We start from the raw sequence: 115,343 nt of genomic DNA on the forward strand, positions 1-115,343 counted from the left end.
AACTGTAATCATATAATTTATGCGGTTAGGCTTTTTTGACTGTTATAAAAAGGTAATCGCCATCAGTGTTTTCATATGTAGAAATGATATTGTTTATTTTTTTTGAAATAATATCTTTTTCTAGCATAACTAATCCCTGTTGTACCTCTTCTGCATTGGCGAGAGATGAAAAAGAGGAAATTCCATGTCTAACACTATTTTTAAAATACAATTTTGGATTGTGCTTTCCAGAATATAAAAAGAGATCTTGTAAATCGGGTTGTATAAAGTATTTTTCGGTGCTATGAATTTTTAAAGAATTAGCTTTTAAACAGGATTCGATATGCTCATAAGCAGGCATTTGGGTTATAGAATCGGATAACATTTTTGGGAAATAATAATTTAACCAATACCCTTTCATTTGTTTGGGAGTAGCTGTAAATAATATAATCTTTCCATTAGGTTTTAAAATTCTGTTAAGTTCAGAAAATCCTTTTTTTAAATCCTTCCAATGATGTAATGTAAGACTGGCTATGATACCATCTATACTTTCTGAAGGTAAATCAATATGTTCAGCTTTTCCGATTTTCCAGGTTATCGTTTTATCTTTAATTCCTGCTTTTTCTAGCATTTCCCGAGAAGGGTCTATACCGATAAATTGATGCCCTTTTTTTGAAAACTCTGAGGTATAATTACCAGTGCCACATCCTATATCCAAATATAAGTTTCCAGAAACTGGATTTAGTAAAGTATACAATCTGCTAAAAAGATAAGGATCTGCTTTTCGAGTGATGTTATAATCCACCCCTATGATATCATATTTTTCTTGCACGGCCCCTAGTTTAATAATTAATCTAAATTTACTAAGAAAAGATCACTTGCGATGCCATCACTTAAAAACTTTCCTTTTTTTGTCACTAATAAGGTATCCCCATCGATATATAACAAATGTTCTTTGATATGTTTTTGAGCTTGTTTTAAAAGATAATTTTTATAGGCGCTACCAAACTCATGTTCAATATTTTGAATCGAAACACCCCAGATTGTTCGCAATCCAGTCATGATATACTCGTTGTACTTATCTTTTATGGATAAATTTTCAATATCTCTTGGCAATTTGTTTTCTGATAATGCCTTAATGTATTTGGTGTTGTTGTTAATATTCCAACTCCTTTGTTTTCCGTTATAAGAATGCGCAGATGGCCCTATCCCTAAATATGTTTTACCTTGCCAGTATGCCGTGTTATTTTTACTAAAATAACCCGGTTTCCCGAAATTGGATAACTCATAATGTTCGAAACCTGCTTTTTCCAAACTTTCCACAAGGATTTCAAAATGTTGTTGTGCTAATTCATCATCGATCTTTGCAATTTCGCCTTTTTGTATTAGTGTTTCTAATGCGGTCTTAGGTTCTACAGTTAGAGCGTAACAAGAAATGTGAGGAACTCCAAAATCTAATGCTTGTTGAATATTTTCTTTCCAACGAGTTACAGACATATTAGGAATGCCATAGATCAAATCGATAGATATATTTTTAAATTCACGAGTGGCCATAGATAGACATTCCATAGCTTCTTGCGCATTATGAGCTCTATTCATTAATTTTAAATCATCCTCAAAAAAAGATTGAATGCCGATACTAAGTCGATTTACACTACTCTTAGTTAATTCACTTATTTTTTCTTTAGTCAGGTCATCAGGATTGGCTTCAATAGTAACCTCAGGATGATCACAAACAGTGTAATTTTTATAAATAGTACGAATAATTTGTTCAAGTTCCTGAATTGATAAAACAGAAGGAGTACCTCCTCCAAAATATATGGTTTCAATAATTTGATTTTCATTTATTTCCGAACGACGTAGTATAATTTCTTTACATAAGGCGACAACCATATCTTCTTTTTTCTTCATTGAAGTCGAAAAGTGAAAATCGCAATAATGACAAGCTTGCTTACAAAAAGGAATATGAATATAGATCCCGCTGATGGCGTTTTATTTTATGATTATATTTTTTTTCAAAAAGTAAAGGTAGACTATAATTATTTTTTAATTCTACCTTCATTTTGTTTTACAAATGATGACCAACCAGTATAACTCTTACCTATACTTGCTGCTCTTCCCATGTTGTAAAAATGACAAACAGCTGCCGCTAAACCGTCGGTAGAATCCAGGTTTTTGGGTAAAGTCTTGATTTGAAGTAAGCTCTGAAGCATTTTTGCTACTTGTTCTTTACTAGCATTTCCGTTTCCAGTGATGGCCATTTTAATTTTTTTTGGAGAATATTCCGTAATAGGAACCTCTCTACTTAATCCTGCGGCCATAGCAACTCCTTGGGCGCGACCTAATTTAAGCATTGATTGTACATTTTTTCCGAAGAAAGGCGCTTCGATAGCAATTTCATCAGGGTGATACGTGTCTATAAGTTCTGCAGTACGTTCAAAAATAAGTTTTAGTTTTAGGTAATGGTCATCATATTTACCTAATTGAAGTTCGTTTAACTGCAAAAAAGACATCTTTTTATTTTGAACCTTGATAAGTCCAAATCCCATAATAGTGGTTCCAGGGTCTATACCCAATATAATTTTTTCGTTACTCAAGTCAGGAAATATGTTTTGTACACTACAAAACTACATAATTAAGACGAAGCATTGGTTTTAATCAATACGAATTACTAGTGGGAGTTGGTATCGTGCAGATACTGGCGTGCTACGAGTATGCGCAGGTTTTACCTTAGGAAGTGAATGAATCCCTTCTTCTAAAATTTGTTTAAGATTAGGAATTTCTGAGATAACAATATCAGGTAATTCAAAATCTTCAATAATAATTACACTCTCTTTTGTAATTAATAAAGGAACCCAAATAGTATCTTGTATTGGTTTTTTTGTAGAGATAGATTGTTTTGATAAATGATCATGAATGTGTTTTGTAATCGTTTTTTGAAAACATGATTCAAGTTCTTCTTCAGATTTCCGTTTACAGATTTCAAAAAGAGGCGGTTGGTCTACTTCACTCCAATTAAGCTTATCTAGTCGCTCTTTTACGATTTCTTCTTTATGTTCCTTTTTGAGAACGAAATTATCACAAGATAATAAGCTAAAAGCTAGTAATGAGTTGATATATAAGATTCTCTTATTCATTATCCGTAAAATGATTTCGGATAGCCAAGCTACATATTTTTTTTAAGAGTGTAAAAATTGAAATCCTAAATATTAAAGGATTTTGTTTTGTAGATGATCTTTTAAAGAAATATCCTCAGGGATATTCATTTTTTTCTTTAGTCTTTTTCTAGCCATTTTTACAGCATGAGTAGAAACACTTAGCATTTGAGCAGATTCTTTAATAGATAAATTAAGTTTCATTAAAAGACAATGTCTTACATCATTGGTAGATAATTCAGGATAACTTGTGTGTATTTGTGCAGTAATACCAGGATACTGCGATTCAATTCTATCCTTTAAAATAGTAAGGTCTGAGGTGGAAGAAATAAATGTTTCAAGTCTTTTTTCGGCCTCTTTTAGTTCTTCGCGATTGTTATATTTTATAGCAGATGATAAGTTCTTTTTTATATAAGAGAGTTTAGAAAGACGATCATTTACAGATATCATAGTAGCCAAAAACTCTTCTTCTTTGTTTTGTAAATGATTTTCTAAAATCTTTTTTTCGTTTTCTTTTAATAGCTCTATTTGGCGTGCGCTTCTGTGATATTTCTTATAAAGAAATATGGATAATAGAATAAATAACAGGCCAAACAAACCAACGGCCAAAGAAATGATGTATAGCTCTTGTTTTTCGTTTTTGTAACTTAAAATATCGTTATCCTTTGTTAGCAATTCATTTTTATATTCTTCTTCGATTAGTTGTATCTTGCCCTCAGATATTTTCGAGATATCTTCATTTCTTGTTCGATATAAACTATCTATTAGGGCACCGTATTTTTGATAATTTTCTGCTGATTTATCCCAAGATTGTATTCTTTTATAGATAGCGCCTAAATTCTTATAAGAAAAAGCAATATCCAAAGGGTCATCAGGGTTTTTAAGAATAGCATTTTCGAAATGAATGATTGCAAAATCTGGATTATCTAACGAGTTATATATTTTACCTAATACTAATTCATTAACAGCAATATAACCGCTAAATTCAGGTTTATCTGCTAGAATTTCTTTAGCCTTTAAAGCTTTTTCTAGGGCAACCTCATAATCACCTAAGCTTCTATATGCATCAGCTATAGATGTTAGGTTGTAGCTTATTTCTCCTGTTTGTTCTGTGTCTAGAATACTCTCTAAATTGGCATTCCACCAGTTAATAGCTTTTCTGTATTCGCTTTTGTCAAAATAAGCTTTTGCCAAATTGCCATATAAATAATATTTTAAGTCTTCTTGAGCTATTACTGTAGAATCCTGCAATAACTCTTTTGAATAAGCTAGTACTTTATCTGGTTCACCAAGCTCTAAGTGACAATTTAAAATATTCATTTTGGTAATCATCGCCATCTTTTTATCTCCTTTTTTGAGATTAATTTTATGGGCTTTGTGAAAATATTTTATGGCTTGGTAATGAAATTCTTGATTTGTAAGTATCGTACCTTTATTATTATAAATGTATGATAATACAAATTCAAGATCAGGATGTTTTTGTATAATTTTCTCTCCTTTTTCATAAACAATGTGCGCACTATCGATCATAGAGTTGTGGGTGTAATAAATACCTAGATTAACTAATCCCTTTACTTCACCTCTAGGATAATTGGCCTTTTTTGATTTCTTGATCAATTCTTTTAGCATATCTCCATTGCCAATTAGGTCTTGATTGGCAATTTCATATAAACTGTCGATTTGTTTGATTTGAATTGTATTGTCTATAGCTTTTTGAGAGAAGGCAATATTGAAGTTATTGCATAACAAAAATGCTAGTGTGAGGTAGGTTAAATGTTTCACTTTGGATGCTAGTTGGTTAATTGTAATTGTGTTTACAGCTCAAAATAAAAAATAGTACGCTGTATGTATTCCTTTTTTTAGCAATGTACCCCTAATGTACCCTTGCCAAAATGAAAAACAGACGTTTTTTAGAGCGTAACCTAATTTTGAAAACTAACGTAAAAAAACAAATGTTATTCTAATTAAATCAAACTAATATTAAAAACAACTTAAATCAAACTCACACTAATCTAACGCAAACTTAATCATGAAAACAATACTACTATGGGAATCCTCAGCACTCATGCTTTTTAAAGCTAAATCACCTAATAATAGGGATTTCAATCCCTGTTTTTCTTGTATTAAACCTATATGCTAAACAAGTGTACAAGAAATTAATAATATAAAATGAATTATAGATATATGCGTATTGTCTAAGTTTTTTAGATGGTGTAGCTGTTTTTGTAATTTTTTAAAACACACAAAATCACTCAATATGAACTGCTTGAAATATTTATTTTCGATACTATTTTTTTGTATCGCAATTACACATGTAAAATCACAAACTCCAACCCCACCTAATGGTAAAAAATGGGCTAAAGTAAATGAACTATCTGATGAATTTAACGGAAATTCTCTTGATGGAAATAAATGGGTAAAATCCAGTCGAGATTGGATTGGTCGCCCTCCCAGACTTTTTAAGGAGAATTAGTATCAAAGGTAGTAACAAAAAGATATATCCTTTTATCAAAAACTTAGCGACCCTGAGATACAAGAGCTACCTCTTGCCTAATTTTTAATTGGTTGTCTAATCTAACGAATTCTAAAAAAATATACTCGATTTATAGAACTAAAAAAAAGTTCTAGAATATTACAATTATTTTAATTTTAAACTAACTGAAACGATCATGAAAACTTTTAAAACCCTTTTCCAAAGAGGAATAATGATGTTTTTATTCCTCATTGTATCTTCTTTGTATGCGAAAAACATTTATGTCGCCAAAAATGGGAATGATAATAATCTTGGGACACAATCACAACCCTACAAAACGATAGCAAAGGCTTCTTCGGTGGCACAACCCGGAGATGTTATTATTATTAGTAAGGGAACTTATGAAGAAACGGTCAAACCAGCTAGGTCTGGTCAGGCTGGTTTACCCATTACCTATACCTCAAAAGATGGTGAAAAAGTAATTATCTCGGCGATGCAAGCTTTAAGTGGCTGGCAAAGAGATAATGGAGCCATCTATAAGGTAAAAGTAAATTGGGATTTAGGACAAGAAAATTTTGTAATGAACGGAAATACAGCAATGGACTTAGCTAGATGGCCTAATAATTCTGATGGTGAACCGTTTACGCTAAACTCTTTGAGGAACGATGGAGGAAGTGGCTCTAATGTAGTAAACAATGCTTATTTAACATCATCACAAATACCAGGTATAAATTGGACTGGTGGTTCTGTCTTTTTTTATGGAGATAAACCAGGATCAGGCTGGATCGCTTGGAAAGCTTTTATCACTAGTAGTGCTGGAGGAAGAGTAAATTTCAATTTGGATAAAAACCCTACTTGGATACGTACTTTTCATGCTCCGGCCGATAAAGGGGATTTTTATCTGGAAGGAGTTAAAGGAGCGTTGGATTATCAAAATGAATGGTGGTTTAATGCACAAACTAAAGAGTTATTTGTGCAAATTCCTGGCGGCGGTGCACCAGCTAATGGATTAGTACAAATGAGAAGGAGAAAAATAGCAATCGACCTTAATGGTCGAAGTCATATTGAAATTCGAAACTTGGCTGTATTTGGAGGCGCTATAGAATTAAAGACAAATTCTAATAATAATAAACTATATGGAGTTTCTTCTTTCTACGGAAACCATACACAAGGAGTTTTCAGAGGTTTTAATGCGGGTAAACCGAGTGTCGAGGTAAATGGAACAAGAAATATTATCGAACAGTGTGAGATTGGTTTTAGTGCTGCAACAGGGCTGCGCCTTGGGGGGAAATTTAACGAATTACGAAATAGTTACATTCATGATTTTAATTATCTGGGGTCCTATGATGCTCCATTAGTAGCTAGAGGAGGAACAGATAATAAGATTATTGGCAACACGATTTTTAATGGAGGTAGAGATGGTATTAATTTTAATGGAAACCGTTGTGAAGTAGCTTATAACGATGTGTATAAAAGTAATTTAATAGCAGATGATTGTGCTACATTTTATACGGTAGGAGGGCCTCAGAATACCGAAATACATCACAATTGGTTTCATGATACAGCCTCAAGAGGTTCTAAGAGAAAAGCAGCGGGTATATACCTAGATAATGATGCTGAAGCATTTTCAGTACACCATAATGTAGTGTGGAATGTAGAATGGACTGGAGTTCAAATTAATTGGAATGGTAAAGACATCGATATCTTTAATAATACTTTGGTAAAGACAGAAGGTGGAGCAATGGGAGCTTGGCATAAAGAAGGAACAGCTTTTTCGAATGTTAAGGTTTGGAACAATATTGCAGATGTTAGAACAGAAGATGACCCTTCTACACAGGAAGATGAAGGTACTTTCGAAAGAGATGCGGATAAACAAAATAATGTAATTACTCAATCAGGATATACTAATTATAACGGAAATAAATTTACACTAAAATCTAATTCTCCTGCTGTAAACGCTGGTAGAAGAATATCAGGTATAACTGATGGTTTTATTGGATCAGCACCAGATGCAGGTGCTTATGAATTCGGAGGAGAAAATTGGGTTCCTGGAATTAAATGGAACCCTGTTTTAGGTCCTACAGGTAATGGTTGTTATGGATTACCTGGCGAGAATTGTAATGATACCACTATTCCTGATGAGATAGCATTTGTAAATGCAACAACTACAGTGCCATCGCAAACCACATATGACTTTGAAGTAAAATATAGCGCAAAGATTAAAAGAGAGATTGTGGTAGAGTTCTGGTCTTCCACCAATTGGTTGGGACAAAAGAACGTAGAAGTAGAAGCTGGCACAAGAACCGTAAATGTTACAGTTGATTTGCCTACAGCTCCTACTCCTGGCACAGGTTATGTTTACAAAGCACATATCCGCCCAGTAAATACTTCTTGGCAAGATGCATTAAATCGAGATCAAGTTAATAATGTAGTAGTAGAAGACGTAGTTGTTTTTGAAGACAAGATAGCCTTCAAAGATGCACTAACTACAATTAATCCATCAAATTCTTATGTTTTTAATATGCAATATTCTGCAGCTACCGATCGAGAAATTGTAGTAAGTTTCTGGAAAAACAATAATTGGGTAGCCAGTAAAGTAGAGCGCGTATCTAAAGGAACAGGTGCTAAATCGATAACAATTAATTTACCATCTTCTACTACTCCTGGAAATAATTATTCCTATAAATCTCATATCCGCCCGGTTGGAACCAGTTGGCAACAAGCTTTGGATAATGATCAGATCAATAATGTATCTGTAGTTTCACTTAACCCACAGTTAATTGCAGATGGAGATTATTTTATCACTGCTATCGAGAATAGCCAAAGATTATTGGCTAGAGGTTTAGAAAATCATAGCGCTAGAATGCACGCTCCAGCAAATTATGATGATCAAAAATGGGTGTTTACGCACTTGGGCGATAACGTTTATGATATTAAAAACATAGGAACAAATCGCTATTTAGAAGTACCCTATGCTCGTTGTGGTAATGGAGAGAATGTAAGTACTTGGTCTGATGCCCGTGATAATCATAAAAAATGGAAAGTGATGGGTAACGGAAGTGGATCGTATTCATTAAAACCTATGCATTGCCTAGAAAGCGCATTGGATCGAGCAGACGGAAATGTAAATGCAAATGTTCAAATCTGGGATTTTATTGAAACGAATACAAATCAGAAATGGAAGATCCTTGGTGTAGATAAAAACAAATTAAATAATCAAAGTGATCGTATTTCTGGACTTTTTCCAAACCCAACACAGGATATTGTAACGATTGTAGGTCAATATACTGGCGAAGAGATTATCATCTATAATTTATTGGGAAAAATAGTAAAATCTATTACAGCTAAATCTGCTAAGGAAGAAATTTTTGTATCTGATTTAGAAGCAGGAGTGTATATAGTTTCTATTGGAAGTACGTCTAAACTGCAATTAATCAAAGAATAATTAACAACCGAAAATCAAAAAAATATAAAGGTTAAATCGTATAAAGTTTACGGTAAAACATTGTCTATAAGTTATTGATTTATAACTCTTTATAAACAGAAGGGTTGCGTTTAGAATTTACGTCTTTATGCAGATAATGAATACCTAATTTAAATTCATTATATCAAAAACAAAATCATCAACCCCTGAAGATTTAGCTTTTTGAAATGGAGCTTAGTTTTATTAACGACAACCAAAAATACAAACTTAACACTAACATTAATCATGAAAAAATTTAACAAGTCATGCTTGGTTTTGTTACTGTATTTTTTTTACAGTACACTAACGGCACAATTCAATTATGGGGAAGCACTTCAAAAGTCGCTTTTCTTTTATGAAGTTCAACAATCTGGAGAGTTACCAGATTGGAATAGAGTATCCTGGCGAGGAAATTCTACCACTAATGATGGATCTGATGTAGGATTAGATCTTAACGGGGGTTGGTTCGATGCAGGGGATCACGTTAAATTCAATTTTCCAATGGCCTTTAGTGTCACAGCTTTAGCTTGGGGAGGAATAGAATATGAAGATGCCTATAGAAATAGCGGTCAGTTGGATATTCTTAAAAGAAACTTACGTTTCGTAACTGACTATTTTTTAAAATGTCATACTGCACCTAATGAATTATGGGGGCAAGTAGGTAATGGAGGAATTGATCACTCTTGGTGGGGATCACCAGAAGTTTATCCTCAACCTAGACCTTCATATAAAATCGATGAGGCTAATCCTGGATCTGATCTTGCAGCAGAAACTGCAGCGGCAATGGCTGCAGTAAGTATTTTATTAAAAGACGATGATCCGGTTTATAGTGCGACATTAATAACACATGCAAAGCAATTATACAATTTTGCAGACACATTTAGAGATGAATATTCAAACTCTATTACTGATGCTGCGGGTTTTTACCGATCTTTTAATAGTTATAAAGATGAGATTGTTTGGGGTGCAATATGGTTATATAGAGCAACTAATGACCCTCAATATTTAACCAAGGCCGAAGCTGAATATGATAATATGCAGCGCGAGGGACAAAGTGCTACTGCAAAATATAAAGAAGCATTCTCTTGGGATGATAAAGCTTATGGAGCCTATGTTTTGCTGGCTCAAATCACAGGAAAAGATAAGTATAAGCAAGATGCCGAACGTAATTTGGATTATTTTACTATAGGAGTAAATGGTGAGGTAGTACCAAAAACTCCAGGAGGCCTACCGCACTTACGCCCTTGGGGAACAATACGATATGCTTCAAATCAATCCTTATTGGCCTTGATTTATGCAGATAAAGTAACTTCTGACCCTGTTAAACAAGCAAGATATACTGGTTTTGCCAAAAATATGGTGGATTATGCATTAGGTGACAATCCTATTAATAGAAGCTTTATGAATGGTTTTGGTAATAATCCAGCCAATGATCCGCACCACAGAGGTAATAGTGGTAACTGGACTAATAGTGATAGTGGACCTCCGGTTGATGCTAGTCATATTTTATACGGAGCCGTAGTAGGAGGCCCTAAAGAACCTAATAGTGATGCATTTGAAGATGATAGAGGAGAGTTTATCGCCAATGAAGTAGCTTGTGACTACAATGCTTGTATTACTGGCGTATTAGCAAGAATGCAAGGAGAATTTGGAGGAACTCCATTACCTAATTTCCCTGTGCCAGAAGTGCCTAGCAGGGCTGAAATTCGTTCATTTTCAAAATTTAATAGTAATAACAATTTTGGAACAACCATTAGTATCAATGTTCAAAACAGATCTGCATGGCCTGCAAGAGCAACAGATAAGTTAAGTTATAGATATTATTTTGACATTGCCGAAGGTATTGCTGCGGGAAAAACAATTGCGGATTATGATGTACAATTAAACAATATTGGTGGTACTGCTAAAATGGCCGTAAAACCTTTAGGAGGAAGTGTGTATTATGCAGAAATTACAGACCTCCCGTCTATTGCACCTACTGGAGACCCTGCATTTAGAACCGAGACTCAAATTAATATCAGAGTTCAAAATGGTACTCCATATGATACAGCTAATGATTGGTCTGCTCAAGGATTAGGAGGAACGGCCTTAGAAAGTATTAATATTCCGGTGTATGATAATGGGGTGTTAGTATTTGGTAATGAACCTGGTGGCGGTAATATACCTACTGCTTCATTTACAGCTACGCCAGAATCTGGTTTGGCACCTTTAGAAGTGTCTTTTAATGCATCTGCATCTTCTGATCCTAATGGAGATGTATTATCGTATAACTGGAATTTCGGAAATAGTGAAACCTCTTCTTTGGTTGATCCACAAACTACTTACTCTGAAGCAGGTTCTTATTTGGTAACGCTAACCGTAACTGATGGACAAAATACCTCTTCTGAAGTAAGTACAACAATAACGGTAACCGATGGTAGTCCTATTGCTTCATTTACCGCTACTCCAGAATCTGGTTTGGCACCTTTAGAGGTATCTTTTGATGCTTCGGGGTCATCTGATCCTACAGGAGGAAACTTAACCTATAACTGGGATTTAGGTGGTGGAGATACGTCTACAACAATCACAACTTCTAAAACGTATACAGAGATAGGACAGGTAACCGTAACACTAACGGTTACTAATCAAAGTGGTAAAACCGATTCTGTAACCAAGGTAATTAACGTAACCGATGGAAATATAGGAGATTGTTCTTTTGGTACACCGATAGCAACATCGTTACCATCAATAAATTCGGCTTTTGAGAACATATATGTACTTGGCAATGGAGGTCCAAATTTGAACAACGTCGCTAATTTTACAATTAATTGGGATGGTGATAATAACGGATTGTATCAATTTTCTATGAATACTAGCGATGGCAATCCAAGTTATTGGAATGATTTTTTATCAAAAATCACTCAAAATTTTAATACCTCACAACCTGAGTTAACATTATCAAATACAGGATTTACTGGACTAGACGGAAGTTATTGGGTTACTATTGATGGGGGTAATTTTGTAATGGTTTCCAAAACTGGAGGCTTTACTATCTATTTTAGTACTTCTGGAACAGCTCCTCAATGCGGTGAAGATAGCCCACAGGTTAATGGTGGAACGATCTCAGGAGGACCATTTGCTTTTGATGTAGGAGATGGTGTTGCAGATAATGTTTCGGGTGTAACATTGGTGGGTAATATAGGTGAGACTAATCAATGGATTGTAACAAACGACCAAGGTTCTATTTTAGGGTTACCACCAACTCCAGAGGCCGTTGATTTTGATGAAGCAGGAGCAGGAAGTTGTTTTATCTATCATTTAAGTTATAATGGAGCAATAACAGGACTTACGGCTAATGCAAATATTTCAGGCTTATCTGGAGCATTTGATTTATCAAATAGTATCGAAGTCATAAGAAACCCAGTAATAACAACTCCAACTGTTGATGGTGGGGTAATTTCAGGAGGGCCGTTTTCATTTCAAGTAGGAGATGGTGTTGCAGATAATGTTTCGGGTGTTACGTTAACAGGTAATATAGGAGAAACTAATCAATGGATAGTAACCGACGACCAAGGTTCTATTTTAGGGTTACCGCCAACACCAGAAGCAGTTGATTTTGATGGTGCAGGTGTAGGAAGTTGTTTTATTTATCACTTAAGTTATAACGGAACAATTACAGGACTAACTGCAGATGCAAATATTTCTGGTTTATCTGGAGCATTTGATTTATCAAATAGTATAGAAGTTGTAAGAAACCCAGTTGTAATTGGAGGTGATTGTTCTTTTAACACTCCAATTTCTCAGGCATTATCTGCAATCAATGCCAAATTTGAGAATATTTATGTACTTGGTAATGGAGGTCCAAATCTAGATAATATAACTAATTTAACTATTAACTGGGATTTGGCAAATAATGGATTGTACCAATTTTCGATGAGTACTAATAATGGTACTCCTGATTGGTATAATGATTTTACAGGAAATACCACACAAAATTTCAATAGTTCACAACCTGAAGCAACACTTTCTGGTACAGGAATAGCAGGATTAGATGATTCGTATTGGGTAACTTTAGATTCGGGTAATTTTGTGATGGTTTCTAAATCAGGAAACTTTACACTTTATTTTAGTAACTCTGGGACTGCACCTGATTGCGGAAGTACTGGAGGTAATACAGATCCTGTTGCAGATATTTCTGCAACTCCTATTTCTGGAGAAGCTCCATTGTTAGTTTCATTTGATGCTTCTGGATCGACTGATGCTGATGACGATGCACTTACGTATAGCTGGGATTTTGCAGATGGAAATACCGGAGATGGAGTAACAACAGAAAATACATTTGCTACCAAAGGGACTTATGAAGTTACGCTTACCATTACCGATGGAAACGGAGGAGAGGATACGGCCGTAATTACTATTACCGTAACAGATGGTGATATTATTATCAACCCACCAACGGGAGACAATGCATATATAGATCGTTTCATTGAGATGAGAAATGAAATTTATGATCCTGCGAATGGATATTTTAGTGCAGATGGATCACCTCACCACTCTATTGAAACCTTAATTGTCGAAGCACCTGATTATGGTCATGAATCAACGAGCGAATTGTACTCGTACTGGTTATGGTTAGAAGTTATGAACGGTAGAGTTACCGGAGATTGGACTCCTCTTGCCAATGTTTGGGATAAAATAGAACAATTTATTATTCCAACGGCAGCTGATCAACCAACCAATGCAGCTTATAATCCAGCATCTCCTGCGGCTTACGCAAGTGAATTTCCTTTACCTAGCGATTATCCTGCGCCACTTAATTTTAGTGCACCTGTAGGCTCAGACCCTGTATCGTCGGATCTTACCGCTGCTTATGGAGCAGATATTTATCAAATGCACTGGTTGTTAGATAATGACAATTTCTATGGTTACGGTAATAGAGGAGATGGAGTTAGTACACCTTCTTATATCAACACATTCCAGAGAGGAGAACAAGAATCGGTGTATGAAACGATACCACATCCATCTTGGGAAAGTTTTGATTGGGGTGGTGCAGATGGTTATTTGCCATTATTTATTGAAGATCAAAATTATGCAAAACAATGGAGATATACTAGTGCTCCAGATGCCGATGCTAGAGCCGTTCAGGCAATGTATTGGGCTCAAATTTATGCCAAAGAACAAGGAGCAAGTATAGGAAGCCTTGATTTAGATAAAGCTTCGAAAATGGGAGATTATTTAAGGTTATCAATGTTTGATAAGTACTTTAAACCTCTTGGTGTTCAAAGTGCTACTAGTGGAGCGGGATCCGGATACGACAGTGCTCATTACTTAATGTCATGGTACATGTCATGGGGTGGTTCTGCAGATCCTGCTTCACAATGGGCATTTAGAATTAGTTCTAGTCACTGCCATTTTGGATATCAAAATCCAGTAGCTGCTTATGCGTTAACGCAAGTAGATGAACTAAAACCAAAATCTCAGAATGGAGAACGAGATTGGTCGGAGAGTTTAACCAGGCAAATGGAGTTTTACACTTGGTTACAGTCTAAAGAGGGTGCTATTGCTGGAGGTGCTACAAATAGCTGGAATGGAGATTATAGTGTTTACCCTGCAGGAAAATCGACGTTCTATGATATGGCATTTGATAAGGATCCTGTATATCATGATCCAGGAAGTGGCACATGGTTTGGATGGCAAGCTTGGTCAATGGAACGTGTTGCAGAATATTACTACATCACTAATGATCCAATGGCTAAAAATTTAATGGATAAATGGACTTCATGGGTAAAAAGTGAAGTAAGGCTTATTGGTACAGGTGATTTTGAAATCCCTGCTACCCTTGAGTGGACCGGAGAACCAGATACTTGGAACTCGAGTAATCCTGGTAGTAATAGTAATCTTAGCGTAACAGTTACCGATTATGGTAAAGATTTAGGTGTAGCGGCGTCTATGGCCAAAGCCCTAATTTATTATGCAGCAGCCACACAGAAATATGCAACTTTGGATACAGATTCTCGTGATCTTGCAAAAGAAGTTCTCGATAGAATGTGGAATACGTACAGAGATGATAAAGGAGTTTCTTCTCCTGAAGATAGAGGAGATTATAAACGAATCTTCGAAGAAGAAGTTTATGTTCCACAAGGATTTACAGGTACAATGGCTAACGGTGATGTTATTCAGCCTGGAGTGTCGTTTTTAGATATTCGTTCAGGATTAAAAAATGATCCAGACTATGCAAGATTGAAAACTGCATATGATGCTGGTCAAGATTTTACACAACGTTATCACAGAAGTTGGGCGCAGATGGAAGTAGCCTTGGCAAATGCCGAGTATGGTTTTTTCTTCGGAAATGATACAACCACGGGAGCCGCTGTAGTCGAAAATCAAGTGAATGTATCTATAAGTCCAAACCCTGTTAGCTCAGGATTTATTAATGTAGCCGTTAAAGGGGTCACGAACTTTAATGGAAAAAGTACTGCAAAGGATTTGGCTATTGCAAGTATCCGATTAGTAGATTTATCAGGTAACATAGTAAGAAGCAAGAATATTAAAAATAGACAACAAATTCAGGTTCGTTTGGCTGTAGATGGTCTTCCATCTGGGGTATATGTTCTTGAAGTAATAGATCATGTTTATAAAGAAAGGTCTAGGAGAAAAGTAATTTTAGAATAATAGCATGTCTAGAATAAGGAGAGGGGTATTCGTGCTCCTCTCTTTTTAAAATTAAACTTACATACGATGAAAAGTAAAATTATATATATAAAACGCATCCTGATCTTAATATTGGTGATGCTAAGCTTTACCAATTTATCCGCACAACAACAAAATTTCCTATCTGTTTCAGGAAACAAATTGTTTGATACTACCGGTAAAGAAGTAAGATTAACTGGGGTTAATTGGTTTGGTTTTGAAACTTCTTTATATAGCCCACATGGTTTATGGGCTCGAGATATGAAAAGTGTATTACAGCAAATCAAAGATCTAGGATTTAATACTATTAGAGTGCCTTGGTGTAATGAAATGTTAAACCCAGGAGCTACAATTAATATCGCTTCATTTGGTTCAGATCCTTATACAGGAATTTCGCCAATGAATGAAGAAGAATCTAAAATCAATAAACCCATTGAACTAATGGATATTTTGGTGCAATGGTGTCAAGAAAATGATATTAAAATTATACTCGATAATCATTCTAGAGCTGCAGATGGTTTTTTAAATGAAGCATTTTGGTATACAGATCAATATTCTGAAGAAAGATGGATTAGCGATTGGGTTTTTATGGCAAACAGATATAAGAACTTCTCTACCGTAGTGGGTATGGATTTAAATAACGAACCTCATGGATCTTCTTGGGGAAATAGTAATCCAGCTACCGATTGGAATAAAGCTGCAGAAAGATGCGGAAATGCTGTTCTTGAAGTAAATCCTAATGTCTTAATTGTAGTTGAAGGAGTAGGAGAGTTTGAGGGTGATTCTTATTGGTGGGGAGGACAATTAATGGGTGCAGAAAAATATCCTGTTCAATTATCTAGTCCAGATAAATTAATGTATTCTGCTCATGAATATGGACCAGAAGTAGCACCTCAAGATTGGTTTACCGCAGCTAATTTCCCGCAAAATATGTCGCAAATATGGAAAGATCATTTTCATTATTTATACGAGAACAATACTTCTCCGTTGTTTATAGGAGAATTTGGAATTAAAGATCAAGATGCTTTTGGTGGTACAGCACTTACATGGTTTACAGAATGGGTGGATTTTATGGGAGATATATATTCATGGACATTTTGGACAATGAATCCAAACTCTGGCGATACCGGTGGTATTCTGGCAGATGATTGGTCTACTGTTAATCAATGGAAAATGGATATACTTAAAACTCATTTTGCCCCTTTAATCCCTAATGTTGTAGGAGGAAATGGTAATCGTCCGCCAATTGCAGGATTTACTACAAATATTTCTTCGGGAGATGCTCCTTTAACAATCCAATTTGATGGCTCGAGCTCTACAGATCCAGATAATGATAATCTTAGCTATTCTTGGGATTTTGGAGATGGTACAACTACAACAGGAGTAGATACATCTCATCTGTTTGATCAACCAGGAGTATATCAAGTAGCACTTACAGTAAATGATGGATCTTTAAATGATACCGAAATTAAAACTATAACGGTTAATGATCCGGATAATACAGTTATTGTAACTGCAAATATATCACCTAGTGATTTTGATGGCGTAGCTCCTATAACAATTTCATTTGATGGTTCTGGTTCTTCAAGCTCTGATGGGAGTACTTTAAGTTATACTTGGGATTTTGGTGGTGGAACAAACGGAAATGGTGTAAACGTGGTTCATGAATATACCAATGCAGGAAATTATACGGTTAATCTTACCGTAACTAACCAAAATAGTGTTTCTGATACAGCTATTGTAAATATTACGATAACAGAATCTATAGAAGCTGATCTTGTTCTAGAATATAAGGATGGAGGGCAAGGAAACGCTACTGATAACATGATCAATCCTCATTTTAGAATAGTGAATAATGGAAATCAGGCAGTAGATTATCAAGATATTACTATAAGATATTGGTTTTCTTCTGAAGAGAACAACACTCTTAATTTTTGGTGTGATTGGGCTCAATTGGGAACGAGCTTTGTTAATGGAACCTTCTCAACTTTAAACGGGATTGATTATTTAGAAATGTCGTTTGATACTGCTGCAGGAAGTATTGCAGCATCAAATAATTCTGGACCTATCCAAGCAAGATTTGCCAAGGCTAATTGGACACCTTTTGATGAAAACAATGATTACTCTTATGATAATTCTAAAATGTCATTTATGTCGCATGATAGAGTTACGTTATATCTTAATGGAAGTTTGGTTTGGGGTATTGAACCAAGCGGAAATCAACTTGTTAACCCAAGTAATGAATTGAAGTTTATTACAAGCCCTAATCCTGTTACTAATATTATTAATGTGTCTAGTAATCAAAGTTTAGAAAACACCAGAATTCGATTCATGGATCTTACAGGAAATAGTATTCAACTAAAACATATCAAAGAAAAACAGAATAGCACCAGTTTTTCTGTTGAAGGAATACCTTCGGGACTCTATATTATGGAGGTTATGAATTTTACAACCAATAAAAAAATTAGAAAAAAGATTGTCATAAACAAATAGTAAACCCTAATCAATGAGAGAAGCCTTTGTGCTTCTCTCTTCTACCCCTAGTTATACAGATTTAGTTGTCAATGAAAATTAATTACTAACTCATAAATCAAACGTTTAACTAGATTTTTTTAATTATGAAACTTAACAAACTCAAATTTTTAATTGCTTTTTTCCTTTTAGGGAGTATAGCATACGCCCAAACTCCAGAGGGAGAACTAAAAAGATGGCATAAAGTCAGCTTGACCTTTAATGGCCCCAATACCACAGAAGCCTCAAACCCTAATCCATTTTCAGATTATAATCTGGAAGTTACCTTTACTCATGGGGGAAGTAATAGAAGTTATAAAATACCAGGTTATTATGCAGCTTGTGGTAATGCCGAAAACAATGGTTGTACATCGGGTAATAAATGGAGAGTGCATTTCTCTCCTGATCAAACCGGAACCTGGAACTGGTCTGTATCTTTCAAGCAAGGATCTAATGTTGCTATCAATGGTGGCGGATCTGGTGCAGGTTTTATGAACGGTGCCACGGGTACTTTTAACGTTGCCGAATCTGATAAATCCGGAAGAGATTTTAGAGGTAAAAACCTTGGAAGATTAAAATATGTAGGAGAACATTACTTACGGCATATTGGAACAAACCCCTCGAACCCTAATGGTCCTTGGTTTGTGAAAGCGGGAGCGGATTCTCCTGAGAATGCTTTTAACTATGTAGATTTTGACGCAACGCCAAGCTACAATAATAACCTAAATAAAATAGGAAATAAAACTTGGCAACCCCATCAAAGAGATTATGTCACTGCTGATGCGAGTACATATACTTGGGATAATGGAAAAGGAACAGAAATATTAGGAATGCTTAACTACTTATCGGGTCAAGGAGCTAATGTAATGTCTTTTTTAACATGGAATACTGCTGGGGACGGAGGAGCTGTTTTTCCGCATACCTTAAAGGTGTCAGAACAAGAATATGGTAACACTCCAAGAGGACAACAGTGGAATAAAGTAAATAAAGATCGTTTTGATGTTTCTAAATTAGCGCAATGGGAAAAAGTCATGGAATATGCGGATAAAAAAGGAATTTACCTGCATTTTAAGACTATGGAGACCGAAAATGACAATAAGATGGATGGAGATAATTTTGGTAGAGAACGTAAATTATACTATCGAGAACTTATTGCAAGATTTAGTCATCACCTAGCGTTAAATTGGAATTTAACAGAAGAAACAACTTTAAAGGATAATGTGGCTAAAGCAGCTGCTTCCTATATTAAAAATATCGACCCTTATGATCATAATATTGTGATTCATACATACCCTAATCAACAAGATCAAAGGTATAATCCATTGCTTGGGAACAATTCTGAATTAACTGGAGCTTCTGTTCAAACGGATAAAAGCAAAGTTCATAATGATATTAAAAGATGGGTAGAAAAATCACGAAATGCTGGTAAAAAATGGATTGTTGCAAATGATGAGCAAGGTAATGCTTCAATTGGTGTAAGAGTTTCAGACAAAGAAGTTCGACATAGAGTACTATGGGGAACACTTATGGCAGGAGGAGCTGGAGTTGAGTACTATAGTGGTTATACCAATGATGATGGAGATATTAATGGAAATGATCATAGAAAAAGAGGAAAAAAATATCAAGAAGGAGGATATGCTCTTGCCTTTTTTAATAACAACTTACAATCTGATATGGTGGATATGGTAAGTGCAGATGGAGTAACTTCAGATAATAACGATTATGTATTAGCAAAAGCTGGAGAAGTATATGCAGTATACCGACCTAATGGAGGATCTACTGGGCTTAGTTTACCTTCGGGAAATGGAAATTATGAGGTGCAATGGTATAACCCTCGCTCTGGAGGAAATCTTACCTCACAAGCAACTTTAGGAGGTAATCTTGTAGCACCAGATAACAATGATTGGGTTGCATTAATCAAAAAGAAAGATGGCGGAGGAGATCCTGATGGATGCATACCTCTTGAACAAAATGGGGTTGTAGCTGTAGAAGCCGAGAATTTTGATAGCCAATCTAAAACGGCCAAAAGAGAGTGGTATGTACTTAATGGAAGCGGATCTACTCCTAATCCGGATCCAGATCCGGATCATTCTAATGGTGCAAGTGCTAGTGGGTATTTAGAAATATTGCCAGATACTAGAGTAACACATTCTGATCCACTTATTAACGGAGAGAGTTTTTCTAACACTGCTGGAGAAGTAGCTATAATTAATTATAGAGTAAAATTTACAACAGCAGGAAAATATTTTGTTTGGGTTAGAGCTCATTCAACTGGAACTGAGGATAATGGAGTTCATGTTGGTCTTAACGGAAACTGGCCGGCTTCAGGAAACAGAATGCAATGGTGTTCTGGTAAAAATGAGTGGACATGGGAAAGTAAACAACGAACAGGTGCTAATCATTGTGGAGAAGCGCAAAAGATATTTTTAGATATCCCTTCGGCAGGAGTACATACGATTTCTTTTTCTATGAGAGAAGATGGATTCGAAATGGACAAATTTGTATTATCCAAAAGTTATACAAAGCCAACAGGAACAGGACCTGCAGTGGTTCTGTCAGATTGTACAGAAAATGACAAACCACAGGTTAATATTACATCTCCTTCTAATGGAAATAGTTTTGAAGTTGGAGAAACTATATCCTTCGCAGCAAATGCATCTGATACCGACGGAACTATTGAAAAAGTAGAATTCTTTCTCAATGGAAATTTGTTAGCTACAGAAAACGTTGTCCCTTATGAAACTACTACCACAATCGATATCACAGGAAATTATACTATAACTGCAAAGGCAACTGATAATGAAGGTGCTGTTACAACTTCTGATGAGGTGAGTATACAAATTATAGATGGTACACCACCGATAAGCACTGTGGATATACCAGGCATATTTGAAGCAGAGAATTTTAGTGCAAAATCAGGTAGTGTACGTATCGAAAATACCCCAGGAACATCCAATAAGAACTTAGGGTTTATTAAAAACGGAGATTATACTGAATATGTAGCCAATGTGAGGGCTACGGGAGAATACACCTTTGATTTTTATGCGTCAAGTGCTGGAGTAGGTGGGCAAGTAGATGTGATCGAAGATGGTACTAAGGTAGGTACTGTCTCTATCCCTGTTACTGGGCAATGGCATGATTATAAAAAATATACGATAAATATTCCTCTTTTATCAGGAGAAAAAACAATTCGATTGTTGTATAAAGGAGCTGCAGGTTATCTGTTTAATATAGATAAAGTGGTTACTACTAGCATAACACCTGTAGAACAAACCGTTACATTATCTCCGATTCATGATGCGTATTTGCAAGGAGCAACTCGAAATAATAGTGATATTATTAGAGTAGAACAAAATAAGAGAACAGCATACCTTATGTTCGACCTTTCTTCAATCAATGGAACTATTACGAGTGCTCAATTAAAATTTAAAGTAGCCTCTGATCCTGGTAATGGCAATGTGAATGTGAACAAAGGGAACACAAACAATTGGACAGAAAATAATTTGTCTAATAGCAATAAGCCATCTACAGGTGCGATGCTAGGAAATCTTAATGCTACTTATGATTTAGGAGACAATAAAACAATTAATCTAAGTGCTGGTTCTATATCTGGAGATAAGGTTACATTGATTTTAAATATGTCTTCTGGTAATGATTTTGCTTTTTCATCAAAAGAAAATGCAGTTAACTCACCTCCGCAATTAGTAATTACTTATGTATCTAATCTTGCCGTTAGAGAAGCTGTAGATAACACTAATATTAAAGCTTTTCCAAATCCTATGACTGATATGCTTAATATATCGGGAGTAGCTAAGGGATCAAGAGTTAAGATATTTAATTCTATAGGTATACTGCAAAAAGAAATAATTGTAAAAGACGGACAAAATGCTATAAATGTTAGCGAGTTGCCATCGGGATATTATATTTTGAATGTTTTAGAGCAAGATAAAGCAAACAAAACTATAACGACTAAGAAAATAATTAAAGAATAATAAAAGATGAATTAATGAAAAGAGGTTATCTATTGATAACCTCTTTTTTTGTTTTTAAAGCATACTTAATTAAGGTTATTCCTTAATTTGGTTGTATTGGTATTAATTTCTTCTTCAAGTTGGACAATCCTTTTTTCGATTATATTATTAAAGTATCTTCTTTTTTTATCCTGCCCAAACTTGGTTAAGTATTCGTTATAGTATTTGAGTTTAATTTTTGGATCCTTATAATAAGCATCTGCAAACATTGCTAATTGATATTGAGCTCTATCATACTTCGGATTTTCATTGAGGGATAATTTCGTATATTTTATAGCTTTCTCCCAATCCTCTTGAAATCGATATACTAAAGCTATTGAAAAAAGTTCTTCTTCAATAGGTAGGTTTTTCAATGACAATGCTGTTTTGTAGTATTCCAATGCTTTGTCATAGTTTTCTGTTCTTTGATACGCATAGGCTAACATAGAATACCGCTCTGGGATTTTGTTATTATATTTTAATGCTTCCGTAAAATGAACAATAGCTTCTTTAAAATTATTAGTCTGGTTATAGCATAGGCCTAGTTTTGAGTGAACAAACTCATTTTTATGGTTTAATGCTAGTAATTTCTCAAAATAAGGGAGTGCACCATAATAATCTTTTCGCAAGAGGAAATTTTGCCCTAAAATACTTATTAACTCAACGTTTTCTGGATAAGAATGTAACCCGAGATTTGCAGTTTCCCAAACCATATCATAGTTTCTCTTTTTAAGATAGTACTTAGAGATTTGAAAACAACTTTTTTGATGTGTACTATCTAATGAAAAAGCTTTTTTAAAATAAGTAATTGATGTAGAGTCTTTCAATAATTTTTTAGCAATTCCTAATCGATATTGAAAATTTGGATTTGTTGGATAATCACTGGCTAGTATTGAATATACACTATCCGCTTTGATAAACTTACGTGTGGTTGTGAGTAATTTGGCGTACTCATATTTTGTAACAGCATCAGATGAATATTCTGTAATCGCTTTTTTATAATATGAAAGAGCATCTGTGTAGGTTCCCTTGGCTCTATGGGCTTTTGCAATTTGAAGAAGAATATATTGATCTTTTGGCGTGACTTCCTGATATTTTTGGATCGCATTTGAAAAATCATCCAAATGATATAAACTATCGGCAACTGCAAGCGCCGGAGACTGAGCATTAAGTATAGAAACTAGCCCAAGTAATGATATCAGTAATATGTTAGTCTTAATGTTACTTGCCATTTATTTTTAATATATATAGGTCACCATAAAACCTACCGTTAAAATTATTTAAAAGCATCTTTTTGGCTTCCTCTAATTCATCATACCTATCTAAGTAAACATAGAAATACTTGTCTTTTGGGTTTTTAAAACTTTTTACAGGAAGCCCTATGTTCTTAAGGTTTTTTAACCCACGTTGATAATAAGAATCATGCTTAAAAATATTAGAAATCAGATAATAACCTGATTCGATATCATGATTCTCGCTATCGGTAAGTGTTTCTGTAAGGATTTGTTGATCACTAATCCTAGTGATATTGTTCTTTCTAGTTTCCGATTTGTACGCTTGGTTTTCTGATTCTTCTTTTGGGATATTAATAACAATAGGTAAGGAGTATAAGACTTCTACTTTTTCTCCATTTAATTCACCAGGAATCATTTGCGGGAGCATTGCAATTACTCTTTTTGCTTCGGTCTCTGTCTGTGGGAGTGGGCCTCGGGCTTGTATATCCACAATATTACCTAAAGTATCTATTTTAAATCGCACATAAATACGATTAATACCAACGAGCCCATTGTCTTTTAAAACATCGGTTTTAAAATTTCTATTGACAAGTTTTTTAATCTCATCAGATACACATTTTTTTATTTCACTACTATTAGTTAATTCTGCACATTTTTTGGTGCTAGGAACCTTATCTACTTTAGCAAATGGTATGGCATCTTTGCTAGTATTGGTTGATTTTGGTTCTTGTTTTTTTTCGTCGGTTAATGTTATGTTCTTATCTTTTCCGGTTTCAATAAATTCGTTATAAGACCTATTTATACCTTTAAGAAGTTGTTTGGCTGAGTTTTCTTCTTCTGGTGATAATTCATTATTTTTTCTTGCTTTTTTTAAGTGTTGTTGAATGATGTATCCAAAAAATACTTGAGTTTTAAGATAACTTTCTCGCGAGATAACACCATTTTTATTTTCTAAACTAAAAGCTCCATTAAGTTCTTCAAGAGAAGCATTATTGCTAACCATTTCTGCAAGTTCTTTTTTAAACTTCTTTATTAAAGCAGCATCCAAAGAATCATTTTCTATTTCTTGAACTATGATATTACCGGTTTTTTGATGATATTTATTTTCTGAAAATGAAGAGAAAATGATCATTGTTATTAAAATAGGAATAACCATAATGTATTTGAATTTGGCTATCTTTTTTGATTTGTTTTTTTGTAGCATTGCTATGCGTTTTTTAAGTAATGAGCGACTAAAGAATTGATTTATAAATGCAATGTCTTCTGTGTCAAAAACAGTATGAAGTAGTTGTTCGTAATATTTTTTCCTCCCTAAAATGACAATACTTTTGGCATCGGCGATAAATTCATGTAAAGAGTTTAATTTAGATTGATAGATGTATACCAAGGGATTAAACCAAAAGATAATTTTGAGTAATTCACACCACAATAGATCAAGAGTATGCTTTTCATTAAGATGAACAATTTCATGAATAATAATCTGTTCCTTTTCGTGATTGTCTATTTGATCGCCCATATATATAGTGTTCCAAAAAGAAAAAGCATCTTTACTATTAGGTATGATACATAAGTGATATGTATTTATTTTTTTAAGTGTTGATTTTCTTCTAAGTTTTTGAAGCTTGTAATTTTTTTTCACAAACAAAAAGAGCATAACAAATACTCCTATTCCATATACTAGAAATAACCAGTTTATTTGACTGTAAAAAGGGTTGGTTTCAATAATATTTGATACAGATGTGGATGGATTTTGTTCACCAATAATAACCGCGGGAAGAGAAACCACATATTCTTCAGGAATAACTTCTCTCACGCGATCAATCTTTATAAACGGAAGGATAAGAGATAATATTGAAGTAAAAAGGAGATAAGCCCTATTTAAAGAAAAGAAAGTATCCTTTTTATGAAAAATATCATACACAACTAAAAAGAATAGTTGAAAAATAACCACATATAATATATACTGTAACATAATTTTCGGATTATAAATTTTTAATCGATTATTGTTCTTTATCGAGTTCTTTCAATATGTTTTCTAAATCCTTAATATCCATATCATTCTTTTTCACAAAAAAAGAAACCATATTTCTAAAAGAACCATTGAAATAATTATTCATTAATTTGTTAATAGATTGATTGCTATACTCTTCTTTTTTAACCAAAGGATAATAAATGTATCCTTTTCCCTTTTTTCGATGAGATACAAACTTTTTGTTCTCTAATATTCTAATGATTGTAGATATCGTATTGTAAGCGGGTTTTGGTTCGGGCATTTGCTCCACTATAGAAGCTACGTTTGATTCTTCTAATAACCATAGTAGTTGCATTACCTCTTCTTCAGCTTTGGTGAGTTGTTTCATATAAATCGTATTCAACTAATTTTTTAGTTCTAAAAACAAATATAACTAATAATTTAGTTATAACTAATGATTTAGTTGAAAAAATGTAACAAATAAGAGATGAATTCGTCATATAGACAAAACACTTATATGGATATAGCCCTGATCATCATTGGATTTCTATTTTGCCTTATAGGCTTGGTAGGAAGTTTTTTACCTGTGTTGCCAGGACCTTTTACTTCTTGGATTGGTTTGTTAATCCTACATTTTACTGATGCTATACCACAAAATTGGACATTTTTGGGGATTACTTTAGGAGTTTCTATTATTGTTTGGGTATTGGATTATATAGTTCCGGCGCTGGGAACGAAAAAATTTGGAGGTACTAAATATGGAATGATTGGCAGTTCATTAGGCCTTATTGTAGGAATAGTTTTTATGGGGCCTTTAGGAATCATTATTGGTCCATTTGCGGGGGCTTTTCTTGGTGAACTTATAAGAGATAGTTCAGAGTCTTCAAAAGCTCTTAAGGCTGCATTTGGATCGTTTATCGGATTCTTGGCAGGTACTTTTATTAAGTTTATTGTATGCATTGCTTTTTTGATTCTTTTTATTCAAGAAGTCTGGAATCATTGGGGAAACTTGTTCTAGAAAAAATGAAATAGATTTTTTGTAAAAATTAAAACTATGAATAGTGAGCAATCTATAGAATTGTTTACCGCTATAAATATAGGTGTGGTAGGCTTATCTCATTTTCTACAACCCAAAATATGGATCGATTTTTTCGTGTTTCTATATAAACATAAGAACATAGGTAATATTATAAACGCTTTGATTGCCTTAGGAATGGGGTCTTTAATTGTTTCTTTTCATTTTATTTGGGAATGGCCTAAAATTTTGATTACAGTATATGGGGTTTTACAAATAACTAAGGCTTTGATGTATTTGATAAAACCATCAATAGGTATTGCTAGTTTAGCAAAAGTAACTGTTAAGACAGGGTATAAATTTAGATGGGCTGGATTACTTATGTTTTTGATGTCTCTTTTGATACTATATTCCTTATGGATAGAAGGAGTGTTTGTATAGAATTAATAGATAAAACACTACTATAAATTAAAAAAGCTCTCTTTTGAGAGCTTTGCATATTCCTTAATAATCTGGTATTAGCAACCTAAGCCTGATACCGATGGAGAACCATCAGGGCAATTCAAGTCACAACTCACTTGTATTATTTCTAGTATTCCTTGATTATTAGGAACAATGCAACCACAACAAAACCTAAAATCTATTGGTGGTAACATACCTCCGTTAATTTCTTTTTGTTGTTTTGAAGAGAGCATTTTTGCTCCTTTTAGATTTAATATATTTTTCATGATAATGGTTTTAAGCACCCTTTTAATTACAAATAAATATATTGCCAAGGGTATATTATAATGATTTAAATATATGAATACTAGCTCTTAAAAAAAACGCTAAATACTATTATGTTAGCGCTTTACATCCCTATTTTGGATAAAATGAGGTACTGTTATTGCATAAACAAACAAGAAGCAAAAAATATGTAGACACAAGAACATTAAGTTGTCCAGAATGGATTTGGATGGATTAAAAGTAACTCTATATTTTATAGATTTAAAAAGTAGTTTTTCCTGAAATTAAAAAAAGCCTCTCCAAATTTATATGGAAAAGCTTCTCATTGGTTTACTACTAAACCACTCACGCTTGGCGTGAGACAACACAACATTTTTAATTGCCAAAAAAAGCTTCAATTAAAATTGAAGCTTTTGCAATTTTGCGGTCTGGACGGGACTCGAACCCGCGACCCCCTGCGTGACAGGCAGGTATTCTAACCAACTGAACTACCAGACCAAGGCCTTATTGCGGATGCAAATATACACCTCATTTTATTTCCCACAAATGTTTTTTTTGTTTTTTTTAAATTTAATATTTTCAAATCAGGTAAATTTCTGCCTTTCAACCAAATATGTTGTCAATATTTTATCAAAATCTTTTGTAGTATCTGCCAAAACATACTTTATACCATATTGAGCACATTTCATTTTTAAATCATAAAAATAGGAAGTGACCTCCTTTTGATAATTGTTTTTAATATTATCCGCATATACATTGATATGTTCTCCGGTTTCAACATCTACAAAACGAGTAGGGCGATTGCTAAAATCAAAATTAATTTCTTTTTCACTATCAATCGTATGAAATAAGATTACTTCATGTTTATTGTATTTAAGGTGTCTTAAGGCTTCGAATAGTTTTTCAGGGCTCGAAGTTGCCTGAAACATATCTGTAAATAAGAAAATCAAAGATCTACGATGTATTTTTTCTGCAATCTGATGTAAAAAACGATATGTCTCAGTATTCTTGTCTGTCGAGCTGTTAAGTAAGGTTTGATTTAAACTATTTAAAAGCATTTGATGATGCCTTTCGCTTCCTTTTTCGGGAGCATAGTAATCATACTTATCACTATAAATACTTAAACCAATAGCATCTCTTTGTTTTTTTAAAATATTCATTAGACAAGCAGTTGCCAAAACAGCAAAACTAATTTTATTTAGAGAGCCTAAATGGTGTTCTTTAATTTTTGGATAGTGCATAGAAGAAGAGTTGTCAATAATAATATGACATCTCAAATTTGTTTCTTCTTCATAACGTTTGGTAAAAAGCTTATCGGTCTTAGCAAAGAGTTTCCAGTCAATATGTTTGGTACTTTCACCGTTGTTATAGACTTTGTGTTCAGCAAATTCTGCAGAAAATCCATGAAAAGGACTTTTGTGCATCCCCGAAATAAAACCTTCGACTACTTGTTTGGCTAATAACTCTATATTAGTGAAGCCGCCAGTTTTATTTATCTCTTTTTGAATATCCATAAATATTGCAGATTTCTGTGAAAATAAAAAAGGTTTGACCAATTGTCAAACCTTTTTTATTTTTTATGACTAAAGATCTCTTATAAAAGAGAGTCTAAAGCTTCTGCATATACGTTTTTTGGAGATACTCCTACTTGACGACCTACTACTTCTCCATTCTGGAAAACTAATACTGTTGGAATATTTCTTACTCCATATTTAGCAGCAAATTCTTGATTAGCATCAACATCTACTTTACCTACAACTGCTTTTCCGTCATATTCGTCACTAATTTGTTCGATGATAGGACCTACCATTCTACAAGGTCCGCACCATGCAGCCCAAAAATCAACTAATACAGGTTTATCACTTTTTAGGACTACTTCATCAAAAGTAGCGTCTGTTATTTCTAGTGCCATAGTTATTTATTGTTTAAAAAATTCTTATTTATTTTAATACTCACAAAATTAGTCAATAATTCTGCCAAAGCTTACATGCGTAATATTTGTTTTGACTATATAGCTATTTGATTTTCTGATGTCAAATATAATATTAAATAATTCTGTTAAAGAAGAATTGTTTTAATCTTTCGGTTTTTAAATATTATAAACTCTATTAAATATATTCTTAAGGCAACTAGGAAATCATATATTTCATTGATGTTTTTTTATCCTAGAGGGTATTATATGTGATAGAGTTATTGGATGATTTTTGGAGGAATAGAAAAAAGCTTAGAAGTACAATGACAACTAAGCTTTATAAAATTTCGATTAACCTTTGCGTTAATTTTAATTGTTACGAGGTAATCCAATCTGAGTACCAATAACACTTGCATTGGGTTGCGTAATAACAGGGCAGTTTATTATTGCTCCCGTAGCAGTTAATAAGTCGGACAAAGAATTTGCTAGAGGACTAGGATTAGCATTTCCTCTAAATGGAATTAAAATACCTTCTTCTAAAAGTTGATTTACTTGATCAAAACTTCTTAATATTGGGCGATTTGCTTCGGGAATTGTAAATTCAGTAACATGCGCATCCCACATTGGAGCATATCTTTCATCTCTAGGGTCAATAGGGAAAGTATTTGTTGGGTCTTGTACTTGTTGATCGCTTAAAGAAGCAGTATTTAGGCCTTGTACTCCAAAACCATCTGTATCTGTGGTTCTGCCATTTGCTGTAGGACTAAAAGGTAACATAGATCCTCCTGGAAATAATCCAAATGTTGGTAAAAGAGCTAATCGCGGAGCAAAAACTCCCAACTCTATAGTTGCAGGTCCTGGATCTGAAGTATCTGTAACAATATGGAAATAATACGGTTTTCCATCTTGCCATCCATCCAAAAGCTGCATTACAACTGAAGCTTGATTAATAGCTAGGTTAGGATTATTTAAATCATCTTGATCTTGGATACTGTTCCCATTTGGATTTGGAATCCTATCGTGAATACCAGTACTATTTGCTACTAATTGTGCATTAATAACAACACCACTTGGAAGTACTACATAAGAAGACCATTTAGAATCTGCAATAGCACCTGGATTAGCTTCTGCTGGCGGGAAACCAAATAATAATCCATCTGCAGGTCCTGTAACCAAAGATCTTTTTGGTGAAAAATCTACAGATCCTTCAAAAACTAATCTTCCTCTACGATTGAAATAGGCATTTTGTTCACCTCCTGATCCTACTGATGCAGCCATTCTAGGAGAAAAAATGACTCCTAATTTTTTGGCCATAAATTTATCTGATGCTTCGGTAATTACATAATACCCTTCTCTAAGACTTCCATTAGGTAAAGTTTCCCAACCTTTAAACATGGGGAACCTTGCTGTAGGTCCAGCAGGAACGACAGATCTATCTATCCTGAAATCAATTCCTAAAACACTTGGTAAAAAAACATTTTGAGACTCTGTGAATCTAAGTGCAGGATTAAAAAAGTTAAACGGGATTCCTCCATCTTTACGAATACTACTTAATAATATTTTGGCTTCTTTTAAAGCTCTTAATGATTGAAAGAACCCTTTGGTTTGCGCTTCTTTTTCTAAGGCGTCTTCCGCTGTTTCACTTATGGTTAATTGATCTTCTGTAATAATATTATCATCTGTACTACAGGCCGCGAATAATGAGATGGCGAAAATACTTAAAAGTATGGTTTTAAAATTTTTCATTTTTTGTGTTTTTAATAGTTATATTCTAAAAAATTTGAAAAAAGAAAACAATTGGCCAATCGTTTTTGAAAATATCAAAAGGTTTTAAGGTTTGATATGAGTTGAGACGCTATCAATTTTTTATACTTACAAGAAGTAATTTTAAAATAAAATGAATAATGTAGTTTTAACCTCTGTCAATTTTGGATTTTATTGATTTTAAAGGTTTTACAAGGTAAATGGGTGAGAAGTGAATTTTTAATAAAGGATTTTTTTAACAAATAATTACCATGTTTTCACACTTTTTATGAAAGCCCTAAAATTTTATAAGTGTTAGATAGCTAACGTGTTAAGTGGTCTTTTTTGGCTATTTAGGGATCACAATGAAAATATCCATTTTTGGTTTAAAAAAAATCAATATTGTGTTTTTAGAATTAAAAATATGGACCTATATAAAAGCCTAATTAGAAAATTAGTTAGTTGCATTTTTGGATATAGGTGTTTCTAATTTAATTTGTAATAGACCGAATCATTTTCAAGGGCCATAAGTAGCTCTTGAGAAATATTAACTTTTTGTTTTCTACTTGGCATATGCAATTTTAATTGTTCAGCCATTTCATAGATTACAAAATTTAAGGTGTGATTTCCACTATGCTCAGTTAATAATTCTTTTAGTCCATCAATCCTAGAATCTGATAAATCGTTAATATCTAATTGAATAGTAAGTTTTCTGGCATAACTCTCCATAACATCATGTAGTAGCTGAAAACTGTTAAATTGAACTCTAGGATCTCCTTTTTTACCGGTATCACGATTAACCCAACCTTCTTTTACAAAAGCTTTTGCGTATACAAAAGTGCTTTGTACCAAAAATGGCCGGTGTTTCAGGTATTCTTCACCAAAAATTCTAAATTCATGAGCTGTGTTGTAATCTTCTACTATAAAGGTGGCCCATCCTTTTCCATTTTTAGAGGTACGATGTTCTACGCTACTAATTACACCGCCAAAAGAAAGTTCTCGATTAACATTGCTTTCCAGATCTGCAAAATTTAAAAGAGTTGAATTACAGAAATATTTCATTTCGTATTTAAAGTCATCTAGTGGATGTCCTGATAGATAGATCCCAACTACCTCTTTTTCGCGAGCTAGCTTTTCCATAGTTCCCCATTCTTCGCATGGAGGGACTACCGGCTCTGGTATTTGTACTTCACTTGCTTCTCCAAATAAGCTAACTTGAGATGAGTTTTCGCTTTCTTGAAATTTAGATCCGTAACGCACCGCTTTCTCTAAGAATGTAATTCCGTCTCCTTCTTCATGAAAGTATTGTCCTCTATGTGTGTCACCAAACGAATCAAATCCTCCTGCTAATGCTAAGCTTTCGAAAGCTTTTTTATTTGCTGCTCTAAGGTCAATACGTTTTGCCAAATCAAAGATTGATTTAAAGGCGCCATCTTCTTTTCTGTTTTCAACTATTGTGGCAACTGCTCCAGAGCCAACACCTTTAATAGCTCCCATTCCAAATCGAACAGCACCATCTTTGTTTACAGAAAATTTACGATACGATTCATTTACATCTGGCCCAAGTACATCTAATTTCATGCGTTTACATTCTTCCATGAAGAAAGTAACTTGCTTAATGTCATTCATATTGTTTGATAACACAGCGGCCATATACTCAGCTGGGTAATGTGCTTTGAGATATGCAGTTTGATAGGCAATCCAGGCATAACACGTGGAGTGAGATTTATTAAATGCATAGGCTGCAAAGGCTTCCCAGTCTTTCCATATTTTTTCTAACTTATCCTCGGCATGTCCTTTCTCTGAAGCCTGTTGGATAAACTTAGGTTTCATTTTATCTAGGACGGCTTTTTGTTTTTTACCCATAGCTTTACGCAAAACATCAGCTTCACCTTTGGTAAAATCGGCTAGCTTTTGCGAAAGCAACATCACCTGCTCTTGGTATACCGTGATTCCGTATGTTTCTTGAAGATATTCTTCACAAGCTTCAAGGTCATAAATAATTTCTTCGGTACCATGTTTTCTATTAATAAAACTTGGGATATATTCTAATGGACCTGGTCTATATAATGCATTCATGGCAATAAGATCTGCAAAAACCGAAGGTTTTAGTTCTTTCAGATATTTTTGCATCCCAGGAGATTCATATTGGAATATACCTACAGTTTCTCCCCTTTGAAAGAGTGCGTAGGTTTCTTCATCATCTAAAGGGAAATTTTCTGGATCAAGCTCGACACCATGTTTAGCTTTTACAATCTTTACGGTGTCTTTAATAAGGGTAAGTGTTTTAAGGCCCAAGAAATCCATTTTTAGCAAACCTGCATTCTCCACCACAGAGTTGTCAAACTGTGTGCAGTACATATCAGAATCTTTTGCTAAAGCAACAGGAACAAATTTTGTTATATCATCTGGGGTGATAATTACACCACAGGCATGAATACCAGTATTTCTTACAGAACCTTCTAATACTCTTGCTTGGTTTAAGGTTTCTGCTTCAAGATCACTACCTTCTGCGATGTTAAGAAGTTCGTTTACTTTTTCTAATTCATCACTTCTAAATTTTTTCTTTAATGTGGCTTCGTCAACTCCAAAGATCTTGCCTAATTTGGACATATTAGGTATTAATTTGGCAATTCGATCTGCATCTCCAAGCGGAAGGTCTAGAACACGAGCTGTATCTCGTATTGAGGACTTAGCTGCCATAGTACCGTAAGTAATAATTTGTGCTACTTGATTGGCGCCATATTTTTCAATCACATAATCCATAACTCGACCACGACCTTCATCGTCAAAATCAATATCAATATCGGGCATACTTACACGATCAGGATTTAGGAAACGCTCAAAAAGTAAATCATATTTAATAGGGTCAAGATTTGTGATCCAAAGGCAATAGGCAACTGCCGATCCTGCTGCCGATCCCCGACCAGGTCCTACAGATACGTCCATGTCTCTTGCCGCACGAATAAAATCTTCAACAATTAAAAAATATCCTGGGTACCCTGTTTTTTCTATGACTTTAAGTTCGAAGTCTAAACGTTCGTCAATTTCTGGAGTAATTTCTCTATATCTTTTTTTGGCACCCTCATAGGTAATATGCCTTAAATATTTATTCTCACCACGCTTTCCTCCGTCGAGCTTATCTTCTTCAAATAAAAATTCTTGAGGAATATCAAATGCGGGTAATAATACATCTCTGGCAAGTACAAAAGGTTCGATCTTATCTACAATTTCTTCAACATTTATAATCGCCTCTGGCAAGTCCTTGAAGAGATTTTTCATCTCTTCTTGAGTTTTGAAATAATACTCTTGGTTGGGTAAACCATAACGATAACCTCGACCTCTGCCTATTGGTGTCGCCTGTTTTTCACCGTCTTTAACACATAATAAAATATCATGAGCATTGGCATCTTTTTTCTCACAATAATAAGTATTATTGGTCGCTACGGTTTTTATTTGGTGTTTCTTAGCAAACTCAATAAGAACCTGATTAACTCTGTTCTCATCTTCCTGATTATGACGCATGATCTCGATATAGAGATCTTCTCCAAACTCTTGGTGCCACCATAATAAGGCTTCTTCTGCTTGTTTTTCACCTATATTTAAAACTTTACTAGGAACCTCACCATAAAGGTTTCCTGTAAGAATAATGATGTCATCTTTATATTGCTTAACTACTTCTTTATCAATTCTAGGCAGGTAATAGAAACCATCTACGAAAGCAATAGAAGACATTTTTGCCAGATTATGATATCCGTTTTTATTTTTGGCAAGCATCACAATTTGATATCCGTTATCTTTTCTAGATTTGTCTTTGTGATTTTCGCAAACAAAAAATTCGACACCAACAATTGGTTTCATTTCTATGCCCTCAGGCTCCTGGCCATTTTCTACAGCTTCGGCATTAGCCGCTTTAACGCTTTTATTGTGATTAGATACTGCTTGTACAAAATGAAAAGCTCCCATCATATTGGCGTGATCAGTCATGGCTACAGCGTTCATCTTATGCTGCGCTGCTACTTTTACCAAATCAGGAATGCTTGTTGTAGATTGTAATACAGAAAATTGAGTGTGATTGTGTAAATGGGTAAAATCTACTTCATCAAGAGCTGCAATATTTTGATTTATTTCTTGCTGAGATAGATTGGTAGTTTCTTTTTTGGTGAGCTCTTCTCGAATTTTTTGAGAAGCTTTTTTCAGGTTAATATGTTTTAACCCGATGAGCTGAATAGGCTCTGGGTTAATTTCTACGAAATTTTGAAAATAATCAGATTGTACATCTAACTCTTCCAGTGTAAACGTTTGCTTACGAATTAATTCAAAGAAACACCTTGTTGTGGCTTCTACATCGGCGGTAGCATTATGCGCCTCACCAAAGGCAATACCAAATAAGTGCTGATGCAATTCGGTTAAAGTAGGTAGTTTAAATTTACCACCTCTACCACCGGGGATTTGACATAGACTTGCGGTTGTTTCAGTACAAGTATCAAGAACAGGAAGATTTTGTAATTCATTTTCTACTTCTAAACGATAGAATTCTGCACCCATGATATTAACGTCAAAACCTACATTTTGCCCTACGACGAATTTTGTTTTGGATAAGGCAATATTAAATTTTTCAAGAACCTCTTGCAGGGTTATTCCATCTTGTTCTGCCAATTCTGTAGAGATACCATGTATTTTTTCTGCATCATATGGGATATTAAATCCATCTGGTTTAACCAAATAATCTTGATGTTCGATACAATTACCCATTGCGTCATGCAATTGCCATGCAATTTGAATACAACGCGGCCAGTTGTCGGTATCGCTTATGGGAGCATCCCAACGTTTTGGTAACCCAGTAGTTTCAGTATCAAAGATTAAATACATAAAAGATATATTTCGAGAAAATTAAACCCTTACTATAGACTTTCAAAAATACGTAAAATCATAGGTTGTATTTTTGAAAAGTTATCCCAAATTATTAACCATATAGTTACGAGGATTATATTCAATATTTTCTTTTTGTTCTGGTAAGAGATATTTATGTCGATCATAAGAAAAAACCTTAGCAACAGAAATGTTACTAAGGTTTTTAGGTGCTCAAAAACGATATTTTAATTGTTTTCTAATTATTGCGTGGGGTTCCAATTTGGGTGCCGATTACGTTTGCTTCCGGTTGAGTGATTACCGGGCAATTGATAATTGCACCTGTAGCGGTTAATAAATTCGAAAGTGAGTTTGCTAATGGGCTTGGGTTTGCATTTCCTCTAAAAGGAATTAAAGTTCCATCTGCCAGAAGTTCATTTATTTGATCAAAACTTCTTAAAATTGGGCGCTCAGATTCTGCAACGGTAAATTCTGTAATATGTGCATCCCACATAGGAGCATATCTTTCGTCTCTAGGATCTATAGGGAATGTATTTGTTGGGTCTTGTACTTGTCGATCGCTTAATGATGCAGAATTAAGACCTTGTACTCCATTTCCATCTGTATCTGTCGTTCTTCCGTTTGCAGTTGGACTAAAGGGTAACATAGAGCCTCCTGGAAACAATCCAAAAGTTGGTAATTGCGCTAACCTTGGTGCAAAAACACCTAATTCTATAGTTGCAGGCCCTGGGTCCGAAGTATCAGTTACAATATGGAAATAATAAGGCTTTCCGTTTTGCCATCCATCTAATAATTGCATAACTACAGCAGCTTGATCTGGTGCAAAGTTTGGATTGTTTAAATCATCTTCTTGCCCTGGACCATTTCCATCTGGATGTGGAATTCTATCATGAATACCTGTGCTGTTGGCAACAGGTTGAGCATTAATCACAGCTCCACCAGGTAATACTACATAAGAAGACCATCTTGCATCGGCAATAGCTCCTGGGTTAACTTCTGCAGGTGGAAACCCGAATAATAAACCGTCTTGCGGCCCGGCTATCAAAGATCTTTTTGGAGAAAAATCTACTGATCCTTCAAAAACTAATCTTCCTTCATCTGTCCATGTTGCATTTTGTTCACCACCAGACCCTATTGAAGCAGCCATTCTAGGAGAAAAGATAACGCCCAAATCTCTAGCTAAATCTCTATCAGATGCTTCTGTGATTACGTAATATAATTCTCGAGGGCCATTTGATGTGGTTTCCCAGCCTTTAAACATTGGAAATCTCGCTGTTGGTCCAGCGGGTACAATCGATCTATCTGTGCGATAGTCAATACCTAGTACACTTGGTAAAAATACATTTTGATCCGCTGTAAATGTAAGAATAGGGTTATCTGCATCATAAGGAACTCCTCCATCTTGACGAATACTTTCTAATAATAAACTAGCTTCAGAGGGGGGTGGAAGATCTATGCCCGGTGAATCATCATCATCGCTGCAGGCAACAAATATAGAACAGGCCATTAGGCTTAAAAATATGGTTCTTAAATTTTTCATTTTTGTGTTTTTAAAATGTTTGTACTTATTAAAGAAAAACAGTTGGCCAATTGTTTCTGTAAATCGAAAAAAGTGATTTTGTATTTTGATATAAGTTGAGACGATAGAATATCTTGTTCTTACACTGCGAAAACCATTGTAATAAGTAAAATTTATAGACTTCCTATTTTTGATAACTAAAAAACATACTGTTTTAGAGGGTTTTAGGCTAAAAATGACGAGATTTTTTTTTGAAAAAAAAGATTGATTTTATAGAATTATTAGCAATTAATTAACAAAAAAGTAAGATTGTTGAGGAGTTGTTAAAGCCTGTAAATGTTAGGTATCTAACATATTTAGAGGGAGTGATTGCTTGAATTTGAGGTGTTCTGTTAGAGATTCTTATACGGTGAGTTTCTAGTATGAAGAACTATTATTGAGAAAAAGAAAAGCACTCATTATTAAAAATGAGTGCTTTCCATCGTCAAGTTGAGTTGGTGTTTAATAACCAAAATCAAAGAAACCTTCTGATACTTGAATACCGCTTCTTGTTTCAAATTCGAAACTTCCACGAATACATTGTGTATCTATATCGTGTTCTGCTATTATTAATGTTCCTAAGGATGCAGAGGATTTGTCTTTATTTGCAGCATATGTTGCACTGTAATCACCCGAACCTGAAAGAGCATAAGTACCTGGTGTTACTCCTGAAGGAAATACTACAGTGATTTCTCCTGATTCATTAGTGGCTTTAATAAGGATAGATGCATCGTTTACGCCAAAAAGATTAGCGTCATGATTATCAGTAATCATTTCGGCACCATCAATAAGTGCTGTTAAAGACGCGTTTAGGAGGCATGGATTAATTTCATCAACTTCTTCTTCCTCTTCGATTGAACCGTTTACGATAGGTAATCTGTAGAACCAGCCATTGTTAAAGTCTAGAGTTTTACCATTACTATCGGTTAAATCTTTAAAAAAGAAATTACCAGAAATCTCATTATTAAATATTTCAGTAATTACAACTTCTCCTTGAGTTTCTCCATTTTTAGAAGTAAACTTCTTTTGGTTATTAAGGAAACTAACTTTACTTAAGGTCTGTTGTTTGATCTTATAAGTTCCAACTTTGGTTGATGAAGTTGTAAAACTTATGGATTTTTCTCCCTCGCTTCCTGAAATGACTAACGTACCGTCGTCATAAATAACTGCTTTTTTAATTGTAGATCTAAATGTCTCTCCATCGACTTTTGCCTGTAAGGCAGGGTCATTGATCTCGATATCAGTTGAGCAGGAAGTAATAGTAAGGCAGAAAACTGCTAAAATTATAGTAGTTATTCTAATCATAGGCTTGGGGCTTTTGCAATATTTGACTATGTTTTTAAGCATAGTTAAAATGTTTACCTTACAAACATATGAGGAAATTCCGAAGAAAACAATTTTTTTATCGAAAAAAAGCACATAATATCGATGAAATACACAAAAACGATAATTTTTATAGTTTTAAACTTAATTTATGCGGATTTCGTCTTACAAAAATAACGACAAGAATTCCCTGGAATGGGATAAAAAAGGATAAAGCATTCGTTTAAAGAATGATAAACTTTAAAATATGTGATTCTTTTCAATTAAAAATAACTACATTTGCGCCCTCAATTATAAACCGGGTCGTGAACCCAAAAATTAATTTTTATGCCTGTTAAAATCAGATTACAGAGACACGGTAAAAAAGGAAAACCTTTTTACTGGATCGTAGCAGCTGATGCTAGATCAAAAAGAGATGGTAGATTTCTTGAAAAATTAGGGACTTACAATCCAAACGTAAACCCAGCGGGTATCGACCTTAATGTTGATAATGCAGTAAAGTGGTTGCAGAATGGTGCACAACCAACTGATACAGCAAGAGCTATTTTATCTTATAAAGGAGTTATGCTTAAGAATCACCTTGCAGGTGGAGTAAGAAAAGGAGCTTTGACTGAAGAACAAGCTGAAGAAAAGTTTCAAGCTTGGGTATCAGAAAAAGAAGGATCTGTAGATGCTAAGAAAGATGCTCTTGCCAAAGCTGATGCAGCTGAGAAAGCAAAAGCTCTTGCAGCTGAGAAAGAAGTAAATGCGAAGCGTGAGGCTGAGGCTGCGCAAGCAAATGCAGAAGAAGTAGTAGAAGAAGCTCCAGAAGCTGAAACTGCTTCAGAAGCTAGCAACGAAGAAGAATAGTTGCATTATTGACGATGAAGAAAGAAGAATGCTTCTATCTAGGTAAAATCGTAAGTAAATTTAGCTTTAAGGGCGAGGTATTGATTAAATTGGATACCGATGAACCCGCAAGTTATGTGAAAATGGAATCGGTATTTGTTGATTATAACAATAACCTGGTTCCATTTTTTATTGAAAAAAGTAGTCTTCATAAGAGTGATTTGCTTAGAGTAAAATTTGAGGATGTTGATACAGAGGAGGATGCAGATGATCTTATGAAAGCTAAAATATATCTTCCCCTTACGTTGCTTCCTAAACTTGATGGGGATCAGTTCTATTTTCATGAAGTAATAGGATTTACCATAATTGATGCTAATTATGGAGAAGTAGGTGTAATCAAATCAATAAATGATTCTACTGCCCAAGCATTATTTGAAATAGATCGCAACGGAACCGAGATCCTTATTCCTATGAATGATGAGTTTATAGAAAAGATAGATAGAAACGCAAAAGCCGTACATGTTACTACACCAGAAGGTCTTATAGATCTTTATCTCTAAAACAAATGTCTAAATCATTTAATTTTAAGCAATTTACTGTGCAACAGGATCGATGTGCTATGAAAATTGGTACTGATGGTGTGCTTTTGGGTGCCTGGGTTCCTATCAAAGAATCGGTAAATTCGATTTTAGATATTGGAACGGGTACAGGAGTTATTGCATTAATGACTGCTCAACGATCTCATGCCGAAATAATAGATGCTATTGAAATTGATGCAGAAGCATATGAACAGTCGGTTGAGAATTTTGAAGCCTCACCTTGGGGAGATAGATTATTTTGTTATCACGCTTCTTTTCAAGAGTTTGTTGCAGAAATTGATGATCGTTATGACTTGTTAATCAGTAATCCACCTTTTTATGCAGAGGATTACAAGACTGCAAATATACAACGTGATTTAGCAAGATTTCAGGATGCACTTCCTTTAGAACATTTGATGATAGGTGCCACTAAATTATTGACAGATCATGGGCAATTCGCAATTATCTTACCTTATAAAGAGGAGAAAAAAATTATTGATATAGGAGAGCAGATAAAGTTATATCCTCAAAAAATAACAAGGGTAAGAGGCACTGCAAAATCTGATGTTAAGAGATCGATGCTATTATTTGGTTTTGAAGAAAGAGGTGCTGAAACAGACGAAATTATCATCGAAAAATCCAGACATCAGTATACTGATACATATTGTAATCTTACTAAAGATTTTTATCTAAAAATGTAATTGGGGTACTATAAAATATAGAAAAGGAAAGCCATATGCTAGCCTTCCTTTTCAAAATTCAATCACTCTACAAGCTTAATTCATAAAGTTTTATAAATCGAAGCTTTTCTTTTTGATTAGCCTTTAGTTATCCAATTTCCGTCTGCATCACAAAAAACTTCCATTTCTTTTTCTCCTTGTTTCAGAACTAATTTGAATTCAGATGCATCTTCTTTGGCTCCTGCACTTTCGATTGTAGCTCCCGCATAATCTTTGGCAACAGCATCAAGAACTTTTTGAGGCAAATTCTCTACAGCTAGATCTATATATTTATCCTGAACCGGAGTAACAACTTCGGTGTTATCGTTAGAAGCTACCTCTTGTGCAGTGATACCTTGAGTTCCAATTAATAATCCAAACGCTAATACTGGCAATACAAATAATTTCTTCATTTTTAATTTCTTTAAAGGTTTTAAAATTTATTACACTTATACCATTAGAATTATTATGCCAGAGGATCGAAACTATAATAATTTTAATATAAAACATTGATTAATAATTGGTTATGTGCTTTTTGTTTTTGAATTGTATTATGTTAAAAAATTCTTATTTGTGTAGAAATTAAGGAGATACTGCGGAATTTATACACGAATTAGAGATGAAATGAGATGGATGCGTATTCTTTATAAATCAAATTAATTTTAAATATGTTATTCTCGGTTTTAAAATGATTTTTTTAAAAATGTCAAAAAAATTGCCAGCTCCTTTTTCATTAATTACATTTGTTTAGCACTTTACTTAGATAAAATTGAAAATACTTTAAAAATAAATATGAAACCTGATCTTTTTGAAGCTCCCGATTATTATAACATAGATGAATTATTAACAGATGAGCATAAATTGGTACGAGATGCGGCCCGTAGTTGGGTAAAACGAGAAGTCTCTCCTATTATAGAAGAGTATGCTCAACGTGCAGAATTTCCTAATCAAATCATCAAAGGTCTTGCAGAGATAGGGGCATTTGGTCCGTATATCCCCGAAGAATATGGTGGTGCCGGATTGGATCAGATTAGCTATGGGTTGATTATGCAGGAGATAGAAAGAGGAGACTCTGGTGTTCGATCGACTTCATCTGTACAATCTTCGCTTGTAATGTACCCTATATGGAAATACGGTAGTGAGGAGCAACGTAAAAAATATCTTCCCAAGTTGGCTTCAGGAGAATTTATGGGATGTTTTGGTCTTACAGAGCCTGATCATGGATCGAATCCAGGAGGAATGACTACTAATTTTAAAGATAAAGGAGATCACTATTTGCTTAATGGAGCAAAGCTTTGGATCTCTAATGCACCATTTGCTGATATTGCTGTAGTTTGGGCAAAAGATGAGAATGGAAGAATTCATGGATTAGTTGTAGAGCGAGGAATGGAAGGTTTTTCTACTCCAGAAACTCATAACAAATGGTCATTGCGGGCATCAGCTACTGGAGAATTGATTTTTGATAATGTAAAAGTACCTAAAGAAAATTTGTTACCTGGTAAAAGTGGATTGGGCGCACCTTTAGGATGTCTTGATTCTGCTCGTTTTGGAATCGCTTGGGGTGCTATAGGAGCGGCTATGGATTGTTATGATACCGCACTTAGATATGCCAAGGAGCGAATACAGTTCGATAAACCTATTGCTGCTACACAATTGCAGCAAAAGAAATTGGCAGAAATGATTACTGAAATTACTAAAGCTCAGTTATTGGCATGGCGATTAGGAGTTTTGCGAAATGAAGGTAAAGCTACTTCGGCTCAAATTTCTATGGCAAAACGAAATAATGTTGATATGGCTATAAAAATTGCTAGAGAAGCTAGACAGGTTCTTGGAGGAATGGGAATTACCGGAGAGTACAGCATCATGAGGCATATGATGAATCTTGAAAGTGTTATTACTTATGAAGGAACTCATGATATTCATTTGCTCATCACCGGGATGGATATAACTGGCTTAGCTGCTTTTAAATAAAAAACAAGTAAAATTCTCCTATACCAAGTATAGGAGAATTTAGGGAATTGCAAAAAATCAGCTAATTGCCGAAAAAATTATGGGGCAACTGTACTGCCTTTAAATCCAATGTCTCGTCCTACCCAGTTTGGATTTAGAGTTTATTGATTCCCGTAGAAAAACAAACTGTTTTTGACAATTAAAGTCATTTCTTAAACCCCAGTTATTATCTACACTGCAATGATAAGGGTGTTGAGTTTCATTTTTTGAAACTGAGATTTTATTTTTGAAATAAACTTTAGAGCATTAAAGTAAACCTTGAAAAAAATGTAAATGAATGAAGATATTTGGACATCGAGGAGCAGCAGGATTAAAAGCGGAAAACACGATTGAATCTATATCAGAGGCTCTAAAGTTTGGAGTTAATGGGATAGAAGTTGATGTACATTGTTGTAAATCGGGCGAATTGATTGTGATTCATGATCAAACTCTAGATAGAACTACTAATATTGAGGGTGCAGTCTTGGATTATACATTGGTAGAATTGCAAAAGTTTACTACAAAAGAAGGTTTTTTAATCCCTACTCTTGATCAGGTTTTAAAACATATAGATGCAAAGTGTGAATTGAATGTAGAGTTAAAAGGAGAACGAACAGCTTTGGCTACAGTTAGATTACTTGAGAAATACATTAAAGATACAAACTGGCAGTATCAAGATTTTATAATTTCAAGTTTTGATCATCAACAGTTATATGATGTTAAGAAGATGAATCCAAAATTTAAAATTGGTGTTTTAACTGAAGAGAATATAGATGTGATTTTACCTATTGCCAAAGATTTAGATGCATTCTCTGTGCATCCACCTATATCTTCATTAACTAAAAAAGAGGTTGATGTAGCTGTAAAACAAGGTTTTAAGGTTTTTGTATGGACAGTAAATGATATTTTTTTAATTCAACAATCAAAATCATGGAAAGTTGATGGTATCATCACTGATTTTCCGAATTTTGCAGAATGAACTATGATTTAATTATTGTTGGAGGCGGTGCGGCTGGTTTCTTTACAGCGATTAATGTTGCAGAGAATAATCCAAAACTCAAAATAGCTATTCTTGAAAGAGGTAAAGATGTGTTGTCTAAAGTTCGAGTTTCTGGGGGTGGAAGATGCAATGTTACCCATGCAGAGTTTATCCCAAATGAACTTAGTAAAAACTATCCCAGGGGAGAAAAAGAGTTAAAAGGACCTTTTAACACTTTTATGACTGGTGATACAATGGCTTGGTTTGATGAGCGAGGAGTATCTTTAAAGATAGAAAATGATGGAAGAATTTTTCCTGTTTCGGATTCTTCTCAAACTATAATTGATTGCTTTTTATCCGAAGCAAGAAAATTTGGTGTTGAAATTTTAACGAACCACTCGGTAAAAAACTTTTGTTTCGAAAATGAAAATTGGAGCGTAAAAAGTAATCATGGTGATTTTATTACTGAAAAATTAATGATAGCTACAGGTAGTAACCCTAAAATATGGAAGTTGCTGCAAGAATTAAATCATGAAACGATAGATCCAGTTCCTTCATTATTCACTTTTAATATTAAAGATTCAAGAATTAAAGATTTGCCAGGTGTCGTTACGGAAGCTAGGGTAAAGGTGAAAAATTCTAAACTATCAAGCCAAGGCCCTTTGCTTATAACGCATTGGGGAATGAGCGGTCCTGCAGTATTAAAGCTTTCTGCTTGGGGAGCAATAGAATTAAACTCAAATCAATATACTTTCGAAATTATTGTGAATTGGCTTAATAATTTGACTTTACATGAAGTTATAGAAGAATTCAAGTTTTTTAAAGCAAATAACCCTAGACAACAGGTGTTTAAAAACACGCAATTCGGAATTCCAAAAAGACTTTGGCAGAGCCTTGTATTGACTTCTGAAATAGATAGGAGTACCAGATGGGCAGATATAAGTAAAGTTCAGCTCCATAAGTTAGCAGAAGAGCTGACCAACGGGAAGTTTAAGGTACAGGGTAAAAGTACATTTAAAGAAGAGTTTGTTACCGCCGGAGGAATAGATTTAAAAGAAATTAACTTTAAGACATTCGAGAGTAAGAAGCACAAGAATTTGTATTTTGCAGGAGAGGTGTTAAATATTGATGCTATCACAGGAGGGTTTAATTTTCAGAATGCTTGGACTGGAGCTTTTATTGCTGCGCAAGCCATAACTTCATAATATGCAAACATATATTGCTTTACTTAGAGGAATTAACGTTGGCGGTCATAATAAAATAAAAATGGCTGATTTAAAAGTAATGTTCGAAAAGTTGAACCTTACACAAGTAACCACTTATATACAAAGTGGTAATATTATTTTTCAAGGAAATCAAAAAAATACTGAAGAGCTATCTGAGTTAATCAAAAATGGGATTAAAAAGCGGTTTGATTTTAATGTGCCAGTTTTGGTGCTTACTCGAGAAGTTTTGAAATTGATATATGATAACAATCCTTTTTTAGAACAACTGTCTAAGGAAGAATTAGAGGATAAAAAAATGTTCTTCACATTACTATCGTCTGAGCCTGATTCTTTAGGGGTAGAAGAGTTAAATGCGAATACATATGGAGAAGAGCAGTTTTTGATTACCGATAAGGCAGTTTATCTTTATGCGGCAAATGGATGTAGAAACAGTAAGTTAAGCAACAATTTTTTTGAAAAAAAACTAAAAAGTACGGCAACTACAAGAAACCTTAAAACAATAATTAAATTATTGGAATTAAGTAAACTAACCTAGCTATTCTTCATAAAATTTCGTATATTAATAAGGTTTAACCAATACCTCGTTAACTATGAAGAAAATTACATTATTATTTGTTTTCATTTTTTTATTTAATGGTTATTATCATGGACATGCGTTTAACGGGAAGGAACCCGTTAAGAAGCTGTTGATGGATTATATTAACAAAATGAATGCTTTAACCCAGGGAACGCAGAAAGAAGATGTATTAAGCTTGTTTGATGAAAAATATAGCGGTAATACAGTTTATGTGAATTTATCAGGAGCTTTAGTGAGAAAAAATTATGATAAAAAAGATATTTCTTCTCAATTAGATGATATTATAGGTGATGATAACTATAGATTTAGACTCATATTAGATAAAGTTGTTTTTCAAGCTCAAAAGGAAAGAGCAGGTACGATTTCGGCAGTGATTAATTTTGAATCGTTTATTGATAATAAATTGGCAGAGAAAGGAACTATGTTGATGGATGTTGTTGGAATTCGAGTCAATGGTGGTTGGAAAATCGTTCAAAACAACATGGTCCGAGTTTCTGAAGCTAAAGATATTGGAGAATGTGTGTGTTATGTTTATGGAAAAGGTGATACAAAGTTTGTAACAGAGGTGTATTTCCCTTCGGGCTTAGAATATAGTCAAGAATTTGACGCTTTTCAAGTAACAACCAAAGAAAATAGACGCATTATTAAATCTGATAATAATGAGTTTTATTGGAACAGAGACACTGGAAAAATTAGTTTTAAAGGAGAAGAAATAGGAAAGGCAGAAAACTCAAGAAAGGCCATAGAATTTGTGCTAAAGAATTTATATAGAGATTCCTGTGTTAATATAGCGTTTAATTAAGATGTAATGAATTGTAAAAAAAACTAGAAGTTCTGATAAAGCTTTATCAGAACTTCTAGTTTTTTTTACATTACTGTAAGATCCTTTTGGAAACCTCTCCATGAGATTTCGATGGCCTGATTAATATGTTTTTCTTGAAGTTTTACTTGTTCGTTTTCGTGAATTTTTACAAGCGATACTACATTTCCAAAAAATAATTCCTCCATAACTAGAGTATTATATGTTTTAAAAACTTTTTGTTTGATACCGTTTTTAAAATATTCTTCAATTTCGCTGTAATACTGGCGAGCTTTATCTTTTAATGATTGCGGGATTTCAGGAGAACGGGCAATTTGTTCAGAGAAAATAAATGCAAGAGGGTTATTGACAAAGTAGTAAAACAAATTAAGCCACATCACTGTAAACTGTTTTTTTAGATCATCTTCTGGGATATTTCGCATAACTACTGTACCAAAATCTTGCGTAAGCATTAGATATAGTTCGGTAATTATTTCTTCTTTATTTTTAAAATGATGGTATACTGTTCCATTCGCTACGCCAGATTCCTTAATTATCTGAGAAAGAGAAGTAGCGTTAATGCCTTGTTTTGTTATTAATTCTAGAGTAGTCTGTAAGACTATTGCTTTTTTACTCATAAAAATCTTATTCCTTATTCTTCATTCAATTTAATTGCCATATGCCAAAATTCAATGCAGCTGCAAAAGCAACCCAAATAACATAAGGGATAAGTAGGTAAGCGGCTGTAGTATTTACTACTTTAAACCATTTGATCGTAAATAGCAATAGGATAAAAAGGGCTATAATATCCAATAATGCAATTAACGGGTTTTGTAATCCAAAGAAAAAAATGGACCACGCAGCATTGAGTAACAATTGAAACCCAAAATGATATAACGCAACTTTTACCCATTTATGATAAAAGCCTCTACTCCATACAATTCCTGCTGCGATACCCATCATAATATACAGAATTGTCCAGACTGGAGCAAAAATCCAATTTGGCGGAGTAAAAAAAGGTTTATTTAAAGTTTGATACCAAGTGTCAATTGATGTCTGGGTTGCAATACTACCCAAAAAACCAATCAAAATACATATCAATACCGCAATACTTATGCGAAATACCTTTTTTTTCATCAAAATGAGTTAGTGCAGTACTAAAATAGCAATTTATTTTAACTACTTATGGCTTTAAATATCTTGCAGCACTTATCTTTGTTTAAATTTTTTTAGAATATGAACGATTATCCTCAGTTTACTTGGCCTATAATTTCTGAATTACCTGATGAAGGAGTTATAACTTGTTCTTCTCCAAGTAATATCGCCTTGGTTAAATATTGGGGTAAAAAACCTGTGCAACTTCCAGAGAATACCTCTATAAGTTTTACATTAGACGAATGTAAAACTACTACTAGTTTGGCATATAAAAAATTAGATAAAAGTTCTGATGATTTTGATTTCGAATTATTGTTTGAAGGAAAATCAAAGCCAGATTTCAAACCAAAAATAAAAACATTTTTCGCCAGAGTAGAACCTTATCTTCCTTTTTTAAAACAATATTCATTTGTTCTAGAAACAAGTAATACCTTTCCTCATAGTAGTGGGATTGCTTCTTCAGCAAGTGGTATGAGTGCTTTAGCTTATTGCCTTATGCAATTGGAGAGAAAGTTAAACCCTGATATTTCTGATGCCGAATGCATCCAGAAAACTTCTTTTTTAGCTCGTTTGGGCTCTGGGAGTGCTTGTAGAAGTTTAGAGGGGCCAATTACAGTTTGGGGAGAACATAAGGATATAGAAGGTAGTAGTGATGTATTTGCAGTTGCATTTCCGTATAAAACTCATCAAAATTTTGAAGGATATAGAGATACAATTCTTTTGATCGATAAAGGCGAAAAGCAAGTAAGTAGTACTGTGGGGCATAATCTAATGCATAATCACCCATTTGCACTAAAAAGATTTGAACAAGCTTCTGAGAATATAACTAGGCTTAAAGAAATTTTAATTTCTGGTGATTTAGATGCTTTTATAGAAGTGGTAGAAAGCGAAGCTCTAACATTGCATGCGATGATGATGACTTCTCTACCGTATTTTATTCTTATGAAACCGAATACATTATCTGCAATTAATCTAGTCTGGGAGTATCGTAAAAAAATGAACTCAAAACTATGCTTTACCTTAGATGCAGGCGCAAATGTGCATCTGTTATATCCAGATTCTGAAAAAGATCAAGTTTTGGAGTTCATTACTAATGAGTTAGTTGCGTATTGTCAGAATGGGCAGTATATTTGCGACAAAATAGGATGGGGAGCAAAAATATTGTAACTTTATCCAAGTAAGGAATACCTATTAGATAAACTACATCAGCAATAATGAAGGGACCGTTATTTTATTCTAAAATACTTTTGTTTGGAGAATATGGAATTATTAAAGACTCTAAGGGTCTATCGATTCCGTATAATTTTTTTAAAGGAGCACTAAAAGTTTCTGATAAACCTGATCAAGATTCTATAAAATCTAATACTAACCTTAGTAATTTTGCAAAATACTTAGAAGAAATCCAAGATAAAGGAATCGTGCGTTTTGATCTTCAAAAGCTTAATGCAGATATTGATTCTGGAATGTATTTTGACAGTAGTATCCCTCAAGGATATGGTGTTGGAAGTAGTGGTGCTTTGGTAGCTGCTATTTATGACAAATATGCTGAAGAAAAAATCACGGTTTTAGAAAACCTTACTCGAGAAAAACTATTAAAACTAAAGGAGATTTTTGGGTTAATGGAGTCCTTTTTTCATGGGAGTAGCTCAGGATTAGATCCCTTAAATAGTTATCTTAGTTTACCCATTTTAATTCATTCTAAAGATAATATAGAACCCGCAGGAATACCTTCTCAAAGTACAGAAAATAAAAAAGGAGCAGTTTTTTTATTAGATAGTGGTATTGTAGGAGAGACTGCACCCATGGTTAGTATTTTTATGGAAAGTATGAAACAAGAGGGTTTTAGAAATATGCTAAAGGATCAGTTTGTTAAATATACAGACGCATGTGTTGATGATTTTCTTAAAGGAGATGTGAAATCTTTATTTTCTAATATCAAAGAACTTTCTCACGTAGTCTTTGATAATTTTAAACCAATGATTCCTAAACAATTTCACAGTTTATGGAAAAAAGGAATTGAAACCAATGATTATTATCTTAAGTTATGCGGCTCTGGAGGAGGAGGTTATATTTTAGGATTCACTCAAGATTTTGATAAAGCTCAAGCATCGCTTAAAGATTATAAGCTCGAAGTAGTCTATAATTTTTAGTAATATATGTTGCTATTTACAAGAAAAAATAAACTCTTTTTTCTTAAACTATTAAGTTTGTTTTCTGTAGTTAGGGGGTATAATATTCTTATTATTGTTCTTGCTCAGTATCTCACTTCTATTTTTATTTTAGCTCCACACATTAAATTAAGAAATGTTCTTTTCGACCCTAATCTTTTTGTAATTGTGTTAGCCTCTGCAGGTGTTATTGCGGCAGGATATATTATTAATAATTTTTATGATAAAGAAAAGGACTTAATCAATAGACCTCAGAAAACGATGTTAGATCGTTTGGTAAGTCAACAAACTAAACTCACGGGATATTTTATATTAAATTTCTTATCTGTGGTTTTGGCTAGTTATGTGTCGTTTAGAGCAGTAGCCTTTTTTTCTATTTATATTTTCGGTATTTGGTTCTATTCTCATAAGTTAAAGAAATTCCCCATTGTGGGTAATACCGTAGCTTCAATATTGGCGATAACTCCTTTTTTTGCAGTATTCATTTATTATAAAAATTTCGATGAGGTGATTTTTGTTCACGCTACTTTTTTATTTTTGATGTTAATCATGAGAGAGATGGTGAAAGATTTGGGTAATCTAAGAGGAGATATGGCTCAAAATTATAAAACGATACCTGTTGTTTATGGCGAGTTAATATCGAAAAGAATAATAAGTGCATTGATTTTTACATCGGGAGTACCAATTTATTTTTTACTTACTAGATATCCAATTGGATATATGTATTTGTATTTTTATTTATGTCTTATGCTTCTTGTGATATTTTTGATTGGGTTGTGGTGGGCAAAAGGTAGAAGTCATTATTTATCACTACATAATATTTTAAAACTTATTATAGTTGCGGGAACTTTTAGCATTGTATTAATAGATGTTAATATGATTTTGGATAGAGTTCTTTGGTAAAAAAAAAGCAGCTGTAAAATATACAACTGCTTTATAGTATTAACAGAAAGAGCTAATCTAATTATTTACACTGCTGGTTTTCTAATTTTCAAAGTGATTTGAAATATTTTGTTTCCTTTTTTGGTAACTTCTGTTTTTACTTTTTTGTAGTTTAATCTAGCTTTAATATAATCTTCAATAATTTCTTTTTCAGAATCTACAGATAGCACTACGATTTCTCCTTTACCATTTAAAATAAATTGGATGTCGGCTACAACTTCGTTTTTTTCTACCTTGATTTCAGGTTTGTCAAGAAGTAAAGCGATTCTGTTTCTAAGTTCTTGTTCTGGACTTTTTGTTGGGTTGTCATTAGATGCAAATACTTGACCTAATCCTAGTACAACGACGAATAATAAAATTGTTGACTTTTTCATTTTTTTTGGGTTTTAAGATCTGGTTTTAAAATGTTTGTTGTTTTAATATTACAAGACAAATGTAGATCAGAGGTATCGATTTTTCCATTTTTTGATTTTACTAGAATGTATGATTTGCATTACGATTAAGTTAAAAAGAATAGGTTTTAACGTAAATTAAACTTTGAGTGATGCATACTTTTTATATGTTTACTTTTTAAGATTATCATACTAGTGTTTTTTTGGTTATCGAATTCTCAGTGTATGTTTATTAATAATATGCATTTCTGGTTTTTAAGTAACTTCTAATGTTACCTTAAGGTTATGAGAAAACTTTTTTGATTGATATTTTAAAGAATATAAACATCTGGTATTCAGTTTTATGTATTAATTATTTGTTAATCAAATGTTGGGATTTCCTCAAAAAAACAATAAAGTGATTGGTGAAATGCCGATCTTAACATATTAAAATAACTCAACTATTAATGAAAGATCAATTACTAAAAGTGGCTTTGGCTCAGATTTCTCCTGTTTGGTTAGATAAAACAGGAACCATAAAAAAAATAGAAAATTCTATACAAGAAGCTGCAGCTCAAAAAGTAGATTTAATCGTTTTCGGTGAATCCTTATTGCCAGGTTATCCTTTTTGGGTTTCTCTTACAGATGGAGCACAGTTTGATAGCACTGTCCAAAAAGAAATACATGCACATTATGCTCAAAATGCGATAGTAATCGAAAAAGGTGATTTAGATACTGTTTGTGATCTTGCCAAGAAAAATAATATAGCTATCTATTTGGGGATTATCGAAAGACCATTGGATAGAGGAGGACATAGTTTGTATGCATCATTAGTATATATTAATGAGCAAGGAGAAATTAAATCTGTACATCGTAAACTTCAGCCTACTTATGAAGAGAGATTAACATGGTCTCCTGGTGATGGTAACGGGCTTCGAGTACATCCATTAAAAGCATTTACTGTTGGTGGATTAAACTGTTGGGAAAACTGGATGCCCTTGCCAAGAACGGCTTTGTATGGTCAAGGAGAGAATTTACATATAGCAGTATGGCCGGGAAGCGATTATAATACTAAGGACATTACGCGTTTTATTGCAAGAGAATCTAGATCTTATGTTATTTCGGTGTCGAGTTTAATGAGAAAAGAAGATTTTCCTGCAACTACACCACATTTAGATCAAGTATTAAAAAATGCTCCAGACGTTTTGGGTAATGGAGGTTCTTGTATTGCTGGTCCTGATGGTGAATGGGTGATGGAACCTGTACTACATAAAGAAGGTCTATTGATCGAAACTATAGATTTTAATAGGGTATTACAAGAAAGACAAAACTTTGACCCTGTGGGACATTATTCGAGACCTGATGTAACTCAATTGAGTGTGAATCGCGAACGACAAAGCACGGTTTGGTTTGGTGAAGAATAGTTGTTAAACCTAAGAAGGAAACAACTATCTTTGCACAAAATTTATGATATGAGTCGTGGAGATCATTCTCAAGGAGGAAAAAGAAGTGGAAAATCAAAAAAGAAATCTTTTGAACCAAGTCGTGCTCCAATTAAAAAGACCGTTAAACAACCAAAAAAGACTTCAAACTCAGATGAGATAAGGCTTAATAAATTTGTTGCTAACTCTGGAGTATGCTCTAGAAGAGAAGCTGATTTATATATTCAAACAGGTAGTGTGTGGGTAAATGGCAAACCTGTTACCGAAATGGGCTACAAGGTAAAACTTACAGACGAGGTAAAATTTGATGGTCGATTAATTACTCCCGAACAGAAAGAGTATATTCTTCTTAATAAACCAAAAGGTTTTGTAACTACTACAAGTCCAGAAAAGACTAAAACAGTTATGCACTTAGTAGCAAATGCTTCTAAAGCAAGATTGAAACCGGTAGGAAGATTAGAGCGTAATACTACCGGGTTATTGCTTTTTACGAATGATGTGGATCTTGAAAAGAAATTAACACATCATAAAAGTGAGGTTCGCAAAATTTTTCATGTAGAATTGAATCGCAATTTGAAATTTGAAGATTTAGAAAAAATAAGTAAAGGTGTTAAACTAGAAATTGGTTTTATCCAGGTAGATGAAATATCTTATATCGATGGTGCCTCTAAGAGCGAAATAGGCGTGCAATTACAATCTTCAAAAAATAACGTTATTCATAAGCTTTTTGAACATTTTAATTATGATGTAATTAAACTAGATCGAGTAATTTTTGGAGGACTTACCAAAAAAGATTTACCTCGAAGTCATTGGCGTAAGCTTACAGAGCAAGAAGTTATTAACTTGAAGATGCTATAAGTGGTTGTTGCGAAGATTTGGTATTATGATAAATTTCCCAACCTAAAATCGCAAATACCGAAAGATATTCTAGTCCTACCATCCAAAGGTTTTCTTTGAAATCTGGATGTATATATGCTGTATAACTTAAAATAACCACAAAAGACCATACTATAGGATATTTGTAATTGGTAAATATGCAAAGTGACAATGGCACTGCGATGTACCAGGGATGTACTGTTGTCGATAAGAAATAATACATGCAAATACCAAGTATCATTGCCGTAATTAGTTGAGGTATTGTATTATTTTTTCTAATAAAGGTTAAGCCTAGTAATATGACTATTACAATGATAGGTAAGATTTTACCGGCAGTTTCAATTACATTCCATCCAACAATTTGAAATCCGATCCAACGAATTACAAAAAAGATACTTGCATTAAATTCAAAATTCTGGAACCATAAACTAATTGTTTTACTGAAATTATTCAAGAATTCTCCAGAAAGAAAAGGTGCAAATGTTAGCAATACGGTACCAATTACGATGCTGTAGAATCCTATTAATTTAAATAATCCCGAGGTAATGTTTTTTTTGTCAAATGCTTTTTCCTTGCCAAAAACGAAATTTTTAAAGAATAAAGGTAAAAACAAAAGTGGAATTAATTTTACTGAAACAGAAAGAGCTAACACAACAGCTGCCCAGTACCAGTAGCCTTTTTGAAGTAGATATAATGACCAAATAATAAAAAAGACCATTACTGCTTCAAAATGAAGATTTCCGGCTAGTTCAATGATAATAAAAGGATTGAGGATATACCAAAAAATGCGATTTGGAGGAAGGTTAAAAGATTTTAATAATTTTCTTCCAAAGAAAAATGTACCAACATCTGCCAAAACAATGAGTATTCTAAATACTATAGCAGATCCAATAATGCTTTTACTGGCGAATAATGCGGCAATAAAATAACAAAACTGACTTACGGGAGGATAATTGGTATAATGATGGCCATTAAGTGTTCCCATGCCATTATATAGCTCTTGGGCTTGCGCAATGGGAGCATTACCATCTGCGATCCAGATTTCGGGTAGTGATAGATAGGGATTAAAACCTTCTAATAACATTCGCCCATCCCATATAAATCGATAAAAATCTTGCGATAAGTTTGGGATTGCAAACAAAAACACAAGCCGAAATATCAATGCGGCAAAGGCAAGAAGTTTCCAGTTATCTGAGTTTTGTTGTATGAGTTTATAAGAAATGAAAAATACGACAGACCACAGACTAATCAATTTAAAAAAATCAGTACGTTCTAACTGATACCCAAAACTCCAATAAAAAAGAATACCAATAAGAATAAGGAGAATGGAAAATCTGTTATATTTCCATTGTTGTAACATTATAATTTAGAAGTTACGGATTTGAGAAATACAAATCCAAAACCAAGAAATAACATAATGTGAAATAAGAATAAACCAAAATCTTGCAATTTAAATGCACTGTACAATGCAAATCCAAAATATGCCATTAATAAAGCTTCGATAATAGTATTGCCAGAAATATTCTTACTTACATATTTATTTCCTTTCCAGGAATCTTTTAGAGTATTGATATTAAATTTTGGTGTACGTACAAATTCACTTTTCTTTCCAAAATGACCCTCAAGTACTGCCATAGAGTTATGTACAGAAAATCCCATAGCTATAGAGAAAAAGGTAAAAAACATTTTTATATACTCCATAAACTTCCAAAACCCTTTTCCATGAATTTTTTTAAAGGTATGCCAATAACAAAAGAAAAATATAACTGTGCTTAATGCAAAGAAGGCGATTACATTAAAATACCAGCTAAATAAAGGATTGCTATTTTTGATGTACATTACAGGTACACTAAGTACTGCTACTAGCAATACTAATAAAAACATACTACTGTTTAGTAAATGAAAGAAACTGTGAAATTTTGTTTTAAAAGGAACTGTTTTGTCTCTAAGGAGTTTCCAGTACAATTTTTGAAAGTTTTCGGCCGCACCTTTATTCCATCTAAATTGTTGAGAACGCGCTGCACTAATAACAACAGGCAATTCTGCAGGAGTTTCTACCTCTTCTAGATACTTAAATTTCCATTTTTTGAGTTGAGCACGATAACTTAAATCAAGATCTTCTGTTAGTGTATCACCTTGCCAATTTCCTGCATCTTCAATACATGTTTTTCTCCAAACACCAGCAGTACCATTAAAATTAATAAAATGATCCTTATAGTTTCGACCTACTTGTTCCATTGTAAAATGAAAATCCAAAGCAAAAGCCTGAATTTTAGTAAGCATAGAATAATCTCTATTGATATGACCCCATCGTGTTTGAACAACTCCTATATTTTGATCTTTAAAGTAGGGTATAGTTTGCAATAACCAATTTTTACCAGGAAGAAAATCTGCATCAAAAATGGCAATATACTCTCCATGAGCAATTTTAAGTCCTTCTTTTAATGCCCCAGCTTTAAAACCAGTTCTATCTTCTCTACAAATGTGTTTAATGTTTAATCCAGTAGCCTGCAATTTTTCAATACGTGAAGCTGTAGTAATAACAGATTCATCTGTAGAATCATCTAATACTTGAATTTCCAGTTTGTCTTTTGGGTAATCAAGTTCTGCAATGTTATCCAGTAAACGATCCATTACGTATAATTCGTTAAATACTGGTAATTGAACAGTTACAAGGGGAATTTCTTCTTGTTTAGAAAAGTCAAAAGTTGGTGAGTTGTCAGGTTGCTTTCGGGCTTTTAGATAATTAACAAGTAGATTGAGCTGCGCCAAACTATACATAAATATAATTAGTAGGGCCAATGTGTAGGTTATGATGATAGCAATATCCATTATGAAAAGCTATATTTAAAAATCCAACTTAAAATCTTAACGCCTGCAAATATAGCACCTTTTATGGTTCCTGAAACTTTTGAGACACCAATTCTCTTTTTATAATGCACGGGTACTTCTTTATAACTGTAACGTTTCCTTAACACTTTTAACTGCATTTCTACTGTCCAACCATAGGTTTTATCAACCATTTCTAAAGATAGAAGCTTATCATATTTGATAGCCCTAAAGGGACCAAGATCTGTAAATTTAGCCTTGAAAAAAAGTTTCATTAGGCTTGTAGCCAACCAATTTCCAAAGATTTGAGGGAATGTCATAGATCCAGCTTCTCTAAGTTCTTTTACTCTAGATCCAACGACCATATCAATGTCATCATTGATTATTGGCTTTACAATATTTATAAGTTCTGCCGGATAATCACTATAATCTCCATCAAGAAATACGATGATTTCGGGTTTGGTTTCTTTTGTAGCGATATATTGCATACCTTTTAAACAGGCATACCCATACCCTTTTTGTTTTTCGATCAACACTGTTGCGCCGGCATTTTTTGCTACACTTTCTGTATTATCTGTAGAATTATTACTCACCACAATCACTTCAGAGACAATATCAGGAATCTCTTTGATCACATGAGCAATAGACTCTTCTTCATTAAAAGCGGGTATGATAACGTTTATAGTTGGAGGCATTATAGAGCAGCGTTGGGATTGTCTCTTTTAAAGCTAAAAACATCGGTCCATTCACCAGTTTTTATATCATTGATATAACGTTCAGCTTTAAAAAGTTTATTGTTTTTATACAATAAGCAATATCCTTCTTTTTTATTGTTTTTATACTGATACTTTCGGGTTATTCCGGCTGCAATATCGTAAATAATCCACCATTTTTCGGCTTTATCACTAATAAAATGGCCTTCCTTAAGTAATTTGCTTTTTTCAGAATAATAATACCAGTACCCATTTTTCTTATTATTTTTAAAATGCCCTTCATGAGATACCTTGCCATTTGCATGATAGAAATGCCAAAAATCTACTTTAGTTTCATCTAATTTCCATCCTTCGGCCTTCACTGTACCATTTGGATAATACTCATAATGATAGTCTTTTTGAGAGAACAATTGATTTCCCGACAAAGAGTATATAAGAAGCAAAATAATAAGCTTATCCATAATTAATTGTTAATTTATGTTTGCTTAGACGAAAATTATCTTCAACACCAACAAATAATTTAAAAAAAATCAGTGATATTTTGATCTTACGCATTGTTTTTATTGATTTTTAGTTAGATAACAATTTTTGTTTAGGCTTTTTCAATCATGAATATATGACTATTCTAATCTACAAATTATCACGTCGTACATAATAAATATCGATTAAATGCATTAAAGTATAGATAAAATGCACTTTTAGTTTGTTTATCCGTTAAACAATTGTTATATTGGTAGTGTATTACTTACATTTTCACTGACTTGATTGGGCTTATCTATCAAAATTTAGAAGAGTATGAATTTTTTACCCCAGAAAACAGCAAGTCTTTTCAAATTTGACAAAGTATTATTTACTACACTTTTTATAGTGCTTCCAGGAATCATCCTAGATGGTTTGGTAGAATACAATAATGGTGGTGTTAATTTATATTTTATACGTGGCCTTTTTACATTTTCTATTGTAACAGTTGGACTTTTGCTATATAGTAAATCTTTGATAAGAAAATCAAGTCTATTAGTACTTTCGGTGTATGCAGTGGTCATTTGTATGATGACAACCTTAACTTGGGGTTATTATGATCCAAATTTTCAGTTTGAACCATTTTTTCTTAAAGTTGAAGTGATCATGTCGTTGCTATTTTTTGCGGTAGGGATGTTAGTTCATTTTAGACATATTATAATATTGTTAGCTCTTAATTTTATTTTTATAACAGTGTGTTTATTCTGCTATCCTCAATTTCCGATAGAGAAATTTGCCTTTTATGGGGTAATTGTAAGTGGTGGTGGATTAATGGCATATTTTTGTCAACGTACACTAGTTATATTATCTAGAAAGGTTAAGGAAGCGAACAGATTGATAAGCATAAAAAATGAAGAACTTAAGGAAATGAATCAATCAAAGGATGACCTTTTTAGAATAATTGGACATGATTTAAGAACACCATTTTATCAATTAAGATCATTAATTGATTTGGTAGATGAAGTCGATGATGATCATGAGAAGACAAAAATTAAAGAAATGATAAGACAATCTGCCGATAAAGGAAATCAGTTGTTAGAAGATTTATTAGAATGGGGAAATATTTATAAGAAACAATCTCAGGTTTTGCTTGAAACTAAAGAAATATCAAGTTTGGTTGATAAAGTATTTGAGTTTACGGATATGAGACGAAGAAATAAACAAATTAGTTTGATAAATGAACTACCGCGGGATTTAAAAATCACTATTAATCCGGCAATGATGGAAACTGTAATGAGAAACTTAATAGCAAACGCGATTAAATTTTCGCATAGAGGTTCTAATATAGTAGTTAGGTCCAAAATGGTAGGGGAGCATATAATAATTGCAATCGAAGATAAGGGAATAGGTATGTGTGAATACAGTCTTGGCAACCTATTTACTAAAGAAAAGAATAACTCTACTATAGGTACAGAAAATGAAAAAGGAACAGGGTTTGGTTTAAGTATAGCCAAAAAGTTAGTAGAGAAGCAGAACGGAATTTTTGAAATAGAAAGCAAGCGTGAAGAAGGAACTACAATCAATATGTATTTTCAACATAGTATGAGTGCTTGATTTATACTATATAATAGAATAAGAAAAGCCCCGAAACCGGGGCTTTTCTTTATTTATATTTTTAATAGATTATTTTTTATTTACATAGTCCATTAAATCTACATCATTACCTAATAAAATTTCATTAGAACTGATGCGTCCATCTAATTTATCGTTTTCTAATTTTAAAACTCCTCTTGGGCAAACAGCAGAACAGATACCACAACCTACACAACTAGATCTCACTATATTTTCACCTTTTTGAGCATAAGACCTCACATCGATTCCCATTTCGCAATATGTAGAACAGTTTCCACAAGAGATACATTGCCCTCCATTAGTGGTAATTCTAAATTTTGAGAATAACCTTTGTTGAAATCCTAAGATAGCGGCCATAGGGCAACCAAATCTACACCAAGCTCTGTTACCCAAAATAGGATAAAAACCGGTTCCGATAACACCAGAAAATATAGATCCGATTAAGAAACCGTAAGAAGATCGAAGTGTTTCTGCTTTCAAGAAAAATATTTTACCACCATCACCAAATACATGAATACCTATTAATAATATGATTACTGCAAAATATCCAATAGCTCCGTATTTGGCATCTTTTCCTAATTCTTTTCTTTTAAAAACCATAACACCAACAAAAACTAATGTTAGAAACCCAGCAACACTCATTAGAAAAACATCTTTAGTTAACCAATATTTATTGGGGTCATATCCCAAATACGTATATACGACTGCTGTTGTCATTACCACAGCAAATACCAATACAGTATGAATTAACCAACGTTCTAGTTTCCATGCGCTTAATTTTTTACTAGATAATTGTCTAAACGAGTCTCCAGCAGTTTCGGCTAATCCACCACATCCACAAACCCATGAACAATACCATCTCTTACCAAATTTATAGGTAAGAATTGGAGTAATGATAAATATAGAAGCGATTCCAAAAATTAGTAATGCTAATCCAATATTACCAGCATTAATAAACTCATCTATTCTATATTGTTCGAAGTTATAATAATTTAATGGCCATACATTTTTTAAGTCGTAATATGGTAATTTAAAAGTTTCTGAGTTTAATCTAGCCATGAACTCTGGAATCAGAAATGCAAATCCTAATTGAAAAAACATTACAGAAACGGTTCGGATTTGCTGATATCTGTTATGTCTATATTTTAGAATAAATTTATAACCAAAAGCGATTATAGCAATCGTATATAATGTACCATAAACAAACCATTGACTTGCCGGATTACCACTTAATATTCGGCTTAAAGGGTCGAATAAAGCTACTAGCCCGGTATTAGCTTCACCATTTGTTCCTAGGCCTAATAAGTCTGCGTAAAAATATAGTACTACATAAAAGGCTGTTAATCCAACACCAGTTAACCAACCTAATACTCCGCGAGAGGAAATAGATTTAAACCAAACCCCATCATTTTTAATTCCTTCTAATTTAGTTAAATAGGCGTCATTTGCGAAAAGGACAGTTCCTACGGTAATTAATCCGAGAGATATTGCTAAGAAAACTCCTTGATTTGGAAAATTGGTATTAAAAAGTGCGAGTGCCAAGACAAAAAGCCCAACTAACCCTATAGCCAATGCTATTTTTTGTTTAGACGAAACCCCTTTGACATTGGGACTCGCAAGAGACATACTGTGATCTATTTTATTGCTCATTTTTTTAATATTTTTGATGGATCATAGAATCTACGATCCTTTTATTTTTTATGCTGTTTGTAGTTGTGATGATTTATAAGCCGAAAGGATTGCTGCCTCATGGGTTTTATAAAATTCTGGATCAAAATTGGCCAGTGGTAGATTTTGCATTACAAAATCAACATCTCTTTTTTCGGTAAGCCAAAGGTCAAAAACTTCATGGCGCATCCTAATGCCAAATGTATTTATACCCAAAAACTCTTTGGTTTCTTTATGATATGATACTGTAATACATTTGGTGTCATCTTCATGTATCCAATGAAATTGCTGTTCATATTCCTTAGGTTTTCCAAATACCCAACCATAGGTTTGATATTCTATATCTAAAAATTTGGCGCTATTAAACCAATGTCCAGGTTTATATTCGAGTTTATTTCCACATATGGTCTGTGCAACAGTTTCACCCATCATTCTACCTGTATACCAAACTGCTTCTATAGGTCTGCGGTTACCAATGGCTTCGTGTTGTTCTGCACAATCTCCTATAGCATATATATTAGGGATATTTGTTTCTAAATATCTATTAACTTTCACTCCTCGTCCTAGTTCTATACCAGAATCTTTTAAGAAATCTACATTGGGTGATACGCCCGGAGTTAACCCTACAACATTACAATCAATTACTTCTCCAGTTTCCTGTATAACAGCTCCCTTAACTTTGCCATTTTCATCGGCAATGATTTCTTTAAGATTCATCCCCAAGCGCAGATCAATATGATGATTAAGGATATGTCTATTAATCATTCCACTTTCACCTGGGGGTAGTACTGCATTCCAAAAACTATCTTCTCTTACCAAAAATGTAACCGGAATACCTCTAGAATGTAACATTTCGGCTAATTCTATCCCGATTAATCCACCACCTACAATTACTGCGCGCTTACAAACTTTATTATTGGGGGCGTATTTTTCGAGATTTTCGAGATCTTGTTTGTGATACATACCCATGACTCCATCAAGATCTTGACCTGGCCATCCAAATTTATTTGGTTTAGAACCTACTGCAATAATCAATTTATCATAACCTAGAGTTTCACCATTAGTAAATACCAGTTCATTTGATTCATGATTTATTTTAGATACAAAACCATTCTTGAGTTCAAGGTTGTTTTTTTTCCAAAACCAGTTTTCGTAGGGTTGTGTATGCTCAAACTTCATATGCCCCATGTATATGTACATTAGTGCCGTACGGGAAAAGAAATAATCAGTTTCACCAGAAACTATGGTAATTTTCTTGTCAGACATTTTACGGATATGTCTTGCAGCGGTAACCCCTGAAATTCCATTTCCGATAATCACGATGTGTTCCATAAAAGATAGTTGTTGATTGTGTCAATGTTTACTTAGAAGTGAATACTTCCCAAAGTAAGTCGCACATAAATATAAGAACTTAAGTCGTTCAATTAATTTAGAATCAGTCTAAAAACGAATACACTTGTAAGGCAATATGCAGTTTATCGTACATGAATTTCTTTGATTGATATCATAAAAAGAAATTAGAGAAATTCTGATTTTGTTTGTAAGTAGCTGATTTTCGGTTCGACTGAATGCCCGTTGCCAAGGTAAATTTTAACATTTAAAAAAATATAGTATAAATTCAGTTTTAAAATAAACTGTTTAAAATAGAATACTCATGAAAAGGATAGCAATCATTTTAATTATATTTTCGGTGCAGTTGGGTTTTTCACAAAGTACAACCGATTTTTTTGCTAAGGCAGATACCTTTTTTAAGACTTATGTGTCTAATGGAAGAGTAAAGTATAATGCCATAAAGAAAGACCCTACTTCTTTGGATGAATTATTAGCAATAGCTGCCAAAATACAAGTAACAAAAGGTAAGCCCAAAACGTTTCAGGCGTTCTACATTAATGCCTATAATTTATCTGTAATCAAAGGTGTTGTAAATAAATATCCTGTAAAATCGCCAACAAGTATTAAAGGTTTTTTTGACAAAACTAAGTATACAATAGCAGGTAAAGGCACTACTCTAAACGATTTAGAAAATAAAATTCTTAGAAAGAATTTCCCTGCAGAAGCTAGATTTCATTTTGCATTGGTATGTGCTGGTCTAGGATGTCCTCCTATAATTGCATCTGCATACAAACCCTCTAGCTTAGAACAACAATTACAGAAACAAGCAGTCAAAGCACTTAACAACCCTAGTTTTATTAAGGTAAAAGGGAAAAGAGTTCAACTATCTCAAATTTTTGAATGGTATAAGGTAGATTTTACTAGAGACGGAACTGAAATTGACTATGTAAACAAATTTAGAAAAGAGAAAATCCCATCTAATGCCAAGGTATCTTATTACCCATATGACTGGACTTTAAACGCAATCAAATAATCAAAATAATTAACATCAATATCATTAAAAAATAGGGTTAATAACGATCTAAGTGTTTTAATGATACATAAACTAATATGTAAATAATGAAATTAGCTAAGAACATTACCACGGTATTTTTCCTTTTGATAACAGTAACTTTTGGATTCGCACAAGAACAAGATGATGATGACCAAGGGTCAGTGATCCAAACGTTGACGCCTTCAAAATTAATAGGAAAAGGGCAATTTGATATCAAATGGTTTAATAATCTATATACTCAAACAGAAAGTACTTTTTCTGATGGGACAGAACCAAGACAAACTTTTTTTACATCTACCGTAGAGGCCTATACAGGAGTAGGGAATAATAAGAGATGGAATGTAGGTGTTATTTTAGAATTTAGATCAAATGTTGTGGCGGATCGTGATGCTCTTGATGTATTTAAATTTGATGGAGAAAGAGGAACAGCACGATCAGGATTTACATCGATTGCTCCATCGGTAAAATTTGTACCTTTTAAAAATGTAAATAATTTCTCGATACAAAGTTCATTCTTTATACCGCTAGCAGGTAGTGAAACAGAACAAGGAGTATTTTTGGATCAGGATGGTTTTACTTGGCAAAATAGATTCTTTTATGATTATACGTTTCCAGGAAATAAATTTCAAATTTTTGGAGAGTTAAATTCTGAATTAAACTTTGGAGAAGATGCAGTTTTTGATGCTAATTTTGATACGGTAGAAGGAAGTTTTGCTAATAACAGTCTTAGATTAACACCAGGAATATTTTTTAGTTATTTCCCTAGCTCGAAATTTACAGTATTAGCACTAGCTCAACATGCACAACTTATTGATTTAGGTAATGATTTTGATCAAGATTTTACAGCAGTTGGTGGAGGAGCTAAGTATCAATTAACTAAAGAACTTAATATCGAAACATTGTATACCAATTTTGTACGTGGTAACAATACTGGATTAGGAGAAACATTTAATATAGGTTTAAGAGCTGTATTCTAATAAAATTGTATTTTCAGCGGTAAAAAGCGATTATGAAAAAGGTCTTTTTACTGCTGTTTATTATTATTTTTTCGGGATGTTCTGCGCAAGAACCAAAAATAAATGGAGTAAGTTTTGTTGGCTCTCCTAAAGAGATTACTGCAAAAGCAATACAGCCAGTCGTAGCAGTACATGCCAATTGGGCAGCTGTAATGCCTTTTGGGTTTTTAAAAAATCTAGAAACGCCTACAGTGACTTTTAATATAGAAAGACAATGGTGGGGTGAGCGTAGAGATGGTGCCAAAAGAACTATCGAGTTACTCAACGAGAAAGGAATTAAGGTAATGTTGAAACCTCAAATATGGGTGTGGAGAGGTGAGTTTACCGGAAATATAAAGATGAATTCTGAAGAGAACTGGCAGGTTTTTGAGAAATCGTATGAAGAATTTATCATGTTGTATGCAAAGTTGGCTCAAGAGATGAATGTGCCCGTGCTATGTATAGGTACAGAATTGCACACATTTGCTCAAACAAGACCTAAGTTTTGGAGTGAAGTTATCCAAAAAATAAGATTAATTTATAACGGAAAATTGACGTATGCAGAGAACTGGGATCAGTTTGATAATGTTCCTTTTTGGGATCAATTGGATTATATAGGTATTGATGCATATTTCCCGGTATCTCAAAGTCAAACACCTAGTGTAGAAGAGTTTAAATTGGGTTGGCAAAAGCATAAAAGCGAAATTATTGCGCTAAAAGATAAAATAGAAAAACCTGTTTTGTTTACCGAATATGGATATAGAAGCATTCATTATACGGGTAAAGAACCTTGGGACTCCAGTAGATCAGAAGGAAAAGTAAACCTAAAAGCACAAAATAATGCGTTAACGGCATTGTATCAAGAATTTTGGAATGAATCATGGTTTGCTGGTGGATTTTTATGGAAATGGTATCACAATCATGAGGAAGTAGGTGGAGAAAAGAATAATCGCTTCACCATTCAAAATAAACCTGCAGAAAATGTGGTGCGAACAATTTATAAAGATGAGTAAAACTAATTACATAGTGTTTTTTTTTGTTGCGTGGGGTATCTTTTCTTGTGGTACTGATAATGAAAATAATGTACAATTAGATACTTCATTGGCATTTCTGGTTAATGCAAATACTATTGAAATAGATAATGTGATTGCTTGTGCTTCGGGATCCGAAAATGATGAAAATGCAATAATTGCATATGTTTATCCTAGACCAGGATCGACAAATATAAGATATTATGAAACATCGAGTATTGATGATGATAAGAATAATTATCAAAACTATACTCAGGTAGATCTTACTCCAACCGATTTTTTTAATGGTTATTTAAAAAAAATGGAACGTACGAATACTGATGAAAAATGGGTGATTATTACTTTTTTTGAAAACGATAAGTTGCATTTGTCTAATCCTATTCGATTAAAACATCGTACCAAACCCACAGAGTTCCTAAATGAGGTAATGATAGATGATATGACATCTGGAATGCCAATTTTTAGTTGGGAAGACGGTATCGTAGCAGAGAACAAAATTTATTTCCAGGTAGTATCCGATATAAATGATGAATTACTTTCGGGAACTTATACTTTTGAAAAACAATTTCAATACTACAAACTAGATAATGTAGTTTTAAACATAACACAAGAAATACCACCGCAATTAACCTTAATGGATATGTATAATTTCACCTTAATGGGTGTTAGTGAAGATAATTGGGTTAATTTATTTATAGAAAAAAGCTTTGAACCATAGGATTATGAAGAATTTGATAGTTTGTATTCTATCTCTTTTTTGTTTCGTTTGTACTGCGCAAAAGTCTAAAATTGTAGACATTAAGATACAAGGAAATAAGAAAACAAAAACATCTGCACTTATCAAACTTACCAATATCCGGCAAGGAAACACTTTAGATTCTTTACAAATAGAAGAAGATATAAAGAGACTCAAAAGATTACCTTCTATAGCCCACGCATATTACCAAGTATTTGAGAAAGAGGATGGTTTCGAAGTTATTTATGGTGTTGAAGAAAATTTTACCATTATCCCATCGGCTAACATATACACTACTAATGATGATGAATTTGCTTTTCGATTAGGGTTGTATGAGTTTAACTTTTTAGGCCAAAATATAACGTTAGGAGGGTTGTATCAAAATGATATATATAGTTCTTTTGGAATAAATCTAAGAGCACCATTTTTATTTGGTAAGCGATTGGGGTTAGCTCTTAATTATAGTAATCTTACTACTGAAGAACCTGTGTTTTTGGATAACGGTACAGCAGATTATAAATATAATAATACCTCTTATGAAATTTTGGGGTTATATCAATTTAATCTTCAAAACCGTATAGAAACAGGAGTTAATTATTTTAATGAAGATTATGTGTATAAGAGTGGGGCTACTGCCGCTAATATCCCTCAAGATTTTGATGTTAATAAGTTGCTTTTTAAACTGATTTATGAGTACGATAATTTGGATTATGATTATCAATATGTGTCAGGATTTAAGAGCACATTTAATATGCAATATGTAATTAGTACAGAAAATGTACTCCCCGATTTTGTAATTGCATGGAATGATTTTTTCTATTATCATAAAGTTGGAAAAAGAGGAAATTGGGCTTCTAGATTACGATTAGGATTGGCCACCAATGACGATTCGCCATTTGCGCCATTTGCCGTAGACAATAATTTAAATATTCGAGGAGTGGGTAATACCATTGATAGAGGAACAGGTGTTATTGTTTTAAATACAGAGTATAGACATACCATTTATGAGAAAGATTGGTTTGTATTACAGAGTAATGTATTTGTAGATGGAGGTAGCTGGCGTAACCCTGGAGGTGATTTTGGTGATTTTGGTGATTCTCAAAACTATAGAATTTATCCAGGTGCAGGTTTACGTTTTACGCATAAAAAAATCTTTAATGCTATTTTTAGAATTGATTATGGGTATGGTATTACTGAGGATGCGACCAATGGATTTGTTTTTGGGATCGGGCAATACTTTTAAAGGGATGTAAATTTATATTAGTTAAAATTAAGTTAAGTAATTACCGAACGTTTGGTAAAAAACTATTTATTCGTACATTTGAACCATTATGAGACCCGTTAAAGTAGAAAATAAACAATTAATCGAAGGCCTATTTAAGGTTTTTAGAGAAAAGGGATATGAAGGAGCTAGCCTTAATGAGCTGGCAGAGAAGGCAGGTCTAAAAAAAGCTAGCTTATATCATAGATTTCCTGAAGGGAAAAAGCAGATTGGTATGGCGGTTTTATTACATTCTTCAGAGTGGTTACATACAAATTTGTATCAATTGTTAGCGGATAAAAATATTGCAGCAACGGAACGCTTAGAGATGGCATTATCCAGAATTAGCGAATTGTATAATCAAGGAAAAGAAACTTGTATTCTTAGATCATTATCTATGGAATCTGGAATGCAGATTTTTGGAGAGGAAATCAAGGGCGAGATGAATCGATGGATTAAATATTTTGCACAATTAGGTTTAGATTTTGGCTTTACCGAAGAAGAAGCACTAAAGAAAGGAAAAGAATCTCTAGTAAAAGTACAAGGAAGTTTGATAGTTGCTAATGCGATGTCTGATACAGATATTTTTGTATCCTCCTTGGCCGAAATACGAGAACTATTTGATAAATAGCTATTTTTTTGAATATGAATTATACCGAACGTTCGGTAATAAATAAAATAACTAAAAATTTAAAATAATGAAAACACTAAAAATCACATTAAGTACTGCTGTATTAGCAATGATGACATTAACGACCTACGCATTTGTTGAAACAAATAAAAATGAAATCCCAACAACAGAACTATCAGCTAACTCTATAACTTATAATACGGTTGAGGTTGATGGATTAGATATATTTTATAGAGAAGGAGGATCCAAAAACAAGCCAACTATTCTTTTACTACATGGCTACCCCACTTCATCACATATGTTTCGTAATTTGATAGTAGATTTAGCCAAAGATTATCATGTATTGGCGCCGGATTATCCAGGGTACGGAAGATCAGAACAACCACCTATGGCAGAATTCGATTATACATTCGATAACATGGCCAAAATTATTGAAGGTTTTTTAACCAAGCTTGCAGTAGATAAATTTAGTATATATCTTATGGATTATGGAGCGCCAGTTGGATATAGAATTGCTACAAAACATCCAGAACGCATACAATCCTTGATTGTTCAAAACGGAAATGCATATAATGAAGGAATTACAGAATTCTGGAACCCTCTAAAGAAATACTGGAATAATCCTTCTGTCGAAAATGGAAAACCTTTAGAAGAATTTCACAAAATTGGTGGATTGAAATGGCAATACACACATGGTGTCGGAGATGTAAGTAAGATTAGTCCCGATAATTGGGAAATTGATTTGCAACACATAACACGCAAAGAAAATAATGAGATTCAGTTAGCGATGTTTTACGATTATAGAACTAATATATCTCTATATCCTAAATGGCAAAAATACCTGAGAGATTATCAACCACCAACGTTAATAGTTTGGGGTAAAAATGATCAGATTTTCCCTGCAGAAGGAGCATACCCATATAAAAAAGACCTTAAAAATATTGAATTTCATTTATTAGATACGGGTCATTTTGCACTTGAAGAAAAGGGAGATGAAATTGCCAACTACATTCTTAATTTCTTGAAAAAGAATAATATTAAGTAACCACCATTGTATTTTATTAAAAAAGAGTCCGTAGCATTTTGCTATGGACTCTTTTTTTAAATAGATTGTATTGTTTTCAAAACTTTCATTTTTGTTTTTTCGTATGTATTGACATCCATAGTTGTTCCTTGTAAAGGAAGAAAAGTAATATCAGTAATTTCTATCAATCCCAAAACACTTTGCAAGTAAGGTGTAAGAAAATCCAAAGCCTTCATTTCGTTTGATGTATATACAGCCCCAGCGCTAGTAATTATATACGCTTTTACATGTTCTACCATTCCATAAAAAGCCCCATCTTGATGAACTCCAAAGGTGTTATTAATTCTTACAATATGATCGATCCATGCTTTTAAGGCAGACGGTATTCCAAAATTATACATTGGTGTACTGATCAGTAAAACGTTAACTTCTTTCAATTCGGCAATAAGTTGGTCAGATAATTGGGTAACCTCCCGTAATGGAGAGGTAAAATTTTCTTTAGGAGTATAAAACCCTTCGATTGTTTGTTGAGAAATATGAGGTATGCCAGTACTAATGATATCCCTAACAAAAACTTCTCCATTTGGATGTGTAGTTTGCCATTGTTGTTGAAATTGATTTGCCATATTTCGACTATCTGATCCATTAATTCTGGAACTTGCATCTATTCTTAATAGTTTCATGTATTACTTTTTAAGGTTTATATATTTATACACAGCAGTAAAATCTTGATCTCCAAAACCATATTGTTTGGCTTGAGCAAAAATCTCTTTGGTGGTATTCAAACTAGGAGTAGCAATACCGTACTCATAAGCCGATATGGCTGAGAGATGAAGATCTTTTTGAATCCATTTTAAAGGAAAATTAGCTTCATAATCCTCATTTTCAATTTTTGGCCGTATCGCAGTTACAATTGGTGCTACCACTGGAGTATTTAACAAGACATTGAATAATATTTCTTTTTCTAGTCCCATAGCTTCACCCATAACCAAGGTTTCAGCAAAAGCCGCCATGGATTGCGCTAGTAACTGATTAATTAACATTTTCATCGTGGCTCCTTTACCTATCCCTCCAAGATGTAAGGTTTTTTTACCTAATATTTCGAAAAGAGGAGTAGCTTCTTTTACGTTTTCGAGATCACCCCCGATTAGAAATACTAACTCACCTTTTTCGGCGGGGCCTTTGGTTCCGGCAACAGGAGCATCCAGATATCGTATCTGATAGCTTTTTGCAACGGTTTCCATTTCTTTGGTAAAAGATGGGTTTACAGTACTAGAGTTAATCCACAATGAGTTTTTTTTCATTCCGTGTAATAACCCGTTTTCTCCAGTAGCTACTTCCTTAACAGCTTGAGGAGTTGATAGCATGGTAATTACAGTATCTGCCTGTTCTCCTATTTCTTTTGGGGTGTTAACCCATGTAGCCCCATTACTAATTAAATCTTGAGCTTTTTCTTTGGTTCTATTGTAAATGAGTAGTGGGTAGCCTGCTTTTTGAAGATTGAGAGCCATACGACTGCCCATAATACCAAGGCCTATACATCCTATTTTTTTCATTTATACATTTTTAATGTTCGTTTACAAATGTCAATGAAAAAGAGAGTGCTAAATTTTGCAAAAAATCAAAAACTGTGATTTTCGGTCAAAAAACTTATATGTGGATATTTTTGCGATGTTTAATTTGGAATTGCTTTGGAGAAATTCCTGCTTTTTTATGAAAAGTTTTAATAAAATGAGAGGTGTTTTCATATCCAACTAATGTAGAGATATGAGTAATGGAGTCGTTGGTTTCTTTTAATAAACGAATTGCTTTTTCAAACCGTTTTTCGATGAGCCATTTTTTGGGAGAAATCCCAAATTTAGATTTAAAATCTCTTCCAAATGTAGAAATACTTCTTCCTGTGAGATAGGCATAATCTTCTATCCCTAGAGGCTTGTCGTAATTTTTTGTCATAAATACAGTAAGATTTTTTCTGTCGCGGTTTTTTAAAGTTTGTAATCGATGAACAAACTTATTTCCCTCTGCAGAAATACTGATCAGATATAACAATTCGAGTAATTTAGGTTTAGTAAATTGATATTGATGTTTACCTCGATACAAAGCAATTAGTGCATCTACAAACAGCCTTAAATTTTGATTATAATTTATGACCAGTGAAGTGTTGGTTTGTTGTACTGATGTCGTGATTTCAAAAGTAGTCAGAAACTCATCTGTAATTTCTTCATCGAAGAAAAAAACAATAGCTTCGAATGACTCATTTTCAGGAATGATATCAGAAATTATATATAATCCTTTTGGTAAAAGGATCATATGGTTTTTATGAACAACGGTTACTTCTCCATCATGAGTTTCTACCTTTAGAGAACCATTAATTATTAGAGTTAGTGCATGTGCAGAAAGGTAACGTTCGTTTTGTACATCTGCCTCTTGTACGCACTTAATGATAATGCAAGAAAGACCGTCAACCAATACTTTTTCGATATTGGGATGTTTGTAAAATACTTGCGGCACGACTTTCATAATTGCAAAAATCTAAAGAAAAGTTTGATTTAAATATCGCTTTTTGTTAAAAGTTGTGATTTTCGGTCAAAATTAAGATATGACCTTTTCTTTGTAGTATTGATATAAATCTTCAGATGAGGCTCCCATCCATCTTCTCATATGGATATTTAGAAAATGATATTGCAAACGCCATACACCAATCTCTCTATATCGTCTAGCCGAAGTAATGACATATTTTGGTATGATAACGAACTCATCGATATCAAAAAGTCGATCTACCAAATCGTTATCTTCGTAAACTATATAGGATTCATCATATCCATTTATTTCTTCAAACAACTGTTTAGTAATAAACTGACTTTGATCCCCGCCACGACATCGTTTACTTTGAAATTGAGTAAGCCAACCCAAAAACAACAACCATGGATGTTTTGAATCGAATTTCATTCTAAAACACCCGGCAATGTTTTCTTTTTCTATTTCTTTTAAAATATCTTGATCATATCCCTTGGGAGGGTAGGAATCTGCATGAAGAAAATACAATACTTCACCTTTTGCAGCTTTTGCTCCTGCATTAAGTTGTTTTGCTCTTCCTTTATCCGAACAAATTAATTTAATACTAGGGTTTTGTTGAACAGATAATTGACGTACAACCTCTTGAGATTGGTCTACACTGCCACCATCTACAACAATAACTTCTAGAATATTTTCTGTATTTTCTGTATTGTTAATTAAGTGAGAAAGCAGCGTACGAATAGTAGCTGCTTCATTGAGTATAGGAATTACAATAGATATTTTCAATGTTGGGGTGTTATAATTTAGGCTATAAATTTACACATTTATGTTTCCTATTAATTTTTCTAAATACTTTTTTTAATCTACAACATAAGCAGGGCTAACCGTTTTGCCTTCATTTAGACCCCAGTCATAAGTTTTATATCCTTTTTCGGACTGATTTGAAATTTTCACAGCTGCATATCGATTAATAAAATCTTTTACATCACCACCATTTACTTTAAAATCTTTTTTATACCAAGAAAATATTTTAGATACATTTACTTCAGTTTCGGTAATTGTATTTCTTGTAGGGTCGTTGATGAATTTTTCGGTTTGCTCATCTAAAGCAACATGAAGATTTTCAGCCGTATATGCCCGGTTCCATACCACTGGACAAGAAATAGAAGCACAATTTATAGCAAAATGAATTCTTGGGTCTCCATATTTTCTTAAAATTTTATGTTCTAATTCTCCTAAGCTATGCCAAGCACCATCAATTTTAAAGAATTTTTTGCCCCAAGGATCTTGAAGATCTTTAATACTTTTTAAAGGATAACTATCGATAACAAGTTTTATGGTATACGCGTTATATGCATTTATCCAGTATGCTAATTTTTCTTCTCTACTCCAGTTTTCTTTTGGGGGATTATCTGAAAGTTGTTTGAAATATGTGTATAATTGAGAGCTATCTCTCATAAATCCATCATAATCTACTTTTCCATCTTCGGATACGTTCAATAATAGAGCTTGGTCCCAAACGCTATGATCAAAAGTGTTTTGTGCATTGGTTTGATTAAAAAATAAAACCATCAATAGCGTCAGTATAGTTTTTAGAGCTTTCATATGTTAAGTTTTTTTTCACTTCATCAGTCGTATTTTATTTACGAACTCATTTAGTATTGATATGGGGTTTTAGTAGGAAAACGGGAAATTACCTTACAAAATCAACGTGCTATTTGACAATTATAGTGCTGATTTATGTTGTAGTAGTTAAAAATATTGGAGGCTAATGAAAGGAATAAAAAACACTCAATATGTTGATAATCAACATATTGAGTGTTTTTGCATTTTGATGAAATATAGCGGTTTAGGAATTTATACGTTTAAAAAGGTTTATAAGAATTTTAACTTTTAGAAACGGTATAAATAATTAGTTTTTTAAGTGATCATATTTTAAAAAATAAAAGAATGGTAGTAAAATATCTTATTCGTTTAAGGCCCAATTGTATTTTTTATAGGTCTTTTTAGCGTTGGTTTTTATTTTTATTTTAGAATACTTATTTAAAAACTTTATTAACGAACCTTGTTTTTTGAAATCTTTAGCAAACCATAAAAATATTTTAGATAAAACAATATTGTTTGCGCTAATCGTATTTCTTTTAGGATCATTTATAAACGCAATAGCTAATTTATCAAGTTCCTGGTTTACATTTTTTGCGGTAAAGGCTTTGTTTAGAAGTGGCGGACATGAATATGAAGCGCAATTAATACCAAAATGAATTCTTGGATCGTTCATTTTTCTTAAGATTCGATGTTCAACGTCGTTAAGTGTATACCACTTATTCCCTAATTTAAAAAATCTTAAATCCCAAGGCTCCTTAATATCTTTAATACTTTTTATTGGATAATTATCAATAATTAACTTTACTGTAAAAGCATTATATACATTTAACCAATAGGCTAGTTTGTCTTGTTTGCTCCAGTTTTCTTTTGGAGTGTTTTTTCCTAATGCATTGAGATAAGCTCTAAAAGCTGTTCTATTTTGTTTAAAAGCTTTATAATTTATGGTTCCATCTTTTTGTACATTTTTGGATAGTAAAATATCCCATGGTTTATGATCAAATACCGCAATATTAGGAGCAACCTTTTCGTTGTTTTTTATTTTAGATTCTTTTTGTGTGCTATCAATTACTTGTTCTTTTTCTGTATTCTCTTGTTTTAGAACTAGCTGTTCGGTAGGAGTTTCAGGCGCTTTTTCTTCAATCGGAATATTAGGTTTTATAGAATCTATTTTTTTTGAAGAATCTTTTTGCTCCATAATCATAGAGTCTTGAGAAGTTTGAACCGCAGCTTTACTTCCGCTACATGCAAAAGATGACCAAATAAATAGAATAACAAGTACTTTGTTCATATTAAAGTTATTTTTTAATTAAATGAAGGCATTCTGTATTCGCGAAATTTTTAGAGAAAATTGAAATATTCTCCTAACTTAGGTTCGGGTAATTTTTAATTTGTTGAAATCAATAGGCTTTTACTAAATAACCCTTTTTGAGTAGTATAAAACCAAAATTCGGGCCATACTTGATAATATGAATTATTTTAATAGCCTATATACCCTTTAATGTTTTCCAATTTTTCTACAATCTCATAATAAAGATGGATTGGTCGAGGATATTTTTATAACCTATCAAATCATTGTTCATTTAGGCTCCAGTTGTAGGCCATATAACTATTTTTCGGTAATTTTTCTATTTTCACCTCAGAATATTGGTTAATAAATTCAACAACATCTCCATTATTAAAATCATCTTTATACCATTCAAATATTTGAGAGATACTAATTTTATTTTCGGTGATAATATTCCTGTTAGGATCATTGATAAACTCCATGGTACATTTCTCCATAGCTTCTTCAACGTTTTCAGAAGTATAGGCTCTATTCATTAATTTTGGAGAAGAAAATGAAGCACAATTAATCAAGAAATGAATTCTAGGCTCATTAAATTTTCTCAAGATTTTATGTTCTATATCGTCTAGGCTTAATCGTTCATCGTTAATTCTAAAAAACTTTTGATTCCATGGATCATGTAATTCATTAATATCTTTAACCGGATAATTATCAATTATCATTTTTACCGCAATAGAATTATAAGCGTTAATCCAGTAGGCAAGCTTTTCTTCTCTAGTCCATTGATCCGTAGGAGGGTTGTCTGATAAGGATCTAAAATATTTATAAAATAAAGGACTATCTTTCATTACACCTTCATAGTTAACTTTCCCGTCTTCGGTGACGTTAAGGATAAGAATTTGATCCCATACAGAATGATCGATCCCGTGTTGAGCTTTTGCTGGGGAGCAAAGCAATACAAGAAAGATTGCACATAATAAGTAGTTATTTTTCATTACACTTAGGTTTTATAGTATTCTTTAAATTATTCATAATAAGCTATTTGCCCTAGATTCGGGAGATAAAAATAACAAAAAATATCGATAAAATGCAAATTTTATGGTTAAAACGTAATATTTTTACGTTATGAGTCAAAAAAAAGCTGATTTTATTTAAATGTCCTACAATTTTAAATTGCAAGATAATATAGGATTATGTATTATTGTAATCGAACTATTTTGCTATGATTAGTACAGAAATAAGACTCCCTTGTGGAGCGATAATTAAGAATAGATTGGTTAAATCGGCCATGACAGAACGAATAAGTAATAGAAGATTTGAACCCATAAAAGGTCATGGAGTATTATATGAAAATTGGTCGAATACAGGAGCAGGGTTATTGATCACAGGTAATGTAGTTGTAGATAGAAAACACCTTGAATCTGCAGGAAATGTTTGTTTTGATGATGAAAAAATGCTTCCTAAAATAGAACCTTGGGCACAGGCGGCAAAATCAAATGGGAACCATGTATGGGTGCAGATTTCTCATTCGGGAAGACAAACCAATAAATTTAGTACCACACGACCTTTAGCTCCCTCTGAAATTCAGCTACGCAAAATGGGTTTGTTTGGTAAGCCCAAAGCTATGACCGAAGCTCAGATACAAGATGTAATCAAATCTTTTGTGAAAGCCGCTAGGATTTCTAAAAAGGCAGGCTTTACAGGACTTCAAATTCATGCTGCGCATGGGTATTTGTTAAGTCAGTTTTTATCTCCTACTACAAACATCAGAACCGATCAATGGGGAGGAAGTATTGAAAACAGAAGCAGATTACTAATCTCTATTCTTAGAGAGGTACGCAAAGAAGTGGGAGCGGATTTTCCGATCTCGGTAAAACTAAATTCTGCAGATTTTCAAAAAGGAGGATTTACGGAAGAAGAGTCGTTGGAAGTTGTAAAAATGCTAGATAAGGAAAAAATAGATGTGTTAGAAATCTCAGGAGGAACCTATGAAAAATTAGCTTTCTTTTTGATGAATGAAGAAGGAGTCGAAATTAGAGAAAGTACTAAAAAGAGAGAGGCTTATTTTATTGATTTTGCCAGAAAAGTAAGAGAAGTCAGTAATTTACCGTTGATGATTACAGGTGGGTTTAGGTCGTATGATTTTTGTAATGAAGTACTAGAAAATGGAGAAGTTGATCTTATTGGTATGGCACGCCCTTTTATTACTAATATGGAAGATATTTCTGGTTTTTTACAAGGAGAGGTTTCATTACTTAAAAACTTTGTGCTAAGAACAGGAATAAAACAATTTGAAGATGCGGCTGAAGGTGGCTTTTATGCAAGACAATTGATTCGTTTTTCTAAAGGGAAAAAACTAAAACCAAATATGAATCCATTGTGGTGCTCTATGTTTTTGATCTTTTATGAATTTAGAAAGTCAATGGTTAAAAAAATCTCCTAAAACAAAGTTTTGAAAAAGAACTTTGTAAGCTACTAATCAATAAGAGTATATAAAGATTCGCTACTTTTTTGAAAAAAGGATTCTAAACAAAAAGAAAGCCGAAAACAATTAATTGTTTCCGACTTTCAGGTTATAGTTAATTAGCCTTAAGTTTTAGCAGCATCCCCCACCATCATAATGATAGGTCGATTCGCTGATAAAAATATCATCTCTTTTTAAATTTGCCAAATCTCCAGCTGTTTTATCACATACGGCGATAGGTTGATTTTTTAGTAAAACATGGCCCTTCTTGTCATCAAAATAATCATCATCTCCATAATAAATAGCTGCTTTACCGGTAAAAATACAAGGCCCATCTTCTGGCATAGGATCTTTTATGGCAGCGACCTCAATAGATTCGATATATATCAATTCATCGGTATCATAGTTTTTAGGATCCAAGATACGATAAGGCTTGCGAGCTCTAATTTCTATAGTTCCAAAACCAACATCTGTTAATGCTTTCACATACTCTACAATAGGTAAGCTCCCGCTTAAGCATAATGCTCTTAAGCGTTCATCATTTCTAAGATTATCATTCATTGGTTGTTCACATGTTGGATCACTCATTACTAATCTGCCATGTGGCTTTAATACTCTATACATTTCTTGTATAGCTTTTTTAAGATCTTCAGCTTTAAAAATGTTGAATAAACAGTTTTGAGCAGCAACATCAATACTATTATCCTCTACAGGTAGATTAAGTGCATCCCCATAACGAAGATCTACAAAATCACTTTTAAACCAATCATTTTGAGCTTCAGCTTCTTTAAAGTTTTTACGAGAAGCTTCGAGCATTTCGTCTACGACATCTACTCCTATAACCCCATTTTTTTGACGAGAAAAATAAGAGAATTGCAATAATTCCATTCCTCCACCTACACCTACATAAAGTGTTTTAGGACTATTGGTTAAATCACGCGCATTTACAGTGCTTCCACACCCATAATTCATTTCTTGCATGATCTTTGGGATTTTTAACCCAGGTAATTCCCAGATAGGGTTTGTTGTACAACATAAACCTATATCGGGGGTTATTGCTGCTTCTTTGTACACATCATGTGTCGTTTCTAAATAGCTCATATTTCTCTTTCTTTTTTTGTTTAAATAGACTTAATTAATTCTTTAAATAAAAGAATCATTTCAGGCTCGGCCTTTCCGGCCATTTGTATAATTTCTTCGATGTTAACAGGTTTAAGATTATCCGGATCACACTCATCTGTTAATACAGATACTGCAGCAACCGGAAGATCTAAATGATTAGCAACGATTACTTCTGGAACAGTACTCATTCCTACTGCATCCGCGCCAATAATTTTCAAGTATTTATATTCTGCCCGAGTTTCTAATTGAGGTCCCACGACAGATGCATAAACACCCTTGTGAAGGTTAATGTTATTCGTCTTAGCAATAGTTTCTAATTTAGAATTTATAGCAAGGTCGTAAGGAGCGCTCATATCTGTAAATCGCGTCCCCAATTGTTCTACACCCTTAAAAGCTAAAGGAGAACCTCCTTGTAAATTAATATGATCATCAATAAGCATTAATTCTCCTTTTTTAAAGTTTAAATTAATAGCTCCAGAGGCATTAGATACTAATAATGTTTTAATGCCTAATTGGTGCATGATTCGCACTGGGTACGTAACATCCTGAAGTGAATATCCCTCATATAGATGAAACCGCCCTTGCATAACGATTACTGTTTTGCCTTCTAGTTTTCCGTAAATTAGCTTTCCTTTATGAAACTCGACTGTTGCAGTAGGAAAATTAGGGATATGATTGTAACTTACTTCTTTGATAATTTCTATCTCATCTAGTAATTGTCCTAATCCTGTTCCTAGTATAATACCTATTTCAGGATTGATAAATCCTTTATCTTTTAGATAATCTGTGGTTTCTTCGATGTATTTTGTCATTCTTTGTTAGGTTAAAAATTCTTGAAAAGCCGATATGTCTTTAATATCTTCATAGTAATCCACATCGTTTCGTGTTTTTAATAATGTATAGTTGTGTTTTTGTAAATCGTCTAGAGTGTCTTTTAGTACAGTATTAGTTCCCCAAACCTTATTTTCAAAAATTGTAGGATGTAGGTCTTTCATCCCTAATAAATAGTATCCTCCGTCTTCTGCAGGTCCTACAACATGGTCATGAGTTTCTAGTTGATTAAAAGCAGATTCTATATCTTGTTGACTAAGATCATACATGTCACTACCGATGATGATGATGTTTTTATAACCTTGCTCAAAACCTTTGGTAAATGCATGTTTCATTCTTTGCCCCAAATCATCTCCATATTGCTGTTTTTTGGTATAAAAATCCGCATCCCAAATATCATTTTCTCTAATCTTTACCGAATAGTGAACTTGCTTCGTATAAGGGAGGTTTTTCGTAATTGTAACCGTATGATTAAGTAACATTTTATATACACCCAAGGCGGCTTCATCTCCTATTGTAGCAGCTAATCGAGTTTTGCACTTACCAAGCTCAGGGTTACGTGTAAAAATTAATAATAAGTTTTCCGTATTCACTATTTGTATATTTTTTTTCCTTTATGCAACCATTTTTCCCATTGTTTGGAGCAAGGATGTACATTATCTGTAACTTCTCCTTTACTATTAATTACAGGATGATCATTATTCTTCCATTCAAAAATACCACCATATAAATTGTATACATTGGTATAACCTGCTTGCATAAGTTTTTCAGAAATATCTTCAGATCGTATACCAAGACTGCAATAGACAATTATTTTGGTGTCTTTATCTATCTGCGGTTGGTTTATTATTTTTTTAATATCAAAATGAGTATACCCTATATGCATTGCACTTTTTAAATGACTAATATTATATTCCTCTAGTTCTCTTGCATCTAAAAGTATGGCTTCCCCTTGTTCACCTGTTAATTCATCAACAGATATATACGGAATGCTTTCATTGTTATATTGATCTAATAGTTCGGCTAGCGAATCCTGACCAAATGCAAGTATCGAAAACATACTATAAATTAATACTGTGATTATTTGTTTCATAAGAATAAAGAGCTATTCTTTTTGATTTTAGGCATTATATATTATGCCTGTTATGATAAATTGAAAATGAAATTGATAGAGATAACGCAATTAATGCATTATCAAACGAGGAGAACCTTTATTGTATGAAATAAATGTATACGTAGTATAGCTTTCAAGTGTATTAGAAGTATTTATTGTATTAGAATACTGAAATATTAATTGAATAATCTTTAGCAAAGATTTAGATAATACTTTGCCAAACGTTTTAATGATCTTAAGATCTTCTATACTATCAATATCATACAAAACCTGAAGTTTTGCTACTTCGATAGCATTATTCTTAAGAAGAGCCGTTATACTTTTTGCTAATTTCTTAGATCTCCAAGGAAGTTTTAGAAAAGCTAACGGATCAAATTGAGATTTATGTAATCCCATTAAATAGAAACCTCCATCTACAGAGGGGCCAATAACAAATTTATTTTTTTCTAGAAGTTTAGCACTATCTAATAAATGTTTTTTGGTTAAAAAAGGTGTGTCGTTACCAATAGTGATCACATTTTCAAATCCTTTTTCATAAATACCTTGAACTGCATTTACAAAACGCTCACCAAAATCACGCCCTTGCTGCTGTACTTCGGTAACGATATAGTATGGTAGTTTTGTACTAACAACTACGGATTCTATAGTACTATTAAGTTCAGTAAATAATTGTTGACCACCAGAAATTGGCTTACGCAATGCTTCTTCCTGAGCGGAATTGGCAAAAACTAAAATAGCGGTCTTCGAATTCATTCTCTTTTTATTAAGCTACAGTACCTTGACAACTACTTCCTGCACCTGCAGTACATCCATAGCAATGTTGTGAAATTACAATATTCCTGTCATTTAACAAATCTTCATTGTATTCACTGATATGTTTTACTTTACTAGCAACTTTAAGGTCTAGCATTTGATTAAAGTCACAATCATATAACCAACCATCCCAACTTATAGAAATAGTATTGGTGCACATAACGCTCTCTACAGCAGTAGAATTGTATGCTTCTACAAGAGCGTACATATAATCTTCATAATTTTCTGAGGCAATAAGATAATCTAAAAATCTACTTATTGGTAGATTAGTAATTGCAAATAAATTATGAAACTGGATTCCGAAATCCTCTAATAATGCTTTTTTAAAATCTTTTTCCATAGATGCTTGATCTCCCGGTAAAAAAGCTCCCGAAGGATTGTATACCAAATCTAATCTAAGAGAACTACCTGGCATACCATAGCCACGTTCATTTAGTTCTTGTAAAGCTTTAATAGATTTATCAAAAACCCCGTCTCCTCTTTGTTTATCAGTTTTTCCTCTTGTCCAATGTGGCATAGAAGAAACTACATGCACATTATGTTTTTTGAAAAAATCCGGTAAATCATAATATTTTTTATTAGCTCTTATAATAGTAAGATTACTTCTTACGATGAAATCTTTGATACCAGCTTTACTCGCTTCTTCTACAAACCACCTAAAGTTAGGGTTCATCTCTGGTGCGCCGCCTGTAAGGTCTAATGTATGAGCTCCAGTCTTTTTTATAACGTCCAAGCATTGTTGCATGGTTTCTCGAGTCATAATTTCTTTGCGATCAGGACCAGCATCTACGTGGCAGTGTTCACAAACCTGATTGCACATATATCCTACATTTATTTGTAAGATTTCTAATTTTTTTGGCCTTAAAGGTTTATGACCTGTTTCTGCAATTTTATCTGCAAATTTGGGTAATTCTCCATTTGCAAAGATACCATTACTAAGAATTTGCAGTTGTCTATTAGAATCTGCTAATTCGTCATTTCTTTTGTGTAAGGACTTTGTAGCCATAAAAGGTTTTTAGTCTAAATTGTTTTGTATTCTATGCTTATTTTATGTGAAACTATAGTTTTCTATTACATAGAAAGTTTTTCGTATTTATTCATCATTTGTACGCCATGTACTAAGGTTGCGCCACTTTCTATAGCTGCTCCTGTATGAACAGCCTCCATCATCTCTTCTTTTGTAATTCCTTTTTGTAATCCATCTTTTGTATATGCATCTATACAATATGGACATTTTACTACATGAGACACAGCTAAGGCAATCAAAGATTTTTCACGAGCACTTAAAGCGCCCTCTTCAAATACTTTTCCATAGTAATCAAAGAATTTATTTCCTAACTCTTCACTCCATTCAGTGATTTTTCCAAATTTTCTTAAATCTGCGGGATCATAATATGTTTTTGACATGCTGTATTATTTTTGTTACAGATATAAGTTATATCTGTCGTTAATTATATACCAATACTTACAATAAACTACAAAATAGTTGTAAATAGTGTTTAAGGTTTTAAAAGTTAGTAAGATAAAAAACCTGTGTTAATAACCTAATAATTTTTTTTATTGAAAATGTACGAATAAGGATACAAAGTAACTTTGTAATTAATACTACATTAAGAAAAAAGCTTAATTTAGACTCAAAATTCTTGTTCAGGCAAGAAATACGTCAAAATTGAGGTCATGAGGAAAAAAGTAACACTAAAACAACTTGCCAGAGAACTAAATCTTTCAATTTCAACAGTTTCGAAATCGTTAAAAAATGATCCAGAAATTAGCGAAAAAACAATCAATAGAGTTCATGAGTTGGCGGCTTTTTATAATTATAAGCCCAATGCTTTGGCAGTAAGTCTAAAAAGTAATAAAACCAAAACCATTGGTATTATATTGCCTGAAATCCTGAACCACTTTTTTGCCAAAGCTCTTTTTGGGATAGAACAAGAAGCATCTAAAAATGGTTATAAGATAGTTACTTGTATTACAAATGAATCGTATCAAAAAGAGGTTGAATATGTAGAGATGCTTAATTATAGTAGCGTCGATGGATTTATCGTTGCGTTGAGCCAAGAAACACAGGTGATTAATGAATTTGATCATTTTAAAGTGTTGAAAAGAGATAACGTACCCGTAGTTATGTTTGATCGAGTAAGTGATGAAATAGAATGTGATAAAGTGGTAGTAGATGACAAGGAAGCATCTAAGAATGCAATCCAATATCTTGTAGACAGGGGGTGTAAAAAAATCGCCGTAATTACTACAATTAGTGAGTTGAGTGTTGCCAAATTAAGATTAGCAGGCGCTCAAGAGGTTGTAGATGAAAATGAAAATGTTTCTTTAATTGAATTAGCCGTAAAGGATGGGATACACGAAGTATCAACAGAAGATTCAAATAATGTTGAAACCGAAATAGAAGACTTTCTTAAAAATAATGATATTGATGCAGTTCTTGGATTGGATGAAACTGCGGCCGCAATAACAATAAATATGTCTCATAAATTAGGGTATAAAATCCCTGAAGATATTTCGGTAATTGGTTTTACAGATGGTTTATTATCAAAACATTCCTACCCTAAGTTAACGACTGTTTCTCAACATGCAGAGGATCTAGGTTCGAAAGCAGCAGAAATCTTACTAAATCAACTAGACAATTTTACCGAAAATTATAAAACCAAAACAGAGATAGTTAAAACATCTTTGATTGTAAGAGATTCTACAGTATAGAGGGTCACGTACTCTCTCTTAAAATTAATTCAGTTTTTAGTTTGACCACCTTTTTACGATGGTTAACATCATTGGGCTCATTAAATTGATCAATGAGTAATTCTGCTACTTTTTGCCCCATTTCAAAACTTGGTTGGGTAATACATGTCATAGAGGGTACAAATACTTCGCCTAAGCCTAAATCACCAAATCCAATCACACTAACATCTTCAGGGATTTTATAACCAGCTTTAAGAAGAGTCTTCATGGTCAATAAACCATAGTTATCTGTGCAAGTAAATATGGCATCAGGGGTAATTGAAATCCCATTAAAAAATTCTCGTATTTCGGCATCCTCAAATTCTCGATCTAATGAATCACAATGTAAAATTAATTCATCATAAACAGGGATATTGTATTTTTTCATAGCATCTAAGTATCCCTTATAACGATCTTGAAAAACTTTCTTTTCTTTAATCCCCCCAATAAAAGCAATACGCTTTTTGTCTTTTTTAATTAGAAACTCCACCGCAGTAAATGATGCTTTATCATCTTCAATCAAAACATGATCGGCGCCAGATACTTCTTCCCTTATATTGTCAAATAAAACAACAGGAATCCCTTTTTTGATAATACTTTTGATATGAGTAAAGGTCTCTGTTTCGTGAGTTGGAGAAAGAATAATACCATCTACTAAACCTCTTTCGAAAGATATGAGATTTTCACGCTCAAATTCGAAAGAATTTCTAGATGAGCTAATTAATATTTTGTAATTATGTTGGCGTGCATAACGATCGATACCTCTACAGACTTCAATAAAAAAAGGCTCATCATATCTTGGTATAATAACTCCAATGATATTAGTTTTTCCAGAACTTAAACTTTTGGCGATTTGATTGGGCATATACCCCATAGACTTTGCCTCCTTGAAAACTTTTTCGCGAGTACTTAATTTAACTCTAGGGTTTTTGTCCAATGCTCTTGAAACTGTTGCAATAGAAATGTTTAATTTTCTAGCAATATCCTCAAGTTTTACCCTTTTTTTCTTCAAAGTCATTTATAATTCCGTTAAAAAATTATTATTAAAACATCAATTTTACTAAAAATACAATAATACAAACGTTTGCATTTTTTTAAATTACAGGAATGCTTTTTCATTCGCGTAATAGTTTAGTAATTTGTAATAGTCATAAAGGATTTTTGAACATTTATTGATTATACCTACTTGAAAACAATATTCTTACAATGAAAGTCTCCCCAAGACATACCTCGTTCAAGATATAATGTGACTATGCTAATTTAGGATAAATAATGCTTAATCGAAATTAAACATTATTTAAAATGCAGTGAGGAGATTAAATATTTTCAAACCAATCATTTTTAAATTTTAAAACCTAATTGCATGGAGCTTTCATGGTTCAAGAAAGGAACTATATATCAAATTTACCCTCGAAGTTTTAATGATACTAATAATGATGGTATAGGAGATTTAAGGGGTATAATCGAAAAATTAGATTACCTAAAAAGTTTATATGTTGATATTTTATGGCTGAGTCCAATTTTTAGCTCACCAAATGATGATAATGGTTATGATATAAGTGACTATTGCGCGATAATGCCCGAGTTTGGAACAATGGAGGATTTTGATGAATTATTACGTGAAACTCATAAAAGAGGGATGAAACTTGTGTTAGATCTTGTTGCGAATCACTGTTCTGACGAGCATGTATGGTTTGAAGAGGCAAAGAAATCAAAAAAGAACCCATATCGAGATTATTTTCATTGGAGAAAACCGGCACCCGACGGTGGTCCTCCAAATAACTGGAAATCTTTTTTTGGAGGAAGTGCTTGGGAATATGATAAGCCATCTGGAGAATATTATCTACATCTTTTTACAAAAAAACAACCAGATCTTAATTGGGAAAACCAAAAGGTACGACAAGAGATATATAGCGCTATGAGGTTTTGGTTAGATAAAGGTGTAGATGGGTTTAGAATGGATGTGATTCCGTTAATATCCAAGAGAGAAGAGTATCCTGATGCACCAAATGTGGGGTTTAGACAAATTATTGAAGATGTATATGCTAACGGACCTAAAGTACATGATTATTTAAAAGAAATGAATAAAGAGGTGATTGATCATTATGATGCTTTTTCTCTAGCTGAAGGTGTAGGAATCAATGATAAGAATGCTGGGTTGTATATTAATCATGATCGCAAGGAATTAGATATGTTGTATCATTTTGATATTCTTGAATGTACTATAGTGAATGGAAAATTTGAGGAAGCCACGATTTTTGATTTAACAAATATGAAAAGTATTTTTAAGAAATGGAGAGATGCTGTTCATGAAAAAGGATGGTTGGCCAATGCTTTAGGGAATCATGATTTTGCACGAATGATCTCTAGATTTGGTGATGATGATAAGTATTGGTCAGAATCGGCAAAAATGTTGTTTATGATGCAAGCTACTCAAAATGGAACATTAAATATTTATCAAGGTGATGAAATAGGGATGACCAATATAGTACTGGATTCTATCGAAGAGGTTAGAGATGTACAATCGCTTAATTTTTATAATGAGAACCTACAAAGTCAAAAATATTCTATTGGGTATGCATTAGAAAGAATAAACAAAGAAGGTCGGGATAACGCAAGAACTCCTGTGCAATGGAGCGACGAAATAAATGGAGGTTTTTCAACACATAAACCGTGGCTTAAAATTAATTCTAATTATAACAAGATTAATGTTAAGAATCAAGATCAGGATAAAAATTCAATATTAAACTTTTACCGAAGATTGTTAAAGACAAGAAAACAATATGATGTTTTTGTATATGGTGATTTTGAAGAGTTAGAATTTGATAACCCCAATGTATATATCTATAAAAAAACATATGGTGATGAAAAGATTTTAGTAGCATTAAATTTTAGTACTCATGATACTGCCTTCGCACATTTTAATGCGATTTCTGAGATAGAAGTATTATTAAATAATTACCAAGAATTATTACTTAATGATGGTGAGGCGATTTTAAAACCATATCAAGGAATAATTCTAAAAATAGATTGAAAACAACAAACATGTAAATATCTATATGGATACAGTAGAAAGTGAAAATAGTTTTTGTTTGTTAGCGGAGAAACTCCTGTGATCAGGACTTCTCAAAAGGTGTAACAACGGGACATCCAATTTTTTGTAACTGTTTTAATATTAATAGAGTTACAAGAATGGTCATAATATGGTAAGAGACCAGGGTGTTCCCATTGTTACTAACATTCTAGGAAAAGATATTAGTAAAATAACACATGAATAATTTTAAAATTAAGGAACAATCAAATTTAAATCAAACTCTATATTATGAAAAGTATGATACTTAAAAAACTCATATTCCTCCTCGTATTTTTATTGGGAAATATGATGTTTTCGCAAATCACAGTTTCGGGGGTGATTTCGGATGCAGGGGGACCAATCCCCGGCGTAAATGTTCTTATAAGAGGAACATCTAATGGGGCAGTTTCTGATTTTGACGGAAACTATACAATTGATAATGTAGCCGAAGATGGCATTTTGGTCTTTAGCTATGTTGGATTTAAATCCCAAGAAATTCCGGTGAACGGTCAAGCGACAATAAATGTTACAATGCAAGAAGACGCAGCAGAACTGGAACAAGTAGTAGTAGTAGGATACGGAACCGTTAGAAAGAAAGATTTAACGGGATCGGTTGCAACGGTAAAACCTGAAGATTTTAACCAAGGGGTGCAAACATCACCAGATCAGTTGATACAAGGTAGAGTGGCCGGAGTTAATATCACACAATCAAGTGGTGAGCCAGGAGCTGGTTCCTCTATTCGAATTCGGGGTGCTTCTTCTATTCGAGCCGGTAACAGCCCATTAATCGTGGTAGATGGTGTACCGCTTACTGATTCTGATGTGAGCCCAGGAAGTGATACGGGAATAGGTTCGAGTTCGGCTAGAAATCCTTTAAATTTCATTAACCCTAACGATATCGCAAGTATTGATGTATTAAAGGATGCATCGGCAACTGCCATTTATGGTTCTCGTGGAGCAAATGGTGTAATTATTATAACTACCAAAAAAGGGAAATCTGGAAAACCTCAAATGAATTTCAGTGTTTCAACATCGGTTGGATCGATTGCCAATGAATATGATTTGTTAAGTGGTGATGCTTTTGTACAAGCAGCTAATGCAGCAGGTAATCCAGGAGCAGATCTAGGAGGTAATGTAGATCCCTTTGATGAAATTTTAAGGAGCGCAGTGATACAGAGTTATGATTTTTCTTATGGGGGAGGAAGTGAAACCGGAAATTATCGTTTGTCTTTGGGGCTATTGGATCAAGAGGGTATAATACAAGGAACGGGACAACAAAAATATAACGCTACAGTAAATTTATCAGAGAAATTTTTTAATAATAGATTAAAAATTGATGCTAGAGTATTAACATCCTTTATACAAGATGATGCAGAAGCAATTTCGGATAATGTTGGAGCAGAAGGTGATTTGGTGAGCTCTGCTTTAAAATGGAATCCAACGAGAAATTTTAGATCACCAGATGGATCTTTTGATCAACCAAGTGATAATCAAAGAAACCCTTTGGCTCTATTAGAGTATTATGATGATAGAACAGAGACTTCTCGTATTTTTGGAAATATTTCGGGAACTTATGAAATATTTGAAGGCTTAAATTATAAATTTAACTTTGGAGTAGATCGATCAGAAGCTACTCGGGGTATTGAGCAATCTCGTTTGTTAAACACTAATAATACTATAGACCGTGGTCGAGCAGATATTCTTACTATTAAAACATTCAATAAGTTATTTGAACATACATTATCGTATAACAAGGATTTAACAGATGATATCAGATTAGATGCCGTTTTAGGATATTCTTTTCAACAATTTGAACGCAAAGGTACCAGTACGACCGCTTTTGATTTTGCATCTGATGATCAATCTCGTTATATAGATAATTTAAACTCTGCAGCAACATTCCCTACCGGGATTCAAAATGAAGCACTTAATGTCTTTTTTAATAGTTCTTTCTTCGATCCAACATCAGAGTTACAATCCTTTTTTGGACGGGCAAATTTGAACTTCTTTGATAAATATTTGGTAACGGCAACACTAAGAGCTGATGGATCTAGTAGGTTTGGTTCGGGGAATGAGTATGGGTATTTTCCTTCGGCCGCTTTTGCCTGGAAAATTATAAATGAAGATTTTGCACCAGATCTATTTTCAGATTTAAAACTGCGAGTAGGATGGGGTATAACAGGTAATCAGGCTTTTCCTGCAGGTTCTGCTCAAGAACAATTTGGTTTTATAAGAACAACAGACCCTGTTACCTTAGAAACGATTTCAATTGTAGCACAAATTAATGCAGCTAATCCTGATTTACAATGGGAGAGTACAAGCACTATTAATGCAGGGATCGATTTTGGATTTTTTGATAATAGGTTATCAGGTTCAATCGATTATTTTAATAAAGTGACCAAAGATGTTCTATTTAGATTTCCAACAGTACAACCAGCGGTTCCGAATTCTTTTTTCTGGAGAAATCTTGATAATACCGAAATTATAAACACAGGTGTAGAATTAGGAATTAATGCTGTAGTTGTTCAAAGTGATGACCTAACTGTAGATGTTGGTTTAAATTTAAGTTTTTTAGATAATAAAATCGAAAATGTAACTCAAGACAATTTCATAAATGGTATTATAACAGGAAGTATTTCGGGTCAAGGATTATCGGGTCAAAACGCGCAATTATTGTTTGATGACCAGGCATTATTTGCGTTTTATTTGCCTATCTTTGAGGGGTTTGACAGTGCTGGAGCTCCTATTTTTAGAGATGTTAATGGTGATGGAGTTATAAACACCGATTTTGGTACTCCAGGACAAACAGATAGAGCTTTTGTAGGTGATCCAAACCCTGACATTTTAGTGGGAATTAGAGCAGCAGTTTCGTATAAAGATTTTGATGCTAGTGTATATTTAAATGGAGCTTATGGTCATGAAATTTATGATAATACAGCAAATGCATTATTCACATCCGCAGCATTGCGAAGAGGTGAAAATGTTACAGAAGATATTGTTGGCAATGGTGAAGATCCAGGTGCGCCAAATACAGTTTCGACCAGATTCTTGCAATCAGGAGATTTTTTAAGACTTACCAATTTAACTTTAGGATATACCATAAAAGGATCTGATGATAATAACCTAACAAGTTGGTTTAATTCTCTAAGAGTATCCGTTACTGGGCAAAATTTATTTGTTATCACTCCTTATAATGGTTTTGACCCAGAAGTAAATACAAATAAGCAAGTGGCTGGTGTTCCTTCTTTTGGTATAGATTATACGGCCTTCCCAAGATCAAGACAGTTTACTTTAGGAGTTAATATGAATTTTTAAAAAAAAAGCGATGAAAAAAATTGGTTTATATACGCTTAGTGCGTTGTTATCCATATCAGTGTTTTATAGTTGTACTGATCTGGAAGAAGAATTGAATCAGAACCTTACTGCAGAAGAAGCAGCTATCGCTGGATCAGCATCTGATGCTTTAAATGCGGCTTATGATCGATTAAAAGATTTCCAGCATACAGATTTTATGTTTGTGCTTATGGAACATCCTTCAGACGAAATTGCTGGCCCAACACGAGGTGCAGACTGGGATGATGGCGGTGCATGGAGAGCATTGCATTTACATACATGGAACTCTTCTCATCCAAGAGTAGTTGGTTCATGGGGATCCGCATTATCCGGATTGTTTAGAGCAACCGAAGTTTTGGGTTTTGTACCTACTGATAGTGAAAGAGCTCAGGCTACATTTCTTAGATCATTATTTATTTACACAGCGACAGATTTATTTGGTACAGTTCCTATTCGAGAACCAGGTGAAGATTTAGCGCAATTACCATCAATTACTGCGAGTAGAACCGAAGCAATTGATATCGGTATAACCGAACTAGAAGATCAATTAGCAAATCTACCTGCTACTACTAATCCTGCTGTTGCAAATATTTATGCGGGGCATGCCTTATTGGCCAAAATGTATTTAAATAGAGCTGTATACAAAGCCACAGATGCAGATGGCACTCCACAATCTGGTCCTTTTACTTTTGAAACTGCCGATATGAATAGAGTCGTAGAACTTTGCGATGCAATCATTAACTCAGGTAATTATTCCCTAGAGGATGATTATTTTTCAAGCTTTTCTCCAGTAAATAGTGAAACATCTTCTGAAATTATATTTGTTTCTCAAAATACCAATGATTTTGGAGGAGAGATTAGAAGGTTTAATTTTATGACACTTCATTATAATCAAAATCCAGGGAGTTGGAATGGCTTCGTAACTTTATCTGATTTCTACGACAGTTTTGAAGATGATGATGTAAGAAAAAGCTCTGAAATTCCTAATTTAAGCGAAAACTCTGGTTTAACAGGTGGGTTTCTCATAGGTCAACAATTTGATGTAAATGGAGCCCCTTTAGAAGATAGATTAGGAAATCCTTTAGCATTTACTCCTGATTTTAATCTGGCTAACTCAGATGAGGTTCGAGGTATTAGAGTAGTAAAATATCAGCCTGATTATACTAATATCAATATACCTAATCAAGATTTTGTGTTTTACAGATATGCTGATGTTTTATTGATGAAAGCAGAAGCTCTATTTAGAACAGGTGATGTTGCCGGAGCTTTGACAATTGTGAATACTATTCGTAGTATGCGTAATGCTTCAGCATTAGCTGCCTTAACAGAGGCGGATCTATTGGCAGAGAGAGGACGTGAGTTGTATTGGGAAGGTCATAGAAGAAATGATCAGATTCGTTTTGGAACATTATTAAACCCTGTTCAAGAAAGATCTACAACATCTGATAGAACAAAGCTAGTGTTTCCTATACCTGCAGATGCTCTAGCAACTAATCCTAATTTAATACAAAACCCAGGCTATTAATGATTTAAGTGTTAAGATTCTAATTTCACAAAGTCCTTCTTCTTTTCGAAGGGCTTTGTTATTTTTATGTGCTTCTGCAGCTAATTAAACCGATATGATGTATAAAGTATTTTTTTCTTTATTGTTAGTATTGTTTTTCTTTTCCTGTCATCAGGAAAAAGAACAATCGACAAATCTATTACCAACAAAAACGTTATTTACAAAAATGACTTCTGATAGTACAGGGATCAGTTTTGTAAATAAAGTAACCAACCAAAAAGACTTCAATATTTTTAAATATCGAAATTTTTATAATGGAGGGGGGGTAGCTATCGGAGATATTAATAATGATGGTTTAGCAGACATATATCTTACCTCCAATATGGAGAAAAATAAACTATACCTCAATCAAGGTAATTTTAAATTTAAAGAAATCACAGGTATTTCAGGAACATCAGGTAATAAATCCTGGTCAACAGGAGTAGTTATGGTGGATATAAATGCAGATGGTTTCTTGGATATCTACGTATGTAATGCTGGTAATATAAAGGGTGATGATCAAAAGAATGAATTATTTATTAATAATGGAGATCTAACTTTTACTGAAAAAGCTTCATCTTATAATCTTGCCGATAGTGGGTTTACTACTCATACTGCTTTTTTTGATTACGATCTTGATGGGGATCTTGATGCCTACATTCTTAATAATAGTTTTATTCCTGTAAATAGTTTGGGATATTCTAATAAAAGAGAACTTAGAAGCCAAGATTGGGGTTTGCCTGAGATGTTTAAAGGGGGAGGAGATAAGTTATTGCGCAATGATAATGGGAAATTTATTGATGTAAGTGAAGAAGCAGGAATTTATGGAAGCTTAATAGGTTTTGGTCTTGGTGTAACAGTAGGAGATATTAACGAGGATTTATTACCCGATATATATGTCTCTAACGATTTTTATGAAAGAGATTATTTATATGTTAATCAAGGTGATGGTACTTTTAGAGAAGATATAAAAAATAAAATACCTCATTTAAGTTTGGCTTCTATGGGAGCAGATATGGCAGATCTTAATAATGATGGTAAACCTGAAATATTTGTTACCGATATGCTTCCGGAACAAAATGAGAGACTTAAAAAAACTAGCGATTTTGAACGTTTTGATGTATATCAATTAAAACAGCGAAAAGATTTTTATCATCAATACATGCAAAATACATTGCAGCTTAATAATGGAGATAACACTTTTTCTGAAATAGCTTTTTATAGTGGTGTGGGTAATACAGATTGGTCATGGGGAGCATTGTTATTTGATATGGATAATGATGGATATCGCGATATTTATGTGTGTAATGGGATTTATCATGATTTAACGAATCAAGATTTTATGGATTTTTTTGCTGCAGAGATCTATCAAAAAATGGCAATTTCAGGAATCAAAACTTCTCAAGATTCTATTATTAAGAAAATGCCTAGTGTTCCTGTAGTTAATTATGCTTTTAAGAACAATCATGATCTTACTTTTTCGAATAGTACAGAAGATTTTGGATTTACCGAGCCAAGTTTTTCTAATGGGGCGGCATATGGCGATTTGGATAATGATGGTGATTTAGACCTTGTAGTCAACAATGTAAATATGCCTTTGTTTGTATATAAAAACAATGCCAAAAATAATTATTTAAAAATACAACTAAAAGGAACTGATAAAAACACATTTGCTATAGGTGGTATTGTTGAGGTGTATAAGGATACAGAGATATTTAGGCAAGAATTGGTTCCTTCTAGAGGTTTCCAGTCCTCGATTGATTATGGATTAATCTTTGGTTTACGAAAGATTAAAAAAGTAGATTCAATACGAGTTTTTTGGCCTAATAAGAAAACCGAAAAAATAGGAGAAACTGAAGTAAATCAGTTATTAACCCTCGATATCGCTAATGCATCTCAAGAGTATGAAAAAATATCTAGAGTTTCTAAGCAATATTTTACCGAGATCCAAAATAAACTCGAAGAACACAAAGAGGATCCTTATATAGATTTTGATTACGAAGGTTTAATATCCAAAATGTCGTCAAAAGAAGGTCCAACTATTGCCGTTGAAGATATTAATCAAGACGGAAATGATGATGTGTATATTGGGGGAGCCAAAAATCAACCGGGTGTTTTATATATCCAAAATGCTAAGGGAAAATTATCTTTAGTGGGAAATGAAATATTTATAGAGGATCAATTTTATGAGGATACAAATGCGCAATTTGTAGATGTAGATGGAGATAATGATTTTGATTTGGTGATATCCTCTGGTGGAAATTTTGCCAGAGCAAAACCTACACAATTTGCCATACGAATATATCTAGGGGACGGAAAAGGCAATTTTAGTAAAGGCCAAACTATTCCTAACGAGAATAATACTTCTGTAATTGCACCATGTGATTTTGATAAGGATGGTGATATTGATCTTTTTGTGGGTAACTTAAGCGTTCCTGGCATATATGGGATCAATCCAAAAAATCAATTACTCGAAAATGATGGACAAGGTAATTTTAAAAATAATATAGGATCAAAAGCTTTCAAGGCTCAGGATGTTGGAATGGTAACCAACGCTGAATGGAAAGATATTGATGGTGATACAAAACCTGATTTAATTATTGTGGGAGAGTGGATGTCGCCCAAAATTTTCAAGAATAATGGGAGAAGATTAACGCCTTTGCAAACAAATCTCGATGATATTTCAGGGTGGTTTAATACTGTACATGCAAAAGATATTGACAAGGATGGTGATATTGATTTAATTTTAGGGAATCGAGGTTTAAATGCGGCTTATAAAGCCGGTAAGAATACACCGGCCAAAATGTTTGTAAATGATTTTGATAATAATGGTACGATAGAGCAGATTTTTACTCAAAAAATACAGGGAAAGGATATACCAATACATTTAAAAAAAGAAATAACTGGTCAGATTAACTCGTTGAAAAAACAAAATTTAAAATTTTCTGAATATGCGACAAAATCTATTAATGAGTTATTTCCTAAAGAGGTGTTGCAAAATACTATTGTAAAAGTTACGAATACCTTCAAAAGCTTAATTGCATATAATGATGGAAAAGGTAATTTTGAAATTGTGGAATTACCAAAAGAAGCTCAGTTATCATGTATTTATGAAATTGAAACCTGTGATCTTAATAAAGATGGTATTCTTGATATAATTTTAGGGGGAAATAATTATAATTTCAAACCTCAATTTTCTAGATTAGATGCAAGTAGAGGTGTAGTATTGTTGAGCAACAAAAACAAAGATTACGAGATTAAAAAATCTTCGGGTTTTTTTGTTGAAGGAGAAGTGAGAGCATTGCAATGGATTCAGAATACATCCGGAGAAAAATATTTAATTACTGGAATTAATAATAAGGCACCTAAGATTTTTAAACTAAAAAAATAATTAAATTCTTGGTTAATAGTGGTCTTTTCATCTTTATGGTTTAATGGGTAAAATAGTTTTAATAGTATTTGTTGTAATAAGTTTGTTTTCTTGCTCAGGGAATCAAGAAAAGGGGAGTTTGTTTGACAGTGTAAAGCCCGAAATTACCAAAGTTACTTTTCAAAATAAGGTAGAATCAACAGAAGATTTAAATATCCTGGATTATTTGTATTTCTATAATGGCGCTGGAGTTGCTGTAGGGGATATTAATAATGATGATTTGGTCGATGTTTTTTTTACTTCTAATCTTCAAAAAAACAAACTTTATCTTAATAAGGGAAATTTTGAGTTTGAAGATATAACAAATAAAGCGGGTGTTGCAGGAAACTCTGATTGGAACACTGGTACTTCAATGGCAGATATAAATGGAGATGGGTTTTTGGATATTTATGTTTGTGCGGTAGTAGGGATTCAAGGACTTGAAGGGGTAAATGAATTGTTTATTAATAATGGGGATGGAACGTTTACCGAAAAAGCTTCGCAATATGGGTTAGATTTTGATAACTATTCTTCTGCAGCGGCTTTCTTTGATTATGATAATGACGGGGATTTGGATATGTATTTACTTAATCATGCTATTCATACTCAAAAATCTTTTGGGAAGGCCAATATTAGGAATAATCGAAATTATGAAAGCGGTGATAAATTGCTACGCAATGATGGTGATAAGTTTGTAGATGTAAGTGAACAAGCCGGTATTTATGGAGGAGTAAATGGATATGGTTTAGGAGTAGCAACAGCAGATTTTAATAATGATGGCTACACAGACCTTTATATAAGTAATGATTTTCATGAAGACGATTATTATTATTTGAATAATGCTGATGGTACTTTTAAAGAGGTGTTAAAGGAAAACTTTGGACATACAAGTCGTTTCTCGATGGGGAGTGATGTGGCAGATATCAATCACGATGGTTTTATGGATATTATGACTTTAGACATGACGCCAGAAGATGAAAAAACTCTTAAGGCTTCTGTAGGAGATGAAACGGTAGATATGTTAGAAATGCGTGTTAAACGATTAGGCTATCATTATCAATATGCACGTAATATGCTTCAAATTAATCAAGGAGGTAAGTTCTTTTCAGAAACAGCTTTACTTAGTGGTGTTGCAGAAAGTGACTGGAGTTGGTCGGTTTTGTTTGCTGATTATGACAATGATGGCGAGCAAGATATCTTTATTTCAAATGGGATTCCTAAAAGACCAAATGACCTAGATTATATTAAATATATTTCTAACGATAAGATTAAAGATAAGCTTACCAAAACTAAACTGGTTGATAATGCAGCTCTGGATATTATGCCATCGGGGGCAGTTCAAAATTATATATTTCAAGGATCTAGTACTATTAAATTTAAAAACCAATCGGTCAATTGGTTGCCACAAGATTCTATTATATCAACGGGTAGCGCTTATGCCGATTTTGATAATGATGGAGATATAGATTTGGTAACTAATAATATAAACAAGCCGGCTACTTTTTATAGAAACAAAACTAATCAGGCATCGAATTATCTAAAACTAAAATTTAAATATAAAAAATCTAATGTATTTGGAGTGGGTACCAAAGTAATATCGTATCACCAAGGAATACCTCAGTACAAACAATTGTTTATGACCAAGGGATTTCAGTCTTCATCTGAGGCTATAATTCATTTTGGATACGGAAAAGTCGAAAAGGTAGATTCTCTTAAAGTTATATGGCCTGATCATACCATACAAATGGCCGAAAATATCAAGACAAATCAAACTTTAACGATTAAAGTATTGAATAAAAGAAAATCTGTAAATTATAATCAGTTATTTCCTAGGCAAAAGAAATGGTTTACAAAAATAGATAGTATTCCGGGGTTGTGTTATGAACACAAAGAGAATAACTATGTTGATTTTAATCGCCAGAAATTGATTCCATATATGATCTCTAATCGAGGACCTGCAACCGCAATAGGGGATCTAAATAATGATGGTAAAGAAGATATTTTCTTTGGAAGTTCAAAAAATGAACCTTCCCAGATTTTTTTCCAAACTCCCATTGGATTCGAACGTCAAATCAATGATTTTTTAGAAGTTGACAAACGAAAAGAAGATGTAGACGCTGTAATAGAAGATTTTAATAATGATGGACAAAAAGATCTTTTGATAGCTTCTTCTGGAGGAGAATTTTTTGGTCAATCAAAAGAACTCATAGATAGATTGTACTTAAGTTCTAATTCGAGATTGATAAAAGCTCGGTTCCCAGAACTTTATGAGCATGAATCTATAATTAAACCTAATGATCTAGATGGCGATGGAGATCTAGATGTTTTTATTGGGGCTCATGCTGTCTCTAATGATTTTGGAGCTATCCCTAACTCCCATATTTTAATAAACGATCAAGGTAATTTTACCGTAAAGGAAAATAAAGAATTGCAACAAATTGGTATGGTTACTGATGCCATTTGGACTGATTTTGATAATGATAATATTAAAGATTTAATTATTGTTGGAGAATGGATGCGCCCTTCTTTTTTTAAAAATAAAAACGGGACATTATTGAATGTTACAGATCAAGTAACTAACAACGAATTTAATAATGGATTATGGCAATCAATTGAAGAATTTGATATAGATAATGATGGAGATCGGGACTATGTATTGGGAAATTTTGGATTAAATACAAAGTTTAAAGCGTCAACCAATTTTCCTCTAAAGATGTTTTATGGTGATTTTGATAATAATAATAAATCCGAGACTATAATTACCATTCCTAAAAACAAAAAATATTATACTATTTTGGGCCTGGATGATTTATCTAATCAATTAAACTTTTTAAGAAAAAAATTCACTACCTATGCATCGTTTGCAGGTAAAACGGTAGACGAAGTTTTTAACAAAGAACTATTGGATAAATCAGTTTTGTTAGAAGTTCATCAATTAGCGTCGGGATATTTAAAAAACGAAGAAGGTAAGTTTACTTTTGTTGCTTTTGAAGATGAATTACAAACAGCACCTATTACGACAATGTTAAAGAATGATTTTAATCACGATGGAGAGGAAGAAGTATTCATGGCCGGAAATTATTTTGGAGTGACCCCATATCATGGAAGATTCGATGGTTTTGCGGGAGCCGTAGTGAGTAAAAATAATGCATATGTTTTGGGAGATCGCTTAGGGATTAATTTATCAAAAAAGGCTGTTACAGGGGCAAATGTTATTAATTTTGCAAATAAAAAATATTTGATTGTTACCATAAATAATGGAAAAATGGAGATGTATGAAATGTATTAGTAAACTGTACAAATTAATACTTGTTTTAGGTGTTGTTTTTTGTTTTTCTTCATGTAAAAAGGAAAGAGAACAAATTGTAATAACTGCGGATGATTATCATAACGTAATAGATAAACTTACAGAGGTAATGGTTCATGATATATTTTCGCCTCCTGTAGCAAGTAGAATATATAATTATCCAAATATTGCGGCATATGAAGTAATTGCGCAAGGCGATAATACATACAAAACTTTAGCCGCTCGGTTAAATGGCCTTGAACCAGTTCCTGTAGTAGATACAACAAAACATGTCAACTATAATCTAGCGGCTCTAGTGGCATATTTAGAAATAGGGAAACAACTTGTTTTTTCTGAAGATAAAGTAGAAATTTATAGAGATAGTTTATACAATTCATGGAAATCTATTAATGAAGATAGTTATACTAATTCCAAAAACTATGGATTAGAAGTTGCCGAGCATATTAAAAAATGGATGGCAACAGATAACTATGCACAAACACGTACGATGCCTAAGTTTTCTGTAAATACCGAAGACCCTTCAAGATGGCAACCTACACCTCCCGATTACATGGATGGTATTGAGCCACATTGGCAAAAAATCAGGCCATCTGTGATTGATTCTTCGTCTCAATTTACACCATCAAAGCATCCTGGTTTTTCTTTAGAAAAAGAATCTCCTTTTTATAAAGAACTTATGGAGACATACTCTGTTGGCGTTACAATTAAGGAAGAAGGAGAAACTTCAGAAAAACTCGAAATCGCTCAATTCTGGGATTGCAATCCGTATGTCTCGACACATAAAGGACATTTAATGTTTGCAACTAAGAAGATAACTCCAGGGGCGCATTGGATAGGGATTTGTAAGATTGCCTGTAAAAAGGAAAGCTTAGATTTTCAGAAAACAGTATATGCTTATACGCATACCTCAATTGCTATTGCCGATGCGTTTATTAGCTGCTGGGATGAAAAATATAGAAGTAATCTTATTAGACCCGAAACATTGATCAATCAGCATATAGATGAAAATTGGGAACCGGTGTTACAAACTCCGCCATTTCCAGAATATACTAGTGGTCATTCTGTAGTGTCAGGAGCGGCATCTAAAGTGCTTACCCAAATTTTTGGAGATAATTTTGAGTTTAACGATAATACCGAAGTAAAATATGGACTTCCAATTCGTTCTTTTGTTTCATTTAATAAAGCAGCAGAAGAGGCAGCGATAAGTAGACTGTATGGAGGTATTCATTATCGAGCAGCGATTGATTTAGGTTTGGAACAAGGAAGAGAATTAGGTAGTTTTGTAATAGGAAAACTTAGAATAAAAAAGAATTAAAGTAAAGTATTTAATGAAAAAAATTATAGTTATTGTCTTGGTTGCATGTTTGGGACTTGCAACATGGTATTTGTTGATTAAAAAACATGATTATGTAATCACCTTTAATTCAAATACATCGCCTCAAAGTGTTTACAATTATGTAAAAAGTAAAAAGTTTATAGATACAACCTCTATGCAATGGAATGCTATAATTAAGGATAGTGTGGTTTCGAAATCTATGGTACAGGAAATAACTTTGGAAGATGAAAAGATACTATTAGACTGGACTTTTAATAGTATTGCAGATACTATAACAAAAATAGATGTAGGGATTGTTTCTGAAAATCATTCGGTAAAAAATCGAATACAAGCATTAACAGGAAGTTCTAATTCGGTAAAACGTGTTAAAAGTGAATTAATTCGTTTACGACAAGAATTCTTAAAATATACCAATACTTTTAAGGTGATTGTTGATGGAGAAAGTGAAACCCCTGATATGCATATTATTTCAACACAAACAGAAGGGCAAAGAGATCTTAAAGCCAAAATGATGATGAATGCAAATGCATACTTATATCCAAAATTAGATGAGAATAAAATAACCCAAGATGGATCTCCTTTTGTGAAAATTAGAGACTGGGATAAGAAAAATAATAAGATTAAATTTGATTTTGGAGTGCCTATTGTTAGAAAAGATACAGTGCCAGATACTATCCCTAATATTAAGTTTAATAATATTAAATCTAGAAAAGCCTTAAAAGCAACATTCTATGGTAATTATAGTATTAGTGACGAGGCTTGGTTGGTTTTATTAGAGTATGCTGATAAAAATAATATTTCTGTAGAGCATAAACCACTTGAAATTTTCTATAATAACCCTATGGCTGGAGGAAATCAAATAGAATGGAAGGCAGAAGTGTTTCTTCCAATTAAAGAGTAGTTAAATAGAGTATTTGTCACTGGTTTATAGAGAATAACATTAATTAGTAGCATAGAATAGCATATAAAATACATTTTTGCTTGGAGATTAACACAATAGTTCTGATATTTGTGTGAAATAGAGCCTTTTATTAACCAATTAAGTATACTGTTCTTAAGTTTTTTATAATATCTCGCCTCGAATAGGACAGTTTATAAATACTCAAAATATGGCCAAGAATTATATTATTGCATTCGATCAAGGTACAACTAGTACTAGAGCAATTGTTTTTGATAATTTAGGAGTAATTTGTGGGATCGCACAAAAAGAACTCACCCAATATTATCCGGAATCAGGATGGGTAGAACATGACCCTATAGAGATATTTAAACATCAAGAAGAAGTATTTAAAGAGGTTATTAAAAAATCTAAAATATCTGCCCAAGAAGTTGCAGCAATTGGTATTACCAATCAACGGGAAACCACAGTAGTTTGGGATAAAAATACAGGAGAACCTATTTACAATGCCATAGTCTGGTTAGATAAACGTACCACCAAAATTTGCGAAAATCTTAAACAGAGTGGACTAAGTGATTATGTTTCAAAAAATACTGGACTAGTAATAGACTCCTATTTTTCTGGGACTAAATTGAAATGGATTTTAGACAATGTAGAGGGAGCACGAGAAAAAGCATCTAATGGAGATTTGCTATTTGGAACTATAGATACTTGGTTGATTTGGAAATTTACAAATGGGACACACCATGTTACAGATCATTCTAATGCTTCAAGAACAATGCTATACAATATTCTAAGTCTAGAGTGGGATGATACATTGTTAAAAGCTATGGATATTCCTAAATCAATATTACCTACTGTACAATATTCTTCATCAGATTTTGGAGCAATTAACTATAATGGTAAAGATATTCCGATATATGGAGTAGCCGGGGATCAACAAGCCTCATTATTTGGTCAAGGAGGATATAAATCAGGAATAGCTAAAAACACCTATGGTACAGGGTGTTTTATGTTACTTAATACTGGTAAAAAGCCCTACGAGTCTCAAAACGGCTTGTTAACTACTTTATGTTGTAGTTTGCCCGATGATAATGTAAAGTATGCTTTAGAAGGAAGTATTTTTGTAGGTGGAGCCTCGATACAATGGTTAAGAGATAAACTTCAGGTAATTAATAAGGCTAGTGAAACAGAGGAAATATGTAAATCTACCAATACTACTGATGATTTATATGTTGTGCCTGCTTTTGCAGGTTTAGGTGCTCCTTATTGGGATATGGAAGCCAAAGGTGCAATATATGGGCTAACTCTAGATTCAGGAAAAAATGAGATTATTAAAGCTACAGTAGAAGCACTTGCATATCAAACAAGAGATGTTCTGGAAGCAATGGTTGAAGACAGCGGTAAACAAATGAAAGAACTCAAAGTAGATGGAGGAGCATCTGCTAATAATTATTTGATGCAATTTCAAGCTGATATTCTCAATGTATCTGTCGATCGTCCCAGAATGCTGGAAATTACGGCTTTGGGAGCAGCTTTTTTGGCTGGTATTAAAGCAGGTATATGGAATAAAAAAGATATTTCTAATATAAGAGCTATTGATACGGTTTTTAAACCGGAAATGACAGCGCACGAAAGAAGTCGTAAATATACTGGATGGCAACAAGCTGTTGCCCGTACAAAAACGACCAATAAAAATATGTTGGCTGTAAAAGAAGAAGGACCAATACGTTTTTCTGTTTTGGATCGAGGAGTACAGATACGGAAAGCCAAAAATGAAAAATATGACCTCGTTATTATAGGAGGAGGAGTTACAGGAGCAGGGATAGCTCTTGATGCAGCATCTAGGGGATTAAAGATATGTCTTGTAGAAAAAAATGATTTTGCCTCTGGTACCAGTAATAAATCTACCAAACTAATCCATGGCGGATTACGCTACTTAAAACAGATGGAAATAGGTTTGGTTAAAGAATCGGGTAGCGAGCGAGCTACCGTTCATAAATTGGTTCCTCATCTTGTAGTACCAGAAAAAATGTTATTACCCTTAATCGAAGGAGGTACCTACGGAAAATTGATGGCTTCAATAGGTCTTAAAGTTTATGATTTTCTGGCAAATGTTGAAGGAGAAGATCAGAGAAAAATGTTGAGCGTAGAAGAAACTAAAACCAAAGAGCCGTTGCTAAATACCAAAGGACTTACAGGAGGAGGATACTATGCAGAGTATAGAACAGATGATGCCAGACTAACCGTAGAGTTGTTAAAAAAAGCAGCTTCTTTTGGTGCCAACGGTATCAACTATTGTGAGATGACTTCATTTAATTATGATGATAATGGGAAAATTAAAAGCCTTCAATGCCTTGATCATAATACTAAAGAATCATTTGTAATCCAATCGAGAAATTATGTCTCTGCCGCTGGACCATGGGTAGATTTATTAAGGGAGAAGGATCATTCTATGAATAACAAATATCTTCATCTTACCAAGGGTGTGCATTTGGTTTTTTCTAGAGAACGATTTCCATTAACACAATCTATATATTTTGATGTGCCAGATGGCAGGATGATATTTGCAATTCCAAGAGGAAGAGCAACATATGTAGGAACTACAGATACGAATTACAGTGCAAGTTTAAATCGAGTAGTAGCAACAAATGAAGATGCATCATATCTTCTTGATGCAGTTAATCATATGTTTCCCCGTTTAGAACTCACTATTTCTGATATAGAATCAAATTGGGCAGGCTTAAGACCTTTGATTCATGAAGATGGAAAAGATCCTTCAGAACTATCCAGAAAAGATGAAATATTTGTATCAGAAACAGGGTTAATATCGATTGCGGGGGGTAAATTAACGGGGTATAGAAAAATGGCGCAAAGAGTTATTGATACTGTACTTAAAACCATGAGTAATAAGAAAAGAGAAACCTTTTCTAAATCGTATACTCAACAAATACAACTCACTAGTGATCCAATGAACACTAGTGAAGAAGTAAGCACTTATATGAATCAAGTAACTCAACAACTTAAAGATATTAAGATAGAGGATCCCTATTACAGTTGGTATTTGGTTTCGACCTATGGAAAACAAGCAGATATTATTATGAACAAGGTAAATTATTTCCTTAATGATGCTGTTGAAGAAAGATTGATTAGAGCCGAATTATGGTATAGTGTCCACCATGAGATGACGAATGGCTTAGCAGATTTTTTTGTGAGAAGAACGGGTAGATTATATTTTGATATTTATAGTATACATCAGTACCGATCAATAATAGAGGAAGATCTAATAAAATATTTAAAATGGGATGAGATACGTTTGGATAATGAAAACAAATATTTAAATATGCTTTTAGAAGATGCTACTACTTATTACAAAAAGGAATTTAGTTAAATAACTATTCTTAGAATCTGCCAACAACTCCAAGTTGTCCGGCGCCTAAGCTAAGATTCCATTTAATTTTATTTTTCTTATGACCATAAACATAACGCTCTTTCTTTTTTAAATAATTATCGATACCGTCGACTACAAAAACACTTATGGCTACTCCTAATACCACATCAGTAAGCCAATGTGCGCCAGCCCATAAACGAGAGACAGGAGAAAGTAAACCAATGGCAAAGATACCTCCCTTTAGATATGGGTTTTTAAATTGTTTACCAATAGCATATGCTGTAGTAAATGCTAGTATCGCATGCCCAGATGGAAAAGAATGAAAACCAGCCTCACTTGACCAAAATCGAAAACTAAGGTTGCCTTCGCCAGTGGTAGGCCTAGCACGTCCTACTAGAGTTTTACTTACGGTTTGAAGGATACCTCCTGCGGTTGCAGATGCTATGAGTAGGACGCCTGTTCTGCGAATTTTTTCATTTTTGGTAATTAACCCCATGGCATAAACACTCGTTGTAAGACCATAATTAAAAAGAGGTTTCCCAAATCTAAAACTAGCATCAGTAACAAAATCTGGTACACCTTCTGCTTGATTTGTAAAATACTCATTTGCAGGTTCATCTAGTGCCAATAAGGCTGCGGTTCCTACTACTACCCCACCAAAAGTAATCCAATCTTTCTGTTTCCATTTAAAAGGCTGCGTATATGCATGTTTTACACCGCCATACACAGATAGACCGTCATATTTGATCATTTGCCAGGTATTCATTTTACTTTGAGAAACTGGAGTGTTTAAAGTGTCTTTAGTGTGTTGAGGTATACTATCATTTTGTGAGTAAGCGATATGTGTAACAAGGATTAATAAGATAGTTACAAGTAGGGTTTTGATAGATGTCATAGTACAGGTTTACCTAACAAAAATAATAACTTATTCATAATAATACTTATAACAATCTGAGTAAAAAACTAAAAATCTACATAAAGCAAGTATTTTATCCTTGTTTCTCCATGACTTTATTGAATGAATTTGATAAATATTTCTACCGGGTATTTTTACCTATTTAGGCAATTTCAATATTAGTACTGAAAAAAAAATCAAATATGATTCGCAATTTTGATAGGAGTTCAGTACTTCTTTTTCTGAATTCTATCATACGTATATTATTTCTCTTGGGGTAATCCGAAAACCCATTAATCGAGTAGGAACAAAATTCTAAATAACATTAAGATGAGTACAAAAGAACTTGAATTAAGCCCAGCGATTGCAGGAGCGTATTTAACAAAGGGTACAATAGGAAATGTTGGCACACCTGGAGCTCCTGTAGTCCATTTTTCTTTGGTAGTAGTACCTTCAAAAAACACCGTTTCCGGTACAGTTGAAATTACTCAGGCTATAGAAGGTGGGAGTGTTACAATTGATAATGTAAAAGGAAGTATCCGTCCTACTGGATTTGGGAAAATTACTAAAATAGTGAGTTTAGAAGGAGAGTATCTTCAACCATTCCCACCTCCTGCTATCGGGTTTATTGAGCAGAAATTTTTTGCTCATATGGATATTGACGATAGCTGGAACGGACAAGGAGGGTTTTCTTATGCAGGACGAAAAGTTAACAATGTACCAGTAAAATCCGAGAATTAGACATTGAAGATAACAATGCAATTGCATTGTTATCTTTTTTTTAACTCAAAAAAATAACATCAAGGGGCACAATAAACACAAATCCTATTATTAGGGGTGAAATTTAAAATTAAACTTGTGTTTTTAAGAAACGAGAGTGCTATTATAAGGGCTACGTTTCATATACAGGCGCTATTGATGTAACAATCATTATAAACTTGAATTATGAACACTACAAACACGAGTAACGACTCTATAAAAGAAGATGAAATTGAAAATTCTTCTACTTCAGAAGTAGGAACTATACTATCTGCGACAGCTCAAAATAACATTTCAAAAGATTGTAAAATCACTAATTCTACTGATGCAAATGCTAAAATAATTCTACCTACAACTGCGCAAACTAATACTAGTGAGAGTTTAGTCGAAGCATACAATCAAAGTATCGAAATATTAGCACTAAAAAATGGCGGCCAAATCATTAATAAAGGAAATGATGGAACTGTTACTTTGGATCAAACGTATACAGATCCTTCCACAGGTCAATCTACCTATTCAACAATATACAACCTATTGATTAGTACTTCAGATTGGTTTTATCCTATTGCGAACAATATAGTAGAAGTCGCAAATAATAGCTATCCAGATCAGACTGTTAATAGTACGAATCAAACAGCAATGACCGAGGCTAGTAGTTTTTATCAAACAATATCTGTTTATCCTACTTCTAAATTAGCAACAGATTTTGAGAAAGCAATGAAATCGGGTATCTCTTCTGCACAAGCACAAGCAAATGGAAACCCAGGATCTTCCCAAAATATTGCCCAAACATTGAATGATGCGGTGAATACTTTTTTTCAAAGCACTAAAAATTATAGGCATGTTACCATGTCTGATTTTATGGCGATTGATACTTATTACAAGAAATTTCCATTTGTATGGTCTAAATACTCAAAAGCTGTAACCTATTATTTATATAGTAGTGACGGAAAAACAAAACAATTTATAGGAACAATTACACTTAATAAACCGTCTCAAATTAATATAGCAAGTAATAACGGAGGGTATACATGTACATTTTCACCGGCTAAAAACCCTAATGACCTGAAATCTGTGGATGTCGATACAACAGATACTAAAGCACTCACCTATCTAAATGGAATATTTGTAGATGATGTAAACAAAGACATTCCGGGTATTGCAGTGAAAGGTATTTTTCAATTACGAAATTTATTTAGCAATGATCCTAAAGATGTCGAAGTGATTCCTGTTTTAACAGGTACAATTAATGGAATTACGTGTTTAGGTAGAGATGAAAGTCAAACAACAAAAGATAATCCTAAAAGCTTTAAGCAAATAATTGATTTGATTCTTGAAATTGGTGCAGGGATTGTTTTTATTCCAGCTACTATTGTCTTAATCCGAACATACTACTTGTGGATAAGAGATCGAAATGTACCTACAACAAGACAAGAACTTGATGCTCTCGAAGGGCGTCTTAATAATCAACTCAATGATGAATTGAATGATCTTTATGCTGACCTTACTGCTGGTCGTATGTCACCACCATCTAGTATTAGTGATGGGTTAAGTAGTCTATCGAGTAGTCAAGATTCCCTTATGAGTGTTTCTTCTTTGCGAGATCTGTCTTCTAGTCAATCAATTTTAGCTGATAGATTGGGGGTTTTAGATCGATATGCTTCTTCCTTTTCTTCTGAACAAAGTATAGAAATGCAAGAATTAGGGACCAGATTAAGTGACCTTTCTGCAGAAGTAAACTTTGATTCACCACCACCTAGTTTAAGTGACCTTAGTAGTTTAACTTCTTCTTTCGGGAGTTTATCTATAGATATAAGCGATTTAACAAGTAGTGTGAGTAGTGGTATTTCAGAGCATGATCTGCGTTCTCTTGACGATATGCGATCAGAAACCAGTTCAATTATAAGTGATGTTTCAGCATCAGTGAAAGATGATTCTGAACTTTCTGAAGATAGCGATCCCGAATCAGATGGCATTTTTCCAATAGAAGAGTAAACCAACATACTTTAAAAATCTTAAAACCTAAAAAAATAAAAACAATGGAAAATCAAAGCATAGGAGATTTGGATACTTTAACCAAATCTAAAGAACAATCTAAAAATTGTAGCGTAACTAATAATAGTTCACAAGATGTAGTTGTTGTTTTACCAATAGCAGGACAAACACCAGGACCAGATAACTCGGCTACAGTTGTTAAAGGACTAGATCTGGAAGTATTGAACACTACAGATGGCACTGCAATTATTGCAAAAGATAAAAGTGCATCAGTAGTTTTAGATATGATGTATAAAGACTCTGATACCGGTGAAGAAAAATGGTCTTCGATTTATGATTTGATAATTAGTTCTAGCTCCTGGTATATGCCCGTAGCTAATCATTCTGCCAGTGCTATATTAGGACCTTTTGAGCCTGTTACAGCTTCGTCTGATGATGAAACGGCAATGCAACAAGCTGCTACATTTTATCAAACAATAATAGCATATCCAAACTCGAAACTTGCTTCAGATTATGTCGCCGCTATGAAACAATCTCAAACAGATGCAAGTTCTAAGGCCGACGGTAGTTCTGGATCTTCTCAAAATGTGGCAGATTCATTAAGTGATAGTGTACAAAAGTTCTTTGAAGGTACTAAGGAATTCAAAAAAGTAACCTTACCTGTTTTGGTTGCAATGGAAGATTACTACAGGGATTTTTCTTTTGTTTGGAGTCAATATAAATCAACAACATATAACATTTATAAATCAAATGGAGATCAACTAGGAAAGGTAACTTTTACAAAACCTGACACTATTGATGTAACTAAAGATAATGGAGGATATACGATAACCTATACCTCTTCTGATGAGAAAACTACTAAAAATCTTATCTATTCTGATAGTTTATTTGTAGATGATGTAAATTCTGATACTCCGAGTATTGCACTTAAAGGAACTTTTCAATTAAAGGGAGTTGTTAATGCAACTTCAGATGCTACAATGATTACTATGTTAACAGGAGTTATAGGAGCAGATACGTGTTTAGGAGTAGATTTTGAAATCAAAAAGGATTCTAAAGGAAATCCAGCTTGGTACAAAACAGATGCTTTTCAGGAGTTTATGGCTATAGGTGGTTTGGCTATGTTCGCCATGCTTGCATTAGGTCCTATTAAATGGATTTATGGTAAATGTTTTGGAAAAAAAGCACCTACAACAGAAGAACAGTTTAAAAAGATGCAAGATGATATTAAAGCTTCTCTTAAGGAAGAAATAGATACAGCGGTCAAAAAAATATCAGATGGGAAAGGAGAGGTACCTGATAATCCGGCAGATGCACTTGAAGAGATGGGAGCTTCTAAAGGGCGTGTTCAAGCTGCCGAAAATGCTGGTAAAATCCAAGAAGGACTAGAATCTGAAGCAAATACTCTTGAACAATTAGCAGAATTTGAAGGCGATATGACACCAGACCAACTGGAAACTTTAGAGTCTAATGCAAGTGATCTTAAAGAAATTCAAGATGCACTTGATAATGCCCAGTTTAAAGATTTACCAGATGTAGTAAAAGCGCAAACTGAGAAAATGGGAGACTTAAAATCTAATATAAATGATTTTGTCGAAGAAGTGCAAGAACACCTATCTGCAGAAGCTAAAGCACAAATTGCAGAAAACAAAGCCACTAGTGACAAATTAGTTGATGAAGTAAACGAATCTCAACAGGAACAGGAAGAAGAAGCTTCTCAAGATGGTGAGGATGTAGATCCAATCGAACCAGTTGAATGATAAATACTAAAACTAAATTTTAAAATTTAAATCATGGCTAATACTATAGTTAATATAAATAATCAATTAAATCAAGCACTGGATATCTATACATTCACTGTACCATCTGGTGCTTCGGCTTCTGATCCATCTACAATGTATCCCAATTATACCAAAGTGGGAACTGTAACGGCTAATAATACCAAGGGAACTTATACGCCAGATCCAAAAAACCCTTTAGAAAACCTTGCTTTTGTACAGCAAACTAATGGTTTACCGGTTTTTCAGGCAGTAACTAATATATTAGGAGATACACAAGTAACTATTCCGACCACCGCAATAACCACTGCACAGGCCGCTTTTAGTTTTTATAAATCTTATAAAGGAAGTCCATATTCTCCTAATTCATTGCAAATCAATAGTATTATATTAGATAATACAGATATTTCTACTCAAAAAAGTTTATTAGATCAATGGTTTAAGACTAATAAATTTCCATTTGATTATGGATTATTTTCCTCAGTTTCATATTGGGCAGAAAACGATGCAAGAGCATGGGCTGCAACTTATTATTGTTACAGCCCTCAGAATCCAAAACCAGAGATTCCTTTAGTATTACCTAAAAATCAAACGGGACAACTAGTTTTGGGAACCGATGGTACAGCTACGTATACTCCAGTTACTGGTACTGATAGTGCCGGAAATCCAATTTTGGGAACTGCAGTAACACTTACATATTCTAAAAGTGTAGCTGCTTCTAAAAATGCAACCGATACTTCAGGTGTAAATCTAACGGCTATTCCTCAAGATATGGTGCTACATGATGGTGCATCCGGAACCTATGAACTGTTCTTTACAGGAAAAATTAATGGAGATGACGTAATCATTCAACCTTATCCCGTTCCTAAATTAGCGTGGTGGATGGGAGTATACGATTTGGCTTCTTTGGCTTTTACTGCGATTAATGTAATTATGATCGTACATACCGTTATCGAACTTGCCAAAAGTCTGCCTGATTTATTTAGTGCATTAAAAACAGGAGGTGAAGCTATTGTAAACTCTACAAAAAGTGCGGTAAGCAGTGTATCCAAATGGATTAATGAAAAATTTACTGATGCCGCAGAGCCTAATGGTGACTTAGTAAATACCGATATCGACACTGATGTTGATACCGACGTTGATACTGATGTTGATACCGATGTTGATACCGATGTTGATACTGATGTAGACATTGATGTAGACATTGATGTGGATATTGATGCTTTTGTAGTGGTAGATATTGATGTAGATATTGATGTGGATATCGATACGGATGTGGATAATGTAGTGGATAATGTTGTAGATAGCGTAATTGATGTAGATACTGACATTGATACCGATGTTGATGTGGATAGCAATACTCTTGGAAATCTTTTAAAAAATATAGGAAAATCTCTTTGGGAAAATAAAGGAACCATAATGAAGGCGGTTCTTAAAAATGCAGCCGTGATGGGAGGTATGATGGGAGCTCAAAAACTTCTTCAATTATGGTATAAAAAAGCAGGACAAAGTTATGCTGGTATGATTCCCGCAGAAGCTGCACCTTTAGGTCTATTAACTGATTATATGTTGAACTCTGCGAACTCAATTTCGGATCGTTGGAACACTTTTGCAGATTATGCACAGCAAGGAGCTAGTACTGATGAACAAAACTTAGTAGTCGCAGGACTTATTTCGTCTAAAAACGATACCGAAGATGCAGCATTGGCAGCATGGAGATGGAGCAAATCTGATGAAGAAGCATGTGTAAATGCAATGGTCACGGCGGCCGCTACAGATAAATATAAAGGGTACAATACTTTGGCTACTTATAAATATAGTGGAAAAGATTTGCCATTAAAAGTTGGAGCTGGTGTGGCTCTTAAATTCTTAGTTAAAATTAGTTAATTATGTTACAAGAAAACAAACTCAAAATGTATCCTAAATACGAAGATCACCAGCAGGCATGGGAAGAATTAGCTCAAGGCATAGCTTCTATCAAAGACGACATAAGTGATGTTGAAGATGGGAGTATCTTACCAAATTCTAAAAAAGGAGAATTAATTATTATTGGTTCGGGAATCGAAACCATTGGAGTATCACTTGGTGATAAGAAACTTATCGAAGATGCGGATAAGGTTCTTTTTTGTGTAGCCGATCCGGCAACTATAGTTTGGCTAAAACGATTAAGGCCAGATGCCCTGGATTTATATGTCCTGTATGGAGAAAACAAGGTTCGTTATACTACATATATGCAAATGACAGAAGCGCAACTTTATTGGGTTCGCAAAGGTTTAAAAGTAGTGGTAGTTTTTTATGGACATCCAGGAGTATTTGTGCTTTCAACGCATAGAGCTATAAAGTTGGCACGAAGAGAAGGGTATAAAGCCACAATGAAAGCTGGAGTATGTGCCTTAGATACTTTGTGTGCAGATTTAGGGGTGGACCCTTGTCATCCAGGATTGCAAACACATGAAGCTACAGATTGCCTTATTCGTCAACGAAATATAGATCCTACACTGCATGTTATTTTGTGGCAAGTAGGTTTAATAGGTGAGTTGGGATATCGAAGGCAAGGGTATTTAAATGACAATTTTTCTTACTTTATTAAATGGTTGCAAGGAATTTATGGTGATGAATATGAAATTACTCACTATATCGGTTCTCGATATCCGACCATAGATCCTTTGATTCAAAAATACAAGTTGAGTGAGCTTCATGACCCTGAAAATCAGACCAAAGTAACAGGGCTTTCTACTTTCTACATTGAGCCTAGAGATGTGGTCCCTTCTCATTTACAGACAGTGAAAGATCTTGGAATCCTAAAGGAAGGGCAACGAATCATTCCTCCAAAATCACCATTGCGAGAAATAGGTTTATATGGCCCGCGGGAAATGAAAGCTTTTGATGCATATTCTAAATTTAGAATCCCACCTTCTTATAAATGGCAAAATGATACAGAAGCGAGTAACTTTTTGATAGAATTACGTTTTGATACTCAATTACAAGATCTTTATCTCAAAAATCCTTTGGAAGCATTAAACGACCCTCGTTTTGACGGTTTGTCTGATAGAGAAAGAGCTCTTTTGGCATCAAGAGATTCAGGAGCTATTCAAATAGCTTCCAAAGGGGCTTATGTACGTTCTATAGAAACGGAAGAAACTCTAACGAATATTTTGACACGTAAATCATCATCAACTTCCCTTCTTAAAACAATTGCAAATTTAAATAAAAACAATGCACGAGATGAATTCAACCGTTGGTTGGATGAGAATGATTTCACCATAAATTGGGGATCTTTGCACAGCTCTATAGATTTTATTAATCGTAATAATATGTTTCCGTGGACAGGTGTATATATAGAACCTGAACAAAAATTGGCGGTTACCATTATTGGAAACCAAACCAATAGAAGGAAAAGTATTGTATATGTAAATGACATCCGTATCAAAAATTTCGCTTTTGATAATGGCGTTATCAAATGGAAAAGTAATGCTCAAGTACCCTTTAATGGTTTTATTAGACCCGATGTGGATCTGCAAGGCAAGCGTAGAATTATTGGTAAAGTATGGCCTGATGAAGAAACGGTACCTGCTAACAATAACTTCGTAGCTTATGACGTAGATCCCGAAAGAAAAGTTCTCGCGGCAGAGTCAGCACAGTTTTATGAAGGTAATGACATCCAAGATATTTATGGAAACTATGCAGTGCGCACAAATGGACGTTTTTCGAGGATGATTAATGAATTTAATCTTTCTGAGTTAGGTTTAGAAATCAATCAACAAAAAGTCGAATCTTATAACTTCGAAAATGGAAAACTGAGTTGGATTGGAGGTAACAAAGCTTGCTATTCTGGATCAGTAAATCTATTAGTTGATCCTATAATAAAGAGTATAGAGCTTTATGGTAGTTCAACGTCTAGCGAAGAAGCAGGGGAGTTTAAATGTTATGGCTCTCTTCAATTCAATGAAAAACCAGAATATAATGGGCCAAAAGTTCCAGAATGGGCAGAAAATTATTTAGCAACTATTGCGTATGATAATAGTAAAAAGGGGGGATTGCTTTTCTGGCATAAGTGGGAAAAGCAAAATTTTACCAGCATGGTTATGAATAAATATATATCAAACCTTATTTAAAACTCAAAATTATGAATACAAATCATCCCTTTGATTTATTGCAAAATTTATTCGACATTTTTTGTTTTTACGTAAAAACTGTTTCTGATGATTCTGATATTGGAGAAGATATGTTAGCCTCAAAATCGAATATGATATTTTAAAAAAAATGGAAAGAAATTTTATCATTTTAGAATATGATGTTGAGCAATATCCCTTTCAAGAAATGTTATGCAAACAGGTATTTAAAGTCCCTAGGTTAGAACACTTACATGTAGTTTGGAAGAAGCAAAACAAAAGAGAAGAACTTAATTATAAAGACAATTTAGTTCTTAGGAAGCTAATGCAAAGACTACCAGATGAATCTCTATTTTATAAGATATATCATAAGTGGATAGCTAATATTTTGGCTCCTCATTATGCTAATAAAATCAGTTACTCGGCTCATCCCAAAATGCGCGTGCATTTAGCAGGAACAGGAACAGTTAGTGATTTTCATAGAGATGTAGATGTAACTAAACGTCAGGATCAAATTAATTGTTATTTACCTTTTACAGATGTGTTTGAAAGTTCAACTTTGTGGTGTCAAAAAAGTTATAATTCTACCGAATACAATCCTATTAACCTTAAATATGGTCAGGCATTGCTTTGGGATGGAGGTTGGTTAAAACATGGAACCTATGAAAATAGTACGAATAATACACGTGTGAGTTGTGATTTTAGATTTCATGCAAAAGTCCCCGAGAAAGTTAAGAGCCCATGGAGGGATGTACTTTCGGGTAGAAAGGTACAATCTGTTACAAAAGATGAATAGTAGTAAGTAGAAGTGTCTCTTTTAAAAAAGCACTATATGTTATTGTCATTTTGGGATCGCTACAGATAAATATTCTAATAAACCCATTTGAACTTATGATTTTCTATTGGGGGGTATGATGGAAGATATTAAGGGAAAATGGGTTTACTGTTATTCTTATGGCGAAATATGAAATAAGTTAATATAGCCTAGTTGTGAACAACAATTTGATTAACGTATTATTAAACAACTAAAAAAATGATTTTAAGAAATGATAAAAAAAATACGACTCCTCTAAAATTATTTAAACCTTTATTTGATAGAGATAGTCTTCAAATCTTAGAATGGTCGATTAAAATTACTCGAGATCGTATTGAGCCTAGTTGTAAGCCAACATTTTATGTTTATCATAAGGATGAAGATTTTTCTAATTATTACAAACTCAATGCGCTTTTAGCAAAAGTAGCTTACCCAAAAGATATTTTAGATATTCAAGAAAAAGGGATTCCCACTTCCATGTATAATGGTTTGCGTATCCCGTTGATGTTTGATGATCATAAATGTTTGTATATTAATGAAGAAGGTGAACATACAATTCGCTCTTTACGCTGGAAAAACAAAGAGTCTTATGATGAGTTGAGATATATTTTTAAAAATGACTTAGAAATTAATGATTCTAATGGCTATGTACATCAAGAATTAAAAGATTATTATACGAGTATTTCGCAAAAAGACAGGTCTAATATTTGTTCAGGAATTTGGTTTCAGGAGATGAATGATCGAATTAGTGAATTATATCTTGCATTTCCAGAAAGACCAAAATTGAAATGGATCATAAAAGAATTAAAGAGTTATATGTCAAATAAAACATACAAAAATGTATGGGCATATTCTGATTTGAGATGTAAAAACATAGGGTTTGACAGTCACATAGCTGCTAATCTGGCAATAACTATATATTTTTCAATTCCGGTTGGTGATATGTTTCCTGATAATTATATAGAACTGATGGATACTACACATGATTTTTTTTGCTATATAAAAAAAGCAAAAACCTCCTTTATATAGTCATATGGTCTTAAGTTAATATTATTTTATCAAGTTCAATTAGTTTATTTTGAGCAGCAAAAATAATAAGACCGGCAATATTTTTTGCACCAGTTTTGGATAACAAATTGGATTTATGCGTTTCGACTGTTTTTTTACTTACAAAAAGCTTTTCACCGATTTCTTTGGCTGTAAGTTGATAGCATAACAGTTTGAGTACATCCAACTCCCTGGGAGTTAATTCGTCAATGGCATCTGTGGGTATAATAGGTGTATTAGAAGCGATTTGTTTTCGTAATACTTCCATTTGTTCCATATCGAGGTAATGCCCGGCTTGATATACATTTCGAATTACGTTAACAAGGTCTTTTTTATCAATTTCTTTAGGAATAAAAGCATTTGCTCCAGATTTAAACATATAACCCAAATAATTAGGTTGATAATGAGAGGAGATAATTATACTTTTTATAGCAGGATATTCTTTAGATAACACATCAATTACATCTTTGCCCGTACCATTTTTCATTCGTAAATCAGAAAGTACAATATCAGGGATGTTGTCGGTTTTTAGCGTTTCA

The 115,343-nt window shown here is 33.5% G+C and carries 89 protein-coding genes and 1 tRNA gene (2 of these 90 cut by a window edge); 46 read left to right on the forward strand and 44 right to left on the reverse strand.

The window, feature by feature from the left end; translation table 11 throughout:
* The 6 genes from DK508_RS19280 to DK508_RS19305 all read right to left on the reverse strand — a co-directional run.
* Positions 1–12, reverse strand: partial view of a cyclase family protein gene (locus DK508_RS19280; RefSeq protein ID WP_109302416.1) — the 5' portion only. 741 nt of this gene lie to the left of the window's left edge; the window shows 12 of its 753 coding nt (coding positions 1–12); it begins with the start codon at positions 10–12; its stop codon lies beyond the left edge, outside the window.
* 13 nt (positions 13–25) lie between these two features.
* Complete coding sequence (locus tag DK508_RS19285) at positions 26–811, reverse strand: class I SAM-dependent methyltransferase (protein WP_109302417.1); 786 nt, start codon at positions 809–811, stop codon at positions 26–28.
* A 17-nt stretch (positions 812–828) separates the two neighbouring features.
* Entirely contained in the window at positions 829–1,965 is a 1,137-nt protein-coding gene (hemW, locus tag DK508_RS19290) for a radical SAM family heme chaperone HemW (RefSeq protein WP_109302418.1), read from the reverse strand.
* Between the two features lie 53 nt (positions 1,966–2,018).
* Positions 2,019–2,576, reverse strand: a complete 558-nt coding sequence (gene ruvC / locus DK508_RS19295) for a crossover junction endodeoxyribonuclease RuvC (RefSeq protein WP_109302419.1) — start codon at positions 2,574–2,576, stop codon at positions 2,019–2,021.
* Positions 2,577–2,633: 57 nt separating this feature from the next.
* Positions 2,634–3,116: a hypothetical protein gene (locus DK508_RS19300; RefSeq protein WP_109302420.1), complete on the reverse strand. Its 483-nt coding sequence runs from the start codon at positions 3,114–3,116 to the stop codon at positions 2,634–2,636.
* Positions 3,117–3,188: 72 nt separating this feature from the next.
* Complete coding sequence (locus DK508_RS19305) at positions 3,189–4,916, reverse strand: lipopolysaccharide assembly protein LapB (RefSeq protein WP_160114799.1); 1,728 nt, start codon at positions 4,914–4,916, stop codon at positions 3,189–3,191.
* A 475-nt stretch (positions 4,917–5,391) separates the two neighbouring features.
* Between DK508_RS19305 and DK508_RS19310 the strand changes: the two genes are divergently transcribed.
* The 5 genes from DK508_RS19310 (at position 5,392) to DK508_RS19330 (ending at position 22,242) form a co-directional block, all read left to right on the forward strand.
* A complete protein-coding gene (locus DK508_RS19310; protein WP_200831889.1) occupies positions 5,392–5,607 on the forward strand; it encodes a hypothetical protein in 216 nt (71 codons plus the stop codon).
* Positions 5,608–5,803: 196 nt separating this feature from the next.
* Positions 5,804–9,052: an RICIN domain-containing protein gene (locus tag DK508_RS19315; protein ID WP_109302422.1), complete on the forward strand. Its 3,249-nt coding sequence runs from the start codon at positions 5,804–5,806 to the stop codon at positions 9,050–9,052.
* 264 nt (positions 9,053–9,316) lie between these two features.
* Positions 9,317–15,721, forward strand: coding sequence for a glycoside hydrolase family 48 protein (locus tag DK508_RS19320; protein ID WP_109302423.1), 6,405 nt, complete (start codon positions 9,317–9,319; stop codon positions 15,719–15,721).
* Positions 15,722–15,787: 66 nt separating this feature from the next.
* Positions 15,788–18,232 (forward strand): cellulase family glycosylhydrolase, encoded by a 2,445-nt coding sequence (locus DK508_RS19325; RefSeq protein WP_109302424.1) that lies wholly within the window; start codon positions 15,788–15,790, stop codon positions 18,230–18,232.
* 125 nt (positions 18,233–18,357) lie between these two features.
* On the forward strand, positions 18,358–22,242 hold the full coding sequence (locus tag DK508_RS19330; RefSeq protein ID WP_109302425.1) for a carbohydrate-binding protein: 3,885 nt from the start codon (positions 18,358–18,360) through the stop codon (positions 22,240–22,242).
* 65 nt (positions 22,243–22,307) lie between these two features.
* On the opposite strand, the gene DK508_RS19335 is transcribed toward DK508_RS19330, so the two are convergent.
* The 3 genes from DK508_RS19335 to DK508_RS19345 are packed head-to-tail and all read right to left on the reverse strand — an operon-like array spanning position 22,308 to position 25,855.
* Positions 22,308–23,492, reverse strand: coding sequence for a lipopolysaccharide assembly protein LapB (locus DK508_RS19335; protein ID WP_109302426.1), 1,185 nt, complete (start codon positions 23,490–23,492; stop codon positions 22,308–22,310).
* Complete coding sequence (locus tag DK508_RS19340) at positions 23,482–25,467, reverse strand: M56 family metallopeptidase (RefSeq protein ID WP_109302427.1); 1,986 nt, start codon at positions 25,465–25,467, stop codon at positions 23,482–23,484. The genes DK508_RS19335 and DK508_RS19340 overlap by 11 nt, the downstream gene beginning before the upstream one ends.
* Before the next feature lie 28 nt (positions 25,468–25,495).
* On the reverse strand, positions 25,496–25,855 hold the full coding sequence (locus DK508_RS19345; protein ID WP_109302428.1) for a BlaI/MecI/CopY family transcriptional regulator: 360 nt from the start codon (positions 25,853–25,855) through the stop codon (positions 25,496–25,498).
* Between the two features lie 99 nt (positions 25,856–25,954).
* Between DK508_RS19345 and DK508_RS19350 the strand changes: the two genes are divergently transcribed.
* Positions 25,955–26,485 carry a DUF456 domain-containing protein gene (locus tag DK508_RS19350; RefSeq protein WP_370443860.1) on the forward strand — a complete coding sequence of 177 codons (531 nt, stop codon included), beginning with the start codon at positions 25,955–25,957 and terminating at the stop codon, positions 26,483–26,485.
* 36 nt (positions 26,486–26,521) lie between these two features.
* Positions 26,522–26,923 carry a hypothetical protein gene (locus tag DK508_RS19355; protein ID WP_109302430.1) on the forward strand — a complete coding sequence of 134 codons (402 nt, stop codon included), beginning with the start codon at positions 26,522–26,524 and terminating at the stop codon, positions 26,921–26,923.
* Positions 26,924–27,000: 77 nt separating this feature from the next.
* Here the strand turns inward: DK508_RS19355 and DK508_RS19360 are convergent, their stop codons facing one another.
* The 8 genes from DK508_RS19360 to DK508_RS19395 form a co-directional block, all read right to left on the reverse strand.
* A complete protein-coding gene (locus DK508_RS19360; protein ID WP_109302431.1) occupies positions 27,001–27,210 on the reverse strand; it encodes a hypothetical protein in 210 nt (69 codons plus the stop codon).
* Between the two features lie 422 nt (positions 27,211–27,632).
* Positions 27,633–27,706: transfer RNA gene (locus DK508_RS19365), tRNA-Asp, on the reverse strand.
* 86 nt (positions 27,707–27,792) lie between these two features.
* On the reverse strand, positions 27,793–28,722 hold the full coding sequence (locus DK508_RS19370; RefSeq protein ID WP_109302432.1) for a DUF58 domain-containing protein: 930 nt from the start codon (positions 28,720–28,722) through the stop codon (positions 27,793–27,795).
* Positions 28,723–28,802: 80 nt separating this feature from the next.
* A complete protein-coding gene (gene trxA, locus DK508_RS19375) occupies positions 28,803–29,120 on the reverse strand; it encodes a thioredoxin (RefSeq protein ID WP_103865399.1) in 318 nt (105 codons plus the stop codon).
* Positions 29,121–29,489: 369 nt separating this feature from the next.
* The gene (locus DK508_RS19380) at positions 29,490–30,866 is read right to left on the reverse strand and encodes a hypothetical protein (RefSeq protein WP_235016439.1); all 1,377 of its coding nucleotides are present in this window, start codon (positions 30,864–30,866) and stop codon (positions 29,490–29,492) included.
* 483 nt (positions 30,867–31,349) lie between these two features.
* Positions 31,350–35,735, reverse strand: a complete 4,386-nt coding sequence (dnaE, locus tag DK508_RS19385; RefSeq protein ID WP_109302433.1) for a DNA polymerase III subunit alpha — start codon at positions 35,733–35,735, stop codon at positions 31,350–31,352.
* A 238-nt stretch (positions 35,736–35,973) separates the two neighbouring features.
* Positions 35,974–37,275, reverse strand: a complete 1,302-nt coding sequence (locus tag DK508_RS19390; RefSeq protein WP_235016440.1) for a hypothetical protein — start codon at positions 37,273–37,275, stop codon at positions 35,974–35,976.
* Between the two features lie 480 nt (positions 37,276–37,755).
* On the reverse strand, positions 37,756–38,598 hold the full coding sequence (locus DK508_RS19395; protein ID WP_109302434.1) for a DUF6252 family protein: 843 nt from the start codon (positions 38,596–38,598) through the stop codon (positions 37,756–37,758).
* Positions 38,599–38,943: 345 nt separating this feature from the next.
* On the opposite strand from DK508_RS19395, the gene DK508_RS19400 reads away from it, so the two are divergent.
* Genes DK508_RS19400 through DK508_RS19410 form a run of 3 tightly spaced genes read left to right on the forward strand, consistent with a single transcriptional unit; the run spans position 38,944 to position 40,723 of the window.
* Positions 38,944–39,465, forward strand: a complete 522-nt coding sequence (locus DK508_RS19400; protein WP_109302435.1) for a 30S ribosomal protein S16 — start codon at positions 38,944–38,946, stop codon at positions 39,463–39,465.
* A 14-nt stretch (positions 39,466–39,479) separates the two neighbouring features.
* Positions 39,480–40,004, forward strand: a complete 525-nt coding sequence (rimM, locus tag DK508_RS19405) for a ribosome maturation factor RimM (RefSeq protein WP_109302436.1) — start codon at positions 39,480–39,482, stop codon at positions 40,002–40,004.
* 5 nt (positions 40,005–40,009) lie between these two features.
* Positions 40,010–40,723: a tRNA1(Val) (adenine(37)-N6)-methyltransferase gene (locus DK508_RS19410; RefSeq protein WP_109302437.1), complete on the forward strand. Its 714-nt coding sequence runs from the start codon at positions 40,010–40,012 to the stop codon at positions 40,721–40,723.
* A gap of 116 nt (positions 40,724–40,839) precedes the next feature.
* Here the strand turns inward: DK508_RS19410 and DK508_RS19415 are convergent, their stop codons facing one another.
* Positions 40,840–41,154, reverse strand: coding sequence for a hypothetical protein (locus DK508_RS19415; protein ID WP_109302438.1), 315 nt, complete (start codon positions 41,152–41,154; stop codon positions 40,840–40,842).
* A gap of 379 nt (positions 41,155–41,533) precedes the next feature.
* On the opposite strand from DK508_RS19415, the gene DK508_RS19420 reads away from it, so the two are divergent.
* The 5 genes from DK508_RS19420 to DK508_RS19440 all read left to right on the forward strand — a co-directional run bounded on the left by DK508_RS19420 (position 41,534) and on the right by DK508_RS19440 (position 46,314).
* Positions 41,534–42,712, forward strand: a complete 1,179-nt coding sequence (locus tag DK508_RS19420) for an acyl-CoA dehydrogenase family protein (RefSeq protein ID WP_109302439.1) — start codon at positions 41,534–41,536, stop codon at positions 42,710–42,712.
* Positions 42,713–43,028: 316 nt separating this feature from the next.
* Positions 43,029–43,709 (forward strand): glycerophosphodiester phosphodiesterase family protein, encoded by a 681-nt coding sequence (locus tag DK508_RS19425; protein ID WP_109302440.1) that lies wholly within the window; start codon positions 43,029–43,031, stop codon positions 43,707–43,709.
* Positions 43,706–44,914 (forward strand): NAD(P)/FAD-dependent oxidoreductase, encoded by a 1,209-nt coding sequence (locus DK508_RS19430; protein WP_109302441.1) that lies wholly within the window; start codon positions 43,706–43,708, stop codon positions 44,912–44,914. The genes DK508_RS19425 and DK508_RS19430 overlap by 4 nt, the downstream gene beginning before the upstream one ends.
* A 1-nt stretch (position 44,915) precedes the next feature.
* Positions 44,916–45,470, forward strand: a complete 555-nt coding sequence (locus DK508_RS19435) for a DUF1697 domain-containing protein (RefSeq protein ID WP_109302442.1) — start codon at positions 44,916–44,918, stop codon at positions 45,468–45,470.
* Between the two features lie 55 nt (positions 45,471–45,525).
* Entirely contained in the window at positions 45,526–46,314 is a 789-nt protein-coding gene (locus DK508_RS19440; RefSeq protein ID WP_109302443.1) for a hypothetical protein, read from the forward strand.
* Between the two features lie 65 nt (positions 46,315–46,379).
* Here the strand turns inward: DK508_RS19440 and DK508_RS19445 are convergent, their stop codons facing one another.
* On the reverse strand, positions 46,380–46,949 hold the full coding sequence (locus DK508_RS19445) for a TetR/AcrR family transcriptional regulator (RefSeq protein WP_109302444.1): 570 nt from the start codon (positions 46,947–46,949) through the stop codon (positions 46,380–46,382).
* A gap of 25 nt (positions 46,950–46,974) precedes the next feature.
* Positions 46,975–47,448 carry a TspO/MBR family protein gene (locus tag DK508_RS19450; protein ID WP_109302445.1) on the reverse strand — a complete coding sequence of 158 codons (474 nt, stop codon included), beginning with the start codon at positions 47,446–47,448 and terminating at the stop codon, positions 46,975–46,977.
* A gap of 99 nt (positions 47,449–47,547) precedes the next feature.
* On the opposite strand from DK508_RS19450, the gene DK508_RS19455 reads away from it, so the two are divergent.
* The 3 genes from DK508_RS19455 to DK508_RS19465 are packed head-to-tail and all read left to right on the forward strand — an operon-like array spanning position 47,548 to position 50,537.
* Complete coding sequence (locus DK508_RS19455; RefSeq protein ID WP_109302446.1) at positions 47,548–48,633, forward strand: diphosphomevalonate/mevalonate 3,5-bisphosphate decarboxylase family protein; 1,086 nt, start codon at positions 47,548–47,550, stop codon at positions 48,631–48,633.
* A gap of 47 nt (positions 48,634–48,680) precedes the next feature.
* Positions 48,681–49,616 (forward strand): mevalonate kinase, encoded by a 936-nt coding sequence (locus tag DK508_RS19460; protein WP_109302447.1) that lies wholly within the window; start codon positions 48,681–48,683, stop codon positions 49,614–49,616.
* Between the two features lie 6 nt (positions 49,617–49,622).
* Positions 49,623–50,537 (forward strand): geranylgeranylglycerol-phosphate geranylgeranyltransferase, encoded by a 915-nt coding sequence (locus tag DK508_RS19465; RefSeq protein ID WP_109302448.1) that lies wholly within the window; start codon positions 49,623–49,625, stop codon positions 50,535–50,537.
* Between the two features lie 65 nt (positions 50,538–50,602).
* Here DK508_RS19465 and DK508_RS19470 read toward each other — a convergent pair whose 3' ends face one another.
* The gene (locus DK508_RS19470; protein ID WP_109302449.1) at positions 50,603–50,950 is read right to left on the reverse strand and encodes a hypothetical protein; all 348 of its coding nucleotides are present in this window, start codon (positions 50,948–50,950) and stop codon (positions 50,603–50,605) included.
* A gap of 464 nt (positions 50,951–51,414) precedes the next feature.
* Between DK508_RS19470 and DK508_RS19475 the strand changes: the two genes are divergently transcribed.
* Together DK508_RS19475 and DK508_RS19480 are read left to right on the forward strand one after the other, a co-directional pair.
* Entirely contained in the window at positions 51,415–52,371 is a 957-nt protein-coding gene (locus DK508_RS19475) for a carbon-nitrogen hydrolase family protein (RefSeq protein WP_109302450.1), read from the forward strand.
* Positions 52,372–52,419: 48 nt separating this feature from the next.
* Positions 52,420–53,247, forward strand: a complete 828-nt coding sequence (locus DK508_RS19480; protein ID WP_109302451.1) for a pseudouridine synthase — start codon at positions 52,420–52,422, stop codon at positions 53,245–53,247.
* Here DK508_RS19480 and DK508_RS19485 read toward each other — a convergent pair.
* Genes DK508_RS19485 through DK508_RS19500 form a run of 4 tightly spaced genes read right to left on the reverse strand, consistent with a single transcriptional unit; the run spans position 53,228 to position 57,268 of the window.
* On the reverse strand, positions 53,228–54,625 hold the full coding sequence (locus tag DK508_RS19485) for a mannosyltransferase (RefSeq protein ID WP_109302452.1): 1,398 nt from the start codon (positions 54,623–54,625) through the stop codon (positions 53,228–53,230). The two genes, DK508_RS19480 and DK508_RS19485, sit on opposite strands and share 20 nt — an antisense overlap.
* Entirely contained in the window at positions 54,625–56,097 is a 1,473-nt protein-coding gene (locus DK508_RS19490; RefSeq protein ID WP_109302453.1) for a cellulose synthase family protein, read from the reverse strand. Before DK508_RS19490 ends, DK508_RS19485 begins: the two co-directional genes overlap by 1 nt.
* Positions 56,097–56,789, reverse strand: coding sequence for a glycosyltransferase family 2 protein (locus tag DK508_RS19495; RefSeq protein WP_109302454.1), 693 nt, complete (start codon positions 56,787–56,789; stop codon positions 56,097–56,099). Before DK508_RS19495 ends, DK508_RS19490 begins: the two co-directional genes overlap by 1 nt.
* Positions 56,789–57,268 carry a toxin-antitoxin system YwqK family antitoxin gene (locus DK508_RS19500; RefSeq protein ID WP_109302455.1) on the reverse strand — a complete coding sequence of 160 codons (480 nt, stop codon included), beginning with the start codon at positions 57,266–57,268 and terminating at the stop codon, positions 56,789–56,791. Before DK508_RS19500 ends, DK508_RS19495 begins: the two co-directional genes overlap by 1 nt.
* A gap of 334 nt (positions 57,269–57,602) precedes the next feature.
* Between DK508_RS19500 and DK508_RS19505 the strand changes: the two genes are divergently transcribed.
* Complete coding sequence (locus tag DK508_RS19505) at positions 57,603–58,880, forward strand: sensor histidine kinase KdpD (protein ID WP_109302456.1); 1,278 nt, start codon at positions 57,603–57,605, stop codon at positions 58,878–58,880.
* A 69-nt stretch (positions 58,881–58,949) separates the two neighbouring features.
* Here the strand turns inward: DK508_RS19505 and DK508_RS19510 are convergent, their stop codons facing one another.
* Both DK508_RS19510 and DK508_RS19515 read right to left on the reverse strand, forming a co-directional pair.
* The gene (locus DK508_RS19510) at positions 58,950–60,548 is read right to left on the reverse strand and encodes a 4Fe-4S dicluster domain-containing protein (RefSeq protein ID WP_109302457.1); all 1,599 of its coding nucleotides are present in this window, start codon (positions 60,546–60,548) and stop codon (positions 58,950–58,952) included.
* 48 nt (positions 60,549–60,596) lie between these two features.
* A complete protein-coding gene (locus DK508_RS19515) occupies positions 60,597–61,898 on the reverse strand; it encodes an NAD(P)/FAD-dependent oxidoreductase (RefSeq protein ID WP_109302458.1) in 1,302 nt (433 codons plus the stop codon).
* Positions 61,899–62,220: 322 nt separating this feature from the next.
* Between DK508_RS19515 and DK508_RS19520 the strand changes: the two genes are divergently transcribed.
* The 7 genes from DK508_RS19520 (at position 62,221) to DK508_RS19550 (ending at position 68,651) form a co-directional block, all read left to right on the forward strand.
* Entirely contained in the window at positions 62,221–62,931 is a 711-nt protein-coding gene (locus DK508_RS19520) for a DUF547 domain-containing protein (protein WP_109302459.1), read from the forward strand.
* 86 nt (positions 62,932–63,017) lie between these two features.
* The gene (locus DK508_RS19525) at positions 63,018–63,929 is read left to right on the forward strand and encodes a hypothetical protein (protein ID WP_109302460.1); all 912 of its coding nucleotides are present in this window, start codon (positions 63,018–63,020) and stop codon (positions 63,927–63,929) included.
* Between the two features lie 32 nt (positions 63,930–63,961).
* Complete coding sequence (locus DK508_RS19530; RefSeq protein WP_109302461.1) at positions 63,962–64,960, forward strand: glycoside hydrolase; 999 nt, start codon at positions 63,962–63,964, stop codon at positions 64,958–64,960.
* Complete coding sequence (locus tag DK508_RS19535; protein ID WP_109302462.1) at positions 64,953–65,696, forward strand: hypothetical protein; 744 nt, start codon at positions 64,953–64,955, stop codon at positions 65,694–65,696. The genes DK508_RS19530 and DK508_RS19535 overlap by 8 nt, the downstream gene beginning before the upstream one ends.
* A 4-nt stretch (positions 65,697–65,700) precedes the next feature.
* Positions 65,701–66,957 carry an FtsQ-type POTRA domain-containing protein gene (locus DK508_RS19540; RefSeq protein WP_109302463.1) on the forward strand — a complete coding sequence of 419 codons (1,257 nt, stop codon included), beginning with the start codon at positions 65,701–65,703 and terminating at the stop codon, positions 66,955–66,957.
* Between the two features lie 88 nt (positions 66,958–67,045).
* A complete protein-coding gene (locus DK508_RS19545; protein ID WP_109302464.1) occupies positions 67,046–67,606 on the forward strand; it encodes a TetR/AcrR family transcriptional regulator in 561 nt (186 codons plus the stop codon).
* A 67-nt stretch (positions 67,607–67,673) separates the two neighbouring features.
* Positions 67,674–68,651 carry an alpha/beta fold hydrolase gene (locus DK508_RS19550; RefSeq protein ID WP_200831890.1) on the forward strand — a complete coding sequence of 326 codons (978 nt, stop codon included), beginning with the start codon at positions 67,674–67,676 and terminating at the stop codon, positions 68,649–68,651.
* Between the two features lie 56 nt (positions 68,652–68,707).
* On the opposite strand, the gene DK508_RS19555 is transcribed toward DK508_RS19550, so the two are convergent.
* The 7 genes from DK508_RS19555 to DK508_RS19585 all read right to left on the reverse strand — a co-directional run bounded on the left by DK508_RS19555 (position 68,708) and on the right by DK508_RS19585 (position 75,032).
* Positions 68,708–69,313, reverse strand: a complete 606-nt coding sequence (locus tag DK508_RS19555; RefSeq protein ID WP_109302465.1) for an FMN-dependent NADH-azoreductase — start codon at positions 69,311–69,313, stop codon at positions 68,708–68,710.
* Between the two features lie 3 nt (positions 69,314–69,316).
* The gene (locus tag DK508_RS19560) at positions 69,317–70,186 is read right to left on the reverse strand and encodes an NAD(P)-dependent oxidoreductase (RefSeq protein ID WP_109302466.1); all 870 of its coding nucleotides are present in this window, start codon (positions 70,184–70,186) and stop codon (positions 69,317–69,319) included.
* Positions 70,187–70,280: 94 nt separating this feature from the next.
* A complete protein-coding gene (locus DK508_RS19565; protein ID WP_109302467.1) occupies positions 70,281–71,150 on the reverse strand; it encodes an AraC family transcriptional regulator in 870 nt (289 codons plus the stop codon).
* A 72-nt stretch (positions 71,151–71,222) separates the two neighbouring features.
* Positions 71,223–71,933: a TIGR04283 family arsenosugar biosynthesis glycosyltransferase gene (locus DK508_RS19570; RefSeq protein WP_109302468.1), complete on the reverse strand. Its 711-nt coding sequence runs from the start codon at positions 71,931–71,933 to the stop codon at positions 71,223–71,225.
* A gap of 72 nt (positions 71,934–72,005) precedes the next feature.
* Positions 72,006–72,752 carry a DUF547 domain-containing protein gene (locus tag DK508_RS19575; RefSeq protein WP_109302469.1) on the reverse strand — a complete coding sequence of 249 codons (747 nt, stop codon included), beginning with the start codon at positions 72,750–72,752 and terminating at the stop codon, positions 72,006–72,008.
* A gap of 361 nt (positions 72,753–73,113) precedes the next feature.
* The gene (locus DK508_RS19580; protein WP_235016441.1) at positions 73,114–74,040 is read right to left on the reverse strand and encodes a DUF547 domain-containing protein; all 927 of its coding nucleotides are present in this window, start codon (positions 74,038–74,040) and stop codon (positions 73,114–73,116) included.
* 281 nt (positions 74,041–74,321) lie between these two features.
* On the reverse strand, positions 74,322–75,032 hold the full coding sequence (locus DK508_RS19585) for a DUF547 domain-containing protein (RefSeq protein WP_109302470.1): 711 nt from the start codon (positions 75,030–75,032) through the stop codon (positions 74,322–74,324).
* Between the two features lie 227 nt (positions 75,033–75,259).
* Between DK508_RS19585 and DK508_RS19590 the strand changes: the two genes are divergently transcribed.
* The gene (locus DK508_RS19590) at positions 75,260–76,480 is read left to right on the forward strand and encodes an NADH:flavin oxidoreductase/NADH oxidase family protein (protein WP_109302471.1); all 1,221 of its coding nucleotides are present in this window, start codon (positions 75,260–75,262) and stop codon (positions 76,478–76,480) included.
* 153 nt (positions 76,481–76,633) lie between these two features.
* On the opposite strand, the gene arsM is transcribed toward DK508_RS19590, so the two are convergent.
* The 7 genes from arsM to DK508_RS19625 all read right to left on the reverse strand — a co-directional run bounded on the left by arsM (position 76,634) and on the right by DK508_RS19625 (position 81,788).
* Positions 76,634–77,602 (reverse strand): arsenosugar biosynthesis arsenite methyltransferase ArsM, encoded by a 969-nt coding sequence (gene arsM / locus DK508_RS19595; protein WP_109302472.1) that lies wholly within the window; start codon positions 77,600–77,602, stop codon positions 76,634–76,636.
* A 20-nt stretch (positions 77,603–77,622) separates the two neighbouring features.
* On the reverse strand, positions 77,623–78,435 hold the full coding sequence (locus DK508_RS19600; RefSeq protein WP_109302473.1) for a purine-nucleoside phosphorylase: 813 nt from the start codon (positions 78,433–78,435) through the stop codon (positions 77,623–77,625).
* Between the two features lie 6 nt (positions 78,436–78,441).
* A complete protein-coding gene (locus DK508_RS19605; RefSeq protein WP_109302474.1) occupies positions 78,442–79,050 on the reverse strand; it encodes a TIGR04282 family arsenosugar biosynthesis glycosyltransferase in 609 nt (202 codons plus the stop codon).
* Positions 79,047–79,547 (reverse strand): rhodanese-like domain-containing protein, encoded by a 501-nt coding sequence (locus tag DK508_RS19610; RefSeq protein WP_109302475.1) that lies wholly within the window; start codon positions 79,545–79,547, stop codon positions 79,047–79,049. Before DK508_RS19610 ends, DK508_RS19605 begins: the two co-directional genes overlap by 4 nt.
* Positions 79,548–79,637: 90 nt before the next feature.
* A complete protein-coding gene (locus tag DK508_RS19615) occupies positions 79,638–80,321 on the reverse strand; it encodes a DUF2064 domain-containing protein (protein ID WP_109302476.1) in 684 nt (227 codons plus the stop codon).
* A gap of 10 nt (positions 80,322–80,331) precedes the next feature.
* Complete coding sequence (arsS, locus tag DK508_RS19620) at positions 80,332–81,387, reverse strand: arsenosugar biosynthesis radical SAM (seleno)protein ArsS (protein WP_109302477.1); 1,056 nt, start codon at positions 81,385–81,387, stop codon at positions 80,332–80,334.
* A 65-nt stretch (positions 81,388–81,452) separates the two neighbouring features.
* A complete protein-coding gene (locus DK508_RS19625; RefSeq protein WP_109302478.1) occupies positions 81,453–81,788 on the reverse strand; it encodes an arsenosugar biosynthesis-associated peroxidase-like protein in 336 nt (111 codons plus the stop codon).
* A 270-nt stretch (positions 81,789–82,058) separates the two neighbouring features.
* Here DK508_RS19625 and DK508_RS19630 point away from each other — a divergent pair, with 270 nt between their 5' ends.
* Positions 82,059–83,096 carry a LacI family DNA-binding transcriptional regulator gene (locus tag DK508_RS19630; RefSeq protein WP_109302479.1) on the forward strand — a complete coding sequence of 346 codons (1,038 nt, stop codon included), beginning with the start codon at positions 82,059–82,061 and terminating at the stop codon, positions 83,094–83,096.
* Positions 83,097–83,100: 4 nt separating this feature from the next.
* Here the strand turns inward: DK508_RS19630 and DK508_RS19635 are convergent, their stop codons facing one another.
* The gene (locus DK508_RS19635) at positions 83,101–84,132 is read right to left on the reverse strand and encodes a LacI family DNA-binding transcriptional regulator (protein ID WP_109302480.1); all 1,032 of its coding nucleotides are present in this window, start codon (positions 84,130–84,132) and stop codon (positions 83,101–83,103) included.
* 345 nt (positions 84,133–84,477) lie between these two features.
* Between DK508_RS19635 and DK508_RS19640 the strand changes: the two genes are divergently transcribed.
* From DK508_RS19640 to glpK, 8 genes are all read left to right on the forward strand, one after another.
* Positions 84,478–86,148 (forward strand): alpha-glucosidase, encoded by a 1,671-nt coding sequence (locus DK508_RS19640; RefSeq protein ID WP_109302481.1) that lies wholly within the window; start codon positions 84,478–84,480, stop codon positions 86,146–86,148.
* 288 nt (positions 86,149–86,436) lie between these two features.
* Positions 86,437–89,502, forward strand: a complete 3,066-nt coding sequence (locus tag DK508_RS19645) for a TonB-dependent receptor (protein WP_109302482.1) — start codon at positions 86,437–86,439, stop codon at positions 89,500–89,502.
* Between the two features lie 10 nt (positions 89,503–89,512).
* Positions 89,513–91,045, forward strand: a complete 1,533-nt coding sequence (locus tag DK508_RS19650) for a RagB/SusD family nutrient uptake outer membrane protein (protein WP_109302483.1) — start codon at positions 89,513–89,515, stop codon at positions 91,043–91,045.
* A 94-nt stretch (positions 91,046–91,139) separates the two neighbouring features.
* Positions 91,140–94,454: a VCBS repeat-containing protein gene (locus DK508_RS19655; RefSeq protein WP_370443861.1), complete on the forward strand. Its 3,315-nt coding sequence runs from the start codon at positions 91,140–91,142 to the stop codon at positions 94,452–94,454.
* Between the two features lie 43 nt (positions 94,455–94,497).
* Complete coding sequence (locus DK508_RS19660; RefSeq protein WP_109302485.1) at positions 94,498–97,761, forward strand: CRTAC1 family protein; 3,264 nt, start codon at positions 94,498–94,500, stop codon at positions 97,759–97,761.
* The gene (locus DK508_RS19665; RefSeq protein WP_109302486.1) at positions 97,748–99,094 is read left to right on the forward strand and encodes a vanadium-dependent haloperoxidase; all 1,347 of its coding nucleotides are present in this window, start codon (positions 97,748–97,750) and stop codon (positions 99,092–99,094) included. Before DK508_RS19660 ends, DK508_RS19665 begins: the two co-directional genes overlap by 14 nt.
* Before the next feature lie 13 nt (positions 99,095–99,107).
* Positions 99,108–100,016 carry a GyrI-like domain-containing protein gene (locus DK508_RS19670; RefSeq protein ID WP_109302487.1) on the forward strand — a complete coding sequence of 303 codons (909 nt, stop codon included), beginning with the start codon at positions 99,108–99,110 and terminating at the stop codon, positions 100,014–100,016.
* Positions 100,017–100,224: 208 nt separating this feature from the next.
* Positions 100,225–103,404, forward strand: coding sequence for a glycerol kinase GlpK (glpK, locus tag DK508_RS19675; RefSeq protein WP_109302488.1), 3,180 nt, complete (start codon positions 100,225–100,227; stop codon positions 103,402–103,404).
* A gap of 10 nt (positions 103,405–103,414) precedes the next feature.
* On the opposite strand, the gene DK508_RS19680 is transcribed toward glpK, so the two are convergent.
* Positions 103,415–104,299 (reverse strand): phosphatase PAP2 family protein, encoded by an 885-nt coding sequence (locus DK508_RS19680; RefSeq protein WP_109302489.1) that lies wholly within the window; start codon positions 104,297–104,299, stop codon positions 103,415–103,417.
* 330 nt (positions 104,300–104,629) lie between these two features.
* On the opposite strand from DK508_RS19680, the gene DK508_RS19685 reads away from it, so the two are divergent.
* From DK508_RS19685 to DK508_RS19715, 8 genes are all read left to right on the forward strand, one after another.
* The gene (locus DK508_RS19685; RefSeq protein ID WP_109302490.1) at positions 104,630–105,040 is read left to right on the forward strand and encodes a DUF1842 domain-containing protein; all 411 of its coding nucleotides are present in this window, start codon (positions 104,630–104,632) and stop codon (positions 105,038–105,040) included.
* 204 nt (positions 105,041–105,244) lie between these two features.
* Positions 105,245–107,053 (forward strand): hypothetical protein, encoded by a 1,809-nt coding sequence (locus DK508_RS19690; RefSeq protein ID WP_109302491.1) that lies wholly within the window; start codon positions 105,245–105,247, stop codon positions 107,051–107,053.
* Positions 107,054–107,097: 44 nt separating this feature from the next.
* Positions 107,098–108,813, forward strand: coding sequence for a hypothetical protein (locus DK508_RS19695; RefSeq protein WP_109302492.1), 1,716 nt, complete (start codon positions 107,098–107,100; stop codon positions 108,811–108,813).
* Between the two features lie 33 nt (positions 108,814–108,846).
* Positions 108,847–110,718, forward strand: a complete 1,872-nt coding sequence (locus DK508_RS19700; RefSeq protein WP_109302493.1) for a hypothetical protein — start codon at positions 108,847–108,849, stop codon at positions 110,716–110,718.
* Between the two features lie 2 nt (positions 110,719–110,720).
* On the forward strand, positions 110,721–112,946 hold the full coding sequence (locus DK508_RS19705) for an SAM-dependent methyltransferase (RefSeq protein ID WP_109302494.1): 2,226 nt from the start codon (positions 110,721–110,723) through the stop codon (positions 112,944–112,946).
* 11 nt (positions 112,947–112,957) lie between these two features.
* The gene (locus tag DK508_RS21540; protein WP_255411367.1) at positions 112,958–113,089 is read left to right on the forward strand and encodes a hypothetical protein; all 132 of its coding nucleotides are present in this window, start codon (positions 112,958–112,960) and stop codon (positions 113,087–113,089) included.
* 5 nt (positions 113,090–113,094) lie between these two features.
* Positions 113,095–113,739, forward strand: a complete 645-nt coding sequence (locus DK508_RS19710; RefSeq protein WP_109302495.1) for a streptomycin biosynthesis enzyme StrG — start codon at positions 113,095–113,097, stop codon at positions 113,737–113,739.
* A 237-nt stretch (positions 113,740–113,976) separates the two neighbouring features.
* Positions 113,977–114,786: a hypothetical protein gene (locus DK508_RS19715; RefSeq protein WP_109302496.1), complete on the forward strand. Its 810-nt coding sequence runs from the start codon at positions 113,977–113,979 to the stop codon at positions 114,784–114,786.
* Positions 114,787–114,796: 10 nt separating this feature from the next.
* Here the strand turns inward: DK508_RS19715 and DK508_RS19720 are convergent, their stop codons facing one another.
* A protein-coding gene (locus DK508_RS19720; RefSeq protein ID WP_160114800.1) for a response regulator transcription factor crosses the window boundary here: on the reverse strand, positions 114,797–115,343 show its 3' portion. The gene runs 125 nt beyond the window's last position; 547 of the gene's 672 nt are visible here — the last part of the coding sequence; the start codon falls outside the window, past its right edge; its stop codon occupies positions 114,797–114,799.

The organism is Aquimarina sp. AU474, assembly GCF_900312815.1.
GTDB lineage: Bacteria > Bacteroidota > Bacteroidia > Flavobacteriales > Flavobacteriaceae > Aquimarina.

Coding starts and splice junctions, on each gene's coding strand:
- DK508_RS19330 (WP_109302425.1), top strand. CDS start 18,358: ATGAAACTTAACAAACTCAAATTTTTAATTGCTTTTTTCCTTTTAGGG.
- DK508_RS21540 (WP_255411367.1), top strand. CDS start 112,958: ATGAATACAAATCATCCCTTTGATTTATTGCAAAATTTATTCGACATT.
- DK508_RS19455 (WP_109302446.1), top strand. CDS start 47,548: ATGAACGATTATCCTCAGTTTACTTGGCCTATAATTTCTGAATTACCT.
- DK508_RS19445 (WP_109302444.1), bottom strand. CDS start 46,949: ATGAGTAAAAAAGCAATAGTCTTACAGACTACTCTAGAATTAATAACA.
- DK508_RS19510 (WP_109302457.1), bottom strand. CDS start 60,548: ATGAGCAATAAAATAGATCACAGTATGTCTCTTGCGAGTCCCAATGTC.
- DK508_RS19680 (WP_109302489.1), bottom strand. CDS start 104,299: ATGACATCTATCAAAACCCTACTTGTAACTATCTTATTAATCCTTGTT.
- DK508_RS19505 (WP_109302456.1), top strand. CDS start 57,603: ATGAATTTTTTACCCCAGAAAACAGCAAGTCTTTTCAAATTTGACAAA.
- DK508_RS19335 (WP_109302426.1), bottom strand. CDS start 23,492: ATGGCAAGTAACATTAAGACTAACATATTACTGATATCATTACTTGGG.
- DK508_RS19495 (WP_109302454.1), bottom strand. CDS start 56,789: ATGCCTCCAACTATAAACGTTATCATACCCGCTTTTAATGAAGAAGAG.
- DK508_RS19430 (WP_109302441.1), top strand. CDS start 43,706: ATGAACTATGATTTAATTATTGTTGGAGGCGGTGCGGCTGGTTTCTTT.
- DK508_RS19315 (WP_109302422.1), top strand. CDS start 5,804: ATGAAAACTTTTAAAACCCTTTTCCAAAGAGGAATAATGATGTTTTTA.
- DK508_RS19450 (WP_109302445.1), bottom strand. CDS start 47,448: ATGAAAAAAAAGGTATTTCGCATAAGTATTGCGGTATTGATATGTATT.
- DK508_RS19525 (WP_109302460.1), top strand. CDS start 63,018: ATGAAATTAGCTAAGAACATTACCACGGTATTTTTCCTTTTGATAACA.
- trxA (WP_103865399.1), bottom strand. CDS start 29,120: ATGGCACTAGAAATAACAGACGCTACTTTTGATGAAGTAGTCCTAAAA.
- DK508_RS19310 (WP_200831889.1), top strand. CDS start 5,392: ATGAACTGCTTGAAATATTTATTTTCGATACTATTTTTTTGTATCGCA.
- dnaE (WP_109302433.1), bottom strand. CDS start 35,735: ATGTATTTAATCTTTGATACTGAAACTACTGGGTTACCAAAACGTTGG.
- DK508_RS19425 (WP_109302440.1), top strand. CDS start 43,029: ATGAAGATATTTGGACATCGAGGAGCAGCAGGATTAAAAGCGGAAAAC.
- DK508_RS19325 (WP_109302424.1), top strand. CDS start 15,788: ATGAAAAGTAAAATTATATATATAAAACGCATCCTGATCTTAATATTG.
- DK508_RS19690 (WP_109302491.1), top strand. CDS start 105,245: ATGAACACTACAAACACGAGTAACGACTCTATAAAAGAAGATGAAATT.
- DK508_RS19705 (WP_109302494.1), top strand. CDS start 110,721: ATGTTACAAGAAAACAAACTCAAAATGTATCCTAAATACGAAGATCAC.
- DK508_RS19545 (WP_109302464.1), top strand. CDS start 67,046: ATGAGACCCGTTAAAGTAGAAAATAAACAATTAATCGAAGGCCTATTT.
- DK508_RS19395 (WP_109302434.1), bottom strand. CDS start 38,598: ATGATTAGAATAACTACTATAATTTTAGCAGTTTTCTGCCTTACTATT.
- DK508_RS19715 (WP_109302496.1), top strand. CDS start 113,977: ATGATTTTAAGAAATGATAAAAAAAATACGACTCCTCTAAAATTATTT.
- DK508_RS19465 (WP_109302448.1), top strand. CDS start 49,623: ATGTTGCTATTTACAAGAAAAAATAAACTCTTTTTTCTTAAACTATTA.
- DK508_RS19550 (WP_200831890.1), top strand. CDS start 67,674: ATGAAAACACTAAAAATCACATTAAGTACTGCTGTATTAGCAATGATG.
- DK508_RS19560 (WP_109302466.1), bottom strand. CDS start 70,186: ATGAAAAAAATAGGATGTATAGGCCTTGGTATTATGGGCAGTCGTATG.
- DK508_RS19665 (WP_109302486.1), top strand. CDS start 97,748: ATGAAATGTATTAGTAAACTGTACAAATTAATACTTGTTTTAGGTGTT.
- DK508_RS19300 (WP_109302420.1), bottom strand. CDS start 3,116: ATGAATAAGAGAATCTTATATATCAACTCATTACTAGCTTTTAGCTTA.
- DK508_RS19515 (WP_109302458.1), bottom strand. CDS start 61,898: ATGGAACACATCGTGATTATCGGAAATGGAATTTCAGGGGTTACCGCT.
- DK508_RS19355 (WP_109302430.1), top strand. CDS start 26,522: ATGAATAGTGAGCAATCTATAGAATTGTTTACCGCTATAAATATAGGT.
- DK508_RS19485 (WP_109302452.1), bottom strand. CDS start 54,625: ATGTTACAACAATGGAAATATAACAGATTTTCCATTCTCCTTATTCTT.
- DK508_RS19350 (WP_370443860.1), top strand. CDS start 25,955: ATGAATTCGTCATATAGACAAAACACTTATATGGATATAGCCCTGATC.
- DK508_RS19360 (WP_109302431.1), bottom strand. CDS start 27,210: ATGAAAAATATATTAAATCTAAAAGGAGCAAAAATGCTCTCTTCAAAA.
- DK508_RS19555 (WP_109302465.1), bottom strand. CDS start 69,313: ATGAAACTATTAAGAATAGATGCAAGTTCCAGAATTAATGGATCAGAT.
- DK508_RS19710 (WP_109302495.1), top strand. CDS start 113,095: ATGGAAAGAAATTTTATCATTTTAGAATATGATGTTGAGCAATATCCC.
- DK508_RS19370 (WP_109302432.1), bottom strand. CDS start 28,722: ATGGATATTCAAAAAGAGATAAATAAAACTGGCGGCTTCACTAATATA.
- DK508_RS19585 (WP_109302470.1), bottom strand. CDS start 75,032: ATGAAAAATAACTACTTATTATGTGCAATCTTTCTTGTATTGCTTTGC.
- DK508_RS19590 (WP_109302471.1), top strand. CDS start 75,260: ATGATTAGTACAGAAATAAGACTCCCTTGTGGAGCGATAATTAAGAAT.
- DK508_RS19540 (WP_109302463.1), top strand. CDS start 65,701: ATGAAGAATTTGATAGTTTGTATTCTATCTCTTTTTTGTTTCGTTTGT.
- arsM (WP_109302472.1), bottom strand. CDS start 77,602: ATGAGCTATTTAGAAACGACACATGATGTGTACAAAGAAGCAGCAATA.
- DK508_RS19600 (WP_109302473.1), bottom strand. CDS start 78,435: ATGACAAAATACATCGAAGAAACCACAGATTATCTAAAAGATAAAGGA.
- DK508_RS19410 (WP_109302437.1), top strand. CDS start 40,010: ATGTCTAAATCATTTAATTTTAAGCAATTTACTGTGCAACAGGATCGA.
- arsS (WP_109302477.1), bottom strand. CDS start 81,387: ATGGCTACAAAGTCCTTACACAAAAGAAATGACGAATTAGCAGATTCT.
- DK508_RS19655 (WP_370443861.1), top strand. CDS start 91,140: ATGATGTATAAAGTATTTTTTTCTTTATTGTTAGTATTGTTTTTCTTT.
- DK508_RS19440 (WP_109302443.1), top strand. CDS start 45,526: ATGAAGAAAATTACATTATTATTTGTTTTCATTTTTTTATTTAATGGT.
- DK508_RS19670 (WP_109302487.1), top strand. CDS start 99,108: ATGAAAAAAATTATAGTTATTGTCTTGGTTGCATGTTTGGGACTTGCA.
- DK508_RS19390 (WP_235016440.1), bottom strand. CDS start 37,275: ATGAAAAATTTAAGAACCATATTTTTAAGCCTAATGGCCTGTTCTATA.
- DK508_RS19575 (WP_109302469.1), bottom strand. CDS start 72,752: ATGAAAGCTCTAAAAACTATACTGACGCTATTGATGGTTTTATTTTTT.
- DK508_RS19695 (WP_109302492.1), top strand. CDS start 107,098: ATGGAAAATCAAAGCATAGGAGATTTGGATACTTTAACCAAATCTAAA.
- DK508_RS19480 (WP_109302451.1), top strand. CDS start 52,420: ATGAGTCGTGGAGATCATTCTCAAGGAGGAAAAAGAAGTGGAAAATCA.
- DK508_RS19580 (WP_235016441.1), bottom strand. CDS start 74,040: ATGAACAAAGTACTTGTTATTCTATTTATTTGGTCATCTTTTGCATGT.
- DK508_RS19625 (WP_109302478.1), bottom strand. CDS start 81,788: ATGTCAAAAACATATTATGATCCCGCAGATTTAAGAAAATTTGGAAAA.
- DK508_RS19635 (WP_109302480.1), bottom strand. CDS start 84,132: ATGACTTTGAAGAAAAAAAGGGTAAAACTTGAGGATATTGCTAGAAAA.
- DK508_RS19345 (WP_109302428.1), bottom strand. CDS start 25,855: ATGAAACAACTCACCAAAGCTGAAGAAGAGGTAATGCAACTACTATGG.
- DK508_RS19380 (WP_235016439.1), bottom strand. CDS start 30,866: ATGAAAAATTTTAAAACCATACTTTTAAGTATTTTCGCCATCTCATTA.
- DK508_RS19435 (WP_109302442.1), top strand. CDS start 44,916: ATGCAAACATATATTGCTTTACTTAGAGGAATTAACGTTGGCGGTCAT.
- DK508_RS19475 (WP_109302450.1), top strand. CDS start 51,415: ATGAAAGATCAATTACTAAAAGTGGCTTTGGCTCAGATTTCTCCTGTT.
- DK508_RS19420 (WP_109302439.1), top strand. CDS start 41,534: ATGAAACCTGATCTTTTTGAAGCTCCCGATTATTATAACATAGATGAA.
- rimM (WP_109302436.1), top strand. CDS start 39,480: ATGAAGAAAGAAGAATGCTTCTATCTAGGTAAAATCGTAAGTAAATTT.
- glpK (WP_109302488.1), top strand. CDS start 100,225: ATGGCCAAGAATTATATTATTGCATTCGATCAAGGTACAACTAGTACT.
- DK508_RS19500 (WP_109302455.1), bottom strand. CDS start 57,268: ATGGATAAGCTTATTATTTTGCTTCTTATATACTCTTTGTCGGGAAAT.
- DK508_RS19660 (WP_109302485.1), top strand. CDS start 94,498: ATGGGTAAAATAGTTTTAATAGTATTTGTTGTAATAAGTTTGTTTTCT.
- DK508_RS19520 (WP_109302459.1), top strand. CDS start 62,221: ATGAAAAGGATAGCAATCATTTTAATTATATTTTCGGTGCAGTTGGGT.
- DK508_RS19685 (WP_109302490.1), top strand. CDS start 104,630: ATGAGTACAAAAGAACTTGAATTAAGCCCAGCGATTGCAGGAGCGTAT.
- DK508_RS19610 (WP_109302475.1), bottom strand. CDS start 79,547: ATGAAACAAATAATCACAGTATTAATTTATAGTATGTTTTCGATACTT.
- DK508_RS19700 (WP_109302493.1), top strand. CDS start 108,847: ATGGCTAATACTATAGTTAATATAAATAATCAATTAAATCAAGCACTG.
- DK508_RS19340 (WP_109302427.1), bottom strand. CDS start 25,467: ATGTTACAGTATATATTATATGTGGTTATTTTTCAACTATTCTTTTTA.
- DK508_RS19640 (WP_109302481.1), top strand. CDS start 84,478: ATGGAGCTTTCATGGTTCAAGAAAGGAACTATATATCAAATTTACCCT.
- DK508_RS19490 (WP_109302453.1), bottom strand. CDS start 56,097: ATGGATATTGCTATCATCATAACCTACACATTGGCCCTACTAATTATA.
- DK508_RS19615 (WP_109302476.1), bottom strand. CDS start 80,321: ATGAATTCGAAGACCGCTATTTTAGTTTTTGCCAATTCCGCTCAGGAA.
- DK508_RS19470 (WP_109302449.1), bottom strand. CDS start 50,950: ATGAAAAAGTCAACAATTTTATTATTCGTCGTTGTACTAGGATTAGGT.
- DK508_RS19650 (WP_109302483.1), top strand. CDS start 89,513: ATGAAAAAAATTGGTTTATATACGCTTAGTGCGTTGTTATCCATATCA.
- DK508_RS19535 (WP_109302462.1), top strand. CDS start 64,953: ATGAGTAAAACTAATTACATAGTGTTTTTTTTTGTTGCGTGGGGTATC.
- DK508_RS19645 (WP_109302482.1), top strand. CDS start 86,437: ATGAAAAGTATGATACTTAAAAAACTCATATTCCTCCTCGTATTTTTA.
- DK508_RS19530 (WP_109302461.1), top strand. CDS start 63,962: ATGAAAAAGGTCTTTTTACTGCTGTTTATTATTATTTTTTCGGGATGT.
- DK508_RS19415 (WP_109302438.1), bottom strand. CDS start 41,154: ATGAAGAAATTATTTGTATTGCCAGTATTAGCGTTTGGATTATTAATT.
- DK508_RS19565 (WP_109302467.1), bottom strand. CDS start 71,150: ATGAAAGTCGTGCCGCAAGTATTTTACAAACATCCCAATATCGAAAAA.
- DK508_RS19630 (WP_109302479.1), top strand. CDS start 82,059: ATGAGGAAAAAAGTAACACTAAAACAACTTGCCAGAGAACTAAATCTT.
- DK508_RS19320 (WP_109302423.1), top strand. CDS start 9,317: ATGAAAAAATTTAACAAGTCATGCTTGGTTTTGTTACTGTATTTTTTT.
- DK508_RS19460 (WP_109302447.1), top strand. CDS start 48,681: ATGAAGGGACCGTTATTTTATTCTAAAATACTTTTGTTTGGAGAATAT.
- DK508_RS19400 (WP_109302435.1), top strand. CDS start 38,944: ATGCCTGTTAAAATCAGATTACAGAGACACGGTAAAAAAGGAAAACCT.